Genomic DNA, 115343 nt, shown 5'->3' on the forward strand with positions numbered 1-115343 from the left:
CCCAAAGCGGATTACTTGCCGCTTGTCGTGCCCGCCGCGCCTGCGGTCGCTGCCGCGATCTGCTCCGCGGTGAGGCCGACGATTACCTGACCCTGCGCATTGGCGCTGAAGCCGGTGATCGGCAGCTTCACGTCGCCCTTGGCGGTCGTGACGGTAACGAACTGCGCGTCCGCCGCCTTCACGGTGCCGACGGGCGTGCCGTTCAGGCCGGCTACGGCCGTACCTGGCACCAGCTTCGCCTTCAAAGCGGCCTGCGCCTGCGCCTGCGACGAGGCGACCGCCGCGTCGAGGTCGGACTTGGTCATCGCCATGGCAAAGCCCTTGTCGGTCTTGCCGATCGACGACGGTGGAACGGGAACCTGGGCGGTGCCGGTGTTCAGGATGATCGCCTGCGGCGTCACCTGGGCGACCGTGCCGAGCGAAACACCGGCGGAATCGTAGATCGTTGCGCCCACCGTGGGCGTGGCGGCGGTGGCCTGCGCCGCAGGGGCGGCGGGGGCAGCCTGCTGGGCCTGAGCCGCGGCGGGCACCAGCATCGCGGCGCCGATCGTCAGGGCTAGGGTACGCATCGACATGTCTCCATTGTTGCAGTGTCGTTGTGACACGGAAACGATGGGGTGTGCGTGCGAGTTCCGCTCGTCGGATGCGGCTAACGGAGCGGTGGGCGCGATCAGCCGGTCACCGGAAGCTTAACCCGGCCCTGTTCATCGCGCTCCAGCGGCGAATAGGCGACCACGGTATCGAGCAGCAACACGCCATAGAGGTGCGGGAAAAGCTGTCCGCCACGCGATTCTTCCCATTTCACCGGATCGTCCTGCGCCGCGAGGTCGACCGCGGCGACGTGGAGGTCGTGCTGCCCGGCGAAGTGCTTGTCCACCGTCTCCGTCAGCTGCGCGGCAGTCGACAGGTGGATATATCCATCCGCCAGGTCGACCGGCGCGCCGGCGAACCGGCCGTCGCGTTCCAGCGCCGCCATCTGTTCGGCGGTCAGCACCTTGTACGCGATCAGCGGCCGGTCACTCATGCTTCGTCCTCTTCACCCTCGTCGCTCTCGTCGACGCGTTCGCCCATCGTCTGCGGCCCGGTGCCATCGTCGAGATGGATCGCCTCCGAGTCATCCGGGGTCGGTGTTTCCGCCAGTTCCTGCGCGACCAAGGCCTCGGCGGCGTTCTCCGGATCCTCCTCCTCGTCGATACGCGCGGCCGAGACGACATGTTCGTCATTGGCGACGTTGAACAGCGTGACGCCCTGCGTGTTGCGACCAGTCACCCGCACGTCGCCGACCGACATGCGGATCAGCTTCGCCTGATCGGTGACCAGCATCAGCTCCTCGCCGTTGTGGGCGGGGAAGCTCGCGACCACGGGACCGTTGCGTCCGGCGGATACGATGTTGGTGATGCCCTGGCCGCCACGGCCGGTGCGCCGATATTCGAATGCGGACGTACGCTTGCCATAGCCGTTGGCGGTGACGGTAAGGATGAACTCCTCCGCCGCCTCGAAGGCTGCCATGCGTTCCGGCGAGAGCGTCATCTCGCGATCGCCCTCCTTCCACGGAGCGGCCTTCAGATAGGCGTCGCGCTCCTCGGTCGACGCGGCGAAGCCGCCCAGGATCGACAGGCTGATCACCTCGTCGCCGTCACTCAGGCTGATTCCGCGCACGCCCGTCGAGGTTCGCGACTGGAACTCGCGAACGTCGGTCGCCGCGAAGCGGATCGCCTTGCCCTGCCGGGTGGCGAGCAGCACGTCGTCCTCCTCCGTCAGCAGCGCCACGCCGATCAGGCGGTCGTCGCTGCCCTCGTCGAAGCGCATGGCCAGCTTGCCGTTCGACGGGATGTTGGCGAAGGCGTCCATGGCATTGCGACGAACCGTCCCGTTGGCGGTGGCGAACATGACGTGCAGGTCGCCCCACCGCGCCTCGTCCTCCGGCAGCGGCAGGACGGTCGAGATCGTCTCGCCCGGCGCCAGCGGCAGCAGGTTGATCATCGGGCGGCCGCGCGTGGCCGGTCCGCCTTCCGGGAGGCGCCACACCTTCTTGCGGTACACCTTGCCATGGTTCGAGAAGAAGAGGACCGGCGTGTGCGTGCTCGTCACGAACAGGCTGGTGATCGCGTCCTCGTCCTTGGTCGCCATGCCGGCGCGGCCCTTGCCGCCGCGCTTCTGCGCCCGGAACGCGTCGAGGGGCGTCCGCTTGATATAGCCCTGCACCGTCACGGTGACGACCATGTCCTCGCGCTCGATCAGATCCTCGTCGTCGATGCCGTCCGCGGCTGCGGCGATCTCTGTCCGGCGAGGCGTCGCGAAGGCGGCGCGGACGTCGACCAATTCCTCGCGCATCACCTCGTAGAGGCGGACGCGATCGGCGAGAATGGCGAGCAGCTCAGTGATCGAGTCGGCGAGCGTCTTGAGTTCGTCGCCGATCTCGTCGCGGCCCAGCGCGGTGAGGCGGTGCAGACGAAGGTCGAGGATCGCACGTACCTGCACGTCGGTCAGGCGATAGCTCTCGCCGGTGGCCTGCGTGTCGACCGCTTCGACCAGGCGCAGATAGGGCGCGATCTCCGCTACCGGCCACTCGCGCACGAGCAGCGCGGCGCGCGCTTCGGCGGGGCTGGCGGAGCCGCGGATGATGCGCACCACCTCGTCCAGGTTGGTGACCGCGATGACGAGACCGAGCAGGATGTGGGCGCGGTCGCGCGCCTTGGCGAGCTCGAACTTGGATCGACGGGTGATGACCTGTTCGCGGAACTGGACGAAGGACTGGATGATGTCCTTGAGGTTCAGCGTCTCGGGGCGTCCGCCGCGGATCGCGAGCATGTTGGCCGGGAACGACCCCTGCGCCGGCGTATGCCGCCACAGCTGGTTGAGCACGACGTCGGGTGTCGCATCGCGCTTCAGGTCGATGACAATTCGGACGCCTTCGCGGTTCGACTCGTCGCGAATGTCGCTGACGCCTTCGATCCGCTTGTCCTTCGCCGCCTCGGCGATCTTTTCCACCAACGCGTTCTTGCCCTGCTGGAACGGGATCTCGGTTAGGACGATCGAGCGCCGGTCGCCGCGTCCTTCCTCGATGACGTGACGCGAGCGCACGATGATCGACCCACGGCCCGTGTTGTAGGCGGACCGTGCCCCCGCGCGCCCGAGGATGATGGCGCCGGTCGGAAAGTCCGGCCCCGGCACGATCTCCATCAACTCCTCGACGGTGATCGCACCGTTGTCGATGTATGCGAGGCAGGCATCGACGACCTCGCCCAGATTGTGCGGCGGTATGTTGGTCGCCATGCCGACCGCGATGCCGCCGGCGCCGTTGACCAGAAGATTGGGGAACCTTGCCGGCAGGACCTGCGGTTCGCGCTCGCTGCCGTCGTAGTTGGGCTGGAAATCGACGGTATCCTTGTCGAGATCCTCCATCAGATAATTGGCCGAGCGCGCCAGGCGTGCCTCGGTATAGCGCATCGCGGCGGGCGGATCCGGATCCATCGAGCCGAAGTTGCCCTGACCGTCGATCAGCGGCAGCCGCATCGACCAGTCCTGCGTCATCCGCGCCAACGCGTCGTAGATCGCGGTATCGCCGTGCGGGTGATATTTACCGATCACGTCACCGACGATGCGCGCCGACTTGCGATAGGGCCGATTGAAGAAGAAGCCGCTCTCCTGCGCCGAGAAGAGGATGCGGCGATGCACCGGCTTTAGCCCGTCGCGCACGTCGGGCAGCGCACGGGCGACGATCACGCTCATCGCATAGTCGAGATAGCTCGACTTCATCTCGTCGACGATGGAGATCGTCGAATTGCCCTCGGGATGGGCGGGGGGTTCGGCGAGGACGGTCTCGTCGGCCAAGGATCAAGCTTTCGAAGATGGGGGTGAAACGAACCCCTATCTAGGCACGAGTCGCACGAATGTCACGCGCACGCACGCACGCGGGAGAGCCTGTCGCGCGCGACCGGCGGCGACGGTGCCGCCACCGGTGCTTGCGGTCCGATCGGCGGCAGGCGAGAATGCGGCCGGCCGCCGGTCGGACGTTTACTTGCAAGCCTTCTTGTTGGCGTTGCCGGCCTTGCTGCAATTATAGGTGACGGTCTTGCCGGTGGAGGTCTTGGCGGTGACCATGCGCCCGTTGGCGGCAGCCTTCTTCGTCACCGTCGTGTTCGTCGTTGCCTTTGCGGACGCGGCGCCCGCGGGCTTTGTCGTCGTCGTGGACTTCGACGTGACCGTCGTCTTCGCCTTGGCGGAACCGGCCGGGCTCATCCCCTGCGCATCGGCAACCGTGGCGACGCCGAGCAGCGCGGCGGCCGACAGGAACAGTACGGGCAGCGACTTGGTCATGATTCTCTCCTTCTCATGCAGCGATCGTCCGGCGTTGCGGACGTCGTGGCCGCATGGATGCGCCCAAGACGCTGTCGCGTAAATGGCAGAATGGTGACATGTTTGTCATCATCCTGGCGCAACCCTTTGACTAAGGAAGGATCTCCTTACCCTCATGGTCGAAGACCTTGCCCGTGTCGGGGGTCTTCAGCCCGTCGATGACGTCGAGCAGCTGCGATGCGGCGCGGTCTGGCGTGAACAGCGTGCCGGGCCGGACATTGCCCTGGAAGGGCTTGGAGAGGGCGGTGTCCACGGTTCCCGGATGAAGGCCGACGACGATCGATCGGTCGTTGCGCCGTCGCTCTTCGATCGACAGCGTCCGGACCAGCTGGTTCACCGCCGCTTTCGCCATGCGATAGCCGTACCATCCGCCGAGCCGATTGTCCGAGATGCTGCCGACCCGCGCGGACAGGATCGCGAAGACGGTCCGCCCCGTCGGGGGCATCAGCGGCAACAGGTGCTTGGCGACGAGCGCCGGGCCGATCGCGTTGACGGCGATCGTCCGCGCGAGCCACGCGCCGTCCAGATCACGGTAGGTCTTCTCGGGGCCTTCATCGCCGTCGTGAAGCAGGCCGCTTGCGACGATGACGAGCTCGGGCGCGGGGCCGGCCGCGATCGTCGCGGCCACCGCGGCGATGCTTGCCTCGTTCTCGAGGTCGATATGGTCGTCACCGATTGCGCTGCGGGACAGCGCGCGCACGACGTCGTATGTGGCTTCGTCGCGCAGGGCCTCGACCAGGGCCGCGCCGATGCCCCCGGACGCGCCGATGACAATCGCCGCGCTCACCGGCGGAAGGTCCATGAGGCGCCGTCGCTGGTGTCGGGATCGAAGGCATAGCCGTCGCTGTCGAAGCCTTTCATGGCTTCGATATCCGTGACGCGATGCTCGATCATCCAGCGGGCCATCATCCCGCGCGCCTTCTTGGCGTGGAAGCTGATGAAGCGCTCGCCCTCGCGGAAATCGACCCCGATGACCCGGACCGTCGGCGGAAGCCGACCCGCGACCGCGGCGAAATATTCCTGGCTCGCCAGGTTGAGGATCGTGTCGTCGCCCCCCGCTGCGAGATCGTCGACCAGCCCCTTGGCGATGCGATCCCCCCACCAGTCCGTCAGTTTCGTCCTGCGGGGCGCCCAGCGCGTGCCCATTTCCAACCGATAGGGACGCATGCGGTCCAGCGGGCGCAGCAGGCCATAGAGACCGGACAGCAGCCGCAGGTGGTCCTGCGCGAAGGGAAGCGACTCCGGCGGCAGCGTCTTCGCTTCGAGACCGGTGTAGACGTCGCCCGCGAAGGCAAAGAGCGCCGGCCTCTCCGGCGCTTCGGGAAAGTCGCGGAACCGGTCGGCGTTGAGCTTTGCCAGCGCGGGAGAGATGTGCATCAGCTCCTGCAGTTTCTTCTGCGTCAGGTGCGATGCCGCCCTGGCAAGGGTTGCCGCCTCGTCGGCGAAGCGCGGCTGGGTTGCCGCGAGGTCGGGCAGGGGGCTTTCGTAATCCAGCGTCTTCGCCGGCGACAGGAGCGCGATCATGGCAGCCGGTTAGCCGCCGTTGAAGAGTCGTTCAATCGTGGTTCACCCGCTTGCGGCGATTGACGAAAGTGATGCTGGCACAGGCGGCCGCTCGGCTTGAACGCCGTCGCCCGGACCTTTACAGCCGCCCCACACGTTTCCCGGTAGCAATGCCCCCAAATGGAGAGAGTTTGCATGAAGACCCTTTCGAAGCTCGCGCTGGCCGCCGTGCTGGCCACCGGCGTGAGCGGGATCGCCCTGACCGCGCCCGCCGCGGCCAAGGACAAGAAGGAGCAGGCCGCGCAAGGGCCGCAGTTCAAGCTCAGCAAGCCGGTGCTCGCCGTCGCCGGCCAGGCGCAGACCGCGATCCAGCAGCGTAACGTCGCCGCCGCCGAGCCGCTGGTCGCGCAGATCGAGGCCGCCGCGACGACCGACGACGACAAGTATATCGCCGCCGCGCTCCGGTACGACCTGGAGAATACCAAGCTCGTCGTCGCGCAGCAGGCGAACCCCAATGCGCCGCTCGATGAGACGGTCCTCGCCAAGCCGCTCGATGCGCTGATCGCCGCGAAGAGCACGCCTGCCGTCGATCGCGGCAAGTATCTGTTCCGCCGCGGCGCGCTAGCGGCGAACGGTGGCCAGGCTCAGGTCGCTGTGCAGTATTTCACGCAGGCCAAGGCGGCGGGTTACACCAGCCCGGACCTCGATCTGCAGCTCGCCAAGCTCAAGGTGCAGTCGGGCGACGTGGCCGGCGGCCTCACGGATCTGTCCTCGGTCATCGACGCGCAGAAGGCCGCAGGCCAAACGCCCCCGGAAGCCTATTATCGCTATGCGATCGCGACCGCGAACGGCAAGGGCATGCGCGCCCAGACCGTCGACTGGATGAAGAAGTACCTCGTCGCCTATCCGACTCCGAAGGTATGGCGCGACGTCATCCTGCAATACGCCTTCGCGCAGAATGCGCCGGTCAAGGCCGACAAGCTGCAGCAGATCGACCTGTTCCGCCTGATGCGTGCCAGCAATTCGCTTGTCGATCAGGCGGCCTATGAGGAATATGCTCAGGCGGTCTACGATCGCGGCAATCCCTATGAGGCGGCGGCGGTGCTGAAGGAAGGCATGGCGTCGGGCAAGATTCCGGCGACCAGCACCTTCTCGAAGCGCCTGCTGGGCGACGCGAACACCGCGATCAAGAATGAGGGTTCGCTCGCGACCAGCGAGAAGCAGGCGGCAGCGTCCAAGGACGGCAAGCTGTCGGCGCAGACCGCTGACGCCTATCTCGGCCAGGGCAATTACGCCAAGGCGATCGAATTGTATCGTCAGGCGCTGAGCAAGGGCGGCGTCGACAAGGACGAGGTGAACACGCATCTCGGCATCGCGCTCGCACGCTCGGGCGACAAGGCGGGCGCGCAGACCGCGTTTGCCGCCGTCACGACCGAGCCGCGGGCGGGCATCGCCAGCCTCTGGACGACCTGGCTCCAGGCCGGCACCAGCGCGGCTGCGACGCCGGCCGCCTGAGCCGGATCTTTTCGGCTGACAACAGGGGCGGTCCGCGTGCGGGCCGCCCCTTTGCTTTGGTCGCTACCAGGATGCGCATGCATGGCTGAGGCTTCGCTCACCCCCGACCGCCGGATCGCTATCGCCAGCGCACCGCAAGGCGCGCGGCATGCTTTCGCCGCATTGCTGGGACTGGATCAACGCTTGGGCGATATCGTCCGGGCCGCCCGCGATCCGATGATAGGGCAGATGCGGCTCACGTGGTGGCATGAGGCGCTGGGACGGCTGGATTCGGCGCCCGCGCCGGCCGAACCCCTGTTGCGGGACCTGGCGACGCATGTCGTCGCCGGTGGTATTCGCGGTGCCATGCTCGCCGATCTGGTAGAGGGCTGGGAGGTCTTGCTCGACGAGGCCACAAACCAAGAGTCGCTCGGCGTCTATGCGCGTGGCCGCGGTGGACTGCTGTTCGACCTCGGCACGCGCCTGCTCCGGTCGACGGCGGAGCCCTATGTCGGTGCGGCGGGACGGGCATGGGCGTTGGCGGACCTCGCAAACGGGTCGGCGGACGGCCGGGTGGTCGAGGCCGCAAGGGGGACGGCCGCGGGACTTTCCCGGCAGGCCTTCGCGCACCGGTGGCCGGCGCCCATACGACCGCTGGGTATCCTTGCCAAACTTGCGATTGCGGGGGGCGAGCCAGGCAACGCGCTGGCCAAGTCCATGGCAATAGCACGGTTTCGCCTGATTGGTCGATAACGGATATATTTCCCGTTGCTCGCCCGGTCGGTCTTGCTACCCTGCGTTTCGACGGGGAGCAGGCAGCATGTGGCGGTATTTGATCGGCGGCGCGGCGATCGTGGCGTTGGGTGGCGCCGGCATCTCCCTGCTTCGGGGGCATGCCTCGCCACCGCCGATCCTTTCCAGGCCGCGGCCTGCGCCGGTGGCCTCTGTTGATCCTCCCGAGCGCGACGACGCGGCGAAGGTGCCGGAGGCGCTTCCGGCCACGCGGGAGCAGAAGCGGTTCGACCGCTACGACAAGGACCGAGACGGTAAGGTCAGCCGCGAGGAATATCTCGCCGCCCGGCGCAAGGCTTTCGCCAAGCTCGACGCGAACGGCGATGGCCGGCTCTCGTTCGACGAGTGGGCCGTCAAGGCGGAGAGCAAATTCGCCGCAGCCGATCGTGACCGGTCCGGCGCGATGGACCGCGCGGAATTCGCCACGACGGCGGTCAAGCGAACGTCGCGGCCTCGTGCGAAATGTCCGCCGTCCGAGCCGGCGCCGGCCGCGGAAGACAGCTGAGCCACTGGTCGAATGCCGCGCGTGCGCGCGCCGTGTACATCTTCTTGCGGTCGGCCTTTTTGGTTCGCCCCTCGATCGGGGGCATCAAACCGAAATTGACGTTCATGGGCTGGTAGCTTTCAGCCTCCGCGCCGCCGGTGATGTGCCCCAGCAAGGCGCCAAGGGCCGTCTCGACCGGCGGCGGCGGCAGGGTGGCGCCAGACAGCTCCGCAGCCGCGAAACGGCCCGCCATCAGGCCGATGGCGGCACTTTCTATATAGCCCTCGCACCCGGTGATCTGGCCGGCGAAGCGGATGTTCGGCCGATTTCTAAGCCGGAGGGTCGGGTCGAGCAGTTCGGGCGAACGGATGAAGGTATTGCGGTGCAGGCCGCCGAGCCGGGCGAATTCCGCATTCTGCAACCCGGGGATCGTTCGGAACAGCCGGACCTGCTCGGCATGCTTCAGCTTGGTCTGAAAGCCGACGATGTTCCACAAGGTGCCCTGGGCATTGTCCTGGCGTAGCTGAACGACCGCATAGGGCCAGCGCCCGGTCCGCGGGTCGTCGAGGCCGACGGGCTTCATCGGACCGTAACGCAGCGTGTCGACGCCGCGCTCGGCCATGACCTCGATCGGCATGCAGCCCTCGAAATAGGGGGTGTCCTTTTCCCAGTCGCGAAACTCGGTCTTCTCCCCGGCGAGCAGCGCGGCATGGAAGGCGAGATATGCGTCCTTGTCGAGCGGGCAGTTGATGTAATCCTTCCCGTCTCCCTTGTTCCAGCGGCTCTGGAACCAGGCGATTTCCATGTCGATACTGTCGCGATGAACGATGGGCGCGATGGCGTCGAAGAAGGCGAGGGCGTCCGTGCCGGTGGCGCCGCCGATCGCTTCTGCAAGCGCCGGGGCGGTCAGCGGACCGGTGGCGAGGATCGCTGGGTCGTCGGGCAACGTATCGACGCGCTCGCGAACGATCGTGATGTTGGGGTGCGCGGACAGTGCGGCGGTCACGCCCGCCGAAAAGCCGTCGCGATCCACCGCCAGGGCGGAGCCTGCCGGCACGCGATGCGCGTCGCCCTCGCGCAGGATCAGCGAACCCAGGCGTCGCATTTCCTGGTGCAACAGGCCGACGGCGTTGCTTTCCGCATCGTCGGAGCGAAAGCTGTTCGAGCAGACGAGTTCAGCCAGCCCGTCCGTGTGGTGCGCGGGCGTGGCGTCGCCGCCGCCGCGCATCTCCGACAGCTTCACCCGGAAACCCGCCTCGGCGAGCTGCCACGCGGCTTCCGAGCCGGCGAGGCCGCCGCCGACGATGTGGATGTGATGGTCGCTCATGAAATCGCTTTGCCAGGCTGATGGTAAATCGCGCCCCTTAGCGGGCTTGCGACGCAATGCCTATATCGGCGCCATGACCAAGATATACACGATCGGCTATGAAGGCGCGACCATGGCCGATTTCCTCCGCGCACTGACGGCCGCCGGGGTCAAACGCGTGATCGACGTCCGTGCGCTGCCGGCGTCGCGTCGCCCGGGCTTTTCGAAGACCCCGCTCGCCGCCAGTCTCAAAGAGGCGGGGATCGATTATGTGCATCTGAAGGCGCTGGGGACGCCAAAGCGCGGTCGCGATGCGGCCAAGAAGGGCGATATCGCGACCCTGCGCGAGGTCTATGACGCGCAACTGGGCCTGCCGGAAGCGGAAGCCGCGTCGGCTGCGATGCTCGAACTCGCCGCGGAGGTTCCCAGTGCGCTGCTGTGCTACGAACGGGAACCCGGCCATTGCCACCGCACGTTGCTGCTTGCCGCCGTGGCTCGATCGGCGACGGTCGTCGACCTCTATGTCTGACCTTGCGCGGCATCGCCCATCCGCCGCACACGGCGGATGCGTGGCTCGCGGTCGATCGCGGCGGCCGCACGGATCGTCTGGCGGAGTTCGTCGCGCTTCTCGTGGATAGAGGCGATGACGGGGCCCATCGCGATCCCGAGATCGACGAGCACCGCCTCGGACAGCTGCAGCGAGCTTTCCAGGGTCTCCGGCACGGCGTCCGTCACCCCCGCGCGATAGAGCTCCGCGGCATGGTCCGGATCACGCGCACGCGCGATGATCGGCAGGTCCGGCGCGATCGCGCGCATCCGCCGGGTCAGGCGCACGGACAATACAGGATCGTCCATCGTCAGGATCAGCGCGCGGGCCCGCGCGATCGCCAGTCGCTCGACCAGTTCGGCACGGGCGATGTCGCCGAAGACGATCGGATAGCCTGCCGCACGCGCCTCCGCGACGGCGTCGATGTCCGCTTCCACCGCGACGTACGACTGGCCGTGCACCGTCAGAAGGTCGGCGACCATCCGCCCGACACGGCCGAATCCGATGATGACGGCGCCATCCGCCTCGGGCTGGGGCGCCGCGGGCTCGGCACGGATGTCGATGCGCCGTGCGACGATCTGGCCCGCGCGCGCCAGCAGCGGCGTTATCGTCAACCCGATCGCCGTCACCGTCTGCCAGAAAGCTGCGGTCTGGCCGGTGATGAGCTGGGCCTGGGTGGCGGTCGCCAGCACGATCAGTGTCGTCTCGGACGGGCTACCCATCAGCAGGCCCGTCTCGACCGCAAGGCCGCGGCGCGCCTGTGCCACGCGCAACAGCAGATAGGTGACGACCGATTTGACTAGGACGACGCCGACGACGGCGAGTAGCAGCGCCGGCCAATTGGCGAGGATGAGGCGCAGATCGAGGCTCATGCCGACCGTGATCAGGAACACGCCGAGCGCCAGTCCCTTGAAGGGCGCGGTGATGACTTCGACCTCGGTATGATATTCCGTTTCGGCGATGAGAAGGCCGGCCAGCAGCGCGCCGACGATCGGTGACAGGCCTGCCGCCGTGGTGGCCACGCTGGCGACGATGACGACGAGGAGGGCGGCGGCAAGGAACAGTTCGGGGCTTTTCGTCCGCGCCGCCTGCGCGAACAGACGGGGCAGGAAGACGCGACCGCCGATGTAGATGGCGGCCACCGTGGCGAGTCCGCGCGCGGCCACGCCTGCGATCCCGACCCAGCCCTCCTCGCTTGCGGTCGGGGCCATTGCGCCTAGCGCAAAGATGATCGGGACGAGCGCCAGATCCTCGAACAACAGCATAGCGAAGGCGCCGCGGCCGACCGGGCTGGTAGTGCCCACCAACGGGAGGACGAGGGCGGTTGAGGACAAGGCAAGCGCCAGCCCAAGGCCGGCGGCGCCCGCCCAGGGCTGACCAAGTAGATGCAGCGCGATCCCGATCAGCGCCGCGGATCCCAGCAACTCGGCCGGCCCGGTCCCGAACACCTGGCGGCGCAGCCCCCAAAGGCGGCGAAAGGACAGTTCCAGGCCGATCGAGAAGAGCAGCATGACGATGCCGAATTCGGCGAACGGCTCGATCGAATGGGGGTTGGAGATGGTCAGGTAATAGAGCCACGGCAGTTTCGGCACGAGGCTGCCGAGGCCGGCCGGGCCGACGAGCATGCCGACGAGGATGAAGCCGATAACCGGGCTGACCTTGAAGCGCGCGAAGGCCGGAATGACCAGGCCGGCGGCGCCCAGGATCACCAGCGTGTCCGAGAAGCCTTCGTTTTCCAGTCCGATCGCCATACGGGGACCCTAGCCTGTCCCGGCACGCTTTGTCAGGCGAAAGTCACGTCAGGGCGTAATTGCCGGCCAGTTCCCCGATCGCCGCGACCAGGAACGGGCGGACGGTCGCGGGCCGGTTCACATAGATGGGGCGGCGCGCGGCGTGGAGCCGGTCCTTGCCGATGCGCGTGAAGCAGACCTGATCCGACTGATTGCCGCCCAGCACGTGGAAGGCGGATGCATCCTCCGCCACATAGAGGCCGACGTGGCCGGCGGTACCGTCGTCGGTGCGCCGCAGGAAGGTCAGCACGTCGCCCAGCATCGGCTGGCCCGCCGGCTGGCCGAACGTCGACCAATTGAGCGCCCAGAGTGGATCGGCCGGTGGCGTCTTGCCGGCGCGCTTTGCCACCACCGCCATGAACAGGCCGCACCAGGGGACGGAGTCGTGCGAGTAATGCGATGCGACGTTGCCGCCGACCTCAGACGCCCAGGCAAGGATGGCGGGATTGTCGGCCGGACCCGCGAGTTCATGGGTGCCGATCAGCGCGCGCGCCTCGCTAATCATACGCGGCAGCTGACCGAGGTGGTCGAGCCAGGAATAGCGGGCCGGGTCGATGGGCATAGTCGCACCTCCACGTGCCGGCATCGTTCCTGATACCGACGGACCATCCTCGTGCCGACCGGTCGGGAGCGCCAGAGCGATCGTGTCCGGAATGGATGTGAAGTCGCGCTTTAGAGAAGACCGAGGCGCGACAGGGCATCGACCTGCGCCATAAAAAAAGGGGCGCGGCACCGCTGCCGCACCCCTTCGGATTAGCGTTCGAGAAGCGTCAGGCCCAGCTGGCCATCTTCGATTCGAGGTTCGAACGGACCGCCTCGAAGAATTGCTCGGTGGTCATCCAGGGCTGATCCGGGCCGATCAGGATCGCGAGATCCTTGGTCATCTGGCCGTTCTCCACGCACTCAATGCAAACCCGCTCCAGCGTCTCGGCAAAGCGCACCACGTCCGGCGTGTTGTCGAACTTGCCGCGATACTTAAGACCACCGGTCCATGCGAAGATCGACGCGATCGGGTTGGTCGACGTCGCCTTGCCCTGCTGGTGCTGGCGATAGTGGCGCGTGACGGTACCGTGCGCCGCCTCCGCCTCGACGGTCTTGCCATCCGGCGTCAGCAGAACCGAGGTCATCAGGCCCAGCGAACCGAAGCCCTGCGCCACTTGGTCCGACTGTACGTCGCCGTCGTAGTTCTTGCATGCCCAGACGAACTCGCCATTCCACTTCAGCGCGGACGCGACCATGTCGTCGATCAGGCGGTGCTCGTAGACGATGCCCGCTTCCTTGAACTTGTCTTTGAACTCGGCCTCGAACACCTCGGCGAACAGGTCCTTGAACCGGCCGTCATACGCCTTGAGGATCGTGTTCTTGGTGGACAAATAGACTGGCCACTTGAGGTTGAGGCCGTAGTGCATCGACGCACGGGCGAAATCGCGGATCGAATCGTCGAGATTGTACATGCCCATCGCGACGCCGGACGAGGGGAACTGGAAGACCTCCTCCTCGATCTCCTGGCCGTCCTCGCCCTGCCACTTCATCGTCAGCTTGCCCGGACCGGGGACGCGGAAGTCGGTCGCCTTGTACTGATCGCCGAACGCATGGCGGCCGACGACGATCGGATGTGTCCAGCCCGGAATCAGGCGGGGTACGTTCTTGATGACGATCGGCTCGCGGAAGACGACGCCGCCCAGGATGTTGCGGATCGTGCCGTTGGGCGACTTCCACATCTTCTTCAGGCCGAACTCCTCGACGCGCGCCTCGTCGGGCGTGATCGTCGCGCACTTGACCGCGACACCGTATTTCTGCGTCGCCTTGGCGGCGTCGACGGTGACCTTGTCCTCGGTCGCGTCGCGATGCTCGATGCCGAGGTCGTAATAGTCGAGTTCGATGTCGAGGTACGGCTTGATCAGGCGCTCGCGGATCCATTCCCAGATGATCCGCGTCATCTCGTCGCCGTCGATCTCCACGACGGGCGTGTTCACCTTGATCTTCGCCATGCTGTGCAATCCTATGGATGGGGAGTTTGGCGTCCGTCTAGGCACAAGCGGGCAGGGGATCAACCGTGGCATGGCTACCTGCAAATGGACGCGCGCCGCGTCTATGCCCGACCGGTGAATACGCGCGCCGTTACCATCGCCGGCGTCGCGCCACCGTCGAACCGTCGACCGCCGTTGTGTTGCAGGAACGACACGGTTACACCCGCGGGTTATGCCATCGCTCGAAAAGCCTCCCCATACGCCGCTGCCGACCACGACCGTCAAATGGCGCTTCCCCTCGGTTCACCCGGAGGGGCACAAATATGCCGCCATCGCCTTCGGCATCACGCTTCTGGCGACGATCGTGACCAAGGTCCTGTTCTGGCCGCTGCTCGGCGTCGTCGTCTGGGTGTTGACGTTCTTCCGCGATCCGGTCCGCACGACGCCGACGGGCGACGGACTGATCATCGCGCCGGCCGACGGCCTGGTGACGATGATCCAGAAGGTGCCGGTGCCTCGCGAACTCGTGGCCGAGCTGGGCGAGGCGCCGCTGACCCGCGTCTCGATCTTCATGTCGGTCTTCGACGTCCACATCAATCGTACGCCGATCGCCGGCACGATCCGCCAGGTCGTGTATATCAGCGGCAAGTTCCTCAACGCCGACCTGGACAAGGCGTCGGATGAGAATGAGCGGCAGCATATCGTCGTGGAGGGGCGGGACGGCCGCCGCATCGGGTTCACGCAGATCGCGGGTCTGGTCGCGCGCCGTATCGTGCCGTTCGTCAAGCCGGGCGATATGGTCGCGACCGGGCAGCGGATCGGCCTGATCCGCTTCGGTAGTCGGGTAGACGTATTCCTGCCTGATGATATCGTCCCGCAGGTGACGCTGGGTCAGCGTTCGATCGCGGGCGAGACGGTGATCGGCCGCGTCGGTGGAGCGGCCGTGACCGGGATCAGCCAGTGATCGATCGGGACGGTCAGGGGATCCGGCGCCGACCGGTGCGACGGCTGCGCGCGCCCGCCGGGGGGCTGCCGCTCCGCGCGGTCGCGCCCAATGCCGTGACCGCCCTGGCACTTTGCTCCGGTCTCAGCGGTGTCCGCTTCGCGATCGGCGGCGAATGGCAGAGCGCGGTGACGATGATCATGATCGCCGGCGTGCTGGACGGGATCGACGGCCGTATCGCCCGATTGCTGCGCGGCGAAAGCCGCTTCGGCGCCGAACTGGACTCCCTGTCGGATGCCATATCCTTCGGCGTCGCGCCCGCGCTGATCCTCTATCTGTGGTCCTTGGCCGCTGTCCCGCGTCTCGGCTGGATCTGCGCATTGGTCTTCGCCGTCTTCTGCGCGCTGCGTCTTGCGCGCTTCAACGCCAGGATTGACCTCGACGAGCAGCCGCACAAGTCGGCTGGCTTCCTGACCGGCATCCCGGCGCCGGCCGGTGCCGCGCTGGCGATGGTGCCGCTCTATTTCTGGTTCTGGACCGACGAGCCGATCTTCGCGTCCCCCAAGCTCGTCGGCCCCTGGGTTGCATTCATCGCGTTACTGATGGTGTCGAGTGTCGCCACCTTCTCGTGGAGCTCGTTCCGCCTCCGCCGCACCGTCCGTTTCGAAGCCCTGGCCGGCGTCGTCCTGCTGGGGGCGGCACTGGTGTCGATGCCGTGGCACACGCTCTGCGTCCTGTGCCTCGGCTATCTGGCTACCATCCCGTTCAGCATCGCCAGCTATGCGCGGATCAAGCGGCTGCGCGCGACGGCTGCGCAGGCGACGGAGTCGACCCCGACGCCCAGCGCCTGACCGCGATCCGCCGCTCGACGGAAGCGATATGCGCCAGCGGCGTGAATGCGGGTTCGACATGGCCGTCCATCATACGGATGATGCGGCGCCATTGCGGAGCGACGGTCGCGACGATCACGCCAATGGAGAGCGCCAACGCGCCTGCGAAAATCAGAATGCTCACCATTGCAACCATGTCCGCCTCCCTGGCGCGAACTTTTCTGTGGATAAGTCCGCTTAACCGTTCATTAACCCGTCGGTTCCGCCCACCAGATCGGAAAACCCTGATTTTTCAGCGATATTGCTGAAAGACCCGTTCTGTTCCGGTCATTGGACCCCTTACGAACCCTTTATGTTCCGTTTGCGTTCCTGCTGTCAAGCGTTGCATTATTTGCGCCTGTCGTCTAAGAGCGCCCCTCTCAACCCCGCATGGGAAGCAACATAGCCCGGTGCGTCGGCCGTCAGGTCGCACGTCATCCGCTTCCCAGAGGCTCAACCGGAAGGAGTTATCCCTATGGCGGCACCCGTCGTCACCATGCAGCAGCTGATCGAAACCGGCGCGCATTTCGGCCACCAGACGCATCGCTGGAACCCGAAGATGAAGCCGTATCTGTTCGGCGATCGCAACGGCGTTCACATCATCGACCTCTCGCAGACCGTGCCCCTCTTCGCGCGCGCGCTCGAGTTCGTTTCGTCCACCGTCGCGGCCGGCGGCAAGGTGTTGTTCGTCGGCACCAAGCGCCAGGCGCAGGAAGCCGTCGCCGATGCGGCGCGCCGTTCGGGCCAGCATTTCGTCAACCACCGCTGGCTGGGCGGCATGCTCACCAACTGGAAGACGATCAGCAACTCGATCAAGCGCCTGAAGGCGCTGGAAGAGCAGCTGTCGGGCGACACGCACGGCCTGACCAAGAAGGAAGTGCTGCAGCTGACCCGGGAGCGCGACAAGCTCGAGCTGTCGCTCGGCGGCATCCGCGACATGGGCGGCGTTCCCGACGTCATGTTCGTGATCGACGCCAACAAGGAAGAGCTGGCGATCAAGGAAGCGAACACGCTGGGTATTCCGGTGGTCGCCATCCTCGACTCGAACGTCTCGCCGGACGGCATCGCCTTCCCGGTGCCGGCGAACGACGACGCCAGCCGTGCCATCCGCCTGTATTGTGAGGCGATCGCCATCGCCGCCACGCGTGGCAATGTCGAGCAGCAGCAGCGTCGCGGCGTTGATCTGGGCGCGATGGAAGAGGCGCCGGTCGAGGAAGCGGTGTCAGTCGAGCCTGCGTCCGAGTCGGCCAGCGCCGAAGCGGAGGCCGAGCGTCAGATCGACGCCTGAGCCCGCACAAGCGTCATCGAACTTTCATGCGGGCGGAGCAGGGCGCGTGGCGCTCCGCCCCGCCCGCAACCACATTCGAACGTAGAGGATAGTATAATGGCCGATATCACCGCAGCGATGGTCAAGGACCTGCGCGACAAGAGCGGCGCGGGCATGATGGACTGCAAGAAGGCGCTGAACGAGACCGGTGGCGACATGGACGCCGCACTCGACTGGCTGCGCACCAAGGGCCTCGCCGCCGCGCAGAAGAAGTCGAGCCGTACTGCTGCCGAGGGTCTGGTCGGCGTCGCCGTTGCCGGCACCAAGGGCGCGGTCGTCGAGGTGAACTCGGAAACCGACTTCGTCGCGAAGAACGACCAGTTCCAGCAGTTCGTCCGTGACGTCACGCAGATCGCGCTCGCCAGCCCGAACGGCGGCGACATCGAGGCGCTGAAGGGTGAGGCGATGCCGTCGGGCGGTACCGTCGCCGACGTGCTGACCAACAATGTCGCGACCATCGGCGAGCACCAGACGCTGCGCCGCGCGAAGCGCCTCGAAGTGTCGAAGGGCGCGATCGTCAGCTACGTGCACAATCAGCAGGCGCCGGGCCTCGGCAAGATCGGCGTTCTGGTCGCCCTGGAATCGGAAGCGAACGACGAGGCGCTGCAGGCGCTCGGCAAGCAGCTGGCGATGCACATCGCCGCAGCGTTCCCTAAGGCGCTGAACGAGGACGACCTCGACGAGGCCGAAATCGAGCGCGAGCGCGCGATCGCCACCGAAAAGGCCGGTGAGAGCGGCAAGCCGGCAGACATTATCGCCAAGATGGTGGAAGGCTCGATCGCCAAGTACCGCAAGGAGCACGCGCTCGTGAGCCAGCTGTTCGTGATGGACGGCAAGACCAAGATCAGCGACGTCGTCGCCAAGGCCGGCAAGGACGCCGGCGCGGAGATCAAGCTGGTCGATTACGTCCGGTTCCAGCTGGGCGAGGGCATCGAGAAGGAAGCGTCGGACTTCGCCGCCGAAGTCGCCGCAGCGTCGGGCGTGCCGCAGAAGCAGTAAGCCGATCCGGCCGTTTTTGAAGGGGCGTCGTCCGCGAGGACGGCGCCCCTTTTTCGTGCCGATACCCGCCGCAGGCAAAGGCGGGCCAGCGTCCGGATCGGCGAGATGCCAGCATTGGTCGATCCGGCCATGCAGACGATGCGTTTCGGCACCGCTAGGCGGAGACACTCGCCGCTCCCCCCAGAAGCGGTGAACGCGCTTGCCGTGGCGGTGCCGATCCTCGTCGCCAGTCGCTCGATGCTCGAATGGGCGAGGCCGCTCCGACGCGAACAACGGGTGCAATACAGCCGTAACGGAACGGTCACCGTGCTGTCCCGCTGCCCCCTTACCGCCGCGACGGACCTTTTGAGGGGGAAATGAACGTGTTGACGAAGTTCGCGCTGCTCGCCGGTGTTGCGGCCTTGTGCCTGTCCGCGCCCGCCACCGCGCAGGAGGCCGCGCCCGGCGGGCCGGCGGTTGCTGACCAGGCTGCCGCCGACCAGACGAACGGACAGGACAGTAGTGATATTGTCGTCCTCGGCTTTGGCGAAAGCCGCCAGGTACAGACGGTTTCGGCGATCGACATGGAGCGGCTCACGCCCGGCACGTCCCCGCTCAAGGCCATCGCCAAGCTGCCCGGCGTCAATTTCCAGTCGGCCGATGCCTTTGGCGCCTATGAATGGTCCACCCGCATCAGCCTGCGTGGCTTCAACCAGAACCAGCTCGGCTTCACGCTCGACGGCGTGCCGCTGGGCGATATGTCCTATGGCAACGTGAACGGTCTGCACATCAGCCGCGCGATCATCTCGGAGAATCTCGCGAGCACGACGGTGGCTCAAGGTGCGGGCGCGCTCGGCACCGCTTCGGCCAGCAATCTCGGCGGCACGATCCAGTTCGTCAGCCGCAGGCCCTCCGACGCGATCGGTCTGGCCGCTTCGGGTACATATGGCAGCGACGACACCTGGCGCGGGTTCGCCCGGCTGGACACGGGCGACATCGGTGGCGGCCTGAAGGGCTACGTCAGCTACGGTTATCTCAGCACCGACAAATGGAAGGGGTTCGGCGTGCAGCGCCAGCACCAGGTCAATGCCAAGCTCGTGGAGGACCTGGGGGAACGCGGCAGCATCACGGCCTTCGTCAATTATTCCGACAGGCGCGAGAATGACTATCAGGATCTGAGCTACGACATCATCAGCCGGCGCGGCCTGCGCGACGACAACATCACGGATAATTACGCGCTCGCGCTCCAGATCGCGCGGGTCTACCAGAATCAGGCCGCGCTGGCGGCCTATCAGGCGGCGAACAAGGGCTCTGCCGCCGGCTTCGTCGCTCCCTGGACGGGGGCGGGCTTCGCCCTGCCGACGGGCTTCGGCACGGTCGACGATGCCTATTACGATGCGGCGGGTCTTCGCCGCGACTGGCTGGGCGGCGTCACCTTCGACGGCAAGCTGACCGATGCGCTCTCCATCGTCTCGACGACCTATTACCACCATAACAAGGGGCAGGGGTCGTGGATCACGCCCTATTCGCCGACGCCGGCGGGTGCGATCGGCGGCGCCGGGCAGCCGCTTCCACTCGCCTCGAGCGCCGCATATGGTTACGCCTCGCCGCTCGGTTTCCGTACGACGGAATATGGCATCGATCGCGGCGGCAATCTGACCCGCCTGACGCTGGATACGGGTGCCAACCAGCTGCAGGTCGGCGGTTGGTACGAGAGCAACAGCTTCACGCAGGCGCGCCGCTTCTACGGCATGTCCAACACGGCACCCGATCGCAACGCGCGTGATTTCCAGTCCAATCCGTATTTCACTCAGTGGAACGGGAAATACGACACCGAGACGCTGCAATATTTCGTCGCCGATACGCTCCGGCTGGGCGCGCTGACGCTGAACGGCGGTTGGAAGGGCATGCGGGTCAAGAACCAGGCGAACCTGCTGACGGGGACGCTGGTCAACGGCAGGATCAAGGCCGAGGACTGGTTCCTGCCGCAGGTCGGCGCGGTGTTCGGGCTCGGCAACGGCGCCGAGCTTTTCGCCAGCTATACCGAGAATATGCGCGCCTTCGTGTCGTCGGCGACGACCGGGCCGTTCGCCACGACGCAGGCCGGCTTCAATGCCATCGCCAATACGCTGAAGCCCGAGACGTCCAAGACGATCGAGGGCGGCGCGCGCCTTCGGAGCGGCGGCCTGCAGCTATCGGCGGCCGGCTATTACATCGACTTCTCGAACCGCCTGTTGTCCTTCTCGAACGGGGCGGGCATCATCGGCAATCCGCCGACGCTCAACAACGCCGGCAGCGTACACAGCTATGGCGCGGAGCTGTCCGCCTATTACCGGATCGTACGGCCGCTCAGCCTGTTCGCCAGCTATTCGTACAACAAGGCGACCTACGAGGACGATGTGCGCAACGCGGCGGGTACTGTGCTCACCGCCACTGCGGGCAAGACCGTAGTGGATACGCCGGAGCACATGGCGAAGGGCGAGATCGTCTATGACGACGGCGCTGTCTTCGCGCGCGCGGGCGCCGATTACATGTCCAAGCGCTACTTCACCTACCTCAACGACCAGTCGGTCGGCGGGCGGGTGCTGGTCGACGCGAGCATCGGCTACCGGTTCGGCGCGGGCGGCGGGGTCCTGCGGGGCTTCGCGATCGAGGGCAGCGTGACCAATCTCACTGACAAGAAGTATGTCTCGACGATCGGTTCGAACGGCTACACGGCGAGCGGCGACAATCAGACCTTGCTCGCCGGCGCGCCGCGGCAATTCTTCGTGACGCTGCGCACAGGCTTCTGACCGCGCATCGCCCCTCCCGGCAGCGGGAGGGGCTCTTGCACCGAAAGCTCACAGGACGGCGGCGCGTCGAGGTTGCTCCCGCGCCGCTGTCCGCCTAAGGTCCGCGCCGCTTTCCCCATAACCCCAAGGACCTCATGAGCCCCGCGCCGCGCTTCAAACGCATCTTGTTGAAATTGTCCGGCGAAGTGCTGATGGGCGACGGCGGGGGTCTCGCGATCGATCCCGCCGTCACTGCGCGCGTCGCCGCGGAGATCGCCGACGTGAAGGCGCAGGGGTTCGAACTCTGCATCGTCGTCGGCGGCGGCAACATCTTCCGCGGCATCTCCGGTGCGGCGCGCGGCATGGAACGCGCGACGGGCGATTACATGGGCATGCTCGCGACCGTGATGAACGCGCTCGCGGTGCAGAATGCGCTCGAGCAGATCGGCGTCGAGACGCGCGTCCAGTCCGCGATCCCCATGTCGTCGGTGTGCGAGCCCTTCATCCGACGCCGTGCGATGCGCCATCTGGAGAAGGGGCGCGTTGTGATCTTCGCCGCCGGCGTGGGTTCCCCCTTCTTCACCACGGATTCGGGCGCCGCGCTGCGCGCCGCCGAGATGAACTGCGACGCGCTGTTCAAGGGGACGAGCGTCGACGGCGTCTATGACGCCGATCCAAAGAAGGACCCGAACGCCAAGCGCTACGCCACCGTCAGCTACGACACGGTGCTGGCCCATAACCTCAAGGTCATGGACGCGAGCGCCGTGGCCTTGTGTCGCGATTCGAACATTCCGATCGTCGTCTTCAACATCCGAGAGCATGGCAATTTCGCCGCCGTGCTGCACGGCGAGGGCGTGTCGACGGTCGTCCAGAAGGAAACGGAGTAACCCATGGCCGCCTACGACAAGTCCGATCTCGAGCGCCGCATGGCCGGCGCGGTCGAATCGCTCAAGCATGACCTGAACGGCCTGCGCACCGGGCGCGCATCCACCGCGCTGCTCGATCCGGTGACAGTCGAGGTGTACGGCAGCCACATGCCGCTCAATCAGGTCGCGACCGTCTCCGCGCCGGAGCCGCGGATGCTGTCGGTGCAGGTGTGGGACAAGTCCAACGTCGGCCCGGTCGAGAAGGCGATCCGCTCCGCGGGCCTTGGCCTCAACCCGATCAACGACGGCCAGACGCTGCGCCTGCCGATACCCGATCTGACTGAGGAGCGTCGCAAGGAGCTGGCGAAGCTGGCGGGCAAATATGCGGAAGGGGCGCGCATCGCGGTCCGCAACGTCCGTCGAGACGGCATGGACAGCCTGAAGACTGACGAGAAGAAGGGCGTGTTCAGCGAGGACGAGCGCAAGCGCCACGAGGCGGAGGTGCAGAAGCTGACCGACGCGACCATCGCCGATGTCGACGCGGCGGCGGCGGCCAAGGAAAAGGAAATCCTGGGCAAGTGACGCGCGAACGGCACTCGCTGTCGGGCGCATGCCGGGGGCGTGCGCGGCGTCTCGCTCCCTGCGGGGTGTCGGCATGAGCAGCGCGCCCCTTCTTTCCGCCGTGCCCGAGACCGGTCCCGTCCCGCGCCATGTCGCGATCATCATGGACGGCAACGGTCGGTGGGCGAAGGCGCGGCATCTGCCGCGTGTCGCCGGTCACAAGGCGGGCGTGGAGGCGGTACGCCGCGTCACCCGCGCCGCGCGCGCGATGGGGATCGAGGCGCTGACGCTCTACGCCTTCTCGTCCGAGAACTGGCGCCGCCCGGAAGAGGAGGTCGGCGCGTTGATGGGATTGCTGCGCCTGTTCATCCGCTCCGATCTGGCGGAACTGGTCGCGGAAAACGTCCGGCTGCGGATCATCGGCGACTATCGCCGCTTCGCGCCCGACCTGGTCGCCATGGTCGACGACGCGGTCGCCCGCACCGCCGCCAATACGGGCCCCGTCCTGGCGATCGCGCTCAACTACGGGTCGCAGGCGGAACTCGTCGCGGCGGCGCGACGACTGGCGGCGCGCGCGGCGGCCGGCGAGATCGATCCCGCCGCGATCGGCCCTGCGGATATCGAGGCGGAGCTGGACACCGCGGACCTGCCGCCGCTCGACCTCGTCATCCGATCGTCGGGGGAGCAGCGGCTGTCCAATTTCCTGCTGTGGCAGGCGGCCTATGCCGAATTATTGTTCGTCGATACGCTCTGGCCGGATTTCGACGCCGATAGCCTGGCAGAGGCGGTGGCGGCATTCGGTCGGCGCCAGCGGCGTTACGGCGGCCTGTGAGCGCCTCCGACCAGCCGCCACGGGGGCGGCGGCCGTCCGAGTTGATGGTGCGCACGCTGGCGGGTCTCGGACTGATCGCGCTTGCCATGATCTGCCTGACGTTGGGCGGCTTTCCGCTCTGGCTGCTGACGGCCGTCGCCGGTGTGTTCATGATGGCGGAGTGGAGCGATCTGCACGCCGCCACGCCGCGCGACAAGCGGCTCGGCCAGTTCGCGCTCTTCGCGGCGCTGGCGATCATGAGCCCGCTCGCCGCGGGGCCGGACTTCTTCGCGCTCGGATTGCTCGCGGGCGTGTTCTTCTTCATCACCATCGTCACCCGCCGCCCGCAGCTTGGCGCCGGTGCCTTCTATGTCGGCCTGCCGATCTTCGCCGTGCTTCTCATCCGTGAGCAGAAGCCCGACGGCATCGTCTATACCCTTTGGGCGCTTGCATTGGTCTGGGCCACCGATATCGGCGCCTATTTCGCCGGCCGCGCGATCGGGGGACCCAAGCTCGCGCCATCGATCAGCCCCAACAAGACCTGGGCCGGACTGGTCGGCGGTGTCGTCGCCGCGATGCTGCTCGCGTTGGCGATGCACGCCGCTTATGGATTACCCGTGCGGCTCGTGCTGGCGACGCCCGTCCTGGCGGTGCTCGCACAAGCCGGCGACCTGTACGAAAGCCATCTCAAGCGACGGGCCGGTGTCAAGGATTCGGGCAGCATCATCCCTGGCCATGGCGGTGTGCTGGACCGGCTGGACGGTCTCGTGCCCGTCGCACCCGTCGCGGCGCTGCTGGTCGTGCTGCCGATGCTGCTTGCCGCATGAAGACGATCAACATCCTGGGTGCGACCGGCTCCGTCGGTACCTCCACGCTCGATCTGGTCGAGCGCGAGCCGGACCGGTTCCGCGTGCGCGCGCTCACGGCCAATTGCGACGTCGACCGGCTCGCCGCCGCGGCGATCCGGACCGGCGCCGAGCTTGCCGTCGTCGCGGATGCGACGTGTCTGCCGGCGCTGCGCGACGCGCTCGCCGGCACGGGCACGCGAGCCGCGGGCGGGCGACAGGCGGTGTGCGAGGCCGCGCGCGGTGCCGACTGGACGATGGGGGCGATCGTCGGCTGCGCGGGTCTGGGACCGGTCATGGCTGCGATCGAGGACGGCGGTACCGTCGTCCTCGCCAACAAGGAACCGCTCGTCTCGGCGGGGGAGGTGATCCTCGCCGCGGCCGCGCGCTCGGGCGCGACGCTGCTGCCCGCCGACAGCGAGCATAACGCCATCTTCCAATGCCTGGAGAAGGCGCATCCAGAGCGGGTCCGGCGCATCATCCTCACCGCCAGCGGCGGCCCGTTCCGTGACTGGTCGACCGAGGCGATGCGCGCGGTGACCCCGGCGCAGGCGGTCGCGCATCCCAATTGGTCGATGGGGGCGAAGATCAGCGTCGACAGCGCGACGATGATGAACAAGGGGCTCGAGCTGATCGAGGCCGCGCGGCTGTTTCCCGTCCCCGCCGATCGCATCGAGATCGTCCTGCATCGCCAGTCGGTGATCCATTCGATGGTCGACTATGTCGACGGGTCGATGCTCGCCCAGCTCGGTCCCAGCGACATGCGCGTGCCGATCGCCCACACGCTGGCATGGCCGGACCGCATGACGACGCCGATGGAGCCGCTCGATCTCGTGCGCATCGGAAGGCTCGACTTCGAGGAGGCGGACCCCGTCCGCTTCCCCGCTCTGCGGCTGGCGCGCGAAGCATTGGATGCGGGCGGCGCACGTCCCGCGATCCTCAACGCGGCCAATGAGATCGCGGTCGCGGCATTCCTCGCGAACCGGATCGGCTTCCTCGAAATTGCCGCAATCGTCGCCGATACCCTCGACCGGTTCGATCCGCCGCCGCCCGGTACGCTCGAGGATGTCCTCGACGTCGATGCCGAAGCGAGACGATTGGCGGAAGACCTGATACAGGGGTCCGGTTCGCGCGTTGAGGATTGCGTAGTTTGATCCAGTCTCCCGGCATCCTGTTGGCCGTCGTCGCCTTTCTCTGTGCGATCGGACCGCTCGTGTTCATCCACGAGATGGGACATTATCTTGCCGGCCGGTGGTGCGGCGTGAAGGCGGAAGCCTTTTCGATCGGCTTCGGCCGCGAGGTGGCAGGCTTCACCGATCGCCGCGGCACGCGGTGGAAATTCGGTTGGCTGCCGCTCGGCGGCTATGTCCGCTTCGCGGGGGACATGAACCCCGCCAGCCAGCCCGATGCGGCCTGGCTGTCGCTCCCCGCGGCGGAGCGGATGCGCACCTTCCAGGCCAAGCCCTTGTGGCAGCGAGCGATCATCGTCGGTGCAGGGCCCGCGGTGAACCTGATACTCGCGGTGCTGATCCTGGCGGGCTTCGCCTATGGCTATGGCGTGGACAAGACACCGCCCGTCGTCGGCAGCGTCGTTGCGGGAGGACCTGCGGCCAAGGCGGGCCTGGCGGAGGGCGACCGGATCGTTGCGGTGGACGGCCGCAGCGTTGACACCTTTTCCGACCTCGCGCGCTTCGCGCTGATCCGGCCGGCGCAGACGGTAACGATGACGATCGATCGCGCCGGCCGACAGATCGAAACGCCGCTGACGATCGGCACGGTCCATCAGCGGGACCGTTTCGGCAACGAATATCGCATCGGGCGCATCGGTATCGCCAGCGGGGCGCCGGTCCTCGCGCCGGTCAGCCTCGTCGAAGCGCCCGTTGCCGGCGCACGCATGACCGTGGACATCATCGGCGGTACGCTGGAGACGCTGGGCCAGATCATCAGCGGGCGCCGCTCGATCGACGAACTCGGCGGCCCGATCCGGATCGCCAAGATCTCGGGTGAGCAGATGGCGCTCGGCCTTCCGGCGTTCGTGTGGCTCGTCGCCATGCTGTCGATCAATCTGGGGTTCATCAACCTGCTGCCAGTGCCGATGCTCGATGGCGGTCATCTGTTCTTCTACGCGATCGAAGCGGTGCGTCGTCGTCCCCTCGAACCCCGCGTTCAGGAATGGGCTTTTCGCGGCGGGCTGGCGATGGTGCTGGCGCTGATGCTGGTCGTGACCTTCAATGATTTGATTGCCGTTGGCCTCTGGCAACGGCTGGCCGGGTTGATCGGCTGAACCGCTTGGGGCAGGGCTTGCGCCCGGGCCTTGTCGCCTGATGTATTTGGGGTGGGTTGAGTGACCGCGATGAAGAGTTCCAAGTTCGCGCAGACGGGTGCGCTGCTGCTGGCCGGCACCGTCCTGTCGGGCGTACCCGCGATGGCCCAGACCGCTCCTGCCGCCGCGCCCACGCCGCAGGCGACGCCCGCGGCCGGTGCGCAGGGCAAGGCGCCGGCGACCACGGCCGCCCCGCAGGCGCAGCGGATCATCAAGACGCTGCGCGTCGAGGGATCGCAGCGCATCGAGCCGGAAACGGTGCTTTCCTATACCAAGCTGCGCGTCGGCATCCCGTACACCGCGGAAACGCTCGACCAGGCCTTGAAGGACCTCCAAGCCTCCGACCTGTTCGTCGATTATACCATCTCCGGCGTGGAGAGCGGCGACATCGTCGTCCGCGTGCGCGAGAATCCGATCATCAACCGCGTGATCCTCGAGGGGAACAAGGCGCTCAAGAGCGACAAGATCACCAAGGAGATCAAGCTCGCGCCGCGTCAGATCTTCACGCGTACCGCGGTGCGCCAGGACGTCGCGCGCATCATCGAACTGTTCCGCCGCCAGGGCCGATTCGCCGCGGTCGTCAGCCCGAAGATGGTCAACCTCGACCAGAATCGCGTCGACGTCGTGTTCGAGATCACCGAGGGGCCGAAGTCCAAGGTTCGCCAGATCAACATCATCGGCAACGAGGTGTTCAGCGACGACAAGCTGCGCGGTGAGATGGCGACCAAGCAGTCGCGCTGGTTCCGGCTGCTGTCGTCGAACACGAGCTATGACCAGGACCGCCTGAACTACGACCAGCAGAAGCTGCGCCAGTTCTACCTGACGCAGGGTTATGCCGATTTCCGCGTGACCAGCGCGGTCGCCGAGCTGACGCCCGACAAGCGGGACTTCATCATCACCTACGTGGTCGAGGAGGGTAAGCGCTACAAGTTCGGCGACGTGACCGTCGACAGCGAGATCCGCGACTTCGACAACAAGAAGCTCGCCTCCTCGCTGCCGGTCAAGAAGGGCGACTGGTACAACGCCAAGCTGGTGGAGGATTCGATCGACCAGCTGAGCGAAGCCGCCGGCCTGTTCGGCTATGCCTTCACGCAGGTCGACCCGGAATACAACCGCGACCCCGAAACGCTGACGATGGGGCTGAACTTCCACATCGGGCAAGCGCAGCGCACCTATGTCGAGCGGATCGAGATCAACGGCAATACGCAGACGCAGGACAAGGTCGTCCGCCGCGAAATCCGCCTGGCGGAGGGTGACGCGTTCAACAGCTTCCAGGTGAAGCGCTCGCAGGATCGCATCAACTCGCTGGGCTTCTTCCAGGACAAGATGGAGATCAAGCAGAACCCCGGTTCGTCGCCCGATCGCGTCGTGCTGGAAACCAATCTCGAGGAAAAGTCGACCGGCGAGCTTCAGCTGTCGCTCGGCTATTCCAGCCTCGAGCGGTTTATCGTCCAGGCGAATATCACGCAGCGCAACTTCCGCGGCAAGGGGCAGGAGCTGCGCGCCGGCGTCAACTATTCGGTCTACTCGAAGTCGATCGAGCTGGGCTTCACCGAGCCCTATCTGTTCGACAAGAACGTCGCCGTCGCCGTCGACGTCTTCCGGCGCGACTATAATTCGTTCAACTACATCGGGACGCAGCGGCAGACGACCTATTCGCAGGTGTCGACCGGCTTCCAGGTCCGTGCGGGCGTGCCGCTCACCGAATATTGGCAGCTCGCGGGACGGTACGGCCTGTCGTACGATCAGGTCGGTCTCGACCAGGCGACCTATTTCACCAACGGCGCCTGCGATCCGCTCAAGGCCGGCCGTTACCTCTGCGAGGCGATCGGCAATCGCTGGACGTCGTCGATCGGCTATTCGCTGATCTACGACAGCCTCAACAGCCGCCTGCGTCCGACCGCCGGGCAGCGCTTCACCTTCAGCCAGGACTTCGCCGGCCTGGGTGGCGACGTGAAGTATATCCGCACCCGCGCCGAAGGCTCCAAATTCTGGGGCCTGGGCAAGGGCTTCGTCTTCTCGACGCTGGCCGAGGGCGGATACATCAAGTCGCTTGAGGGCAGCCGCGGGCCCGGCATCGATCCGGTGCGCATCACCGATCGCTGGTACCTCGGCGAACCGCAGTTCCGCGGCTTCGACATCCGCGGCGTCGGCCCGCGCGTGACGCGCCAGGCCTATACGACGGATGCGAACGGCAAGCAGGTGCTGGTCACCGACCGCAACCAGCTGGTCGACGACGCGCTGGGCGGCACGGCCTATTATCTTGCCCGTGCGGAGCTCGAGCTGCCGCTCGGCGCCGGCGCGCGCGAGCTTGGCCTGCGCCCGTCGATTTACATCCAGGCGGGCAGTCTGTGGGGGCTGACGCGGCCGCTGCCGACCGCCAGCTTCCCGACGGTCACCGACGCGAACGGCAACGTCACGGTGCTGCCGATCCAGCGGCTTCTCGTCGACGGATCGGGCAACCAGATCTACATCGTGCCGGCGACCGCCACGTCGAACGCCGGTCTCGCGACGACCTGCTCGATCGGTTACGCCGCCACCGTCGGCGCGCCGTGCGTCGGTTCCTCGACCAACAGCCTCGCCTACCAGTCGCCGATTGCTCCGTTCAAGGAAACCTATTACGGCTCGACGGCCCTGCCGCGCGTGTCCGTCGGTATCGGCGTCAACTGGAATTCGCCGTTCGGCCCGCTGCGCATCGATCTTGCCAAGGCGATCGTCAAGCAGCCGGGTGACGACCCCAAGCTCATCACCTTCAACGTAGGGACTCAGTTCTAATGAAGACCATGACCAAGACCTCGCTCGCGGCGCTCGCCGGTGCCGCCGCCGCGCTGGTCGCGGGCGGCGCCATGGCGCAGACGGCGGGCATCGCCACCGTCCAGCCCGATGCGGTGATCCTGAGCGCGAAGGCGTTCGACGCGGCGAACCAGCAGATCTCGACCACCTACAAGTCGCAGCTGGATCAGGCTTCGCAGCAGCAGACCGCGCTGAACACGCAGCTGCGCGCCCTGCTCGACACGAACAAGGACGGCCAGGTCAGCCAGGCTGAGCTGCAGGCGGCGCAGACGCCGAACAGCGCCATCGGCAACCAGGTCCGCGCCGCGCAGGAAAAGGCGGAACCGCAGATCGAATCGCTGCAGCGTCCCGCGACGCTGGCGCAGGCCTATGCGATCGAGCAGATCTCGCAGAAGTATGACGCCGCGCTGCGCGCCGTCGTCACCGCGAAGAAGATCAACATCGTCCTGACGCCCGGCGCAATCCAGTACGCCCCCGCGTCGACCGACGTGACGCGCGACGTGATCGCGGAGATCGACCGTTCGACCCCGACCGTGCCGGTCACGCCGCCCGCCAACTGGCAGCCGACGCAGGAGACGGTGCAGCTGCTCCAGCAGTATCGTCAGATCGTCGCCGCCAATGCGCAGCGTCGTGCGCAGGCCGCTCCGGCCGCCGGCACCCCCGCCGCGCCGGCTCCGGCGGGCAAGGCGCCGACGGGTCGCTGAGCGTCGCACCGGTGAGCGATAGCGATACGACCACCGGCGCGGCCAAGGGCGCCATGACCACGTACGACGTGACGAAGGTCATGGCGGCCCTGCCGCACCGTTACCCGATGCTGCTCGTCGACCGGGTCGAGGAATTGGTCCCCGACCAGTCGATCGCCGCGATCAAGGCGGTGACGATCAACGAGGGCTTCTTCCAGGGGCATTTCCCCGGCCGTCCGATCATGCCGGGCGTGCTGATCGTCGAGGCGTTGGCACAGGCGGCGGGCGTGCTCGCGGTCGAGAGCCTGGGCCTCGCCGGCTCGGGCAAGCTCGTCTATTTCATGGCGATCGACGGGGCGAAGTTCCGCAAGCCGGTCGAGCCCGGCGTGCTGCTCCGGCTGGAAGTCTCGTTCGTCCAGAAGCGCGCGAGCGTCTGCAAGTTCGCCGGCGTCGCGAAGATCGACGGACAAGTCGTCGCGGAAGCCAATTTCACGGCGATGATCGCCGATCCGCCCGCCAAGGGCTGACACAGACCTTGTACGACCTTTGACAAAAGGCTGCGTGCCGTTTAGGGGCGCCGCCTTCCCCACAGGCTGGTCGGAACCAGCCGCTTCGAGGACAAGTGACATGAAGGCCGATACCCACCCCGACTACCATATGATCAAGGTGCAGATGACCGACGGCACCGTGTTCGAGACCCGCTCCACCTGGGGCAAGGAAGGCGACACGATGCAGCTCGACATCGATCCGCTGGCGCATCCGGCCTGGACCGGCGGTCGCGGCACCATGCTCGACGCGGGTGGTCAGGTCGCGCGGTTCAACAAGCGCTTCGGCGGCGGTCTCACCCTGCGCAAGGGCTGAGCGCCACGTTCATCGTCAACGCGGCATTAACCGCTCCGGACCTAAGGTCGGGTCATGTTTGCCGCGGAATATGAAGATGCCGAATTCAACGGCCGGCGCCGCGCCCCGCGTGCGCCGGTTTCGTTGGATGCGCATATCGGCAAGGCGGCGCGGACGCTGTGCAAGGTCGTCGATATCTCGATCCACGGCGCCCGGCTGCAGACCTATTCCGCCCTCAAGAAGGGGGCCACCATCTGGCTGACGCTGCCCGAAGGCGGGTCGGTGGCGGCCGACGTCATGTGGGCGGATGATTTCGTCGCGGGTTGCCAGTTCCACAAACCACTCGAGATGGACGTTTTCGATCGCCTCCTGGCGATGCAGCGCTAGGCGCGCGATCGTCAGGAACGGCTCGGCTGACGCGTTGCCCCGAAGCGCGCCTTCTGCTTAATCGTGCGGCATGAAGATGCTGCTTTCCGCGAGCCTGCTCGCTCTCGCCCCCGCCGTCCTCGCACCGTCCCCCGCGGATGCCCGCCAACTGACGATCGAGGATGTCACGATGCTGCGCCGCATCGGCGCGCCGACCGCATCGCAGGACGGTCGCTGGCTGGTATGGGCGCAGCGCGAGACTGATATCGCCGCGGACCGCGGGCGGTACGACCTGTGGCGGCTGGATCTGCGGCGAAAGGGCGCGGCGCCGGAAAAGCTGGTCGGCGAACCTGATGTCGACGAGAACTCGCCGCAGGTCGTCGGCGACACCGTCTATTATACCGCCAACAAGGGTGGCGAGGACGCGATCTGGGCCGTGCCGGTCGCTGGCGGGACGCCGCGCAAGCTGACGGATTTCCGCGGCGGCTTCGGCGGGTTCAAGGTCGCGCCGACCGGCGACCGCATCGTCGTCTGGGCGGATCGCAAGCCCAACGCGCCCAGCCTCGAGCCCGCGGTCGAGAAGAAGGCCGCCGACGCCGGCGCGGCACGCGTCTACGACAAGATGTTCGTTCGCCACTGGGACAGCTGGGCCGACGGCACGCATTCGCAGCTGTTCGTGCTGCCGCTCGGTCCGGACGGCGCGCCGGGCAATGGCGTCGCGGTCGAGCACGGGCTCGACGGCGACACGCCGTCCCGACCCTTCGGCGGCGGGGAGGAATTATCGTGGAGCGCGGACGGTCGCACGCTGTATTTTGCGCTGCGCGTCGCGGGCACCACCGAACCCTTGTCGACCAATCTCGACATCTGGTCGGTGCCGGCCGACGGCTCATCGGCACCCGTCAACCTGACCGAGGCGAACAAGGCCACCGACACGTTGCCGACGGTGTCGCCGGACGGCAAGTCGCTCGCCTGGGTCGCGATGCGGCGGCCAGGCTATGAGGCGGACCGACAGGTGCTGATGCTGCGCGATGTCGCCAGTGGTCAGGTTCGCGCGCTGACGGAGGGCTGGGACCGTTCTGTCGGCTCGATCACCTGGTCGCCCGATTCGAAGCGCATCTACGTCACCGCGCAGGATACGCAGGAAATGCCGCTCTGGGCGGTGGATCCGAAGTCGGGCAAGGTCGAGCGTCTGACGCAGCAGGGCCATGTCTCCGCCGTCGCGGCAACGCCGGCGGGCGCGGTCGTCGCGCTCAACAGCCTCACCGCGCCGGATGACTTCTACGCGATCGCCGGTCGCGGCAAGCCGCGGCGCCTGACCAGCGTCAACGCCGACCGTCTGGCGGGTATCGACATGCCGACGGTGACGCGGTTCAGCTTCACCGGGGCGAACGCCGATACCGTCTGGGGCTATGTGGTGAAGCCCGCTGGCGCGACCGGCAAGGTCCCCGTCGCCTATATGGTGCACGGCGGCCCGCAGGGATCGAGCGACAACAGCTGGTCCTATCGCTGGAATCCGGCGGTGTTCGCCGGGGCGGGCTACGGCCTCGTCGCGGTCGATTTTCACGGGTCCACCGGTTACGGCCAGGCCTTCACCGACGCGATCCGCAACAATTGGGGCGGATGGCCGCTGGAGGACCTGCAGAAGGGGCTCGCCGCCGCGACCGCGAAGTTCGGCTGGCTCGACGGCGACAAGGCCTGCGCGCTCGGCGCGTCCTACGGCGGCTACATGATGAACTGGTTCGAGGGTCGCTGGCCCGACCGGTTCAAGTGCATCGTCCAGCACGACGGCGTCTTCGATGCGCGCGCCATGGCCTATGAGACCGAGGAGCTGTGGTTCGACACCTGGGAACATGGCGGCAAGACCTATTTCCAGGATCCGGCCGCCTATGAGAAGTGGAATCCGGTCAACTACGTCACCGCGTGGAAGACGCCGATGCTGGTCATCACCGGCGAAAAGGACTTCCGCATCCCCTATACGCAGGGCCTGGCGGCTTTCACCGCGTTGCAGCTGCGCGACGTGCCGTCGCGGCTCGTCGTCAATCCCAACGAGAACCACTGGGTGCTGAAGCCGAGGAACTCCCGCCAATGGTATCGCGAGGTGCTCGGCTGGATGGATCGGTGGACGAAGGACGCGCCCGCCCGGTGACGTGGATCGGGCACGACCGCGGCGCATGATCGGTCGGGGGTGACGGGGGCGGCGGCGCTGGCTAAAGCCCGCTCACTATGAGCGAGCTTCCCAAGACCTTCGACCCCGCCGCGATCGAGACCCGCTGGTACGACCATTGGGAGCGCAACGGGCTGTTCCGTCCCGATCGTCCGGGCGCCGAGCCCTGGACGATCGTCAACCCGCCGCCGAACGTCACGGGGTCGCTGCACATCGGCCATGCGCTCGACAACACGTTGCAGGACATCCTGACGCGTCACGCCCGCCTGAAGGGCAAGGATGCGCTGTGGGTGGTCGGCACCGATCACGCCGGGATCGCGACGCAGATGGTCGTCGAGCGCCAGATGGCGGCGACGGGCGAGAAGCGCACCGACTATAGCCGCGAGGACTTTGTCGCCAAGGTCTGGGACTGGAAGGCGGAGAGCGGCGGCGCGATCACGCGCCAGCTGCGCCGGCTCGGCTGCTCGATGGACTGGGCAAACGAGCGGTTCACGATGGATGAGGGCTTTTCGAAGGCCGTGCTCAAGGTCTTCGTCGAACTGCACCGCCAGGGCCTGCTCTATCGCGACAAGCGGCTGGTTAACTGGGATCCCGGCCTCGGCACGGCGATCAGCGACCTGGAGGTCGAGACGCGCGAGATCGCCGGAAAGTTCTGGCGGTTGCGCTATCCGCTGGCCGACGACAGCGGCCATATCGAGGTCGCGACGACGCGGCCGGAGACGATGCTGGCCGACATGGCGGTGGCGGTGCATCCTGACGATGCGCGCTACACCGCACTGATCGGCAAGCAGGTGCGCCTGCCCATCACCGGCCGTCTGATCCCGATCGTCGCGGACGAGCATGCCGATCCCGAACTCGGTTCGGGCGCGGTGAAGATCACGCCGGGCCACGACTTCAACGATTTCGAGGTCGGCCTGCGCGCCGGCATCGCCGCGCGCGACATGCTCAACATGCTCGATGCCAGGGCTCAGGTCGTCCAGACCGCTGATGGCCTGATTCCGGCCGATTTCCTCGGCCTGTCGACGGCGGACGCGCGCAAGGCGGTGGTCGCGCGGCTGAAGGACGAGAATGTCCTCATCCCGCACGTCGACAAGGACGGCAACGAGCACGACGCCGAGCCCCGTACGATCCAGACGCCCTTCGGCGACCGGTCGGGCGTGGTGATCGAGCCGTGGCTGACCGACCAATGGTATGTTGACGCCGCCACGCTCGCCAAGCCGGCAATCGAAGCGGTGCGGAACGAAACCATAAAGATCGTCCCCAAGACTTGGGAGAAGACTTTCTTCAACTGGATGGAGAACATCCAGCCGTGGTGCGTCAGCCGGCAATTGTGGTGGGGTCACCGCATTCCCGCCTGGTATGCCGACGACGGCCGCGTCTTCGTGGCGGAGACAGAAGAGGAGGCGCAGGCGGAGGCGGGGGACGGTGTCGCGCTGATCCGCGATCCCGACGTGCTCGATACCTGGTTCTCATCGGCGCTGTGGCCGTTCGCGACAATGGGGTGGCCGGATCAGAGCGATCCGACGCTCGGCGGCCGCTATCCCAACGACGTGCTCATCTCCGGCTTCGACATCCTGTTCTTCTGGGATGCGCGGATGATGATGCAGGGCCTTCACTTCATGAAGGACGTGCCGTTCCGCACGCTCTACCTGCACGGGCTGGTCCGCGCCGCCGATGGCGCCAAGATGTCGAAGTCGAAGGGGAATACCGTCGATCCGCTCGGCCTGATCGACCGATATGGTGCCGACGCGCTGCGCTTCTTCATGGCGGCGATGGAAAGCCAGGGCCGCGACATCAAGATGGATGAGAAGCGGGTCGAAGGCTATCGCAACTTCGCGACCAAGCTGTGGAACGCCGCGCGCTTCTGCCAGGCCAACGGCATCGTCGGCGCGCAAAGCCCCGCCGTCCCGGCCGCGACGCTGCCGGTGAACGTCTGGATCATCGGCGAGACGATTCAGGCGGTGCAGGCGGTCGACCTCGCGCTCGCCGACTATCGCTTCGATGGCGCCGCGAACGCTGTCTATCAGTTCGTCTGGAGCCGGTTCTGCGACTGGTATCTCGAACTGATCAAGCCGACGCTGAACGAGGATGCCGCAACCCAGCCGCAGCATGCCGAGGAGACGCGCCGGGTCGCCGGCTGGGTGCTCGACCAGATCCTGGTGATGCTCCACCCGTTCATGCCCTTCATCACCGAGGAGCTGTGGCATGCGATGGGCCCGCGCGACGCGGACCTGATCGTAGCGCCATGGCCCGAGGTGGATGCCCGATCGATCGACCAGCAGGCGATCGCCGACATCCAATGGCGCATCCGCCTGATCGGAGAGGTGCGCGCGGCCAAGAACGAGTTGGGCATCGCGCCCGGCACCATGCTGCGCGCTTATGTCCGCGACGCCAGCGCCGAGACGGCGAACAGGATCAATGGTGCCTACACCACGCTGCGCAAACTCGCGCGCCTCGAGGAGGTGTCGATGAAGCCCGCGCCGGCGGGGGCGGCGATCCAGATCGTCGTGGACGAGGCGACCTACATCATTCCACTGGATGGCGTGATCGACATTGATGCCGAGCGGGCGCGCCTGACCAAGGGGATCGCCGCAGCCGAAAAGGAACGCGACGCGCTTGCGGGGCGCCTCGGCAACCCGAGCTTCGTCGAACGCGCCAAACCCGAGGCGGTCGAGAAGGCCCGCACCGATCACGCGGAAAAGGCGGCGGAAGCCGAGCGCCTGTCGGCGGCACTGGCCCGGCTGGGGTAAACGGGGGGGGGGCTCGTCACCCCGGACCTGATCCGGGGACCATCGATCCACGGGCACATCGGGCGCGGTTTGGTTGCTAGAATAGCCTCATGCGGCCCAAAGCGGTCGGGGTTTGGCCCTCCCAACACCCACCGTAACTCCCGCGTCCGCGGGGATGACGGCGGCATAAGTCCCACCGCTTGCCTTTTCCGCACGCCTCGAACACGTCTGCGCTACCCACCAACCAAAGGCGACCCAGATGGCGAAACCGCAGCGCGACCTGACGAGCGGGCCGATCGGACGCACGCTGTTCCTGTTCGCACTGCCGACGCTCGGCTCCAGCGTCCTCCAGTCGGTCAACGGATCGATCAACGCGATCTGGATCGGGCAGTTGCTGGGCGAACGGGCCCTGGCGGCGACCACCAATGCGGGTCTCGTCATGTTCCTGCTCGTCTCGGCGGTGTTCGGCTTCGGCATGGCCGCGACGATCCTGATCGGCCAGGCGATGGGACGTCGCGATATCGACGCCGTGCGCCGCGTGTTCGGCAGCGCGCTAGGCCTGTTTTCCATCCTGTCCCTGATGGTCGTGGTCGCCGGCTGGCTGCTGGCGCCCGCGATCCTGACCGCGCTGCGCACGCCCGCGGATGCCTATCCGCTCGCGCTCGCCTATCTGCGCGTCATCTTCGTGGCGATGCCGACCGGCTTCCTTTCGGTGCTGGTGACGATGGGACTGCGCGGCACGGGCGATTCGATGACGCCGCTCAAGTTCATGGCGCTGGGCTCGGTGATCGATGTCGCGCTCAATCCGCTCTTCATTCGCGGTTTGGGACCGGTGCCCGCCTTCGGCATATCCGGGTCGGCGATCGCCACCTTCATCGCCAATACCGTGTCGTTCGTGGCGTTGCTTGCCTTCGTCTACCGCCGCGATCTGGTCTTGCGGCTGCGTGGGGCGGAGCTGCGCTACCTTATTCCCGATCCGGCGCTGCTACGGCCCATCGTGACCAAGGGCGTACCGATGGGGTTGCAGATGCTCGTCGTCACGGCATCGGCGCTGGCGATGATCGGGTTGGTCAACGGCTATGGCACCGGTGCGACGGCCGCTTATGGCGCCGCCAACCAATTATGGACGTACATCCAGATGCCGGCGATGGCCGTCGGCGCGGCGGTCAGCGCGATGGTCGCGCAGAATATCGGCGCGGACCGCTGGGACCGCGTCGCGCGGATCACGCGATCGGGCGTGCTGATCAACCTCGGCATGACGCTGACGCTGATATTGGTCGTCACCGTGCTCGATCGCGCGGTGCTCGGCCTGTTCCTGGGAAGCGACTCAAGCTCGATCGACCTCGCCGCGCACATCAATGTCATCGGATCGGCGAGCTTCCTGTTGTTCGGCGTCTCGATGGTGCTCTCGGCCACCGTGCGGGCCAATGGCGCCGTCGTCGGGCCATTGGTGATCCTGGCAATCGCATTGTTTCCGATCCGGCTGGGGCTGGCCTGGACGATGCGGCCAGCCTGGGGTGCGGATGCGATCTGGTGGAGCTTCCCCGCCGGCTCCGCGGCGTCGATGCTGATGACGATCGCCTATTACCGCGCCGGCGGCTGGCGCAAGGGACGCCTCATCCCGCCGCAACGCGGCGAGGCGCAGGCGTTGGCCGACAGCCAGCCGGCCGGGAAGCCGATGCCAACCGGCTGAAAGGGTCAGGCGGGCACCATCACGTCGATGATCCCCGCAGCGATATGCGCGGTGACGGGGGTGTGCGCCAGAAGCTCGCCGTCGATCGAGATCGGCAACGGCGGTTCGGTGGCGATCCGCACCGACTTGCCGCGGAACGTGACGGTATCGTGGTGGCGCACGTCGGAGCCGATGACGCTCGCCGCCCAGTTGCGGACGAGGCGCAGCTTGTAGTTGCCGACCACGGCCTGGACGACGATCTCGCCCGAATCGACCCTGGCGTCGTCGACCAGCCAGGTGCCGCCGTGATAGGGGCCGTTCGAGATGCGCACCTCCGTCACGCGCATGCGCTTCTCGCCGCTGCCGTCGTCGATGATCAGCGTGAACGGCTCGAAGTGCACGAATTGATAGGCGGCCCAGCCGAGATAGCCGACACGCCCGAGCACCTTTTTCAGGCCGTGCGGCACCGTCTCCGCGATCTGCGGGCTGATGCCCATCGCGGCGCAATTGGCGAAATAGTCGCCGTCGATCATGCCGAGGTCGATGCGCCGGCGTCGCCCGTGGCGGATCACGTCGACCGCGCCCTCGACGTCGATCGGGATGCCGAGCGTGCGCGAAAAGCTGTTCGCCGTGCCGAGCGGCAGGACGCCGAGCACGACGCCGCGGCCGACCAGATGATCGACCAGGCCGCTGATCGTGCCGTCGCCCCCGCCCAGCACGACGAGATCGGGACGCTTGTCGAGCGCGCGCTTGAGCGTCGCCTCGAGCTCCTTCGGGTTCTTCACCGCATGCGCGTCGACGGGGAAGGGCAACCCCGACATCGCGGTGCAGGCGCGTTTGAACAGCTTGCGGCCGCGCCGTGACCTTGCGTTGACGATCAGGGCGGCGGAGGCGAATTCGGGCATGGGATCTTCCAACGGTTTCGCCAAAGGTTTCGTGTGCGCAACGCTTGGCAAGCGGCTTGCGATCCCGCATGGCCAATCGGTCATGAACGCTGCCTATCCCGCGCTTCGCCTGCGCCGTACGCGCGCCTCCAGCTGGAGCCGCCGGCTCCATGCCGAAACCGTATTGACGCCTGCCGACCTGATCTGGCCCCTGTTCATCGTCGAGGGGGAGGGCGTCGAGCAGCCGATCGCGAGCCTGCCCGGCGTCTCGCGCTGGTCGATCGACGGTATCGTCGCACGCGCCCGCGAGGCCCGGGCGCTCGGCATCCCCTGCGTCGCGCTGTTCCCCTATACGCCCGCGCATCTCAAGACCGAGGACGGGCGAGAGGCGCTCAACCCCGACAATCTGATGTGTCGCGCGACCCGGGCGATCAAGGACGCGGTGCCGGACCTCGGCGTGCTGACCGATGTCGCGCTGGATCCCTATACCACGCACGGCCACGACGGACTGGTCGATGCGGCGGGCTACGTGCTCAACGATGCGACGGCGGACGTGCTGATCGGCCAGGCGCTGAACCAGGCACGGGCGGGGGCGGACATCGTCGCGCCATCGGACATGATGGACGGCCGCATCGGCATGATCCGCAGCGCATTGGAAGGTGAGAGCGCGCACAACGTCCAGATCATGAGCTATGCCGCCAAATATGCGAGCGGCTTCTACGGCCCGTTCCGCGACGCGGTCGGCAGCCGCGGCCTGCTCAAGGGTGACAAGAAGACGTATCAGATGGACCACGCCAATGCCGAGGAGGCGCTGCGGGAAGTGGCCCTCGACCTGGCGGAGGGCGCGGACAGCGTGATGGTCAAGCCGGGCCTGCCCTATCTCGACATCATCGTGCGCGTGAAGCAGCGGTTCGAGGTGCCGGTCTTCGCCTATCAGGTGTCGGGTGAATATGCGATGCTCGAGGCGTCCGTGGCCGCCGGTGCGGGCGATCGCGACGCGCTGGTCATCGAGACGCTGATGGCGTTCAAGCGGGCCGGCTGCTCGGGCGTGCTCACCTATCACGCCACGCATGCCGCCCGCCTGCTCGGCGCCTGAGTGAAGTCCCGCGGGGACGTTAGCACGGCCATACTGGGCCGGGCGGGGCGGTCGCTGTTCGTCGCGACCATCCTGCTCGGCTCGTTCCTGCTTTTCCTCGTCCAGCCGATGGTCGCGCGGATGGCCTTGCCGCGTCTGGGTGGCGCGCCGGCGGTGTGGAACTCGGCGATGCTCGTCTATCAGCTGCTGCTGCTCGGCGGATACGCCTATGCGCATGCACTGGCCCGGGTGCGCCCGTGGCTGCAGGCGGCGGTACACCTTGCAATGCTCGCCGTCGGAGCGCTGTGGCTGCCGATCGGGCTGAGCACGGCAAGCCAGCCGGGCGGCGCGGATCCGGTGATCGGCGTGCCGATCCTGCTCGCGGCATCGATCGGCCCGCTATTCTTCGCGGTCTCGGCGCAGGCGCCGCTCGTGCAGCGCTGGTTCGGCCTCGCAGGCGGCACCGATCCCTACGCGCTCTACGCGGCGTCCAACCTCGGCAGCTTCGTCGGGCTGCTCGCCTACCCGCTGCTGGCCGAGCCGTTTCTGTCGCTCCATCACCAGAGCGCCTGGTGGAGCCGCAGCTACGTGGTGCTGGCCCTGCTCGTCATCCTGTGCGCCAGCCGCCTGCCGCGTGCCGAGCGTAATGCTCCCGCCCCGCCGACCAGCCCGCCGGCGCCCCGCACGCGTGTCGCGCACTGGATCGTCCTGTCGCTGGTGCCGTCCGGGCTGATGCTCGCCACGTCGACCTACATCACCACCGATATCGTCGCGATGCCGCTGCTGTGGGTCCTGCCGCTGGGGCTCTACCTGCTGAGCTTCACGATCGCGTTCGCCGCGCGGCGCGACATCGCCGATTTCCTGACGCGGGTCGCGCCGATCACGATCCTGCTCTTCGGCGGCATCATCATCGGCGGGTTCAACACCCAGCCGCTGGCGAACCTCGGTATCGCGCTGGTGCTCCTGTTCATGGCATCGGTCGCGCTGCACACGCAGATGTACCGGCTGCGTCCGGCCGCGGATCGCCTGACGGGATTCTATCTGGCGATGGCGTTGGGCGGTGCGCTTGGCGGGGTCTTCGCCGGTCTCGTCGCGCCGGTGGTGTTCGACTGGACCTATGAATATCCGCTGCTGATCCTCGCGGCGGGTCTGTTGGTGCCGCAGGTCTATCTGACCGGCTGGCTCCGCGATCTGTGGTGGGGGCCGCGGCGGTCGCTCGCCTGGGCGGTCGTGATCACCGCGTGCGCCTTGCTTGTCGCCGCCGCGCTGCTCGATCCCGAAGGGCGGTTTGCCGAGCGGCATCAGGGCATCGCCTTCGTCCTCGTCGCCGCGGTCGGTCTTGCCGCGATCGGAACGCGGCGGGCCTATGCGCTGGTGCTGGTCTCGTCGCTGATCCTGTTCGGCGGCTGGCGCGCCGTCGAGCTGACGCTCGAGAAGGGCGCGCGCACGCGCAGCTATTTCGGCGTCTACACCATTCGCGACGGCGAAGGGCGGCGCGAGCTCGACCATGGCACCACGGTGCATGGCATCCAGTTGACCGGCAGCCCGCTGCGGGAACGAATGGCGACGACCTATTACGTGCCCGGCTCCGGCATCGGTCAGGCATTGGGGCTCGCTCCGCAGCTCTACGGTCCGGCAGCGCGGATCGGCATCGTCGGGCTGGGGACGGGAACCCTCGCCTGCTATGCGCGGCCAGGCCAGCGCTGGCACTTCTTCGACATCGACCCCGCCGTGGTGACGATAGCGCGCGATTCGGGTCGGTTCACCTACCTTTCGCGCTGCCTGCCCGGTGTCCCGATCGTCCTGGGCGATGCGCGCGTCAGCCTGACCGGGTCGTCACGGGCGAGCCTGGACGTGCTGGCGCTCGACGCTTTCGCCTCCGACGCCATTCCGATGCACCTGATGACGCGGGAAGCCTTCGTGACCTACGGCCGCGTGCTGGCGCCGCACGGTTTGCTGCTGGTGCATATATCCAACCGCTTCCTTGACCTGGAACCGGTCGTCGCCGCGGCCGCACGGGCAAACGGCTGGCATGCCGCGGAATTCTATTATCGACCGTCCCCGCTCGATGCCGAAGCGTCACCCAGCCAGTGGATCGCGCTATCGCGTGACCCGCGGATCATGGCGGTGGTCACGCATGCGGCTCGTGGCTGGCGCCCACTGACCCCACGGCGAGACGTACCGGCATGGACCGACGATTTCTCGTCCATCCTGCCGGTGCTCAAATGGAACCGCTAAGCACGCGCCAGCCGCGCCTGAATGCGGGCGATCGTCTGCGCCTGCCGGTCTGCCTCAGCCGCGATGTTGTCGCGGAGCGATCCGAGCGCCGGATAGGGCGGTGCCAGTTGCGCGCCGCGCTCGGCGGCTAACAGGTCGACATCGGTGAGGAGCGAGGAGGTCTGCGCCCGCCAGTCGTCCAGCTGTGACAGCGCGGTCTGCGCGTCGAGCCAGGGATCGCTGCCGGCGGCCGCGCCGCGGGCGCGATCCGCCGCGCTATCCGCCTTTGCCGCGTCCTCAGCAAAGCCGCGCGCCAGCGATGCAAGCGTCCCGCGCAACACGCCGATCCGCGCATCCAATGCCGGGTCCGGCTTGGCGACCGCAACCTGCACCTTGGGTTCGGCGAACCCCTTTTCCTCGACGGCGCGGGGCGCGAGCGAGGGATAGACGCGTGTGTCCCGCGCGCAACCGGCGAGCGTCAAAGCGGCGAGGGCGAGCAGGGCAGGGGCTTTCATCAGAGCCGTCCTATTGGGCGAAGAAAAAGTGCGCAACGTACTTGCGCGTTTGAAACCGTCTGCTATCAGCGCGCCTCCGGTTGGCGCCCGTAGCTCAGCTGGATAGAGCATCAGACTACGAATCTGAGGGTCGGACGTTCGAATCGTTCCGGGCGCGCCAAAATACCCCGCCAGGTCACCGACCCGGCGGGGTTTTTTGCGTTCGCGGCCTTCCGCAGCGGTTGCACGCTTTGCGCCGTCATGGCTGATCGACGGTCGCGGACACGGCGCATCGAATGTGCCGCATGCAGTCGCCGTGGCGCGCGCCGCACTCGCATCGTCCGGCGAAGCGGGTAAAGCGGGCCGATGCTCCGTCGTCTGCTGTCGCTCTTCGAGCCGTTCATCCTGCTTCTGCTCACTACCGTGCTGCTCGCCTCCATCGTGCCGCCGCGCGGCGCCATGGCGGGGGTCGTGGCGACGGCGGCAGAGGTCGGCATCGTCCTCCTCTTCTTCCTGCATGGCGCCAAGCTGTCGCGCGAGGCGATTTGGCGGGGCGCCCGCAACTGGCGGCTGCATCTCGCGGTGTTTCTGACGACCTTTGCGCTATTCCCGCTGCTTGGCGTCGGATTGCGCCATGTGCCGGGCATCGCGCCGCTCGTCGGCACGGGCCTGTTGTTCCTGACGCTGCTGCCCTCGACGGTGCAGTCCTCGATCGCCTTCACCGCAATCGCGCGCGGCAATGTGGCGGCGGCGGTATGCAGCGCGTCCTTCTCGAATCTGATCGGGATCGTGGTGACGCCGGCGCTCGTCGCGCTGCTGATCGGCGGGATCGGCGGGCAGGGAAGCGGCGTCTCGCTATCCGCGGTGGAGGCGATCGTCTTTCAGCTGCTCGTCCCCTTCGTCGCAGGCCATCTCTTACGACCGTGGATCGGCGGTCTCGTCACGCGGTGGAAGGGGCTGGTCGGCATCGTCGACCGGGGATCGATCCTGCTCGTCGTCTACTCTGCATTCGGTGCGGCGGTGGTCGAGGGGCTGTGGCACAAGGTGTCGGCCGGAGATCTGGCACTGATCGGGGGGCTGTGCGTCGCGCTGCTCGCGCTCGTCCTGGCGATCACCTGGTTCATGGGCCGCATGCTCGGGTTCAGCCGCGAGGATGCGATCGTGCTGTTGTTCTGCGGATCGAAGAAGAGCCTGGCGTCGGGCGTGCCGATGGCCGGCGTACTGTTCGCGCCGGCCCAGGTCGGCGTGGTGCTGTTGCCGGTGATGCTGTTCCACCAGATCCAGCTGATCGCCTGCGCCGTCATCGCCCGGCGCTACGCCGCGCTCAGCGAATAGCCGCGATCGCCGCCAGCACCGATGCCGCCAGTTCGGGCCGGCAGATCAGAAGGTCGGGCAGCAGCGGGTCGGCGCAATTGTAGACGAGCGGGCTGCCGTCGATCCGCGACGCGTGAAGGCCCGCGGCGAGCGCCACCGCGGCGGGGGCGCAATTGTCCCACTCATATTGGCCGCCGTCGTGGAGATAGATATCGGCGCGGCCGTCGACGACCGCCATCGCCTTCACCCCGGCCGAACCCATGCCGTTCTGCGTCGCGGCCAGCGCCGTGCCGACCTGGTGGACGAGGTCGGAGGCGCGCGTGCGGCTCACCACCATCCGCGGGGGCGCGCCGCACGTGGTCGCCGCACGCTGCGCCTGCGCCGTGGTATAGACGCGCCGCTGCGTGGGGACCGCGACAGCGCCGATCGCGGGACGTCCGTCGATCGCCAGTCCGACGTGCACCGCCCAATCGTCGAGCCCCTCGGCATAGTCGCGCGTTCCGTCCAGCGGATCGACGATCCATACCCGCCGCGCGCCGCACCGTGCGCGATCGTCCAGCGACTCCTCGGAGAGGATGAAGTCGTCCGGGCGCGCCGCGCGCAGGCGTTCGATGATTAGCGCGTTGGCGCGCGCATCGCCTGCATCGCCGAGCGCCTTGCCCCGCGCATCGCCGCGCGCCCGGATCGCCAGCAGCAGCTCGCCCGCTTCCTCGGCGATCGCGGCGGCGAGATCGACGTCCGTCACAGCTCGAAACTCCATACGCCCAACACATGCTCGACGATCCGTTCGGCGGCAGCTTCGGCGCTTTCGGTGCGCGTGTCGATCCTGATATCGGGGCGCTCCGGCGCCTCATACGGGCTCGAAATGCCGGTGAAATGCTTGATCTCACCCGCCCGCGCCTTGGCGTACAGGCCTTTGACGTCCCGCGCCTCCGCGTCGGTGAACGGCGTGTCGACGAAGATTTCAACGAACTCACCCGCCGGCAGCAGGCTGCGCACCATCTCGCGTTCGGCGCGAAACGGCGAGATGAAGGCCGTCAGCACGATCAGGCCCGCGTCGCACATCAGCTTCGCCACCTCGCCGACGCGGCGGATGTTCTCGATCCGGTCGGCATCGGCAAAGCCCAGGTCCCGGTTGAGGCCATGGCGGATGTTGTCGCCATCCAGCAGGAAGCTGTGTCGGCCGAGCGCGTGCAGCTTCTTCTCCACCAGGTTCGCGATCGTCGACTTGCCGGAGCCGGATAGGCCGGTGAACCACAGAAGGCGCGGCGACTGCCCCTTCTGACGGGCATGCGCCTCGCGACTGATATGCGTCGACTGCCAGTGCACGTTCTGCGCACGGCGGAGCGCGTGATGGATCATGCCGGCGGCGACCGTGGCGTTCGTCTCGCGATCGATCAGGATGAAGCCGCCCAGGGCGTGGCTCTGCGCATAGGGCGCAAAGACAAGGGCGGCGTCGGTAAAGACTTCCGCGACGCCGATGTCGTTGAGCGCGAGCGTCTTCGCCGACAGATGCGCCTGGGTATTGACGTCGACGACATAGGCCGGCGTCTGCACCGTCGCGCCCACCGTCTGCGTACCCATCTTGAGCCAATAGCCCCGACCGGGGACGAGCGGCGCATCGTTCAGCCAGACGAGGGTAGCTTCGAACTGGGACGCGGCTTCCGGCGGGAAATCCGCCGCCGCGATGACGTCTCCGCGGGAACAATCGACCTCGTCGGCGAGCACCAGCGTCACCGCCTCGCCATCGACGGCGCTGCCGCGATCGCCGTCGAAGGCGACGATGCGCGCGATCGACGTGGTGCGGCCGGACGGCACGATGCGAACCCGGTCGCCGACCCGCACCGAGCCGCCGGCGATCGTTCCGGCAAATCCCCGGAAATCGAGGTTCGGCCGATTGACCCATTGCACCGACATGCGGAACGGCGTCGCTGCCGCCCCATCGGTATCGACCGGTATCGCCTCCAGATGCGTCAGCAGCGCCGGGCCACGGTACCATGGCATGGCGTCGGATCGCGCGGTGATGTTCGCGCCGGTCAGGCCCGACAGGGGAATGGCGGTGAAGCCGGCGATGCCGATGCCGGCGGCGAACGCTGCATAGTCCGCGACGATGTCGTCGAACACCGCCTGGTCATGTCCGACGAGGTCCATCTTGTTGACCGCAAGGATCAGATGCCGGATGCCTATCAGATGGGCGAGGAAGGAATGGCGCCGCGTCTGCGTCAGGATGCCCTTGCGCGCGTCGACCAGGATCACCGCCGCGTCGGCGGTGGAGGCTCCGGTGATCATGTTCCGGGTATATTGCTCGTGCCCCGGCGTGTCCGCGACGATGAACTTGCGTTTCTCGGTCGCGAAGAAGCGATAGGCGACGTCGATGGTGATGCCCTGTTCGCGCTCGGCGGCCAGTCCATCGACGAGCAGCGCGAATTCGATGTTCGTGCCCTGCGTCCCGACGCGGCGGCTGTCGGCCTCGAGCTGACGCAGTTGATCCTCGAAGATCGTCTTGGAATCGTAGAGCAGCCGGCCGATCAGCGTCGACTTGCCGTCGTCGACGCTGCCGCAGGTGATGAAGCGCAGCATCGACTTGGACTGATGCGTGTCGAGATAGGCATGGATATCGGCGGCGATGAGCGCGTCGGGGGTGTAGACCGTCATCAGAAATAGCCCTCGCGCTTCTTCTTCTCCATGCTTGCCGTCTGGTCGTGATCGATCGCGCGGCCCTGGCGTTCGGAGGTCGTCGTCAGCAGCATTTCCTGGATCACCGCCGGCAACGTGTCCGCCGCGCTCTCCACCGCGCCGGTCAGCGGATAGCAGCCGAGCGTCCGGAAACGGATCGAGCGCTCCACCGGTAGTTCGCCGGGCGCGAGCGGGAAGCGATCGTCGTCCACCATCAGTATCAGGCCGTCGCGCTCCACGGTCGGGCGCGGCGCGGCGAAATAGAGCGGAACGATCTCGATCCCTTCACGGAGGATATATTGCCAGATGTCGAGCTCGGTCCAATTGGACAGGGGAAACACGCGGATGCTCTCGCCCCGCCTGATCCGCGCATTGTAGAGGTTCCAAAGTTCCGGGCGCTGCGCCTTGGGGTCCCAGCCCTGGCTTGCGGAGCGGAACGAGAAGATGCGCTCCTTCGCGCGGGCCTTCTCCTCGTCGCGCCGCGCCCCGCCGAAGGCGGCGTCGAACCCGCCGGCCTTCAGCGCCTGCTTGAGGCCTTCGGTCTTCCATAGGTCGGTATGGCGGCTGCCGTGGTCGAACGGATTGATGCCGGCGGCCAGCGCCTCGGGATTACGGTGGACGATCAGCTCCATGCCGGCCGCCGCCGCCGCCTTGTCGCGCAGATCATACATCGCGCGGAATTTCCACGTCGTGTCGACGTGAAGCAGCGGAAATGGCGGTGTCGCGGGGTAGAAGGCTTTCCTGGCGAGATGCAGCATCACCGCCGAATCCTTGCCGACCGAATAGAGCATCACCGGGGATTGGGCCTCGGCGACCACTTCGCGCAGGATGTAGATGCTTTCGGCCTCGAGCCGATCGAGATGCGTGAGCCCGCTCATGCGTGCCGAGATAGTGCCCGCGCGGGCGGGCGCGACCAATTTATCCTGTTGCCCGCAAAAGGTGATGCCACGTCATTCGTGGCGGCGCTGCTCGACCGTGTCGATCAAAATGCCGCCGACCATGAACACCGACAGCGGACAAACCGCAAAGAGCAGCCAGCCGCCGAAACCGGGGTAGAGGTCCAGATAGTGCACTCCGCGCGCGACCGCGCCGGTGGCGAGCGCATAGATGACGAGGAACGCCTCGAACTTCGTCGTGATCGTGAACAGACGCTTCAATCGGAGCCACATGGCAAATCATTAAGCAAGCGCGATGCCAATGACGCAATTCCGCCATTTCCGCCTTAAGCGACGTGGTTAATCGTAAAGCAATCCGACAGGTCCAGCGTGTCCAGCAGCGCCCTGTGCGCGGCCTCGATCGCCGCGACGAGCGCAGGATCGGCAAGCTCGGCGGGGTCGATGGTTTCCGGCCAGCAGCGCCGAACGACGTCTTCGATCAGGGCGATCTTCTCGATGTCCACGAGGAAGCGCGGATCGACTCGAGCGGGGTCCGCGACGACGCGCAGGCGCAGACACGCCGGGCCGCCGCCATTCGCCATGGACTGCTTGACGTCGACCACCTCGACCCGTCGGATCGGCCCGTTGCCGGCGCGATGCCGCTCCAGCCAGCGCCACACGGCCGCATTGGCGCGCGCCTCTGCCGGCACGATCAACGTCGGCCCGTCGCGCGTCGTCACGAGCTGGGCGTTGAAGAGATAGGAGGCGATCGCATCGGCCAGGCTGACCTCGGCCGCCGGGACCTCGACGATCTCTACCGCCGGCATCAGCCGACGCAGATCGGCGTAGAAGGTTTCGCGATCCGCGAAGGCCTGCTCATGCGCGAACAGGACCCGCTCATTCGCCACCGCGACGACGTCGTTGTGGAAGGCGCCCGCCGCGATCGCCGCCGGCGACTGTTCGACGAGCAGCGTCTTTGCCGGATCGAGCGCATGCCGGCGCGCGACGGCGGCGCTGGCCTCCGGATGCTGGCGGGCGGGGAAGGGGCCGCCGGCGATCGTGTAGACGAACACCTCGACGCCAGGGGCGTCATGCGACGAGCATAGGCGCATGTGATTGGCCGCGCCCTCGTCGCCGAAGGGGGGAGGCACCGGCGCGTGGACGGCGAAGGCCGGGTCGGCGAAGGCGAGTCGCAGCTGCGCCAGCGTCTCCGGCCACTCGTGGCTGCGATGCGGCATCGTCTGCAGATTGGCGACCGTCAGGTGACAACGGCCGTCGGCTGCGTCCGGCGCGGGGGACACGGTCGCCGCGTTGGCGGCCCACATCGCAGAGGCGGACATGGCCTGCGCCCGCAGCAGCGGCGCCGCCCGAGCATGATCCGTGGCGAGGCTTGCGAGCCAACGATGGTCGGGTCGCCGATGCGGCAGCAAGATGCCCTGCGTCAGCCCGAGCGCCAGGTTCGCACGCATCTTGGCCAGCCCCTCAAGCGCCGCGGCGCGGGGGTGGGAAATGCGACCGGCATTGTGCGTCGCTGCCAGGTTGCCCGCCGACAGGCCGGCATAATTGTGGCTCGGTCCGACGATCCCGTCGAAATTGATCTCGGTCAGCATGTCTCTCACCACCGCGGCACGTGCAGCACGACGTCATCCTCCCGCACGCCGAGCAGCGCGGCGCAATCGGCGGACAGGACGATATCCTCGCCCACCTCGCGCACGCAGCCGAACGCGCAGCGGAAATCCCGCAGCCGCCCGATCGCGACCAGCGATTCCACGCCGCCCTGGTCGCCGTCGACCGCGACGACACGGCTGGCCATCGCCCCTGCGATCGACCGGACGCGGTCGGTGCGTGCGGTCATCGTCGGTCCGCCATCGAAGATGTCGACGTAATTCTCGAAGTGGAAGCCCTCATTCTCGAGCATCCGCATCGCCGCACGTCCGCTCGGATGCGGCAGGCCGATGGCGCCGCGCGCCGCCTCCGACAGCATGGCGGTGTAGATGGGGTGCTTGGGCATCAGATCGGCGATGAATTGATGGCCGTTGATCGCGTTGAACTGGTCGGCATCCTGGAAGGTCATGCCGAAGAAGCGGCCGGCGAGACCGTCCCAGAAGGGGGATCCGCCCGCTTCGTCGATGACCCCGCGCAGCTCCGCTAGAATACGGTCCGCGAAGCGATCGCGGTGCGCGCGGATGAAAAGATAGCGGCTCCGCGCGAGCAGCAGGCCGAGTCCGCCGGCACGCTCGCCGGGGTGCAGGAACAGACCGCCCACCTCGCACGAGCCCTCGAGATCCGTGGTGAGCGTCAGCATCTCCGCGCGGAAGGTGCGGCCGAGTTCGCGGCTATGCTGCGTCAGCGTGCCGATGCGATAGCTGTAGAACGGATGCTGCTGGCCGACCTGGGTGAAGATCTGGCTGGTCCCGCGCACCTCGCCCGTCGCGGCATTTTCGAGGATCAGCACGAAAAGTTCGTCGGCGACGGGCCCGCCGTCGTTAGAAATCGCCGCCTCGCTCCGCTCCAGCTTGGCGCGCAACGCCTTACGATCCGGGGGCAGGTTGGTGAATCCGCCACCGGTGAGCTTGGCCATTTCATAGAGGTGCGGCAGGTCGCGACCGTTCGCGGCGCGGATGCGGAAGGTCATGCGTGGCCCCTTGCGATGATGCGGCGGATCGTCAGGATCGACAGCGCAGCGCGCTCGACCAGACTGTCCGCGATCAGGAATTCCTCGGCGGAATGGATCGCGCCGCCGCGTACGCCCATCGTGTCGACGACGGGCACGCCCGCCGCGGCGATATTGTTGCCGTCGCATACGCCGCCGGTGGCCCGCCAGGCGATCGGAAGGCCGAGCGCGCCGCCCGCTTCCGCGACGGTGGCAAAGAGACGCTCGCTGCCGGCGTCCATCGGTTTTGGCGGACGATTGAAGCTGCCGTGGAGGGCGATGTGCACGTCATGCTCCGATCCTATCGACGCGATCGCATCGCGGACGGTCGTCTCCGCGCGCGCAATGGCGGCCGGGTCACGTGGGCGGAAGTTGACGCGCAGCACCGCCAGATCCGGTACCACGTTGTTGGGACCGCCGCCGTCGATCCGGGCGGGATTGACGCTCAGGCCATCGCCGCGCGCCTCCGCCAGCCGCACGGCGATCGCCGCCGCGGCGACGATCGCGTTTCGCCCCTCCTCGGCATTGCGGCCGGCATGCGCCGCGCGGCCACGCACGACGATCGAGAAATTGCCGGTCCCGCCCCGCGCGCCTGCCAGCGTCCCGTCCGGCAGCGCCGGCTCGTACGTCAGCGCCGCGACCTTTCCGCGCGCCGCCTCGGCGAGCAGCGCCGATGACGAAAGCGATCCGGTTTCCTCGTCGGAATTGATCACCACGGCATAGCCGAGCCTTGCCGCGTCGGGATCGCGCTCGATGGCCGCGAGCGCCGCGAGCAGGACGCAGAGCCCGCCCTTCATATCCGCAACGCCAGGCCCGTTGACGGTGCCGTCGCTACGATGGGTCACCGCCTGGAACGGGTGATCGGCCGGATAGACGGTATCCATGTGGCCCGTGAACAGCATCTGCACGGGCGCGTCGGGGCGCACGGCGAGATACAGGTGGCGGCCGTGCGAAAGCGCCGCGACCTTGCCATCCGTGCCCACCGTGTCGACCGGCGCCGGCTCCATCAGCCTCGTCTCGCCCGGGAGCACCGCGAAGGCATCCGCCAGCAGGGCGGCCATCCGGGCCAGCCCGGCAAGGTTGCGCGTCCCGCTATTGATGGCCGCCCATTCGCACGTCCTGGCCAACATAGCCGGGCCGTCGAGGGCCGCGATCACAGCCCGCGCCTCGTCCGTCATTCTCTCCATCGCCGCCTGCTAGCCGAGGCGGCGTCGGAAGGGAAATCCGGCGCCGGCCTTTCCCGTGTCGCAGCGGCACAGGCGGCAGCGCCGCCGTCGCGTCAAAAGCTGTAGACCAGCGACGCGCGACTGGTCGTGTCCGTCGATACGGAGCCGACCGGCGGCTGGCTTTCGTACTGGACATTGTATGACAGAGCTGCCGACAGCGGGCCGAGCAGCTTCGCGTTCAGCGCCGTCGTGCCGCTCACCGTCGAATTGAACCGTTCGACATAGGCGGCGGCGTTCTGCGTCACCGACAGGCCCGGCAGCAGCCGCCAGCTGAACGCCATCGTGCCGCGCGCCGCGAGGCTTCCCTCGATCAGGTCGTTGGTGAAGCTGGTCCGCCGAAAGGCGGGCCCCAGTTCGACGTCCAGCCGGACGCGGGGCGTCTTGACCGCGCTGTAGCCGATCCCCGCCGATGCCGAATAGCGATCGAAATAGCCGAGGAAGCGATCGCTTTCGAATTGCGCGGCGCCATAGATGTAGGCGCGATCATCGAATTTGTAGTTGGGCTCGTAGCTGGCCAGATAATGTTCGCGCGTGGTGATCCCCGCGTTTTCCTGATAGTCGGCCTGCGCATGGAACTTGTGGCGCCACTGGAGCCCCTCGCGCGTCAGGTCGAGAACCGCCGTGCCGCCTTTGGAATTGGTGTTGCCCGTGGTGATGTAGCCGCCGAGCTCCGCCCGACCCGACCATAGATCGAAGATGTTCGCCTGGCGTATCGTCTCGCTCCGCGCCGCCGCACGCTCGCTGCGCCACTTCTGGGCGATCGCGAGCACCTGGTCCGCACTCGCCGGGTCGGCGAGGCGCGCGTATTTGACGACGACCGAGACATCCCCGTCGTTGCCGCTCTCGATCGCGGCATCCAGCATCGCCTTGATCGGTCCCGGGATCGGCACCGCATTCTGATCGGGTGCCGGATTGCCCTCCGCGTTCGCGAGCAGCAGGGGGGCGAGCAGCAGGATCGGCAAGCGGCGCATGGAGAGTGGGCCTAGGGACTGGGGTGCGACAGGCAAACCTACCTTGTTTCGCTTGCGGCGAGATGGGGCTGGAATGCGGTGAGCACCGCTTCGTACAGCGCCTTCTTGAACGGCACGATCATCGTCGGCAGGTCTGACGGATCCGCCCAGCGCCAGGCGCGGAATTCCTTGTGCGCCGTGTCGATGTCGACGTCGCTGTCCTCGCCCAGGAACCGGAACAGGAACCAGCGCTGGCGCTGGCCGCGCCACTTGCCCTGCCAGACCTTGCCGAACAGATCGTCCGGCAGGTCGTAGTAGAATTCGTCAGGCGCCTCGGCGACCAGCGTGACCTTGTCGGGCGCGACGCCTGTCTCCTCGCCAAGCTCGCGGATCGCGGCCGTCAGGGCGTCCTCGCCGGGATCGATCCCGCCCTGCGGCATCTGCCAGGCTTCCAGCGTCGAATCGACTCGCTGCCCGACGAAGACGCGGCCATCGCGATTGACCAGCATCACGCCGGCGCAGGGGCGATAGGGAAGATCGGCCTTGCTCATGCGCCGGCTCCCGCAGCCTGCGTCTGGACTCGGGCTGCCTCGGCCTCGAGGATGACGTCCTTCAGATTCGAGAGATAGCCCGCCACGTCTCCCTGGGCGGACGGAATCGCCTTTCGCAGGGTCACGAAGCCGTGGACTGTGCCCATCGCCTCCCGGAATACGACGGGCACGCCCGCCTGGACCAGCGCGGCGGCATAGGCGCGCCCCTGGTCGCGAATCGGGTCGAGGCTGGCGGTGACGATTACCGCCGGCGGCAGGCCCGCGACATTGCCGAGCAGGGGAGATCCCCGCGGATGCGCGACATCCGCCTGATAGGCGTCGACGAACCACAGCATCGTATCGCGCGTCAGCAGGTAACCGTCGGCGAATGCGTCGAAGGAGGGGTACATGCGCGACGAATCGGCCGCCGGATAGATCGGTGCCTGGACGATCACCGGAACGGCGGCGGGGGCGTCGCGCAGGTCCATGGCCGTGACGATCGTCAGCGTCCCACCCGCGCTGTCGCCGGCGAGAACCAGCGAGGTGACGCTTCGCCCGAGGTCGGCGGGGCTCTCCGCGACCCAGCGCGCCGCCGCCTCGCAATCGTCGGGCGCCGCGGGCCAGCGGTGCTCCGGCGCCAGGCGATACTCGACGGATACGACGGGCAGGTCGAGCACGCGCGCCATCTCGGCGCAGAAGCTCGCATGCGTGTCGATCGTGCCGATGACGAAGCCACCCCCGTGGAAGAAGACCACGGCCGGTCCCGGCGCGCGCGTTTCACGGGCGTCGAACAGTCGCGCGGCAATCGTGCCGGCGGGGCCGGGTATCGACAGGTCGCGGATCGTCGCGAGCTGGCCCACCGGCAGGTCCGCGACGTCCTTCATCGCGATATACACCTGCCGCGCGTCGGCGGGCGTCATCTGGTGCGTCCGCGGACCGGGAACCGCATTGAGATAATTGAGGAACATGCGGACGTCCGGGCGGACGAAGGGCGGGGTGTCGGACGTATCTGTCATGCGTCTCTCTTGGGCGGCGGCGGCTCGCGCCCTACCTAGGACGCGTGATCCCGATCGTCCATCACCCCGCCTATGTCGCGCCTGCGCCCGCCCGTTCAACCTATCGCTGGAACAAGAACGGCTTGATCCGTGACCTGCTGCTAGCCGAAGGCGAGCGGCTGACCTGGCACCAGCCCGAGCTGATGGACGTGCGGTGGCTGGAGGCCGTGCATGATCCGGATTATGTCGCCGAGGTGCTGGAGGCACGCGTTCCGCCCGCCAAGACGCGGCGGATCGGCTTTCCCGTCACGCCTGCCGTCGCCGCACGTGCGCAGGCGGTACCCGGAGGGACGTGGCTCGCGGCGCATCTCGCGCTTCGCCACGGCTTTGCCGCGAACAGCGCCGGTGGCAGCCATCATGCGCTTGCCGATACGGGAGCCGGCTATTGCGTGTTCAACGACCTCGCGGTCGCCGCGGTCCGGCTGATCGAGGAGGGGACGGTCGACCGCCTCGCCGTCGTCGATTGTGACGTGCATCAGGGCGACGGAACCGCCGCGCTGCTGGCCGGCCGGCCCGGTATCGTCACCTATTCGATCCATGCGGAAAAGAACTTCCCTGCCCGCAAGGCGCGATCGACGCTGGATGTTTCGCTGGCGGACGGCCTGGGCGACGAGGGCTATCTGGCCAAGCTAAAGGAGACGCTGGCACCCTTCCTCGCGGAGCATCGGCCACAGCTGATCCTGTACCAGGCGGGCGTCGACCCGTTCGAAGGGGACCGGCTCGGCCGCCTGTCGCTCAGCCTCGCCGGGCTTGCCCGTCGCGAGCATGTGATCGCCGGGCTCGCCCGCTCCATCGACGCGCCGCTCGCGAGTACGGTCGGGGGCGGCTATGGCGACGATGCGCTTGAAATTGCTCGCCGTCACGTCGCGGCGATCCTTACGCTGGGCGAGGCATTCTCCCCCGCGTCGGCCTGAGCGTCTTTCGTTCGTCCAGATCCTCGGGCATGGGCGCGCGCATGGCCGCACGTTTCTCCCGCCTGATCGCGATCCCGTTCCACCGCCTGCTCGACCGCATCGATGCGGGGCTGGCAAGCGGCGGGATCGAGGCGCGCCTTCCCGACGGGACACGCCGGCTGCTCGGCGGCCGTAAACCGGGGCCGGTGCCGATCGTCACGATCGTGTCGTGGCGCGCGCTGATCCGGCTCGCGACCGAAGGGTCGGTCGGCTGGTATCGGGCGTGGGAGGCCGGCGAATGGTCCAGCCCCGATCCGGTGCCGCTGTTCGACCTGTTCATGCGCAACCGCGCCACGCTCGGCGGCGCGGCGCGGGCCGGGGGGCTGCCAAAGGCGGCGCTACGCGCCTGGCATCGGGTCCGCCGCAACGACCGCAAGGGCGCGCGCCGGAACATCGCCGAGCATTACGACCTGGGCAACGATTTCTACCGCGAATGGCTCGACGAAAGCCTCACCTATTCGAGCGCCATCTACGGGCCGGGCGACGATCTGGCCCGGGCGCAGGCGCGCAAGCTCGCAGCGATCCTCGAGCGCACCGCGGCCCGCCCGGGCGACACGATTCTCGAGATCGGCTGCGGCTGGGGGTCGTTCGCGGCGACTGCCGCGGCGGCGGGGCGCTGCGTCCACGCCCTGACGCTGTCGACCGAGCAGAAGGCGGCCGTGGACTCCCGCGGCCTTCCCGGTGTCACCGTGGCGCTCACCGATTATCGCGACGTCGCCGGTACCTATGACGCGGTGGCGAGCATCGAGATGGTCGAAGCGGTCGGCCAGGATTACTGGCCGGCCTATGTCGACACGCTCGTCCGCGTGCTGAAGCCGGGCGGCCGCGCCGCGCTCCAGTATATCAGCATCGCCGACGACATCTTTCCCGCCTATGCAGGCAATGTCGATTTTATCCAGCGCTACATCTTCCCCGGCGGCATGCTGCTGTCCGAGAGCCGCTTCCGCGCGCTCTGCGAGGCGCGGGGTCTCGCCTGGACCGACCGGCAGGGCTTCGGCCTCGATTATGCGCAGACCCTGCGGCACTGGCGCGAGCGATTCGAGAATGCCGACCGGGCGGCCCGCCTGCCGGCCCGGCTGGACGCGCGGTTCCGCGACCTGTGGCGCTACTATCTGATGTATTGCGAGGGCGGCTTCCGGGGTGGCGGCATCGACGTCGCGCAGGTTACGCTGGTCAAGGCCTAGGCCGGATCAGCCGACCCGTTCGAAATGCCCCGGAGCGAACCCGTTGGTCGCCAGCGCCACGATCCGTTCCGCCACCACCTCCGGCGCCTTCACCGAATGCGGATCCTCGCCCGGATAGGCGCGGGCGCGCATCTTGGTCCGCGTCGCACCGGGATCGAGGATCGCGGTACGAATCGCACTGATCTCGGCAGTCTCATCGCCATAGGCGCCGATCAGCGTTTCGAAGGCCGCCTTGGACGCACCATAGGCGCCCCAATAGGCGCGCGGCTTGCGCGCGACGCTTGAGGTGACGCCAATCACGCGCGCGCCCTTCGACCGGCGCAGCATGGCGTCGAATGCGGCGAGCATCGCCGCCTGCGAACTGACGTTGAGCGTCAACACCTCTGCGAATTCCTTTGGCTGGATCGCCGGCACCGCCGCCAGGCTGCCAAGTGTGCCGGCGTTGAGCACCAGGATGTCCAGCGCCTGCCAGCGCTCGCCCACCGCCGTCGCCAGCCGTGCGATCGAGTCGCTTTGCGCCAGATCGAGCGGAGCGATCGTCGCCGAGCCGCCGGACTGGAAGATCGTATCCTCGACGCTTTCCAGATCCTTGGCGGTGCGGGCGGTCAGCACGACGTGCGCACCGGCCTTGGCAAGCGCGATCGCGGTCGCGGCGCCGATGCCCCGGCTGGCGCCGGTGACTAACGCCAGTTTCCCGTCCAGAGCCTTGCTCATCTCGCTCAATTTACCCGTTCCGCGAGCATCGCGAATTGGTCGACAGGGGCCGCATCGTCATGGTCGGTCAGCGTCGTCGGATAATCGCCGGTAAAGCAGGCATCGCAGTATTTGGGCCGGATGTCCGCACGCTTGGCCTCTCCCAGCGCCTTGTACAGGCCGTCGATCGAGACGAAGGCGAGGCTGTCGGCGTGGATGAAATCGGTCATGCCACCGACGTCGAGCTTGGCGGCGAGCAGCTTGGCGCGCTCGGGCGTGTCGACGCCGTAGAAGCAGCTGTGTCGCGTGGGCGGGCTGGCGATCCGCATGTGAATTTCCGCCGCGCCCGCATCGCGCATCATCTGCACGATCTTTAGACTGGTCGTCCCACGCACGATCGAATCGTCGATCAGGACGATACGCTTGCCCTGGATCAGCGCGCGATTGGCGTTGTGCTTCAGCTTGACGCCCAGGTGACGGACCTTGTCGCCGGGCTGGATGAAGGTGCGGCCCACATAGTGGGAACGGATGATGCCTAGCTCGAACGGGATCCCGGACTGCTGCGCGTAGCCGATCGCCGCCGGGACGCCCGAATCGGGCACCGGGATCACGAGGTCCGCCTCGACCGGCGCCTCGATCGCCAGTTGCGCGCCGATCTCCTTGCGGACCGAATAGACCGACTGGTCGCCCGCGATCGAATCGGGACGGCTGAAATAGACCCATTCGAAGATGCAGGGGCGCGGCGCCATCGGCGCGAACGGCTTGATCGAACGGACCTCGCTGCCCTGGACGATGACCAACTCGCCGGGTTCGACCTGTCGCTCGAACGTGGCGCCGCACACGTCGAGCGCCACGGTCTCCGAGGCGAAGATGATCGCATCGTCCAGGCGGCCCATCACGAGCGGTCGGATGCCCAGCGGGTCGCGGCACGCGATCATGCCCTCCGGCGTGGTGACGATGAGCGAATAGGCGCCCTCGATCTGCTTGAGCGCATCGATGAAGCGGTCGAGCAGCGTGCGATAGCTGGACGTCGCGACGAGGTGAATGATCGTTTCGGTGTCGCTGGTCGACTGGAAGATCGACCCGCGACGGACCAGCTCGCGGCGCAGCTTCATCGCGTTCGAAATATTGCCGTTGTGGGCGATCGCGAAGCCGCCGGTCGAGAGGTCGGCGTAGAGCGGCTGGACGTTGCGCAGCGCGGTCTCGCCGGTTGTCGAGTAGCGGACATGGCCGGTTGCAACGTTGCCCGGCAGCGCGCGGATCACGTCGTCGCGGTCGAAATTGCCGGCGACATGGCCCATCGCGCGATGGCTGTGGAACAGGTGGCCGTCGAAACTCGTGATCCCGGCGGCCTCCTGCCCACGATGCTGCAGCGCGTGCAGGCCGAGCGCAACGAGCGCGGCCGCGCTGTCGCTGCCGGAAACACCGAAGATGCCGCACTCCTCGTGCAGCGTGTCGTCGTCAAAGGGATGTGTGGTCAGCATGGCCCGGCCTGATGTCGTGCGAGCGCGCATATAGGCACGCGAAACAGGTTTGTCGCCTGTTTGTCATGCGGATGCGGGAGCGTTGGTGCTTTCCGCTCGTTCGACGGCGGAAGGAGATCCGCGATGGCAAAGGACCACGGCGCCCAGATCAAGGACGATGCGCTCTACGAAGAGTTGCGCAAACAGGGCAATTCGAAGGAGAAGGCGGCCCGGATCGCCAATGCGAAGGCGGCCGGCACGCTGGACCACAAGTCGACCCATCTGGAGGACCGCAGCAAGGCGGACCTGCTGAAGGAAGCGCGCGAGATCGGCATCGCCGGCCGGTCGAAGATGGATAAGGCCGGGCTCGCGAAGGCGATTCGCGGCCACCGATAGGCTGAGAGACGACGCACAACCGGCGTGACGCCATCTTCCCGCGCGGCTAAATGACCGACATGTCCGAACCGCGCGAAACCGAGCTTGTCCTCGATCCCAAATACGACGGAGCCGGCCTGATCACCGCCGTCGTGACGGACCGTGAAGGCGCGCTACTCATGGTCGCGCACATGAATGCGGACGCGCTCGCCGAGACCCGGAACAGCGGCCACGCGACGTTCTGGTCGCGCAGTCGCAATCGGCTTTGGAAGAAAGGCGAAACCTCAGGAAATATCCTGTCGGTGGTCGAGATGCGCATCGACTGTGATCAGGATGCGATTTGGATCATCGCCGATCCCGCCGGTCCGGCATGCCACACGGGGGCGGATACGTGCTTCTATCGCCGGATCGAGGGCGATCGGCTCGTTCGCATCGTATGAGGCTGTGTACGACGGCGCTGCTCGCGACGTTCGCACTGCTGCCGGCGTGCGGGCGGCAGCCGCAGTCGCAAGCACCATCTGCCGGTGCCCGGTTGGAGAACGCTGCGGTCGCAGCGGGCATGGTGGTCGATCCTCGGCGCGTGACGCTCATCGGCGCCTGGTCGCGGGAAACCGATCGCCTGTGTGTTGTGCCGGGGCATGCCGGTACGCTGCGCGTCGGCGTCCTCATCGACTATGGCGAAGGGCAGGGATGCGCGGCGGCCGGCACGCTTCGCCAGCGTGGCGATTCAGCCCGCCTCGCCTTCGGGTCGTGTCGGTTCGATGCCGCGATCGATGGCGATCGCATCGTCTTTCCGGCGGCGCTTTCATCGGCCTGCGAATCGCTTTGTACCGGGCGTGCTTCGCTGTCGGCGCTCGCCGTCGATCGCGTCAGCGCTTCTGCTTCGGAAGCGGCGCAACTGCGTTCGCCGGCGGGCCAGCCTCTTTGTGGCGGTTGACGTTGACGTAAAGGTAAGCTAATTGACGGGCATGGATTTGACGCCTGCCTATGCGCCCATCGCGCCGCGGGATGACCGCGACAGCTATACGATCTCCGACCTGTCGGACGAGTTCGGCGTTACCGCCCGGGCGCTCCGCTTTTACGAGGACGAAGGGCTGATCGCACCGGAGCGGCGGGGTACACAGCGTATCTATTCGCATCGCGACCGGGCCCGTCTGGCGTGGATCCTGCGCGGCAAGCGTGTCGGCTTCTCGCTGGGCGAGATCCGCGAAATGATCGACCTGTACGACGTCGGGGACAACCGACGCGCACAGCGCCAGGCGACGATCGACCGCTGTCGCGGCAGGATCGCGCTGCTCGAACGGCAGAAGCACGACATCGATGCCGCCATCGCCGAACTGACCGAATTCGTGAACGTCGTCGAAGCCGTTCACGCCCAGGACGCCTGAGAGGAAGCCTTTTCGATGCCCCAGTACACGCCCCCCGTCCGCGATACCCGCTTCGTTCTGGAGCATGTCGTCGGCCTTCAGAACCATGCCAACCTGCCCGGTTTCGATGCGGCGACACCCGACGTCGTCGACGCGGTGCTCGAAGAGGGCGGCCGCTTCGTCGCCGAGGTGTTGTTCCCGCTAAACCAGTCCGGGGACCAGGAAGGCTGCACCCGGCACGAGGATGGCAGCGTCACGACGCCAGCTGGATTTCGGGACGCGTACAAGCGCTATGTCGAAAGCGGGTGGGCGACGTTGGGCAATTTGCCCGAATATGGCGGGCAGGGGATGCCTCACGTCGTGTCGACCGCGTTCCAGGAATATATGATTTCGTCCAACATGGCCTTCGCCATGTATCCGGGCCTGACCCATGGCGCGATCGCCGCGCTGCTGGCGCAGGGGTCCGAGGCGCAGAAGCAGATGTACGTCCCCAAGATGGTGTCGGGCGAATGGGGCGGCACGATGAACCTGACCGAGCCGCAGTGCGGCACGGACCTCGGCGTGATCCGCACCAAGGCGGAGCCGCAGGCCGACGGCAGCTATGCGATCACCGGCACGAAGATCTTCATCTCGGCGGGCGAGCACGACCTGACCGACAACATCATACACCTCGTCCTCGCCAAGACGCCGGGCGCGCCGGACAGCTCGAAGGGCATCAGCCTGTTCGTGGTGCCGAAGGTGCTGGTCAATGACGACGGATCGCTCGGCGAGCGCAACGCGGTGACCTGCGGCTCGATCGAGCACAAGATGGGCATCCATGCCAATTCGACGTGCGTCATGAACTATGACGGCGCCAAGGGGTGGCTCGTCGGCGAGGAGATGAAGGGCCTCGCCGCCATGTTCATCATGATGAACGCCGCCCGCCTCGGCGTCGGCCTGCAGGGGCTCGGCATCGCCGAGGTCGCCTATCAGAACGCCGTCCAATATGCCGGCGACCGGCGCCAGGGCCGCGCGCTGACCGGCCCGCAGGAGCCGAACGAGAAGGCGGACACGCTGTTCGTCCATCCGGACGTCCGGCGGATGCTGATGGAGGCCAAGGCGTGGACGGAGGGGCTTCGCGCACTCTGCCTGTGGGGTGCGCTCCAGGTCGACCTCGAGCACCATGCCGCGACGGACGAGGACCGCGAGATGGCAAGCGATCTCGTCGGCCTGCTTACCCCAGTCATCAAGGGCGTCGGCACCGACAAGGCCTATGAGGTCGCAACCAACGCGCAGCAGGTCTATGGCGGCCACGGCTACATCCAGGAATGGGGGATGGAGCAATATGTCCGCGACGCGCGAATCGCGATGATCTACGAAGGGACCAACGGCGTCCAGGCGATGGACCTCGTCGGCCGCAAGCTCGCGCAGAAGGGCGGCCGCGCCGTCCAGGCCTTCTTCAAGATCGTCGGCGAGGAAGCGGCGGCAGGAAAGGCCGATCCGGCGACGGCAGCGATCGCGGAGGCGCTGGAGAAGGCGCTCGGCCAGATGCAGGCCGCGACCATGTGGTTCATGGCCAACGGCATGAAGAACCCGGAAAACGTGGGTGCTGGCGCGGTGCCTTACATGCACCTGACCGGCCTGGTCGCGGTCGGCCTGATGTGGCTGCGCATGGCGAAAGCCGCGACCGCGCTCAAGGCGAGCGGCGAGGGCGACACAGCCTTCCTCGACGCGAAGCTCGTCACCGCGCGCTTCTTCGCGGAACGCATCTTGCCCGACGCCGGCGCGCTCCGCCGCAAGATCGAGGGCGGTGCGGACACGGTGATGGCGTTGCCGCCGGAGATGTTCCGGGCGGCGTGATCCATCGCCGCCGCCCGATCGGCGGAGCGGCGGTCTAAGATGCAGGCGCGTGTGCCGTCAGCGATGGCGGCACCCGCGCGTGTCACCTCATGGTTTGGCCGCGGGCCGGGCCGTGGGGGATGCGGCAGGGGCGGGATCACCCTTTCGTCGCACGCCGCTCAACTCGGCGACACCATGATCATCGGCTGGTGCGAGAGGGCTGGCGGCCGACACGGGTACGGCGGTCATCAGCACCTGCTGCTTCATGCACTGGGATTTTTCGGGCCGCGCGAACTGCTGGCAGTTCCACAGGCTCTTCTCGATACCGGCCGCGCGATCGCGCAGGTAGCTGAAGGACATGCTGGCCACCTGCGCGGTGCCGAGCGGCAGTGCGGCGGGCACGTTTGCCGCGTCGGCCCATCCGGAGAATTTGCAGACCGGTCGATCGCCGCACGCTTTCGCGGCGAGCTGCGGGAAATCCTCCGCCAGCATGGTGCGGGGAAGGGCGACGAGGAAACTGTCCCCCGTGCCCGTCACCGGAACGAGGGCGCCGCCGGACGGCGAAGCCACCGCGGCCTCGGCAAGCGCCGCCTTGGCCTCGGCAAGGGCCGCCCCGGTCTTGTGCGCATCGGAAACGGGCGCCAGCTGCGCGATCACCGGTTCGCCCCCGGTCCAACGACGATTGAATGCGGGCGGCGTGCCCCACCAGCCGCTCCAGCGAAAGAACAGGTGGCTGTGCACCGCTGCGATCTTGTCGAGGCTCGCCTGCCAATAGGGTACCACCCAATCGGTGTGGTAATGGGTCGCATAGCCCACCGGCTTGTACACCGAACCGGACAGCGCCATCGCCGCCACCTCGCGGGCACGTTTCCAGGCTGCCTCGCCCGGCTTCCAGCGCGTCAGGGCACCGTCGCAGCTGAAGGTAAACTGACAGCCCGTGCTGCGGTCCTGCCCCTCGAAGACGACGCCGCATACGGTCTTCGGAAAGGCTGGATGGCGCAGCCGGTTCAGCACCACCTGCGCAACCGCGCGCTCCCCCTGCGCATCGTCCCCCGCTTCGTACAATACCCCGGCCGCCAGACAGTCGGTCGCGCGCGCCAGATCGTCCGGTCCACCGGCGAAATGAAACGGCCGGGCCGGCGGATTGGGCGCCGTCGAGAAGGGAACGTCCGCGTTGAACGCCCGGGCATCGTCCGGCGACAGATCGATCAGTCGCACCGGCTCGACCGGCGGCAACTCGGCCGGCGGCACGATCCGCCGCGGCGGCAGCTTCACATGAAGTCGCGGCGCGACGCGGATCGCCGGCGGATGCGTCACCACCCAGGCGGGAATCGCCAGCGCGAGCGCCGAGGTCGCCGCGAGGATAGCGGGAAGGGCGACCCGGCGGGCGCGGGCGCCATCGCCGGACGACGACGCACCTGTCGACGTCCCCGCCGCGGCGAGGACGCCGTCATCGTTCGTGGGCATGGTCACTGTTCGGGCAGGAAGTCCGGCACCGACAGATAGCGTTCGCCCGTATCGTAGTTGAAGCCGAGCACCCGCGTGCCGTCCGGCAGGTCGGGAAGCTTCTGCAGGATCGCCGCAAGCGTCGCCCCGGAGGAGATACCGACCAGCAGACCCTCTTCACGCGCGGCGCGGCGCGCCATGTCCTTGGCGACCGCCGCATCGACCTCGATCACCCCGTCGATCGCCTGCGTGTGCAGATTCGCCGGAATGAAGCCTGCGCCGATCCCCTGGATCGGATGCGGGCCGGGCTGGCCCCCGGCGATGACCGGCGACGCGGCAGGCTCGACCGCAAACACCTTCAGGTCGGGCCATTCCTTCTTAAGGGTCTCGGCGACGCCGGTGATATGGCCGCCGGTGCCGACGCCGGTGATGATCACGTCGATCGGCGAATCGCGGAAATCGTTGAGGATCTCCTGCGCCGTCGTGCGGACGTGGACGTCGATGTTGGCGGGGTTCTCAAACTGCTGCGGCATCCAGGCGCCCGGCGTCTGATCGACGATCTCGAGCGCACGTTCGATCGCGCCCTTCATGCCCTTCTCGCGGGGGGTGAGGTCGAACGTCGCGCCATAGGCGAGCATCAGCCGCCGACGCTCCAGCGACATCGACTCGGGCATGACGAGGACGAGCTTGTACCCCTTCACCGCCGCGACCATCGCCAGGCCGACCCCGGTATTGCCGCTGGTTGGCTCGACGATCGTGCCGCCGGGTTTCAGTCGGCCGTCCCGCTCCGCGGCCTCGACCATCGCCAAGGCGATACGGTCCTTGATCGACCCGCCCGGGTTCGACCTTTCCGACTTGATCCACACTTCGGAACTGGGAAACAGCCGCTGGATGCGGATGTGCGGCGTGTTGCCGATCGTCTCCAGGATCGTGTTGGCCTTCATGGCTTGGCTTCTCCGTGTTGGGGTTCGACCTGTAACATATCCGGCGGATCGAAGGTCCGCGCCTGCTTCAGTTCGGGGAAAAGGCGCGACCAGGCGAGCGTGACGACGATCGCGGCGCATCCGCCGAACGCGACCGCGCCGACCGGGCCGAGCAGCGACGCCATCAGCCCGCTCTCCGCCTCACCCAATTCGTTCGAGGCGGAGATGGTCAACTGCGACACCGCGCTCACCCGTCCCCGCATCGCGTCCGGCGTGTGCAGCTGGATCAGCGACTGGCGGACGTAGACCGAAACCATGTCCGCGCCGCCCGCGACGATCAGCGCGCAGAGGCTGAGCGGAAACCAGGTCGACAACCCGAAGGTCAGCACCGCCAATGCGAAGACGATTACCGCCGCCAGCATCTTGACGCCGACGTTGGACGACATCGGTCGGACGGAGAACCAGACGGCGGTCGCCGCCGCGCCGATGCCCATGCCCGCGGCGAGCAGTCCCAGCCCCTGAGATCCGACGTGCAGGATGTCGCGCGCATAGATCGGCAGCAACGCGGTCGCACCCGCGAGCAGCACCACGAACAGGTCGAGCGTGATCGTCGCCAGCACCAGCCGGTTGTTACGCACGTATTGGAAGCCGTCCAGAATGCGATGGATCGGGCGACGGTCCTTCTGCGCGGGGGGCTGCGGCACTTTGCCGATCAGCAGCATCGTCACCAGCGCCAGCACGAACAGCCCGGTGATCGTCGCATAGGCGACATCGGGATGGATGGCGTAGAGCAGGCCGCCGGCGCTCGGTCCGGCGATCGAGCCGACCTGCCAGGCAATCGACGAGATGGCGATCGCGGTCGGCAGGCTGTCGCGCGGGACGAGGTTCGGGGCGAGCGCCGAGTAGGCGGGGCCGGTGAAGGCGCGCACGATCCCGATCAGGACCGCGGCTACGAACAGCGCCGGAAGCGTCAGCGCGTCCGCCCAGGTCAGCAAGCCGAGCGCGCCGGCGGTGGCGGCGATCAGCGCGGTCGTCGCGCGCACGATCCAGCGCCGATCGACGCTGTCGGCGACGAGCCCGGTGACGGGGGTCAGCAGGAACAGGGGCACGAACTGCGCGGCGCCGATCATGCCCAGCAGGAACGCGGCCTGCCGGATGTCCATCGTCTCGCGGGCGAGACCATAGACCTGCCAGCCGATCACGATGGCCAGCGCGGTCTGCGCGATCGTGCCCGACAGGCGGGAAAGCCAATAGGCGCGGAAGTTGCCGATGCGGAACGGGTGAACGGACGTGCTCATCTTCGCTGCGGTTTGGCGCGCGCGGGGCCAAAGGGCAACAAACTTGCGCTATCGACCGCGACAGCGGGCCGGCCCCTGGAGGATGCCTTTGTGGCGTTCCTGCGCCCGCAACGCTGCGAGCAGTCCCTCGAGCAGCTCGTGCATGACGGGGGGTGCCATGCTTGGTGAGGCGGCCTGGTGCAGCGCGGACGGGCGCAAAGATCGGCGGGTCGGAAGGAAGCTGTCCGCGTTCCGCGTAACAAGATTGCGCGAAAGCGGCTAAATCCCGTCGGAACCCGTCCCAGCGGGTGCGCCCCGACGCTACGTCGCGGCCATGTTGCGGCAGGGAATTGATGTTCCGACGAAACCCGGCCTATAGGCGCTCGCACATTCTTCCCCAGGACCGTCGAGGTATTACGTGGCCAAATCGCCTGCCGCTCGTCCCGCCGAACCGCCGCTGAGCAATCGCGAGCGGCCCGCCGAACCCAAGCCGTTCGAGGCGAACAAGGACCAGCTGCTCGACTTCTACAAGCAGATGCTGCTGATCCGCCGTTTCGAGGAAAAGGCGGGACAGCTCTACGGACTCGGCTTCATCGGCGGCTTCTGCCACCTGTACATCGGCCAGGAAGCCGTCGCGGTCGGGCTGCAGTCCGCGCTGAACGGCGATACGGATTCGGTGATCACCGGCTATCGCGACCACGGCCACATGCTGGCCTATGGCATCGATCCGAAGATCATCATGGCCGAGCTCACCGGTCGCGCCGCTGGCATCTCGAAGGGCAAGGGCGGGTCGATGCACATGTTCTCGACCGAGCATAAGTTCTACGGCGGCCACGGCATCGTCGGCGCGCAGGTCAGCCTCGGCACGGGCCTTGCGTTCAAGCACAAGTACAGCGCCGACGGCGGCGTCTGCCTCGCCTATTTCGGCGACGGCGCGGCCAACCAGGGCCAGGTGTACGAGAGCTTCAACATGGCGGAGCTGTGGAAGCTCCCGATCATCTTCGTGATCGAGAACAACCAATATGCCATGGGCACGTCGGTCAACCGCGCCAGCAGCGAGGACCAGCTGTATCGCCGCGGCGAGAGCTTCCGCATCCCGGGCATCCAGGTCGATGGCATGGACGTGCTCGCCTGCCGCGGTGCCGCCGAGGAGGCGCTCGCCTGGGTGCGCGCGGGCAAGGGGCCGGTCATCCTCGAGATGAAGACCTATCGCTATCGCGGCCATTCCATGTCCGACCCCGCCAAGTATCGCAGCCGCGAGGAAGTGCAGGCGGTGCGCGACAAGTCCGACCCCATCGAGCACGTCAAGAAGCTGCTCGAGGGCCATGGCGTCGGCGAGGCCGACCTCAAGTCCATCGAACAGGAGATCCGCAAGGTCGTGAACGAAGCCGCCGATTTCGCCGAAAGCACGCCCGAGCCCGAAGCGGGTGAATTGTATACCGACGTGCTGGTGGAGAGCTACTGAGATGGCGATCGAGATCAAGATGCCCGCGCTGTCGCCGACCATGGAGGAAGGCACGCTGGCCAAGTGGCTCGTCAAGGAAGGTGACGTCGTCAAGTCGGGCGACATCATGGCCGAGATCGAGACCGACAAGGCAACGATGGAATTCGAGGCGGTCGACGAAGGCACGATCGGCAAGCTCGTCGTCGCGGAAGGTACCGACAATGTGAAGGTCGGCACGGTGATCGCGACCCTGCTCGAGGACGGCGAGAGCGCCGCCGATGCGGCCGCCGCGCCCGCCGCGACCAAGGACGACAGCCCGAAGGGCGACGCGACGGCGGACGAAAGCGGCAAGACGGCCGATACGGTCGAGGATTCGGCGCATCCCGCGCAGGAGAAGGTCGACACCGGCGCGCGCCAGCTGTTCGAGGCCGCCGCGCACGAGGGCCGCACCGATCCGGCGATCCCGGAAGGGACGGAGATGGTGAAGCTCACCGTTCGCGAGGCGCTGCGCGACGCCATGGCCGAGGAGATGCGCGCCGACGATCGCGTCTTCGTGATGGGTGAGGAAGTCGCGCAATATCAGGGCGCGTACAAGGTCACGCAGGGGCTGCTGGACGAGTTCGGCGACCGCCGTGTCATCGATACGCCGATCACCGAATATGGCTTCGCGGGCGTCGGTACGGGCGCGGCGATGGGCGGGCTGCGCCCGATCGTCGAGTTCATGACGTTCAACTTCGCGATGCAGGCGATCGACCACATCATCAACTCGGCCGCCAAGACCAACTACATGTCCGGTGGCCAGATGCGCTGCCCGATCGTGTTCCGCGGCCCCAACGGCGCGGCGAGCCGCGTCGGTGCGCAGCATTCGCAGAATTATGGCCCGTGGTACGCCAGCGTGCCCGGCCTGATCGTCATCGCGCCCTATGACGCGGCGGACGCCAAGGGGTTGCTCAAGGCGGCGATCCGCTCCGAAGACCCGGTCGTCTTCCTCGAGAACGAGCTGATGTACGGCCGCTCGTTCGAGGTGCCGAAGATGGACGATTACGTCCTCCCGATCGGCAAAGCGCGCATCATGAAGCCGGGCAAGGACGTCACGCTCGTCAGCTACTCGATTGGCGTGGGCATCGCGCTCGAGGCGGCCGAGACGCTGGCCGGCGAGGGGATCGACGCGGAGGTCATCGACCTGCGCACGCTCCGCCCGCTCGACAAGCAGACGGTACTCAAGAGCCTCGCCAAGACCAACCGCATCGTGGTGGTTGAGGAAGGCTGGCCCACCTGTTCGATCGCGTCCGAGATCGCCGCGTTCGTCATGGAGGAGGGCTTCGACGATCTCGACGCGCCGGTGTTGCGCGTGACCGACGAGGACGTGCCGCTGCCCTATGCCGCGAACCTGGAGAAGAAGGCGCTGATCAACGCCGACAAGGTCGTCGCCGCGGTGAAGAAGGTCACGTACAGAAAGTAGGGCGAGGGGGCCCTTCGGGCTCCTTTGTCGCGACATGGGCCCCTGCGGCGTGCAGGGGCCCATGTCACGCCACCGGCCGATCGCGCGCCCTGATGCCACGACCCGAGGCGGGAACGGCTCAGTCGGCGGAGACCGGAATACCCGACACCGCTTTCGCCGTACGGATGGTCAACGACGTCTTGACGCTCGCGACATTCGGCGCGGGCGTCAGGTGCGTGGTCAGGATTTCCTGGAAGCTCTTGAGGTCGGCGGCGACGATCTTGAGGATGAAATCGATTTCGCCGTTCAGCATGTGGCATTCGCGGACTTCGGGAATGCCCGCGACATGCGCCTCGAACGCGGCAAGATCATGCTCGGCCTGGCTGCGCAGCGAGACCATCGCAAAGACCGTGATCGGAAATCCCAGGCTGGCGGGGTCCAGGTCGGCGTGATAGCCGCGGATGACCCCCGCTTCCTCGAGCGCGCGCACGCGGCGGAGGCAGGGCGGCGCCGTAAGCCCGACGCGCTCGGCGAGTTCGACATTGGTCATCCTGCCGTCGGCCTGGAGATGCGCCAGGATCTGCCGATCGATCCGATCGAAGGACATTGCGTTGAACTCTCCCATTTCGCGCCGAGGATCGGCTGGCGCCGCCTGTAAACATAATAATATTACGGCGCAACGCAATTGTCCCACTATGCGACGGCGCGTAATTGGCAGTTCCCACAGCGAATCCATGGGGGTAGGACGAGGGCGCGTCACCATCGGCCGTGGTGCGCAGGAGTAGCCGCCGCTTGCGTTTCGATGACAGCCTCAAGACCGTGCTTTCCGGCGATATGGAGAGCGGCTTCGGTGCGCAGTCGGCGTGGCGGCAGCTCGTCGACCTGATCGGTCGCGGGCGCGTCGCCCCCGATCCCGCGGCGATCGCACGGTTGACGACCTTGCGCGCCGCCGTGCCCGTTGAAGTGCGGGCGGCCAGCGGTCGTGCCCTGGCGTTCGCGCAGCCCCCTGCCGCGCTGGTCCGCCTGTTCGCGCTCGACGATCTTTCGGTGTCTGCGCCCGTCCTGCGAACGGCGCAGCTACCGGCGGAGGCGTGGTTACCGATACTGCCCATCCTCCGTCCCGAAGCGCGGGCGATCCTGCGCCATCGACGCGACCTGCCGGGCGACGTGGTCCGTGGATTGGAAGCGTTCGCGCCGGTCGATTTCGTCCTGCCGGATTCTACCGCGTCGGATTCCATTGCCTCGGATTCGACCGCATCGGTTGGGGGCGGGGCGCCCGCCGCGCGCGAGACCGAAAAGGTCGCCTCGGTCGTCCCGATCGCGGCCTTCCGGCCGGCATCGGCGCCGCCGGTCGCCGAACCACCGTCAGCGCAAGACGAGGAACAGCCCGCCATCGATCTCACGCCCGCACCCGATGGCGGATTCCATATCGCCGATGTGGTGGCGCGGATCGACGCCTTCCAGCGACAGCGGGACGAGGCGGAACCCGCCGCCCTGACGCCCGTCGTCGCATCGAGCTTTCGCTTCGAAACGGATGCCAGCGGCGTGATCAGGGCAGTGGATGGTGTCGCGCGCGGACCGCTGCTCGGCGTGTCCCTCGCGCGGGCGGTGCCGCAGGGTTTGGTTGCCGTCGACGCAGTGATCGCCGGCGCGTTCCGTCAACGCCAGCGCTTCAACGCCGCCCGGCTCGACATAGGGGGCCTGTCCGACGCGGCGGGGGCCTGGCGGGTTGCGGCTGCGCCGCAATTCGATGCGGCGACGGGACGCTTCACGGGATATGTCGGCATCGGCCGCCGGCCGCGCGGCCACGAGGATGCGACGCCGCAAGCCCGCCGGGCGGTTTCCGAATCCCTTCGTCAGCTCGTGCACGAGTTGCGCACCCCCGCCAATGCGATCGCGGGCTTCGCTGAGCTTATCGAGGCGCAATTGCTGGGTCCGGTCAGCGAGGTCTATCGGGGTCATGCCTCGACGATCCAGGAAGAGGCGATGCGCCTGATCGCGGCGATCGAGGACCTCGATACCGCCGCTCGCATCGAGGGGCGATCGCTGGACCTGCGATCGCAACCCGTCGACCTGGGGGCGTTGATCGATCGCGTCGTCGATGATCTGGCGGCGCTTGCCTCGTCCCGACGGACGGGGTTCGACATCCATCCCGTGGCGGCGGATCAGATCGCCGCGATCGACGAGCGGGCGGCGGAACGGCTGCTATCCCGGCTTCTGGCCTCGCTCGCTGCGTCGGCGAGCCCGGGCGAGCGGATCGACATCGCGGAAGCGCCCGCGCCGGACGGGGAGGTGGCTCTGTGCTTCGCCCGTCCGATCGCGCTCGGAACGGGCAAGGTGGAAGATGCGCTGCTGACTCTGGACGAGGAAGGTGATGGCAGCGACGCCGCCGGCGCGCTGCTGGGCGTCGGGTTCGGCCTCCGGCTTGCGCGAAACCTGGCGCGGGAAATGGGCGGCTCGCTGACTTTCGGGGAACACCTCTTGACTTTGCGGCTGCCGGCCGTCGTTCATGCGCGCATGGAGCAGGCGACCCCCTGATCGTGACCGCGACGCCGCGCTCGTCGTATCGGGTTCCGCCACCTGTCGCTGATGCTTTGGTGCGGTGGCCGAACGACTTTGGTCGCCGGTTCGTCGTGTTCGTCGATGTCGAGGAGGAATTCGACTGGTCGCGTCCGCTGGATCGCGCCGCGCGTTCGGTTACCGCGATGAAGGCGCTGCCGGCAGCGCATCGTCGTTTCGCGGAGGCTGGCGCCGGCCTGGCATGCATGGTCGATCACCCGGTTGCCGCCGATCCCGACGCGGTCGAACTGCTGCGCCGAATCCTTGCGGATCCCGCCTGTTCGCTGGGTGCGCAGCTCCATCCCTGGGTCACGCCACCCTTTGTGGCGCCGACGGTAGGCGACAGTTTCGCCGGAACGCTTCCCCGGCATGTGGAGGCGGCGAAGATCGACGCCATCACAAACCTTTTGCACGAGGCGCTGGCGCGACGGCCGATCGCCTATCGCGCCGGACGCTATGGGATCGGACCGAACACGCTCTCCTTGCTCGCGGAACGTGGGTATCGCATCGATACGTCGGTGCGCGCCCGCTACGACTATTCTCCCTTCGGCGGCCCAAATTTCAGCGCACTAGGGAATGGCGCCTTTCGTCGCGACGGCATGATCGAGCTGCCGCTGACAACCGTCTTCACCGGGGCATTGCGGCGCTGGGGGTCGTGGCTGCACGTCACCGCGGGCGGGCTGCCATTGCTGCCGGCCATGCTTGCGCGCGCGCGGCTGCTTGAGCGAATCGCCCTGACTCCCGAAGACATGCCGATTCGCGCGGCGCGTGATGCCGTCTCGATCGCGCTCGATTCCGGCATCCCGCTGCTGGCCTTCTCGTTTCACTCGCCCTCGCTTGTACCTGGCCATACCCCCTATGTGCGGGATACGGCGGACTTGCGCCGGTTCTGGCGATGGTGGGACGATATGTTGGCTCACCTTGCGCAGCTTGGTGTAACGTCCGTTACGCTCGACGAAATTGTCGCTTTCGCCGGTTGACGGAACGCACCGCGGGACGTGATCTCGTCTTTATCTGCAACCATTCGGGTTTAACTTTTGTACCTCTTTTGCCCTCAAGACTGCCACGTCTTGTCGGATTATAGTGGATCTGTTCGCCATCGGGCCTTGAATTTGGTTTCGAATCTGCGATGGAGCGATCTCACCATCGAAGGGGAGTATTATGATTTCCAAGACTCTGATGGCGCTTGCGGCGGCTACGCTCGCGGTTGCCCCGGCCGCTGCGGCGCCCGCCAACCCGGCTGCCAGCCTCTCGGTCGCCAAGTCGGTTCGCACCGGCTCGGCCTCGGCCAAGAAGAACGATCTCGCCGGTGGCGGCATTATCGTGGCGGTCATCGCCGCGGCGGCCGTGGTTGCGGGCATCGTCATCGTTGCCGACAGCAGCGACAGCAACTGAGATCGTCGAAGGTCGCGCGGCGGGGTTCCCAAGACGCGCGTCGGCGACCTGACGTTTACGCAAAGGGGGCTTCGCGCCCCCTTTGTTGTTTATACGGCATTCTCACCGTGCCATTCCCGTCCTAACGCCAGCCGAGCGCTGGGGCGACGTGGGTAAGGACGGCCTCGATAACATGGGCGTTATATGTGACGCCTAACTGGTTCGGCACTGTCAGCAACAGCGTGTCGGCCTCGGCGATGGCCTCGTCAGCGCGGAGCTGTTCGACGAGGCGGTCGGGTTCGTCCGCGTAGGAGCGGCCGAATATAGCGCGCATGTCGTCGATGACGCCGATCTGATCGCGCGTTCCGTCGGCACCGAAATACTGGCGATCCTGATCCGTCACGAGCGGGAAGATGGATCGGGAAACCGACACACGCGGCGCGTGCTTATGCCCTGCCGCCTGCCAGGCTTCCCGATAGGCCCGGATCTGCCGTGCCTGCTGAACATGGAACGGCTCGCCCGTTTCGTCGGCCTTGAGCGTCGAGCTTTGCAGGTTCATCCCCTGACGGGCCGCCCAAACGGCGGTCGCGTCCGACGCCGAGCCCCACCAGATGCGGTCGCGCAATCCCTCCGAATGGGGCTCGATACGCAACAGCCCCGGCGGATTGGCGAACATCGGGCGCGGATTCGGTTGCGCGAAACCCTTGCCGCCGAGAATCTGAAGAAAAACCTCGGCATGTCGGCGTCCCATATCCGCATCGGTCTCTCCCGGCGCGGGCGCATAGCCGAAATAGCGCCAGCCATCGATCACCTGCTCGGGCGACCCACGGCTGATGCCGAGCTGCAGGCGGGAACCGGCGATCAGATCAGCGGCACCTGCGTCCTCGGCCATGTAGAACGGATTTTCGTAGCGCATGTCGATGACGCCCGTGCCGATCTCGATCCGCCGCGTCCGTGCACCGACGGCCGCGAGCAGCGGAAAGGGCGAGGCGAGTTGCCGCGCGAAATGGTGCACGCGGAAGTAGGCGCCGTCCGCGCCGAGTTCCTCCGCCGCAATCGCCAGATCGATCGACTGCAGCAGCACGTCTTGCGCCGACCGCGTCGCCGATTGTTGCGAGGGCGACCAATGGCCGAAGGACAGGAAACCGATCTTCTTCATGGACCCACTCTCGAAGCGCGCGGCGGCCGCGACGATCCCAACATCGGGGTTCCAGGCTGGCGCGGCAAGGCGCGACGGGTCTTGAACGGCCGGCAGTTCTCCGGCATCGGGCTCGGGCCGGCAGGCGCGGTCCCATCCGCGCCGATGCGACACGCGCCGGCACCTGGGTGGATGGCCGAGTGGTTTAAGGCTCCAGTCTTGAAAACTGGCGAACGGGGAACCGTTCCGTGGGTTCGAATCCCACTCCACCCGCCAAATTCGCCATTGGCCTGCTCGGCTTCGTCAGTACCGCCGCGTTCTCCCTCCAAGCTGGCGCTATACCGTGCAAGAGGCGCGACGGTTCGGGGTTCACCCGCGGGGTAGGGTGTGGCACCGGCATGACCATGTGGGGGTTCCGAACACATCGCCGTTTCCAGTCGTGCCTGCTGGGCTTGACGCTCTTGATGTGCGATTCGCCCGCGAGCGCCCAGGATGAAGCCGGGTTCCAGGCCTATCTGCCGCAACTGAAGGCGCAGGCGGCCGCGGCGGGTGTCACCGCGGGGACGATCGATTCGGTGTTTCCGACGCTCAGCCTGAGCGAGCGGACGATCGAACTGGATCGCGCGCAGCCCGGCAATCCCGGAAGTACCGCCACGCCGCCGTTCGCGCCCTATCGGCGCAGCCACGTCGACGCAGCCCGGATAGCGCGCGGTCGTGCGACCTATCTTGCGCAACGCTACCGATTGGCGTCGGTCGAGCGGCAGACGGGAGTCCCCGAATCGATCATGGTCGCCATCTGGGGGCATGAGACGAATTACGGTGCCTATACGGGCAATTTCGATCTCTTACGCAGCCTGGCGTCGCTCGCCTATGAGGGCCGCCGCCGCGATCTTTTCGCGGGTGAGTTTATCGCTGGACTGAAGATGCTCGATCGCGGCGTGTCGCGCGAGCAATTGAAGGGCAGTTGGGCCGGCGCGACCGGCAATCCGCAATTCCTCCCCTCCGTCTATCTGCGGCTGGGGCGCGACGGCGATGGCGACGGGCGGGTCGATATCTGGAACAGTCCCGCCGACACGCTCGCGTCGATCGGCAATTATTTCGCTAATGCCGGCTGGCGTCCCGGGCAACCGTGGGGATTAGCCGTCAACGTTCCGCAGAGCCTGGATCGCGCCCAGCTGACCAATCGTCTCGTCTCGCCGCGCTGCCCGCGCGTGTTCGAGCGTCACAGCGGGTGGAAGACTATGGCCGAATGGCGCGCGCTCGGCATCGTCCCGCAGCGCGGCGCCTGGCCCGCCGACGGCGTATTGGCAACGCTCATCGAACCGGACGGAGCGGGCAGCACCGCCTATCTGCTGACCGGGAATTACCGCGTCATCCTGGATTACAATTGTTCCAACTTCTACGCGCTGTCGGTCGGCCTGCTCGCCGATGCCGTCGAGGGATGACGTCATCGCATCCTCCGCTTATGGAAGTGTCTTCTGCCCGTTTCGTCATCCGTTTCGAAAGCGTCTGATCATCCCATGAACAAGCTGCTTGCCGCTCCGCTTCTCGTCGCCCTGCTCGCCAATCCGACGATCGCCGCCGCGCCGCAGTTCCAGGGAACCGCGCCGATCGCCTATATGGAAGACCTGTCGTCGGGCGCCGTGCTGTACCAGCGCGATGCCGACCGCCGGATGCCGCCCGCGTCCATGGCCAAGATGATGACCGTGTATGTCGCGTTCGACCTGATCAAGAAGGGGGAACTCAAGCTCGATCAGACGTTCCAGGTGCGCCCGGAGACCTGGCAGAAGTGGCACGGCCCGCAGGCGGGATCGACGATGTTCCTGTCGTCGGGCGAGAATGTCAGCGTCGAGAATTTGCTGAAGGGCATCGTCACGCTGTCCGGCAACGACGCATGCGTCGTTCTTGCGGAAGGCATCAGCGGCACGGAGCAGACGTTCACCGACCGGATGAACGACGCGGCCAAGCGCCTGGGTCTGACCAACAGTCATTTCGGCACGTCGAACGGCTGGCCGGACGGGGGCGCGACCTATGTCACCGCCCGCGACCTCGCGCATCTGGCGGCCGCTACGATCAAGGATTTCCCTGATCTCTACAAGCGCTTCTACTCGCTGCCGAACTTCACCTGGGGCAAAACCCTGGGCGCGGGCGCGGACATTACCCAGGCGAACCGCGATCCGCTGCTCGGCCGCGTCGCCGGCGCGGACGGCCTGAAGACCGGGCATACCGAAGAGGCGGGTTACGGCTTCACCGGCTCGGCCGAACAGAACGGCCGCCGGCTGGTAATGGTCGTGGCCGGACTGCCGACCTACACCGGGCGTGCCGAAGAGTCGGTCCGCTTCATGGATTGGGGTTTCCGCGCCTGGCAGGCCAAGCCCGTCGTCGCCGCGGGACGCGAGGTCAGCACCGCCGAGGTGCAGATGGGCAGCCGCAGCACGGTCGGGCTCGTCGCGCCCAAGCAGCTGACGGTGACGCTGCCCTCCGGCGCGGCCCCGAAGCTGAGCGCCAAGGTCGTCTACGAAGGCCCGGTCCGCGCTCCGATCAAGCAGGGGCAGCATATCGCCGACCTCGTCGTCCAGTCGCCCGACATGCCCGAACAGCGGCTGCCGCTGGTCGCCGCTTCGGATGTCGGCGAGGCCGGCTTCTTCGGACGCGCCTGGGCCGGCTTCACCTCTCTGTTCGGCTGATCGCGTCTTGAGCGGGGGCGCGCTGCCGATCGGCAACGCCGATGCGCAGGCCGCCTTCCTCGCGGCGCTGCAAGGCGGGACGCTGCATCACGCCTGGCTTCTGGTCGGGCCCGAGGGTGTGGGCAAGGCGAGCTTCGCCGAGGCGGCTGCGCTGCGCATGCTGGCGGAGGCGAGCGGCGCGCGCCTCCTGCCGCCGGGGCTTGGGGTGCCGGAGGACCATCCCACACGGGCGCTGGTGGACGCGGGCTCGCATCCTGACCTGCGCATCCTGCGGCGCCTGCTCAAGGATCCCGAGAAGCCGGACCAGGACCTCGCGCGCAGCATTACCATCGCGCAGGTGCGTGCGCTGCAGCCGATGTTCGCGACTACGCCATCTATGGGCGCGCGCCGCGTCGTCATCATCGATGCCGCCGACGATCTGGAGCGCGGCGGCGCCAATGCGCTCCTCAAGAACCTCGAGGAGCCTCCCGTCGGCACGATCTTCCTGCTGGTCAGCCACGCGCCCGGGCGCCTGCTGCCGACGATCCGGTCACGCTGTCGCGTTCTGCGCTTCGGGCCACTCGACGACGACGCGATGGCGCGCGCGCTCGACCGGCTCTTGCCGGAGGCGGATCGCGACGAGATCGCGACCCTGGTCGCGACGGGGGAGGGCGCACCTGGCCGTGCGCTCCGCCATGCCGGGCTTGACGTCGCGGCGCTCGATCATGCGATCGTCGCGATCGCCGGGGACGGTGATCCCGGCAACGCTCGTCGGGCCGCTCTGGCCAAGGCACTCGCCGGCAAGGCGAATGCGCGCCGTTACGAACTGTTTTTGGAGCGCGTGCCGACGCTAATCGCGCGCGAGGCCTACCGCCGATCCGGCGCTCGCCTCAAGACGGCGCTCGACGCGCAGACCGCAGCGCGCGAGCTGGCGGGCGCCGCGATCGGCCTGTCGCTCGATCCGCAGGCAACCGTCTTTGAGATGGCCGGAATCCTCGCGACGCTGCGCTGACGGGCGCGGCAGGGCGCGGGCTTCACCTCGCCGGGACGATCGACTAGGGACGCCGACATGGCCGACCCCTATTACATCACCACCGCGATCCACTATCCCAACGGGCGACCGCATATCGGCCACGCCTATGAGATGATCGCCGCCGATGCCATCGCCCGCTTCCAGCGACAGGCGGGGCGCGACGTGCGTTTCCAGACCGGCACGGACGAGCACGGTCTCAAGATGGCCCAGACCGCGCGCGCGCAAGGCATGGAAACGAGGGCATTCGCTGATAAGATGTCTGCGTATTTCAGCGACATGGCTTCCGCTCTTAATATCAGCTACGATCGTTTCATCCGCACGGTCGAAGCGGATCATTATACCGCGAGCCAGACGATCTGGCGGGCGATGCAGGCAAGTGGTGACCTGTACCTCGATCGCTACGAAGGCTGGTATTCCGTCCGCGACGAGGCGTTCTACGACGAAAAGGAACTGGTCGACGGGGAGGGGGGGCAGAAGCTCTCCCCCCAGGGTACGCCGGTGGAGTGGACGGCAGAGGAGACCTGGTTCTTCCGCCTGTCGAAATATCAGCAGCCGCTGCTCGATCTCTATGCGTCGAACCCGGATTTCATCCGACCGGAATCGCGTCGAAATGAGGTACTCCGCTTCGTCGAGGGGGGACTTTCGGACCTGTCCGTGTCCCGTACCAGCTTCGACTGGGGCGTGCCGGTGCCGGACAGCCCGGGCCATGTCATGTACGTCTGGGTCGACGCGCTGACCAACTATCTGACCGGCGCGGGCTATCCCGATGACGCGGCGATGATGGCGCGCTACTGGCCCGCGGACCTGCACCTGATCGGCAAGGACATCACGCGGTTCCACACGGTATATTGGCCGGCGTTCCTGATGTCGGCCAACCTGCCGCTTCCGCGCCAGGTCTTCGCCCACGGGTTCCTGCTGCACCGTGGCGAAAAGATGTCCAAGTCCTTGGGCAACGTGGTCGGACCCGACGAGCTGATAGACGCGTTCGGGGTAGATGCGGTGCGTTATTTCCTGCTGCGCGAAGTCAGCTTCGGCCAGGACGGCAGCTATTCGGCCGACGCGATCGTGACGCGCGTCAATGCTGAGCTCGCCAACAGCTTCGGAAATCTCGCACAACGTACCCTTTCGTTCATCGTCAAGAATCTGGGCGGAACGATGCCGGCGGAAGGCAGAGGCGATCCTGCGGATGCGATGCTGATCGAGGAGATCGTCGTCGCCTGCGCTGGGCTCCGCACCGCGTTCGACGATCTGATGATGAGCCAGGGAATCGAAGCGTGGATGCGCGGCGTCTTCGCCTGCAACCAATATATCGATGCGCAGGCGCCCTGGGCCTTGCGCAAGACGGATCCGGAGCGGATGCACGCCGTGCTGCGCACGCTGGTCCGTGCCATACGGATGCTCGCCATCGCGATCCTACCCGTCGTGCCAGACTCGGCCGGCAAGGTCCTCGATCAGATCGGCGCCGAGGCCCGCGATCATGCCGCGATCGACGATGATGGCTGGTATGCGCGCCAGGCTGCTGCAGGCTTCGTGATCGCGCCACCGACGCCTGTCTTCCCCCGCCTCGAACTGCCGGTCGCCGCGGAGGCATGATGTTCGCCGACAGCCACTGCCACCTCAACTACAAGGGCCTGATCGAGGATCAGGAGGCGGTGCTGGCGCGCGCGCGCGGTCGCGGGGTCGGCGTGATGCTGAACATCGCGACGCGCGAACGCGAGTGGGACGATATCGTCGCGACGGCCGAGCGGGAACCTGACGTCTGGGCCTCCGTCGGCATCCATCCTCACGAAGCCGATCAGCATCCCCATGTCGACACCGCCAAGCTCGTCGAGCGTGCGCGGCATCCCCGCATCGTCGGCATCGGCGAGAGCGGTCTCGATTATTTCTATGACCATTCCGATCGCGATCGCCAGCAAGCGAGTTTTCGCGCGCATATCGCGGCCGCGCGGGAAACGGGGTTGCCGCTGATCGTCCACACGCGCGATGCGGAGGACGATACACTATCGATCCTACGCGATGAAATGGAGCAGGGGGCCTATACCGGAGTCATCCATTGCTTCACCGCTAGCGGCGCCTTTGCCGATGCCGCGATGGCGCTTGGTCTCTACATCTCCATTTCGGGTATCGTGACGTTCAAGAACGCGCGCGACCTCCAGGACACAGCGGCAAGGCTGCCGATCGACCGGCTGCTCATCGAAACCGACGCTCCCTTCCTTGCGCCGGTACCGCATCGCGGCAAGCCGGGCGAACCGGCCTTCGTCGCGGACACGGCGGCCTTTCTCGCGACGCTGCGCGGTGAGCGGGTCGAAGACCTTGCTGCACGTACCGCGGACAATTTCTACGCATTGTTCTCGAAGGCGGTGCGGTGAAAGTCCGCATCCTGGGCTCCGGCACGTCGTCGGGCGTGCCGCGGATCGGCAATGATTGGGGGGCCTGCGACCCGGCAGAACCGCGCAACCGCCGCACCCGTGCGTCTCTCCTCGTCGAGCATGAGGGTGTGCGGGTGCTCGTCGACACCAGCCCAGACCTTCGCGAACAGCTTCTCGCCGCCGATGTCGCCACGGTCGATGCGATCATCTGGACGCATGATCACGCCGACCATTGTCACGGCATCGACGATGTCCGCCAGATCTTCCATGCGACCGGCCGACCGGTTCCCGGCTTTGCACGGCAGCAGACGCTGGATGCGCTGCGCGATCGGTTTACCTATGCGTTTGCGGGACGCGTGGGCTATCCGCCCACGATCGACGGGACTCTGCTGCCCGACCATATGACGCTGGGCGGCTTGACGATTTCTGTCGTCGACCAGCCGCATGGCAACATCCATTCCGCAGGGCTGCTCTTCTCAGCTGGCGGCAGGACACTCGGCTATGCGACTGATTTTCATGAATTAACGCCGCAAATGCAGGAGCTTTATGCCGGCCTGGATGTCTGGGTGGTCGACGCTCTGCGCTACGCGCCGCATCCCACGCATCCCGACGTGCCGACGGTCCTCGACTGGATCACGGCGCTGCGCCCGGGGCGGTCAGCCTTTGTACATATGGATCAGAGCATGGACTATGCCACGCTCCGCGCGACGCTGCCCGCCGGCGTGGAGCCGGGCTACGACGGGCTGGAATTCCATCTATGACACCGGATCTGGGCGGGCATGCCGCTCTGTATCTGCTACTTCTGATCCTGCCGATTTCCGCCTTGATCGCACGGCGCGTGCCGATCCTGCGGGTCGTCATCTCCCTTGCGAGCTGGGCGTTCATAGCCGTGGTTGCCCTGGTGGTCGTGAACGAGCGTGAGAAGTTCGATCCGTATCTGCAGCGCATCGCGGCAGTCCTCAAGCTCGACGACCAGACGGTGGTCGGCAAGGAAACGCGCATTCGCATGAGCGGCGACGGTCATTTCTGGGCTCGCGTGCGCGTCGACGGCGTCGAGCGCCGCATGCTGGTCGACAGCGGCGCGACGGTGACCGCGCTGTCCGTCGGGACCGCCAACGCTGCCGGCCTGAAGGTCGAGGCCGGGATGTTCCCGATGGTGATCAACACCGCCAATGGCCAGATCAGCGCAAAGACCGCCACCGTCGGGTCAATCCGCCTGGGCGACATCACCGCGCGCGACCTGGGCGTCGTCGTGTCGCCGGCTTTCGGCGACACCGACGTGCTCGGCATGAACTTCCTGTCGAAGCTGAAGTCCTGGCGCGTGGAAGGGCGGACGCTGATCCTCGAGCCCCACCATCCACAGAATTTAACATAATACATATTATCAATCTTTGATCATTATCCCTTTGGTTCTGGTGATACGCCCCCTCCTGACCTTTGAATGATCGAACCGGCTCGCTACAGGACGTGCCTGACAACCGGATGCTGGAGGCACGGTGACACCGGACAAGGCGAATATCGGCAGGCTCGTTGCGATCATGGCGCGTCTTCGCGATCCGGAGCGAGGCTGCGAATGGGATGTCGCTCAGACGTGGTCGACAATCGCGCCCTATACGATCGAGGAAGCCTATGAGGTGGCGGACGCCATCGCGCGCGACGATGTGGGCGATCTCAGGGACGAACTCGGCGATTTGCTGCTACAGGTCGTCTTTCACAGTCGCATCGCCGAAGAGCGCGGCCTGTTCGATCTGAACGACGTCGTCGCGGCGATCAGCGACAAGATGGAACGACGCCACCCTCATATCTTCGCCGATGCCGCCGACGGCGGCCACCACCGTTGGGAGGACGTCAAGGCAGCCGAGCGCGCCGCCAAGGGCGCCACGAGCGCGATGGATGGCGTCGCGGCGGGACTCCCCGCGCTCCTTCGGGCGGAAAAGCTGCAGAAGCGTGCGGCGCGACTGGGGTTCGACTGGCCGAACGCCGACGGTTCGCGTGCCAAGGTCGTCGAGGAGATCGAGGAGGTCATGGCCGCGGACAGCGCGGATGCGCAGGAGGACGAGATCGGCGACCTGCTGTTCGCGGTCGTCAATTGGGCGCGCCACCTCGGCGTCGATCCCGAAGCGGCGCTGCGGCGCGGCAACGCCAAGTTCGAACGACGGTTTCGGGCGATCGAGATCACGGGCGGCGAAGGCTTCTCGTCGCTGAGCCTCGAAGCGAAGGAGGCGCTGTGGCAGGCGGCGAAGACCGAGACGCTACCCGCGCTGTAGGAAGCGCTCGTAGTCCCGTTCGGCCAGCCGCACCTCATATTGCGTCTGGAGGCCCTCGCCATGCTGACCGAGCACTTCGCCATGGGCGTGCAACCAGGCCGCCCCTGCGCCGTCGGCGGCATCGAGCGTTATCCAGTAGCGCCGATGTCCCGCCGTCAACTTGGCCGCCACTTCGGTGACGAGGGTGTCCACCCCCTCCCCGGTCAGCGCCGAAATCGCCACGACGTCGTCACGTCGAACCACCTCGCCCATCATGGCCGTGCGCGCGTCTTCGTCGAGCAGGTCGAGCTTGTTCCACGCCTCGAACCGCGGCGTCGCGTCGCTGACACCGATCTCCGCCAGCACCGCCTCGACATCGGCGCGTTGCGCCTCGCTGTCGGGATGCGCGATGTCGCGGACGTGGATCAGCAGGTCAGCCGACACCACTTCCTCCAGGGTCGCCTTGAACGCCGCGACGAGCTGTGTCGGCAGGTCGGACACGAAACCGACGGTGTCCGAGAGGATGGCCTTGTCGATTCCAGGCAGCGAGATCTGGCGCAACGTGGGATCGAGCGTCGCGAACAGCAGATTCTCGGCCATCACGTGCGCGCCGGTCAGCCGGTTGAACAGCGTCGACTTGCCCGCGTTCGTGTACCCCACCAAGGCGATGACCGGCCAGGGCGCGCGCTGACGGCGTTCGCGATGGAGGCCGCGCGTGCGGCTTACCTGTTCGAGTTCCCGACGAAGCCGCGCCATACGGTCGCGGATCAGGCGGCGATCCGCCTCGATCTGCGTTTCACCCGGCCCGCCGAGGAAGCCGAAGCCACCGCGTTGCCGTTCGAGGTGGGTCCAGCTCCGCACCAGCCGGCCCGCCTGGTAATCGAGATGCGCGAGTTCGACCTGTAACCGCCCTTCGGCCGTCGCGGCGCGCTCGCCGAAGATCTCAAGGATCAGCCCCGTCCGGTCGATGACCTTCGCTCCGAGGCCGGTTTCCAGATTACGCTGCTGGACGGGCGTCAGGCTGGCATCGAATACGACGAGATCCGCCTGATCCTGCTGAACCTGCACCGCGAGCTGCTCGACCTGGCCGCTGCCGATGAGCGTCGCCGGCTTCGGCTGCCGGACGCGCAGTGCAATCCGGTCGGCCACGACGAGGCCGATCGCGGCGGCCAGGCCGGCGGTTTCCTCAAGCCGCGCGTCCGCGTCACGGTGCGCGTCGCCCTGATCCGGCAGGACCACCAGCGCTCGACCGCCGCGGGCGAACTCGTCACGGTCGCGGTTGAAGCCGGTGCTCACTCGCCGTCTTCACCCTCATCCGCGAGATTGAGCGGACGCGACGGCTGAATGGTCGATACGGCATGCTTGTACACGAGCTGTGCCATGCCTTCGCGCTGGAGAAGCATGCAAAACAGGTCAAAACCAGCGATCTGGCCCTGCAACATCACGCCGTTAATCAGGAACATGGTGACGGGGTCTTCCGCCTTGCGCACGGCATTGAGGAAGATTTCCTGCAGCAACGGCTGCTTGCGCTGCGCTTCGCCGACCGATTCGACGATAGCGGCGACATCCATCGGACCCGATGGCATGATCGTCGAAATCGCGTGTTTGTAGATCAGCTGCGATTGACCGTCGCGGCGCAGCAGCACCGAAAAATTATCGAACCAGGTGACGATACCCTGCAGCTTGACGCCCTTGACCAGGAACATGGTCACCGGGGTCTTGGAGCGGCGAAGTGCGTTGAGAAACAGGTCCTGCAAAGACCCTTGCTTGTCGGCCATGAAGTCAGCCCTTCGTGTTATTGGCGGGACGTTCGCCCGCTGTCGCGCCGTTTCCCGGCGTCGGATGCCGCCCTGCGCGGGCGACGCCCCTATCTATGAACGCCGACCGCTCGCGTCCACCCGCGATCAATCCTCGCGCAGGTCGGTGATGCCCAACAGCTTCAGCTTGCGGTGCAATGCCGAGCGTTCCATGCCGATGAAGCTTGCCGTGCGACTGATGTTGCCGGAGAAGCGACGGATCTGGACGCGCAGATATTCGCGTTCGAACGTCTCGCGGGCCTCGCGTAGCGGCGCTCCCATGATAGCGCCGCCACCACCGCCCAGATCGCCCTGGTCGCCAAGCACCTCCGCCGGCAGCAGGTCGAGATCGATCCGGCCGATACGGTCGCCGGGCGCGAGGATGATCGTGCGCTCGACGACGTTGCGAAGCTGGCGGACATTGCCTGGCCAATCATAGGATTGCAGGGCGACCATCGCATCGGGTGCGATCTCGGGCGTCGGCACGCGCCGCTCGGAGGCGTAATGGGCGATGAAATGCTCGACGAGCGCGGGTATGTCCTCGCGGCGGTCCGACAGCGCGGGAATGCTGACCGGTACGACATTGAGGCGGTAATACAAATCCTCGCGAAACCGGCCGCCGGCAATCTCCTGCGTCAGGTCGCGCGATGTGGCGGAGACGACGCGGACATCGACCTTGACGATACGGGTGCCGCCGATCCGGCTGAAGCTCTGATCGGTCAGTACGCGCAGGATACGTGCCTGCGTCGCGACAGGCATATCGGCGATCTCGTCGAGGAACAAAGTCCCGCCGTGCGCCTGTTCGAGAAGCCCGGGGCGGACGAGATCCCCCCCCTCCTCCACGCCGAACAATTCTTCCTCGACCCGTTCGGGCGTCATGCGGGCGGCGCTGACGATGACGAAGGGCGCGTCGGCGCGATTGCTCCACCCATGGAGCAGGCGCGCCGCGATCTCCTTGCCCACCCCCGCCGGCCCCATGATCAGCACCCGGCTGCCGGTGGCGGCGACGCGCTTCAACGTCGCGCGCACGCCGTTGATCGCGCCCGAGCTGCCGGTCAGATCGGTTTCCCGCCCGACGGTCGCACGCAGCGACGCGACCTCGCGCCGCAGCCGCTCCGTCTCGGTCGCGCGTGCGACGAGCAGCAGCAGCCGCTCCGCCTCGAACGGCTTCTCGATGAAGTCCGATGCGCCGCGCCGGATCGCGGCGACGGCCGTGTCGAGATTGCCGTGGCCGGATATGACGAGGACCGGGATCGACGGATCGCGCCGCTTGATTTCGTCGAGCAAATCCAGCCCGTCGAGCCGCGATCCCTGCAACCATACGTCCAGCAGGACCAGCGAAGGACGGCGCATGGCGATGGCCTCCAGCGCCGCGTCGCTGTTGGCGGCGACCCGCGTTTCATAGCCTTCGTCCTCCAGGACGCCGGCGACCAGCTCGCGGATGTCGAATTCGTCGTCGACGACGAGGATGTCGAGCGCCATGGATTAGATCCGATCGGATTGAGTTAAAACGGAAAACCGGCCCCCCGTTGCCGGCACGGGCGCATCGGCGCCCTGATCGAGGCGCCGCAGTGCCCCCGTGTCGAATGCCATCCGCACGATGGTGCCGCCACCCTCCCGGTCGGCGAAAACCATGGTGCCGTGATGTTCCTCGACGATCTTCTTGACGATCGCCAGTCCCAGCCCGGTGCCACGCGCGCGCGTCGTCACATAGGGCTCGACGATACGGTCACGCTCCGGCGGCAGGCCGATACCCGTGTCCTCGACCTCGATAGTCAGGACCTCGCCGTCCTCGCGCATCCGCATGGTCACGGTTCCGCCCGGGACACCCTTGCTTTCGATCGCCTCGACCGCATTCTTGACGATATTCACCAGCGCCTGGCTCAACTGGCGCCGGTCGCACACCAACGTCGGCATCGTCGCGGGATGATCGAAGGCGAACCGGATGCCAGGATGCGCAACCTCGTGCAGGAACAGCGCCTGGCGACCGATGTCGACTGCCGATTCCTCGCGGAAGACGGGCTTCGGCATGCGCGCGAACGACGAGAATTCGTCGACCATCCGGCGCAGGTCGCCGACCTGCCGGACGATCGTGTCGGTCAACCTGGCGAAGGTCGTATCCTCGGCATCGATCTTGCTGCCGTAGCGGCGTTGCAACCGCTCCGCGGCAAGCTGGATCGGCGTCAGTGGGTTCTTGATCTCGTGTGCGATACGACGCGCGACGTCGGACCAGGCGGCACGACGCTGATCGAGAAGTTGCTGGGTGATGTCATCGAAGGTCAGGATGGGGCCGGAGTCGGTACGCGCGATGCGGACCGCGAGTGTCCGCGGCTCTCCGGGGCGCGCGATCTGCACGATAGCCTCCCGCTCGCCCGACGCGACGAAATCGGCGAGTTCCGGCGCGGCGTTCACGAGCATGCGACCGACAAGACCGTGCCCCTCCGCCCCAAGGAGCTCGGTCGCGGAATGATTTGAAATGCGGATCACGCCGTCCGGCGCAGTCGCGACGACACCGGCCGATACCCCAGCCATGACCGCCTCAATCAGCGCCCGACGGGTTTCCGCGGCCTCGTTCGCTTCGACCAGAGCGTTGGTTTGTTCTCCTAGCCGCTCCGTCATGCGGTTGAAGGCGTTGGCGAGCATGCCAATTTCGTCGGCCGTGCGTGGCGCTGCCACGCGCGACTTAAGGTCGCCGCCCGCAACCCGATCCGCGGCCGTCACCAATTCACCGACGGGCTTGGCAAGCCAGTCCGCTACGCGGAGCGCGATCCAAGTCGCCAGGCCAACGATAAGAAGCGCGACCCCGAACAGGGCAAGGTTGAAGCGCAGTTGCAAGGTGCGAGCGCGCGTCTGAAGGCTGTCGTAGGCGGCGAGCTGCTGCGTTGCAGCCTGCGATTGGTTGTTTAAGAATTCGACATTATTGGGGGTGGCTACATACAGAAAAGTGTTTCGAGCGCGGTCGATTGGCGTCACCACCCAGAGCACCTGGCTATCGAAATTGGTGAAGCTTTGCTGGTCGGTCAGGCGGTTGAGGTCACGGCCGGTGACGCGCTGCCCAAATAGGCGCGGCGGCGGCACCTCATAGCCATATAGCGGCTCGACCTTGCTGCCCTCCACGACCCGGAAGATCAGCGCCTGATAGAGATTACGGTTATAGGTCTGGCGCAGCAGCATCCCTTCGAGCGCGGGATCGTTCTTGGGGATCGACGGAAATTCGGAACGGATATCCTCCGCCATACGGCGGGCCTCGCCAGTCCAGCGAGCGATGACCAAATCCTGCCCCTGTTTCGCGAGCGCGATCGTTGCGTTGAAGGCGCCGCGGGCGCGTTCGGACCCCCAGAATTGGATTCCCGACTGGAACATCACCGAGGCCGCGACCACCGCCAGGATGATGGGAACACTGGCCATCAATGAGAAGATCGCGACAAGCCGTACGTGAAGGCGCCCTCCCCCGGCAAGGCCGGTCGCTGCCGTCCGCCGTAATGCAACCCTTCGGCCGACGAGCGCGATCAGCAGGACGGCCCACATTAGATTCGCCATCAGCAGCGTCGCCGCAACAGGCGGACTCAGCAGAGAATCCTCCGACTTGGTGCCGGCAATCAACCGCCACGTCACCAGCACAACCAGCACTGCCGCGCCGATTGCAGCCATCTCGACGGCCGGCGTGATGCGCAGCCAGCGCCGCTCCGTTGGGGGAACAAAAGAGGGCGTCGGTGACGCGGTCATCTCCGACGGTGTACAACGCACATTGTTGCACGGAAACCACAATCTTTTCTGACCGGATTCAGTTCGTCACGCGACGCCAAGCCGTCGGCCGAAAAAATATCGCGTCAATCCTCGCTCTTGGCCTGAATGCCCAGCGTGTCGAGACGCTTCCGTAATGTGTTGCGATTCAGTCCCAGGGCGCGGGCTGCGCGCAACTGGTTGCCATGGTGGCGGGCGAGCATCGACTCGATCAATGGACGTTCGACCTCGCTGATGACGCGGTCGTACAGCGTGCCGTCATCGAGAGCGTCGGGCCGTTCGCGTGCGATCCGTTCGATCAGATGTTGCACCGCCGCCGCGATCTCCGGAACCGCGCGCTCGCCAGCCTCGATCGGCGCGCCGAGCATCGCGCGAATTGCGAAGACGTCGATCACCTCGTCGCGCGCCAGCGCGGCAAGCCGCCGCATCAGGTTCTCCAGTTCGCGCACGTTACCCGGCCAATCATAGGCGGCCAGAGCGGCCTGGGCCTCGTCGGTCAGGCGTCGACGCGGCAGGCCCTGCGCGGCTGCCGTTTCGAGGAAGTGGCGGGCGAGCAAGGGTACATCCTGCCGCCGTTCGCGCAGCGGCGGCAATGCGACGGGCACGACGTTGAGCCGGTAATACAGATCCTCGCGGAAGTGACCGGACGTAACCTGGCCCGCAAGGTCTCGGTTGGTCGCGGCGACGACGCGCACGTCCGCGCGCATGGTGCGCGCGCCACCGACGGTCGTGAACTCGCCCGACTGGAGCACCCGCAGCAGCCGCGTCTGTGCCTCGATCGGCATGTCGCCGATCTCGTCCAGGAACAGGGTTCCACCCGCGGCCTGTTCGAACCGGCCGGCATTGCGCTGGCCGGCACCGGTGAAGGCGCCGCGTTCGTGCCCGAAAAGCTCCGCCTCGATCAGTTCGCGGGGAATTGCGGCCATGTTGATGGCGACGAAGGGGGCGTCGCGACGATGACCCAGGTCGTGGATGGCCCGCGCGACTAGTTCCTTGCCGGTGCCGGATTCTCCCGAGATGAGGACGGTCAGATCGTTCGAGACGACGCGGGCGATGATCCGATAGACGTCCTGCATCGCCGCGGATCGACCGATCAGCGGCAAGGCCGGGTCCTCGGCGGCATCGGCCTGTGGCGAGGGAACGCCCCGCGCCAGCGCGCCGGCGACGGCGCCGGTCAGCGCATCGAGGTCGAACGGCTTGGGCAGATAATCGTAGGCGCCGACCTCGTTCGCACGCACCGCGGTGGTCAGCGTATTCTGCGCCGACAGGATGATGATCGGCAGCTGCGGCAGACGGGCACCGATCTCCTTAACGCGGGCGATCCCGTCGCCATCCGGCAGGACGACGTCGGTCACGAGCACGTCCGGCACGCGGGTGGCCAGGATGCGGTCGAGTTGCGCAAGCGTCTCGGCGGTCTGCACGTCGTGGCCCGCACGACGAAGCGCCTGGCTGACGACCGTACGGATCGCGGCGTCGTCGTCGACAACGAGGATCCGGTTGACGGCGCGGGTCACGAGGCAGCCCTCGGCAGCAGCAGGCGCAGGGTCGTCATTTCCGGGGTTCCTTCGCGGGCATATTGTACGATGCCGCCCATGTCGCGCATCAGCTTGTCGACGAGCGCGAGGCCAAGTCCCTGCCCCTCGGGACGGCCGGAGACGAAGGGATCGAACAGATGGTCCGCGATATCGGGCGGCGCGCCAGGCCCGTTGTCGATGACGCAGATCTCGATCGGCAGGGGTATGCGTGGCCGGCCCGGCGTGGCGCTGACCGACATGCCGTGCCGATAGGCCGTCGTAAGGACCAGACGGGGCTGGCGCGTGTCGCGCGTGGCTTCCTGCGCGTTCTTGAGCAGGTTGATGAGGATCTGCAGCAGCGCGTCGCGATCGACCATTGCCGGCGGCAGTGATGGATCGAAGCGCTCCTCGATCGTCAGGCCACGTGCGAAGCCGGCAAGCGCGAGGCGGCGCGCATGCGCGATCAGCGGATAGATGTTTTCGGCACGAACGGGCAGCGGGCGCGTGTCGCTGAAATCCTGCATCCGGTCGATCAGCGCGGCAATGCGGTCGACCTCGGTGACGATGAGGGTCGTCAGTTCACCTGCCCCGATCAACTGGGCGGCACCGCGGATGCCCGACAGCGGGTTCTTGATCTCGTGCGCGAGCATCGCCGCGGCACCGCTCGCCGCGCGGGCGCTGGCGGCGCGACCAGCGGAATGGCCCAGGCCCCGTGTGCTCGCGGAGGCGTGCAGGGATATCACGCGCCAGCCGGGATAGTCGGCGAGCATCGCCGCGGCATAGTCGACCCTGATGCGTCCGCGCGGGGTTGCGATGTCGACGTCGTAGACGGCCAAGCCATGACCGTCGCGCCCGTTCTCCTCCGGCGGCGGCAGGATCGCCGTCAGCGGCTGGCCGCGCATCACGCGCTCGGAAAGGTTGAGCAGGCCCTCCGCCAGGGCGTTGGCATGGGCGATGCGCGCCTCCGGGTCGACGACCAGCACCGCCACCGGAAGGGCGGCGAACAGATCGGCAAATCCCGGCCGACCCGCCAAGAGAGGTCAGGCCGCTTCTGACAGCGGAGCAGCGCGCAGCGAGGGCTGACCGCGGAACGGCGCGTAGAAGTCGGCAAGCATGCGCTTGACGACGGTCGCGTCCGGTTCCTGATTCACGGCATTTCGGAACTCGGCCGATCCATTCAGCCCCTTGGTATACCAGCCGATATGCTTGCGAGCCATGTTGACGCCGGTATGGATGCCATAGTGATCGAGCATCGCTTCGTAATGTTCGGCGATGATGCGATATTGCTCATCCATATCAGGATCGGCGCGCCGCTCTCCGGTCGCGAACCAGTGCATCACCTGCCCCAGCAGCCACGGCCGGCCGTAGGCGCCGCGGCCGATCATCACGCCGTCCGCGCCGGATTGCTCCAGCGCCGCCTCGGCATCCTCGATCGAGCAGATGTCGCCATTGGCGATCACCGGCAGGTCGACGGCATCCTTGACCCGACGAATGAACGCCCAGTCGGCCTGCCCCTTGTACATCTGGTTGCGGGTGCGGCCGTGAACGGTGATCAGCTTGACGCCGAGGTCCTGCGCGATGCGCGACAATTCCGGGGCGTTCAGGCTGTCGTGGCACCAACCCATGCGCATCTTAAGCGTCACGGGCGCGGCAACGGCGTTGACGACGGCATCGATCAGCGCCGCGGCCAATTTCAGGTCGCGCATCAGGGCCGATCCCGCGTCACCATTGGTGACCTTGCGGACCGGGCAGCCCATGTTGATGTCGATGATGGCCGCCCCACGATCCTCGGCGAGCTTGGCCGCCTCCCCCATTTCGTAGGGGGTGCACCCGACCAGCTGCATCGAGACCGGCTCTTCCGAAAAGTGCCAGGCCGCCTTCTGTATGGACTGGCGCGTCTCGCGGATGGCGGCCTGACTGGCGATCATCTCGGTGACGTTGAGACCCGAGCCATAGCGGCGGACGAGCGTGCGGAAGGGCATGTCGGTGACGCCGGTCATCGGCGCGAGCACGACAGGTTGGTCGATCCGCACGGGGCCGATCTGGATGGGGGTAAGGGTACGCATCGGACTGCCTAAAAATCAGGCAGGCCGTACCGCTTCGGCAGTGCGCTGGCAAGGTGCGACGACCGGAGTTAGGGCTGCGCCGATGAACGATCGACCACGAACGACTGCGCTGATCCTGGCGGCGGGCTCCGGCACGCGAGCCGGCGGTGCGACACCGAAGCAATTCGCCAAAGTCGCTGGCAAGGCATTGGTGTCCCATGCCTATGAGGCATTCGCCAATCATCCGGCGGTCGATTCGGTCGTCGTCGTGGTCGCGCCGGGCGCGGAGGCGCAGGCTCGGGACGCGCTTGGCGACGTTCGCATGGTGACGGGAGGGCAAAGCCGTCGTGAGTCGGTCGCGCTGGGGCTGGCGGCGATCGAGGGCGAGCGCGTCCTCGTACACGACGCAGCCCGTCCTTTCGTACCCGCGGCCGTCATCGACCGCGTCGTCTCGGCGCTGGACCGAGCCGATGGCGCCTATCCCGTGCTCGCCGTCGCCGACACTTTGGTGCGCGACGGCGCAGTGGTGTCGCGTGACGGGTTGTCACGCGTGCAGACGCCGCAGGGCTTCGCCCTAGAAGCTTTGCGGTCCGCCCACCGCCAATGGCCGGACGGCGAGGAGGCGACCGACGACGCCCAGATGGTGCGGCGGCTTGGCGGACGCGTCGTTCTGGTGCAGGGCGATCCGATGCTCGACAAGGTCACGCATCCCGAAGACTTCGCTGCCGCCGAGAAAAGGGTGGCATGGGAAACACGTAGCGCCTCCGGATTCGACGTCCATCGTCTCGAAGAAGGGGAGGAACTGTGGCTGGGCGGCGTCCTCATCCCGCATGACAAGGGCCTGTCGGGCCACAGCGACGCCGACGTCGCGCTGCACGCGATCACCGATGCATTGCTCGGCACGATCGCCGCGGGCGATATCGGCACACATTTCCCGCCCAGCGATCCGCAATGGAAAGGCGCCGAGTCCGGTCAATTTCTCCGCCATGCCGCCGCTCTGGTGGCGGATGCCGGCGGTCGCGTCGACTTCGTCGACCTGACCCTGATCTGCGAATCCCCCAAGATCGGTCCGCACCGTTCCGCGATGCGGGCACGGATCGCCGCGCTGCTCGACCTGCCTGAGGCGCGCGTCAGCGTGAAGGCTACAACGACGGAGAGGCTCGGTTTCACCGGGCGCGGCGAGGGTATCGCCGCACAGGCCGTGGCGACGATCCGGCTTCCGGAGCAACCGCGATGAAGACTGCGCTGTCCCTCTCCGCCGCAATGCTGCTGCTCGCGCAGCCGGTTCAGGCACAAAGCCGCTGTCTCACCGCGCCGGAAGCCGAGGCGGTGACGCTCGTCGCGCTTCCGACCATCCTCGAGCAGACGGGCGTCGTATGCGCGACGCGGCTGCCGACGTCGAGCCTGCTTCGGCAGAGCGACGGTCCCTTCCTCGCACGCTACAAGGATGCGGCGGAACGCGCGTGGCCAAACGCCCGCGCGGCGATCGTCAAGCTCAGCGACCCGCTGATCGATGGCCTGCTTCAGTCCGACTATGCCCGACCGTTGCTCACCGCCGCGCTGGCGCCGTTGCTGGTCGGGAGGATCAACCCCGCGGATTGCGGCACCATCGATCGACTGGTAACGCAATTGTCCCCGCTCCCGCCGCAGAATGCCGCTGGCGTGATCGTCACGACGCTCGGCTATTTGAAGGCCGAAAAGGCGAAGGGCAAGGACAGCGCCGTGCCCGACCTGCCGCTTTGCGCAGGAAGCGCGCGATGATCGACAGCGTGCTGCCAGCCGAACTCGTCGCGGCGGCGACGAAAGTCATCGAGGCAAACCGCGCCGCGGGACGGATGGTCAGCGTCGCGGAAAGCTGCACCGGAGGCCTCGTCGCCGCGGCGCTCACGGAGATACCCGGATCCTCCGACGTGCTCGGCGCGGGCTTCGTCACCTATTCGAACGACGCGAAGCGTGCGCTGCTGAAGGTCAACGCGGACGTGCTGGACACGTTCGGTGCGGTGTCGATCGCGACCGCCTGGGCGATGGCGCAGGGCGCCCTGGCGCAAAGCGGGGCGGACGTGGCCGTAGCGATCACCGGCGTCGCGGGCCCCGGCGGGGGATCGGCGAAGAAGCCGGTCGGCACCGTCATCTTCGCGCGCGCCGAGAAAGGCGCCGATCCGGCCGACGTCCACGCGGACATGAAGGCGTTCGGTGATCTGGGGCGCGGCGGCGTGCGCCTTCAGGCCGCGCTGGTCGCGCTCGACCTGTTGCTACCGTAGAGCTGCGCAGCGCGCTCCTCGAACGCGCCGATCATCTTGCGAAGCGCCATGCCGAAGACCTGGCCCGCCAGCATTTCGAACACGCGGTTCTTGAAGGCGAAGTCGACGACGAAGTCGACGGCGCATCCCTCCCCGTCGGGCCGGAAACGCCAGTCATTGTGGAGATACTTCAGCGGCCCGTCGATATATTCGACATGGATACGGCCGGGGCGCTCCTTCTCGACCTTTGACGTGAAGGTCTCGCGCAGCCCCTTGAAGCCGACGATCATGTCGGCGAGCGTCGCCGTATCACTGTCCTGACGCACGCGCATCGCGCTGACCCAGGGCAGAAATTCCGGATAGTGCTTCACGTCGGCGACGAGATCAAACATCTGTTCCGGCGTATAGGGGAGCCGGCGCGTCTCACTATGCTTGGGCATGAACCGGCTGCGTCCCCGCCAACTTCGCCGCGCGCGCGGCCTTCATCTTCGCGAAATCGTCGCCGGCGTGATAGCTCGAACGGGTCAGCGGCGAAGACGCGACCAGCAGGAATCCCTTTGCCCGGGCGATCGACGCATAAGCGGCAAAGGCCTTCGGATTGACGAACTCCGCGACCTTCGCGTGGCGCGGGGTCGGCTGCAGATATTGACCCATGGTCAGGAAGTCGATGTCGGCGGAGCGCATGTCGTCCATGACCTGGTGGACCTCCAGCCGCTCCTCGCCCAGCCCGAGCATGATCCCCGACTTGGTGAAGATCGAGGGGTCGAGCTTCTTGACGCTCTCCAGCAGCCGGAGCGATGCATAATAGCGGGCGCCCGGCCGGATCGTCGGATAGAGCCGCGGGACGGTCTCCAGATTGTGGTTGTAGACGTCCGGGCGCGCCGCGACGATCGCCTCGACCGCGGCCTCGTGCTTGTTGCGGAAATCGGGTGTCAGGATCTCGATCGTCGTCGTGGGGTTCGAGCGGCGGATGGCTTCGATCACCTTGACGAACTGCTTGGCCCCGCCATCGGGAAGGTCGTCGCGATCGACGGAGGTGACAACGATATGCTCGAGCCCCATCTGCGCGGCGGCATCGGCGACATTCTGCGGTTCCATGGGGTCGACCGCGCGCGGCATCCCCGTCTTGACGTTGCAGAAGGCGCAGGCGCGCGTGCACGTATCGCCGAGGATCATCACCGTGGCATGCTTCTTGGACCAGCATTCCCCGATATTCGGGCACGCCGCCTCCTCGCACACCGTCGTAAGGCTCTTCGAGCGCATCAGTTCGCGCGTCGCGGCAAACCCCGCGCTGGTCGGCGCCTTCACTCGGATCCAGTCGGGCTTGCGCTGCCGCTCGGGGCGGGCCACCTGCATCATCTCGGTCATGGGCGCGAGATAGCGCCTGTGGCCGCCGGAAACAACGCGTAGGCCACGAAGCGTTGCTATGGGACCGCAAAGGCCCGACGCGCGTTTGCGCGGCAATACGAGCTTGGGAGACGAACGTGACCGATTTTGCCGACATGATCCAGGGCTACCATCGCTTTCGCGACACCGGCTGGGCGCAGCAGCGCGAGCGGTGGGACGAGCTGAAGGATGGCCAAAGCCCCAAGGTCATGGTGATCGCCTGCTCCGACAGCCGCGTCGATCCGGCGCAGATCTTCGACGTCTCGCCGGGCGAGATCTTTGTGGTTCGCAACGTTGCCAACCTTGTTCCGCCCTACGAGGTCGGCGGTGGTCGCCATGGCGTGTCCGCAGCGCTCGAATTTGCCGTGACCCAGCTGGAGGTGCCGGAGGTCGTTGTCATGGGCCATGCCTCCTGCGGCGGGTGCGCGGCGTCGCTGTCCGGCGCGTTCGACGGCCATGCGCCAGGCGACGGTGGCTTCATCGCGCAATGGGTCGGTCTGCTCGACAAGGCGCGTGAGAAGGTGCGCGCGGAAAATCTCGACGGTCCCGAGGCGACGCGGGCGATGGAGCATGAGGCGGTACGCGTCAGCCTTGCCAACCTGCGTACCTTCCCGTTCGTCAAGGAGCGCGAGGACGCAGGCAAGCTGGCGCTGCGTGGGGCCTATTTCGCGATCGCCGATGGCGTCCTGCACGTCATGGACGACCAGGGCCGCTTCGCCGCGGCATGATGCCCGGCCCGGACCCGTCACCCAAGCCGTGCCGGCGCGGTGACGGGCCCGGAGCCGTCGGATAGCCGGTTGCGCAGGTCTAGCGCAGACCCAGCGCCTCTCTGGCGACGCGTTCCAGTTCCGGGTCGAGCGGCGGCGGGGTCATGTCGACATGCTGCTCCAGCGCATCGGCGACAGCCGTCAGCGCCGCGATCCGCGCCGATTTCTTGTCGTCGCCGGCAATGACCGTCCAGGGTGCCCCGCCGGTGTCAGTCCGCGCGAACATGTCGTGCATCGCGGTGAGATACGGCCCGCGCCGCGCGCGATTGCGGTAATCGTCGAGGCCGGTCTTCCAGCGCTTCCAGGGGTCTTCGAGCCGCGCCTTCAGCCTTTTGTCCTGCTCCTTCTGGCTGACGTGCACGAACAGCTTGACCAGCGCTGTGCCGCCTTCGATCAGCTCCGCCTCGAAGCGGTTGATCTCGTCATAGGCCCGTCGCCATTCCTCTTCGGTCGCATAGCCCTCGACGCGTTCGACCAGCACGCGGCCATACCAGCTGCGGTCGAAGACGCTGATATTGCCCGGCGCCGGCAGATGCTGGCGGAACCGCCAGAGGAAGTCGTGGCGCTTCTCTTCGTCGGTCGGCGCGGCGATCGGAAAGACCTCGTAGCGCCGCTGGTCCCAGCGCTGGGTGAGCCGCTCGATGATCCCGCCCTTGCCCGCGGCATCCCACCCTTCGAGCATGACAACCGCGGCGCGCCCCTGGACGATATGCGCGACCAGGATATGTTCGAGCCGTTTCTGCAGCGCCTTGAGATCGCCGCCATAATCACCCTTGTAGTGGCGGCTGCTCTCATAGTCGTTCAGGTCTATCATCCGTCACCTCCGGCACGTGAACGCGCCAATCCCCGCGGCGACGCAGCACGAACCAGTAATAGGCCGCGGAGCCGAGGATCTGCAGCGCAGTCATGATCAGGCCGGGTCGCCCCTCGTCGAGGTCGAGCCAGCTCGTCCAGGTGACATATCCCAGCGCGATCAGCGTCGCGACCGGCGCGAGCGGATAGAGCGGCATGCGATAAGCGGCATGCCCGGTCGCCCCCGTCCGCCGGCCAACGATCGCCGCGACGGCGATGCCCGCGTAGATCGCGACCAGCCCCGTTCCGCTGAGGACCAGCAGCAGCGTCAACGGTAGGAAGCAGCAGCCGACCCCGACCCCGCCGACGATCAGCGTCGCGACCCAGGGCGAACCGAAACGCGGATGGATCATCGCCATCCACGCATCCAGCGGGCGCCCCCAGCTGCCGTCGCGTGCGGTGCCGTAGAAGAAGCGCGCGCAGGCGAGAATGCAGGCGATGATCGCATTGACGATCGCGACGACGACGCCGATCGCGATCGCATCCGCCATCCAGCCCCCTGCCCGCAGACGGGCGGCCAAGCCGAACGGATCGCCGGCGGTGACGGTCGCGTGCAGATCGCGTGCGCCCATCAGCAACGCCACCGTCGGCGCGATCTCGAACGCCAGGGTCAGCGCCAGGCTGGCGAGGATCGCCCTGGCGATGAGGCGGGACGGCTCCTTCATCTCCTCGCCGAAATAGACCGCGGCGCCATAGCCGTTGAGCGCGAATATGGCGATCGACGTGGCCAGGCCGATCGAGGCGGCGCTCGCCGGCACGAGCGCGCCACCGGCCGGCATCACGGGTGCCGCCAGCATCGCCGCCAGCGGCCGCGCGACGTCGATCAGCCCGAGCGCGGTGACGGCGACCAGGGCGAGGACCTCGCCCAGCAGGAAGATACCCGTGACCCAGGCGTTGACCCGTATCTGCAGCACCGCGACCAGCGTCGACGCGGCGACGACGGCGACCGCGATCGGCACCGTGGGCAGGCCGGGACAGACGGTCGACAGCACCGCGCTGATGCCGAGCGCGGCAACGGGCGGGAAGAACAGGTTGTTGAAGACGTTGACGCCCAGCATCACGAAGCCGGCAAGCGGCCCCAGCGTCCGGGCGACGGCGACATATTCACCACCCGCAACCGGCCAGGCGCTCGACAATTCGGCATAGACGAAGGCCGTCGCCACGCAGACGATCCCCGCGAGCACCATCGCCCAGATCGCGCCTGTGCCGGCGACCTGGAGCATGCCCGGCACGATGACGAAGACGGACGATGCGGGGGTAGCGACCGACAGCGTCAGGAACAGCACGCCTGTCACGCCCAGGCTGCGCACCAACGGCCGCGCGGCCCGGGGAAGCAGTTGATCGTCCAGCATCGTCCCCCGCGTCTACCCCGGCGGGGTAGTGACATGGTTAACGATCAGGCGAAAGGCCGTTTTCCCTTCCCATCCCCGGTTTCGGTGCATTATACGTGCAACGCACCCTTGGGGAGACGATCATGCCCTATGAGAGCCCGTGGCAGCCGATGCGACGTTCCAGCCAGGCCGACGACATCGATTTCGAGATCAAGGGCGAGGAGCTGCAGTTCCTCGAGATCGAGCTCGATCCCGGCGAAAGCGCGGTGGCAGAGGCCGGCGCGATGGTGTGGAAGGACGCTGACGTCGCGATGACCACCGTCTTCGGCGACGGCAGCGGCGCGCAGGGCGGCGGCTTCATGGGGGCATTGCTCGGAGCGGGCAAAAGGCTGGTGACGGGAGAGAGCCTGTTCACCACCGTGTTCACGCACGAGGGCCGGGGCAAGGCGCGCGTCGCGTTCGGCGCACCGACGCCGGGATCGATCATGCCGATCCGCCTGTCCGACGTCGGCGGCCAGCTGATCTGCCAGAAGGACGCCTTCCTCGCCGCGGCGAAGGGCGTGCAGCTCGGCATCTATTTCCAGCGCCGCGTGCTGACCGGCCTGTTCGGCGGCGAAGGCTTCATCATGCAGTCGCTGACCGGCGACGGCTGGGTCTTCGTCCACATGGGTGGCACCGTGGTCGAACGCACGCTCGCGCCGGGCGAGGAACTGCACGTCGATACCGGGTGCCTCGCGGCGATGACCGCCACGGTCGACTTCGACCTCGTCACCGTGGGCGGCGTGCGCAGCGCGCTGTTCGGCGGCGAAGGCCTGTTCTTCGCGCGGCTGCGTGGGCCGGGCACGGTGTGGATCCAGTCGCTGCCCTTCTCGCGACTCGCCGGGCGAATGCTCGCGGCGGCGAATGGCCGCGGCGGCAATCGCGGCGAGGGCTCGGTACTGGGCGGGTTCGGCGACTGGGTCAGCGGGAACGATTGAGGCGGCCGACCGCCCGTCGGCCCGAAAAGTTAGAATGCAGCAGGCACGAGTTTAGCGCGCCGGCGAAAGGTCACAAAAGTCGCACCCTTTCGCCTTGCGCCACGGCGTGCCGCCGAAGCTCGTGATCCGCGAACGATGTCAAAGAGCCGCAGGAACACCGATAAGCTAGGCGACGCTATCATGAGCGCGCCGTATAGGAAACCGAGGTTAGATCCGAAACGGATCAAAGCGGTGGCGCTGCCGATGTCCGTGCGCGCGGCATGGCCGCGTCGTCGCGAGGGGCCGGATATGCCTGTCCGCGCTCGGCGACCGTCCCGCATGCGGTGGTGACGCGGGAATGGTCAGACCGTCGCTACGGTTCGCCGCTTTGCCAGCCAGTCGCGTCGAACCGCGATACCGGACGCGAGCCAGAGCGCACCGGCGGCCATGAAGCCGGTCAGCCGGCCGCCCGTCGGCGCTCCGACGAAGAAGCCCATGATCGCCGCGGCAATCAGCGCCATTCCGAGGACGAAGTACGGGCGAAATCCGGCAACCAAAGCGATCGGGAGAAAGTGCAGGCCGACAACCAGCGCCATCGAAGGCAACAGGAGGTCGGGCCGATGCAGATTGATGACGATGTTGGCGACGAGGAAAAGGCCGACGCCTTCGCCGATGCTGCTCCACATGATCGCGTGTTCTTCCTTCGGTGACGGCTTCATGCCTTCGCCGGGAATGCGGATCACGTAGCTTGCGGCGGCGCCGATCAGCGCGAATGCCAAAAAGGGTAAAGCCAAAGGGGCCCCGGACACATGCCACTGCCAATATAGCGTCAACGAAGCGAACACGGCTCCGAAGAAGCTCATGATCAGCGCGCCCCATGCCCCCACGGATCGTCCCCTTCTCCCCACGGATGCCGCCGACGATACGCCCGCCGTTTGGCCTGGTCGAGAGACAGACGGACAGGCGCTACGCCGACCCCAGCCGGCCGCACGGGCCGACCGAGAGCGTCCGCCGACTTGAACGATCACGGGCCATCGGGCCCGAGGCTTGCGGGCGACGCGCGCGAAGCGCCGGCCCGCCCGCGTCTCGCGCGGCGTTGCAGCCTCCATGCCGGATCTGGTCCAGCATGGCGAAGGACGCGGCTCGCCGACCGGCCGAAGATCAGCCCGCGCTTGGTGCCACGGTCGCGGTCACGCCCGGTGCCGGCTCGACCGGCACGGTGGAGCGGATCGCCAGTTCGCGCAGCTGCTTCGGCGCCGCGGGGCTGGGCGCCCCCATCAGCAGGTCCTCTGCGCGCTGGTTCATCGGGAAGAGCGTGATCTCGCGCAGGTTCTGCGCGCCGCAGATCAGCATGACGATGCGGTCGACGCCCGCCGCCATGCCGCCGTGCGGCGGGGCGCCGTACTGGAAGGCGCGGTAGAGGCCGCCGAACCGCTCCTCGACGTCCGCCTTGGACAGGCCGACGAGCTCGAACGCCTTGACCATCAGCTCGGGGCTCTGGTTGCGGATCGAACCCGAGGCGATCTCGAAGCCGTTGCAGACGAGGTCGTACTGGAACGCCTTGATGGTGAGCGGGTCCTGCCCCTCCAGCGCCGCGAGGCCGCCCTGCGGCATCGAGAAGGGGTTGTGCGCGAACTCAACCGACTTCGATTCCTCGTCCCATTCGTAGAAGGGGAAGTCGACGATCCAGCACAGGCGGAAGGCGCCCTGCTCGATCAGGCCGAGCTGGTCGGCGACGCGGGTGCGCGCGGCGCCGGCGAGCTTGGCCGCCGCCTCCGCCTTGCCCGCCGCGAAGAACAGGCCATCGTCGGGCCCGAGGCCCAGCGCCGCGTACAGCGCCTCCATCTTCTCCGGGCCGTGGTTCTTGGCGATCGGACCACCGAACTCGCCGCCCTTGCGGGTGACGTAGCCAAGGCCGGCATGCCCTTCGCCGCGCGCCCATTCGTTCATGTCGTCGAAGAACTTGCGGCTCTTGTCCGCGGTGCCCGGCGCGGGGATGGCGCGGACGACGCCGCCGGAGCCGACGATCTTTTCGAACAGGCCGAAGCCGGACTGGGTGAAATGCGCCGAGACGTCGGTGATGATCAGCGGGTTGCGCAGGTCGGGCTTGTCGCTGCCGTATTTCAGCATCGCTTCGTCATAGGGGATGCGCGGGAACTGGCCGGTCGGCGTCACGCTGCGGCCGTCGGCGAAGGCTTCGAAGATGCCGCCGATCACCGGCTCCATCGTCTCCCACACCTCTTCCTGGGTGACGAAGCTCATCTCGAGGTCGAGCTGGTAGAATTCGCCCGGCAGGCGGTCGGCGCGCGGATCCTCGTCGCGGAAGCAGGGCGCGATCTGGAAATAGCGGTCGAAGCCGGCGACCATCAGCAGCTGCTTGTACTGCTGCGGCGCCTGCGGCAGCGCATAGAATTTTCCGGGGTGGATGCGGCTGGGCACGAGGAAGTCGCGCGCGCCCTCGGGCGAGGAGGCGGTGAGGATCGGCGTCGAATATTCGGTGAAGCCGGCGGCCTCCATGCGGCGGCGCATGTCGGCGATCACCTTCGTCCGGCGCACGATATTGGCGTGCAGAGTCTCGCGGCGCAGGTCGAGGAAGCGATAGCGCAGGCGGATGTCCTCCGGATACTCCTGCTCGCCGGCGACTGGCATGGGCAGCTCGTCGGCGGCGGACAGCACGGTCGCGGCACGGGCGAACACCTCGATCTCGCCGGTGGCGAGAGTGGGGTTCACGGTGCCGGCCGACCGCGCCTTCACGCTGCCGTCGATCGTCACCACCGATTCGACGCGGACCTGCTCCAGGATCGGCAGCGCTGGCGAGTCGCTGTCGGCGACGATCTGGGTGATGCCGTAATGGTCGCGCAGGTCGACGAACAGCACGCCGCCGTGATCGCGCTTGCGATGGACCCAGCCCGACAGGCGGACGGTCTCGCCGACGGCCGAGGCACCGAGCGCGGCGCAGGTGTGGGTACGATAGGCGTGCATAGTCAGGTTCCAAAAACTCTTCCGTCACGGCGAACCGTACGGGGATGACGTTTTATCGATGGGCGCGCCCTCCCCCGTCCATCCCCTCTTTGTCAACCCGCGGTCGCGGTCTATGAGAGGTCGAATGCACATCCACCCGTTGATTACCGACAGCGCGACCCTCGCCAATCTTTGCAGCCGCCTCGCCGATGCAGACTTCGTCACGGTCGATACCGAATTCATGCGCGAGAGTACCTATTACCCCGAACTCTGCCTGATCCAGATCGCCGATACCAACGAGGCGGCGGCGATCGATCCGATGGCGCCGGGGCTGGACCTGTCGCCGCTGCTCGCGCTGCTCACCGACAACCAGGACGTGCTCAAGGTCTTCCATGCCGGGGGCCAGGACATCGAGATCATCTACAACCTGACCGGCAAGACGCCGCATCCGCTGTTCGACACGCAGGTGGCGGCGATGGCGCTGGGCCAGGGCGAACAGATCGGCTATTCGAACCTGGTCGACAGCTGGCTCGGGATCAGCATCGACAAGGGCGCGCGCTTCACCGACTGGGCCAGGCGGCCGCTGGACGCGCGCCAGATCGAATATGCGATCGGCGACGTGACGCATCTGTCGCGGATCTTCCCCAAGATGCTCGAACGCCTGAAGAAGACCGGGCGTGGCGCGTGGCTGGACCAGGAGATGGAGCGGCTCGCCGATCCCGCCAATTATGCCAATGATCCCGACAGCGCGTGGAAGCGCGTGCGTATATCGGGTCGCAAACCCGACGTGCTCGGCCGGCTGAAGGCGCTGGCGCGCTGGCGGGAGCTGGAGGCGCAGGCGAAGGACCTGCCGCGCGGCCGCATCGTCAAGGACGAGACGCTGGGCGATATCGCGGGTCATCCGCCGCGGCGGCAGGCGGACCTCGCCAAGGTGCGCGGCCTGTCGGCGACCTGGGCGTCGAACGATATCGGCGGCCGGCTGATGGCCGCGCTCGAGGAGGCGAAGCCGCTGTCCGCCGACGAGATGCCGCCGCGCGACGATCGCAAGCCGGGGCTGGGCAAGGACGGGGCGCTGGTCGCCGACCTGCTCAAGCTCCTGCTGAAGATACGGGCGCGCGACATCGACGTCGCATCGCGCCTGCTCGCCCGGTCGGACGAGCTGGAGATGCTCGCGGCGGGCGTCCGGACCGGCCTGCCGATGCTGCAGGGCTGGCGCTACGACCAGTTCGGGCGTGACGCGCTCGACCTCGTCGAGGGGCGGCTCGGCTTCGCGGTCAAGGGCGGCAAGCTGGCGATGACGCGCGCGGAGGAGGCGGCATGAAGGCAGGAACGATCGGGGCGACGGTGAGCGCGCTGGCGCTGGCGGGCTGCGCGACGATGATCGAGGCGCCGCTGACCGGCCCCTGCCGCGTCACGCAGGACATGCACCAACGCTATGCCGGCATGAAATTCCGCGAACGCCTGCGCCGGGCGATCCAGCGCGACGCCAACGCCCCGGTCGCGCGCATCCTGCGCGACGGCGTGCCCGCGACGATGGATTTCCGGCCCGAGCGCATCGATATCCACCTCAACGACGACGGGCGGATCGACGGGCTGCGCTGCGGCTGATCAGTCGGGCTGGATCGCGCAGGCGGGCTTGCGCTTCATCGCCGTCGCCAGCGCCGCGTGGCGGCGTTCCACCATTTCCGCATAAAGCGGGGCGTCCGCGCGCGACAGCGTCAGCGTGAGGTCGCGCGGCGTCACCGTCAGCGCGCCGCGCTGCAGCGGCCCCGCGAGGCCGGCGCTGAACCGCTGACCGAAGCGCATCGCCAGCCCCCATGTGATCGCCGCGGCAAGCTGCGCGCCGGTCGCGAGGCCGAGCAGCAGCGGATGCGGCGTGGTCGCGCCGCCGAAGCTGGTATGGAGCGCCTGCGCGAGCATCGCGCGCTCGGCGGCATCGATGCCGACCCAATTGCCGTGCAGCGCGATCTCGAACCCGCGCTCGTCGCGAAACTCGGGATTGGCGTGCCAGCCGACGTCCGCGAGCAGGCAGGCGGCGTGGCGCAGGCGCGCGAGATGCGGCGTCTCGTCGGCGAACAGCGGCGCGATCCAGGTCGCGAGCAGGTCGCCATGCTCCGGAAAGCGGCCGAGCAGGCGCCCTTCCTCGCGCGCGCCGACGATCAGCGGATCGAGCGCGCGCGTCTTCGCGTCGAGCGCGGCATAGAGCAGTCCCTCGCGCAGCCCGAAGGTGGAGGCGACGCCCTCGCTGCTGCCCAGTTCGCGCATCACCACGCCCAGCAGTGCGGTCGCGTCGCCGAGCGCGGCGGCGCGGGCGGCTGACATACCGGGCACCGCGCGCAGACGCTGTCGCGAGAGATGCGCGATGCTGCGCCCGAGCCGCCCGACGGTTTCCGGCGCGAGCGCATAGCCGTGGATGATGGGCAGCGGATAATGCGTCAGGCTCATGTCGAGCCGCGCCAGCGCCCGCCACGAGCCGCCGACCATGTAGAGCGGCAGACCCCTGCCCCGCCCGGTCCAGCCCGCCTCGCGGATCATGCGGGTCACCTGCCGGTCGAAACCGCTGCCGCGCTGTTCGCGCAACGCGGCGATGCGGAGCACGCCCAGCGGGAAGGAGATGCGGTCGGTCACCGTGCCAGCGACGACGCGGACGAGTTCCAGACTGCCGCCGCCCAGGTCGCCAACGATGCCATCGGCCTCGGGGATGGCGGACAGAACGCCCATGCCGGCGGCGGTCGCCTCCTGCTCGCCCGACAGCAGCTCGACGGTCAGGCCGAGATCGGCCGCCGCGGCGATGAGGTCGCGGCCGTTCGACGCATCGCGCACGGCCGCGGTCGCGACGGTGCGGGTCTTCGCCTCCATCTCGCGCGCCACCGCCGCGAAGCGCGCCAGCGCGCCCGTCGCCAGCGCCATCGCGCCGGCATCGATCGCCCCCGTCGCCGACAGGCTGCGCCCCAGGCCGGCCATCACCTTTTCGTTGAACAGGGCGGCGGGCACCCGCGGATGCCCCTGGTAGACGACAAGCCGCACCGAGTTGGAGCCGATGTCGATGATCGCGGTACGGGGATAGGATCGGGTCAGGACGGCTGCCTCCGCCGCAGCGACAGCGTCGGTACCGCGCCGCTTTCGGAGAGCGCCTGGCCACGGCCCGACAGCGACGGGTTGGTCATGAAATAGCGGTGGAGGTTGAAGGGCTTTTCCCCCGGCACGTCGCGGATGTAGCGGCCGTCGGGTTGCAGCTCCCAGCTCTGCTCGGTGTCGAGCAGGTTGGCGACCATGACCTGGTCCAGCACCTGGTCGTGCACCGTCGGATTCTCGATCGGCAGCATGTACTCGACGCGGCGATCGAGATTGCGCGGCATCCAGTCCGCCGACGAGATGAACACCTTCGCCTCGTCGTTGGGGAGCGCCGCGCCGTTGCCGAAGCAGAAGATGCGGCTGTGCTCCAGGAAGCGGCCGACGACGGACTTGACGCGGATATTCTCCGACATGCCCGCGACGCCGGGGCGCAGGCAGCAGATGCCGCGCAGCACCAGTTCGATCTGCACGCCGGCGTTGCTCGCCTCGTACAATTTGTCGATGATCGCCGGGTCGACGAGACTGTTCATCTTCGCCCAGATCATGCCGCAGCCGCCCGCGCGCGCGGTGGCGATTTCCTCGTCGATCAGTTCGAGCAGGCGGCGGCGCAGGTCGCGCGGCGAGAGGCTGAGCTTGGCGATGTCGGTAGGCTCGACATAGCCGGTGACGTAGTTGAACATCTGCGCGGCGTCGCGGCCGATGCGCGGATCGGCGGTGAAGAACGACAGATCGGTGTAGATGCGCGCGGTCACGGGATGGTAATTGCCCGTGCCGAAATGGCAGTAGGTGCGGAACTGGCCGTTCTCGCGCCGCACGATCATCGACACCTTGGCGTGCGTCTTCCACTCGAGGAAGCCATAGACGACCTGCACGCCGGCGCGCTCCAGCGCGCTCGCCCACAGGATGTTCTGTTCCTCGTCGAACCGGGCGCGCAGCTCGACAACGGCGGTGACCGACTTGCCTGCCTCCGCGGCGGCGATCAGCGCGTTGATGACGGCGGACTGCTTGCCCGCGCGATAGAGCGTCTGCTTGATCGCGATGACGTCAGGGTCCTGCGCCGCCTGCTTGAGGAAGGCGAGCACGACGTCGAACGTCTCATAGGGATGGTGGACGATGATGTCCTTGGACCGGATCGCGGCGAAACAGTCGCCGCCGAATTCGCGGATCCGCTCAGGAAAGCGCGGTACGAAGGGCAGGAACTTGAGGTCGGGCCGGTCCTCGTCGATCACCGCATCCAAGTCGCCGATCCCGAGCAGATTGCCGCTCTCGGTGACGATCGCGTCGCCGCCAAGCTCGTCGCGCAACACTTCCGCGAGCGCGTCGGGCATGCCCGTCTCCAGCTCCAGGCGGATGACGCGGCCGCGGCGGCGGCGCTTGATCGCATTGGCGAAGTAGCGGACGAGATCCTCCGCCTCCTCGTCGATCTCGATGTCGCTGTCGCGCAGCACGCGGAAGGCGGCGGCGCCGTTGATGTCATAGCCAGGGAAGACGAGCGCGGCGAAGCGCTTCAGGATCGCCTCGATCGACACGTAGCGCGCCGGTTCGCCGGGCAGGCGAACGAAGCGGCGCGCGCTCGCCGGGATCATCACCAGTTCGCGCACCGGCTCGCGATCCGACTGGCGGACGAGGTCGAACATCACCGACAGCCCCTTGTTGGGGATGAACGGAAAGGGATGAGCCGGGTCGAGCGCCTGCGGCGTCAGGATCGGGAAGATCTGTTCGCGGAAATGCTGTTCGAGCCAGGCCGCGGCGTCGCTGTCGACTTCGTCGCGGCGCAGGACGTGAAGATTGGCGGCATCGAGCTGCGTGCGCAGGTCGCCCCACACCGCCTGCTGGTCCGCCATCAACGCGTCGGCCTGTTCGTTGATCGCCGCCAGCTGCTGTCCCGCGGTGAGTCCGTCGGTGGAGCGGCGGTCGACCTCCTTGAGCTGCTGTCCCTTCAGCCCAGCCACGCGGACCATGAAGAATTCGTCGAGGTTCGAGCCGGAGATCGACAGGAAGCGCAGCCGTTCGAGCAGCGGATGCGCCGGATTGCACGCCTCGTCGAGTACCCGCCGGTTGAACGCCAGCCACGACAGTTCCCGATTGAAATAGCGGTCGTTGACCTCCGGGACGAAGGGATCGTCGTCGGCATCGGAAAGATGGGCGAGATGTGCTGGCTTGGTCATGCGTCGTCGGTAGGTAGCAACGATTGCGGTTGCGTGACGATCCCTGCCTGCCCGAGCACGCCGCGGGCGAGCGGGATCGACAGTCGCCGGCGATGCTCCAGCGCGGCCTGGTCGAGCGCGTCGACCGTCCGCTCGATCGCGACGTGGCTACGCTCGATCCGCGTCGCCAGCCAGTCGATCAGGTCCGGCCGGGCGTCGAGACCACGCCGGTCGAACATGTGGGCCAGCAGGTCGCGGACCAGCGCGTCGTCGGGCGCGTCGATCGCCGCATGCGGGCTGGCGGCAAGCCGCGAGCGCAGATCGGGTAGCGACACCGCCCAGGCAGGAGGCAGGGCGTCGGCGACGATGACGAGCGGCCGCCGCTCCGCCTGCGCGCGATTCCAGGCGTGGAAGATCAGGGACTCCGCGACGCTTTCCGCGTCGTCTATGATCGCGCCGCCGCTCTTGGCCGCGAAGATCCGCGCGAGCAGGCTGCGCCCGGACTTGCGCGGCCCGGTCAGTACCGCGGCCATGACCGGCCACGCCGCCCAATGTTCGAGCGTGTGCGCGGCGCGGGCGTTGGACGGCGTGACCAGGAAAGCATCGTCGCGGGGGTCGGCCGGCCAGCCGAGCGGAAGCGCGAGCTGCGTCATCCGGCGGGTTGCGTGTCAGGGGGAAGATTGGGCAGCTGAAGCTGCGGCGCACGGCGGATGCGCAGGGTCTGTCCCGAACCGGTCACCTGATAGCCGCGCACCTCAAGCGCCGCGCGCAACGCCGCCGGATCGCCGTCATAGGTCACGCGCACCAGCGACACGCCGCCCAGCGCGAGGCTGGTCGTCGTCGCCGCGCGGACGCCGGCTATGCCGCGCAGCAGCCCCTCGATATTGGCGACCGAGCTGGCACTGGGCGTATCGGCCTGGACGACGATGGGAATGCCGGCCGAGGCGGAGGCGGTATCGCCCACGATCTCCGCCAGCGTCTCGCCGCTGGCCTCGGTATCCTCGGGCGCGACCACCGGCTCCGGCGCTGGCGGGGGCGACAGGCTGGTGTCGGGACTGAGATCACCGCCGCGCAGCGCCCGCTGGTAGAGCGCGTCGAGGCGCGTCACGCCTGCATCGAGCAACTGCGCGAGACCGGCGGCGCTGCCCACGCGCAGCGTGAAGCTGCCCAGGAAGCGGTTGTCGGGGCCATGGCGTGCCTGGAACACCCCGATGATCGGGCCACCGGGATAGGTCCGGTACAGCCGGACGACCGGAATCAGCACGTCGGACGCGCCATATTGGTCGATGATCGTCCGCCACCAGCCGCGGCCCGGCCGCGCGATCTGCCCGGCGTTCAGCAGCAGCGAATCGGCGCCGCTGCCGGACGGCCGGATATAGTCGATGGCACTGTTGCCGGTGCGGAACCGCGCCCAGGCCGCCTGCCACGCGCTCGGCTGCTCGAACGCGGTCTCGACGCCGCCGGACACCATCAGCGGGACGACCAGCATCGGCCGAGAACGGTCGGCATAGGCACTGACGCCCAGCAACCCCGCCGCGCGCGTGCGATCGAACAGCACCCCCAGCTTCGCGATATAGCGCGTCGGGCCGATCTGCTCGTTCTCGACCACGATGCCCGACACAAGTTGATCGAGCGTCCCGTCCGACACCAGGCCGCCGCCGGCACCGAGCCGCTGCGACAACTGGACCCAGGCCTTGCGCTGCGCGAGCCGCCAGCCGCCGAGCCGCGCCGCCTCCGCCGTCTTCGCGGCGACGTCGACGCTGACGCCCGACACCTCGTAATTGCCCGCGCTGTCGATGGGCGCGACGCCGCGGCTGCCCTCGATCTGGGCAAGGGCGCCGGCGCCCGCGAGCAGCGCGGCACAGGCGAAAAGGGTGTACGGGGAACGCAGACGCATCGTGCCGAGCCTTTTGGCGAAGCAGACGTGGAAATCCAAGCGCGATGTGGCTAGGTGCGCCGCCATGAGTCACGATCCCGACGCCAACGCGCCCTACACCTACGCCAATGCCGGCGTTTCGATCGCCGCGGGCAATGCGCTCGTCCGTGCGATCGGCCCCCTCGCCCGCGCGACGCGGCGGCCGGGCGCGGATGCCGACCTCGGCGGCTTCGGCGGCTTCTTCGATCTCAAGGCAGCGGGCTTCACCGATCCGCTGCTCGTCGCCGCCAACGACGGAGTCGGCACCAAGCTCAAGCTCGCGATCGAATGGGATCGGCATGAAGGCGTCGGCGTCGACCTGGTCGCCATGTGCGCCAACGACCTGATCGTCCAGGGCGCCGAGCCGCTCTTCTTCCTGGACTATTACGCCACCGGCAAGCTCGACAACGGTATCGCGGAGCGCGTTGTCGCCTCGATCGCAGAGGGATGCCGCCAGGCCGGCTGCGCGCTGATCGGCGGCGAGACGGCGGAAATGCCGGGCATGTACGCGGACGGCGACTATGACCTCGCCGGCTTCTGCGTCGGTGCGGTCGAGCGGGACCGCGTGCTGACCGGCCGCGCGATCGCGCCGGGCGACGTCATCCTCGGCCTTGCCTCCACCGGCGTCCATTCCAACGGCTATTCGCTGGTCCGCCGGCTGGCGGCCGACAAGGGCTGGAAGCTCGACCGGCCCGCGCTGTTCGACGCGGACCGGCTGCTCATCGACACGTTGATGGCGCCGACGCGGATCTATGTCGCGAGCCTGTTGCCGCTGGTGCGCGAGGGTCGGATCAAGGGGCTGGCGCATATCACCGGCGGCGGCCTGCTCGAGAACATCCCGCGCGTGCTGCCCGAGGGCGCGCATGCCGTGGTCGACGCGGATGGCTGGGAACAGCCGCGGCTGATGGCGTTCTTGCAGGCACAGGGCGGCATCGAGCCGGAGGAGATGGCGCGCACCTTCAACTGCGGCATCGGCATGGCGGTGATTGTCGCGCCGGACGCCGCCGACGGCGTCGCCGCGGCGCTGGCCCAGGCGGGCGAGACGGTCTATGCGATCGGCCGTGTCGAGGCGGGACCGCGCGGATGCACGGTGCGCGGGTCGGCGGAAACCTGGTCCGCGCGAGCCGACTGGACCGCGACGCATACGCACGGCTGACCCCAGGTGAAGCGTGTCGGCATCCTGATCTCCGGCCGGGGATCGAACATGATAGCGCTGGTCGACGCCGGGATCGACGTCGCCCTGGTCGCATCCGACAAGCCGGACGCTCCGGGACTCGCCTGGGCGCGCGAGCGGGGGCTGGCGACCTTCGCCCTCTCGCCGAAGGGGATCGGCAAGCACGCCTACGAAGCGGCGGTCGACGCCGCGATGCGCGAGGCGGGGGCCGAGGTGATCGTGCTGGCGGGCTATATGCGGCTGCTCTCCGACGATTTCGTCGCACGCTGGCGCGGGAAGATCGTCAACATCCACCCCTCGCTCCTGCCCAAGTACAAGGGCCTCGATACCCATGCCCGCGCGATCGCGGCGGGCGATCGCGTCGCGGGATGCTCGGTGCACATCGTCACCGAGGAACTCGATGGCGGCGAATTGCTTGGACAGGCGGAGGTACCGGTGTTGCCCGACGACACGCCCGACGCACTGGCGGAGCGCGTGCTGGCGGCGGAGCATCGCCTGTATCCCGCCATAGTGAAGGAGTTCGCCAGCCGATGACCGCCCCGCTCGACCGCATCCGCGCCATCGCGCTCGTCCTGCCCGACAGCGAGGAACGCGAAAGCCACGGCCAGCCCACCTTCTTCGTCGCGGACAGGCAGTTCGCGCAATTCCGCGACGACCATCATGGCGACGGCCGCACCGTCGTCTGCGTGCGGACGAGCGGCGTCGACGAACAGGCGATGCTGCTCGACGCCGCGCCCGAGACCTATTCGCGGCCCGCCTATCTCGGGGCGAAGGGCTGGGTCGCGATCGACCTGGCGGACGATGTCGACTGGACGCTGGTCGAGGACCGGATCGCGCGCAGCTGGGAGCTGAGCGCGCCCGCAGCCCTGCTGGAAGCGGGCGGCCGATGAGCGAGACCGCGGATCAGGCGCGCACGCGCCGCCGCTGGATCACGCTGGCGGAACTGGTCGCGGTCGCGGGCGTGGTGATCGCCGCACTGACTTTGTACCTCAACGTCTCCGACCGGCGGGCCGACGAGGCGGCGCGCGTCGCGTCCGCACAAAAGGAGGCGACCGCCCAATCCCGCGTCGCGCTGACCGGGACGGTGGACGACGCATCGGTGACGCTGAAGGACCCGCGCCACGACATCACCGACACGACGATCCTGTTCCCCAAGGCCCTCGGTGTCGGCAAGCAGGCTCCGGTCGAGCCGCGCATCGACGCGGACATGTTCCGCAAGCCGCTGCTCAAGCTGACCGACGGCGGCCCGGATACGCGCACCGGGCGACTGCCGGTGCTGATCACGACCCGCTATTGGGACGGCGATACGACGCGCAGCGCGCGCGGGCTCTACGACATAATCTGGCGTACGCACGGCCGCCGATTCTTCGGTCGCGCACTGACGATCGAAGGTTTCCGCCTGCGCCAGACCGGCGGCGATGCCGCGTCGCTGGAAAGCGCCTGGGCGGCGGCCAAGCCCCGCTGAGGCGTCAGCCCCGCCGCTTCAGCAATGCGGTGCGTAGGCACTGGCATACCGTCTCGTCGCGCTGGTTGAGCATGACGTGGCGGAAGGTGACGAGGCCGGCGTCGGGCCGCGACCGGCTGTCCCTCAGCTCGACGACCTCGCTCTCGGCGCGCAGCGTGTCGCCCAGGAACACCGGCCTGGGCATCACCAGCTTGTCGTAGCCGAGGTTGGCGACCAGCGTCCCCAGCGTCGTATCGCCGACCGACAGGCCGACCATCAGCGCGAAGGTGAAGGTGCCGTTGACGAGGATCTGGCCGAACTCCGACGCGCGGGCGGCCTCCGCATCGAGATGCAACGGCTGCGGATTGTGCGTCATCGTCGAGAACAGGAGATTGTCCGTCTCCGTCACCGTGCGACGGATCTCGTGGACGAGGCGATCGCCCACCTGCCATTCGTCGTAGAAGCGTCCGGGCATCAGGCGTCCTTCTCGATCCGTACCAGCATCGTGCCCTCCGTGACCTGCCCGCCCGCCTCCGCGTTGAGATCCGCGACGATCCCGGCGAACGGCGCAATGAGCCCGTGTTCCATCTTCATCGCCTCCAGCGTCACCAGCTTCTGCCCCGCGACGACGCGTGCGCCGGCGGTGACGTCGACCGCGATGATGCGGCCGGGCATCGGCGCGAGGATCGCGCCGTCCGCCGCGCCGCCCGCGGCCGACGCGGCGGCGCGCCATGGGCGGACCTCCCAGGTCTGCCCCCCCTCCGACACGAGCAGGCGCGGGCTGGCGACGCCCGGCGAGGGTGCGTCGCCGAACTCGACCTCCACCAGGGTCCCGCCCACGTCGAGGCGGGCGACGCGCCGGCGCGGCGCGTTGAGGCGCAGGCCGCCGAGCGGACCGGCGCCGGCGATCGCCGCGGCGGCGTCAACCAGCGCTTCCTCGCTCGGCAGCGGCGGCGGCATCAATGCCTCGCCCTCGCGCGCGACCAGGCCGGTATCGACGGCGCCGGACACGAAGTCGGGGTGGTCGAGCGCCTCCACCAGGAAACCGGCGTTGGTGCGCAGCGGCCAGACCAGCGCCTCGTCCAGTGCATCGGCGAGCAGTTCCCTCGCCTCCTCGCGCGTGTCTCCGTGCGCGATCATCTTGGCGATCATCGGATCGTAGAAGGGCGTGATCGTCGCCCCCTGCTCCACCCCGGTATCGATGCGCACACCCGTTTCCGCCGGGTCGCCGAGATCGAACGCGTCGAGCCGGCCGATCGAGGGCAGGAAGCCCTTCGCCGGATCCTCGGCATAGAGGCGCGCCTCGATCGCATGGCCCTGGATCGCGAGATCGTCCTGCGTGAGCGGCAGCGGCTCGCCGCTCGCGACTCGCAACTGCCATTCGACCAGGTCCTGGCCAGTGATCGCCTCGGTCACCGGATGCTCGACCTGGAGGCGGGTGTTCATCTCCATGAACCAGATACGATCGGCGCGCAGCCCGTCGCTCGCGTCGGCGATGAACTCGATCGTGCCGGCGCCGACATAGTCGACCGCCTGCGCCGCACGCACCGCCGCGCCGCAGACGGCGGCGCGGGTCGCGGCGTCCATGCCGGGCGCCGGCGCTTCCTCGATCACCTTCTGGTGGCGGCGCTGAAGCGAGCAGTCGCGCTCGAACAGGTGGACGACCTGGCCCTGGGTGTCGCCGAACACCTGCACCTCGATATGCCGGGGCGACAGGACGTATTTCTCGATCAGCACGCGGTCGTCGCCGAACGAGGACGCGGCCTCGCGCCGGCAGCTCGCCAGCGCGTCGGCGAAGCCGGCCTCATCGTCGACGCGGCGCATGCCCTTGCCGCCGCCGCCCGCCACCGCCTTGATCAGCACCGGATAGCCGATCGCGTCGGCTTCGGCCTGGAGCCGCTCGGCGCTCTGGTCCTCGCCAAGATAGCCCGGCGTGACCGGCACGCCCGCCGCGATCATGCGCGCCTTGGCCGCATCCTTAAGCCCCATGGCGCGGATGCTCGCCGGGGGCGCGCCGACCCAGATCAGGCCGGCGGCGATCACCGCTTCGGCGAATTCGGCATTCTCGCTGAGGAAGCCATAACCGGGGTGGATCGCCTCGGCCCCGCTGTCGCGGGCGGCGGCGATGATGCGGTCTGCGACGAGATAGCTTTCCCGCGCCGGGGTCGGCCCGATGTGCACGGCATCGTCCGCCTCGCGCACGTGCAGTGCCTGTGCGTCGGCGTCCGAATAGACGGCCACGGTGCGGATGCCGAGCCGCCGCGCGGTGCGGATGATCCGGCAGGCAATCTCGCCGCGATTGGCGATGAGGAGGGACTCGATCATCTTCAAATCCTTCATTCCTCCCCGGCACGGGGAGGTGGCAGCCCGCAGGGCTGACGGAGGGGAAGTCGCGCACGGGCGGCGGCGACGATCTGGCTCACGACCGCATCGAGGTCGCGCAAAATGTCCGCGGCTGTCACCCGCATGGTGGCGATCCCGTGCAGCAGCAGCCAGGCGTCTCGGTCCTTGTCGAAGCCAGGCTGATCGCCATGATCATGCGCCGCGCCGTCCACTTCGATGCAGAGCCGGGCGGCGGCACAGAAGAAGTCGAGAACATAGACTCCGGCAGGATGCTGCTTGCGAAACTTGAGATCGGCCGGGCGGCCTCGCAGCGCACGCCACAGCACGATTTCCGGCAGGGTCATCGTACGACGCAGGCGTCGCGCCCGAAGGACGGTCGGGGCAGATGCCCTCAGCATGATGCACGCCGATCGAGGGAGCGGCACGTGCGTCTGCCCCTCCACCGCGCCGCTGCGCGGCGCGGTCCCCCTCCCCGTTCCGGGGAGGAGCTGAAGGGCATGCGGCGGCGCCTCACATCCGGAACACGCCGAAGCGGGGCGCTTCGGCAATGGGGGCGTTGAGACAGGCCTCGAGCGCGAGGCCGAGCACGTCGCGCGTCTGGGCGGGATCGATGATCCCGTCGTCCCACAGCCGCGCGGTCGCATGCCAGGGATTGCCCTCGTCCTCGTAGCGCGCACGGATCGGCGCCTTGAACGCCTCCGCTTGGTCCGGCGACCAGCTGTCCGCGTCGCGGTGGACGGTGGCGAGCACGCTGGCGGCCTGTTCGCCGCCCATGACGCTGATCCGGCTGTTGGGCCAGGTGAACAGGAACCGAGGCGAATACGCGCGGCCGCACATGCCGTAATTGCCCGCGCCGAAGCTCCCGCCGATCAGGATCGTGATCTTGGGCACGCTTGCCGTCGCCACGGCGGTGACGAGCTTCGCACCGTGCTTCGCGATCCCCTCCGCCTCGTACCGGCCGCCGACCATGAAGCCGCTGATGTTCTGCAGGAACAGGAGCGGCACGCGACGCTGGCAGGCGAGTTCGATGAAATGCGCGCCCTTCTGCGCGCTTTCGCTGAACAGCACGCCGTTGTTGGCGAGGGTCGCGACCGGCATGCCATGGACATGCGCAAAGCCGCAGACGAGCGAGGCGCCGTAGAGCGCCTTGAACTCGTGGAACTCCGATCCGTCGACCAGCCGTGCGATCACCTCGTGCACGTCATAGGGTGCGCGCACGTCCTGCGGGATCAGGCCATAAAGATCGTCGATCGGATAGAGGGGATCGCGGGCCTCCTGACGGTTGACCGGCGCACCGTGCTGCGGCGGCAGCGTGGCGACGATGTCGCGCACGATCGTCAGCGCATGATCGTCGTCCTGCGCAACGTGATCGACGACGCCGGACCGGCGGCCGTGCGTGTCGGCGCCGCCCAGTTCCTCGGCGCTGATCACCTCGCCCGTCGCAGCCTTCACCAGCGGCGGGCCGGCGAGGAAGATCGTCCCCTGCCCCGCGACGATCACCGTCTCGTCGGACATGGCGGGGACATAGGCGCCGCCCGCGGTGCAACTGCCCATCACGCAGGCGATCTGCGGGATGCCGAGCGCGGACATGTTCGCCTGGTTGAAGAAGATGCGGCCGAAGTGATCGCGATCCGGAAACACCTCTGCCTGGTGCGGCAGGTTGGCGCCGCCCGAATCAACCAGGTAGATGCACGGCAGCCGGTTTTCCTGCGCGATCTCCTGCGCGCGGAGGTGCTTCTTCACCGTCAGCGGATAATAGGTCCCGCCCTTCACGGTCGCGTCGTTGCAGACGATCATCACCTGCCGGCCCGACACTCGCCCGATGCCGGCGATCATGCCCGCACCGGGGACCTCGCCGTCATAGAGGTCGTTCGCCGCCAGCTGGCCGATCTCCAGGAACGGGCTGCCCGGATCGAGCAGACGCTCGACGCGGTCGCGGGGCAGCAGCTTGCCACGGCTGGTGTGCCGTTCGCGTGCCTTGTCGCTGCCGCCCAGCGCCGCTCGTGCGACATCGGCGCGCAGCCGCTCGGCGAGCGCGCGATTGTGCGCGACGAGCGCGGGATCGATCGTCGCGGTGTCAGGGATGACGGGCGCGCTCATCGCCGATGCCTCACTGCGCCACCTTGGGCGCGGCGCCGATCAGCTCGCG

At 67.3% G+C, this 115343-nt stretch carries 108 protein-coding genes and 2 tRNA genes (1 of these 110 running past the window's edge); 59 read left to right on the top strand and 51 right to left on the bottom strand.

Translation table 11 applies throughout. From position 1 onward, the window contains the following. Positions 1-11 precede the first annotated feature (11 nt). From RF701_RS02965 to yaaA, 6 genes are all read right to left on the bottom strand, one after another. Positions 12-569 carry a hypothetical protein gene (locus RF701_RS02965; RefSeq protein ID WP_308814043.1) on the bottom strand — a complete coding sequence of 186 codons (558 nt, stop codon included), beginning with the start codon at positions 567-569 and terminating at the stop codon, positions 12-14. Positions 570-670: 101 nt separating this feature from the next. Beyond that, on the bottom strand, positions 671-1024 hold the full coding sequence (locus tag RF701_RS02970; protein WP_210358865.1) for a DUF952 domain-containing protein: 354 nt from the start codon (positions 1022-1024) through the stop codon (positions 671-673). Further along, on the bottom strand, positions 1021-3834 hold the full coding sequence (gyrA, locus tag RF701_RS02975) for a DNA gyrase subunit A (RefSeq protein WP_308814044.1): 2814 nt from the start codon (positions 3832-3834) through the stop codon (positions 1021-1023). The genes RF701_RS02970 and gyrA overlap by 4 nt, the downstream gene beginning before the upstream one ends. 183 nt (positions 3835-4017) lie before the next feature. Next, entirely contained in the window at positions 4018-4320 is a 303-nt protein-coding gene (locus RF701_RS02980; protein WP_308814045.1) for a hypothetical protein, read from the bottom strand. A gap of 130 nt (positions 4321-4450) precedes the next feature. Further along, entirely contained in the window at positions 4451-5161 is a 711-nt protein-coding gene (locus tag RF701_RS02985; protein WP_308814046.1) for an SDR family oxidoreductase, read from the bottom strand. Then, positions 5143-5883 (bottom strand): peroxide stress protein YaaA, encoded by a 741-nt coding sequence (gene yaaA, locus RF701_RS02990; protein ID WP_210358869.1) that lies wholly within the window; start codon positions 5881-5883, stop codon positions 5143-5145. The genes RF701_RS02985 and yaaA overlap by 19 nt, the downstream gene beginning before the upstream one ends. 174 nt (positions 5884-6057) lie before the next feature. On the opposite strand from yaaA, the gene RF701_RS02995 reads away from it, so the two are divergent. The 3 genes from RF701_RS02995 to RF701_RS03005 all read left to right on the top strand — a co-directional run bounded on the left by RF701_RS02995 (position 6058) and on the right by RF701_RS03005 (position 8653). Continuing rightward, a complete protein-coding gene (locus tag RF701_RS02995) occupies positions 6058-7377 on the top strand; it encodes a hypothetical protein (RefSeq protein WP_210358870.1) in 1320 nt (439 codons plus the stop codon). Positions 7378-7458: 81 nt separating this feature from the next. Next, on the top strand, positions 7459-8109 hold the full coding sequence (locus RF701_RS03000) for a squalene/phytoene synthase family protein (protein ID WP_210358871.1): 651 nt from the start codon (positions 7459-7461) through the stop codon (positions 8107-8109). A 79-nt stretch (positions 8110-8188) separates the two neighbouring features. Then, the gene (locus RF701_RS03005; RefSeq protein ID WP_374758583.1) at positions 8189-8653 is read left to right on the top strand and encodes an EF-hand domain-containing protein; all 465 of its coding nucleotides are present in this window, start codon (positions 8189-8191) and stop codon (positions 8651-8653) included. Here RF701_RS03005 and trmFO read toward each other — a convergent pair. Next, the gene (gene trmFO / locus RF701_RS03010; RefSeq protein ID WP_308814047.1) at positions 8583-9959 is read right to left on the bottom strand and encodes a methylenetetrahydrofolate--tRNA-(uracil(54)-C(5))-methyltransferase (FADH(2)-oxidizing) TrmFO; all 1377 of its coding nucleotides are present in this window, start codon (positions 9957-9959) and stop codon (positions 8583-8585) included. The genes RF701_RS03005 and trmFO overlap by 71 nt on opposite strands. Before the next feature lie 73 nt (positions 9960-10032). On the opposite strand from trmFO, the gene RF701_RS03015 reads away from it, so the two are divergent. Further along, positions 10033-10467 carry a DUF488 family protein gene (locus tag RF701_RS03015; RefSeq protein ID WP_210358874.1) on the top strand — a complete coding sequence of 145 codons (435 nt, stop codon included), beginning with the start codon at positions 10033-10035 and terminating at the stop codon, positions 10465-10467. Here RF701_RS03015 and RF701_RS03020 read toward each other — a convergent pair. The 3 genes from RF701_RS03020 to RF701_RS03030 all read right to left on the bottom strand — a co-directional run bounded on the left by RF701_RS03020 (position 10458) and on the right by RF701_RS03030 (position 14266). Next, positions 10458-12236, bottom strand: a complete 1779-nt coding sequence (locus RF701_RS03020; RefSeq protein ID WP_210358875.1) for a cation:proton antiporter — start codon at positions 12234-12236, stop codon at positions 10458-10460. The two genes, RF701_RS03015 and RF701_RS03020, sit on opposite strands and share 10 nt — an antisense overlap. 43 nt (positions 12237-12279) lie before the next feature. Beyond that, a complete protein-coding gene (locus RF701_RS03025) occupies positions 12280-12837 on the bottom strand; it encodes a TIGR02594 family protein (RefSeq protein ID WP_308814048.1) in 558 nt (185 codons plus the stop codon). Positions 12838-13045: 208 nt separating this feature from the next. Beyond that, the gene (locus RF701_RS03030; protein ID WP_308814049.1) at positions 13046-14266 is read right to left on the bottom strand and encodes an NADP-dependent isocitrate dehydrogenase; all 1221 of its coding nucleotides are present in this window, start codon (positions 14264-14266) and stop codon (positions 13046-13048) included. A gap of 211 nt (positions 14267-14477) precedes the next feature. On the opposite strand from RF701_RS03030, the gene RF701_RS03035 reads away from it, so the two are divergent. From RF701_RS03035 to RF701_RS03125, 19 genes are all read left to right on the top strand, one after another. Further along, the gene (locus RF701_RS03035; protein WP_210358877.1) at positions 14478-15209 is read left to right on the top strand and encodes a phosphatidylserine decarboxylase; all 732 of its coding nucleotides are present in this window, start codon (positions 14478-14480) and stop codon (positions 15207-15209) included. 35 nt (positions 15210-15244) lie between these two features. After that, complete coding sequence (locus RF701_RS03040) at positions 15245-16039, top strand: phosphatidylcholine/phosphatidylserine synthase (RefSeq protein ID WP_210358929.1); 795 nt, start codon at positions 15245-15247, stop codon at positions 16037-16039. A gap of 493 nt (positions 16040-16532) precedes the next feature. After that, positions 16533-17345, top strand: coding sequence for a 30S ribosomal protein S2 (gene rpsB, locus RF701_RS03045; RefSeq protein WP_210358878.1), 813 nt, complete (start codon positions 16533-16535; stop codon positions 17343-17345). A 96-nt stretch (positions 17346-17441) separates the two neighbouring features. Next, on the top strand, positions 17442-18383 hold the full coding sequence (gene tsf, locus RF701_RS03050) for a translation elongation factor Ts (protein ID WP_210358879.1): 942 nt from the start codon (positions 17442-17444) through the stop codon (positions 18381-18383). Between the two features lie 356 nt (positions 18384-18739). Further along, positions 18740-21154, top strand: a complete 2415-nt coding sequence (locus RF701_RS03055; protein ID WP_308814050.1) for a TonB-dependent receptor domain-containing protein — start codon at positions 18740-18742, stop codon at positions 21152-21154. A 134-nt stretch (positions 21155-21288) separates the two neighbouring features. Then, the gene (gene pyrH, locus RF701_RS03060; protein WP_203309894.1) at positions 21289-22020 is read left to right on the top strand and encodes a UMP kinase; all 732 of its coding nucleotides are present in this window, start codon (positions 21289-21291) and stop codon (positions 22018-22020) included. Between the two features lie 3 nt (positions 22021-22023). Next, positions 22024-22581 (top strand): ribosome recycling factor, encoded by a 558-nt coding sequence (frr, locus tag RF701_RS03065; protein WP_203309895.1) that lies wholly within the window; start codon positions 22024-22026, stop codon positions 22579-22581. Between the two features lie 73 nt (positions 22582-22654). Then, complete coding sequence (locus RF701_RS03070; RefSeq protein ID WP_308814051.1) at positions 22655-23392, top strand: isoprenyl transferase; 738 nt, start codon at positions 22655-22657, stop codon at positions 23390-23392. A gap of 44 nt (positions 23393-23436) precedes the next feature. Beyond that, complete coding sequence (locus RF701_RS03075; RefSeq protein ID WP_308815603.1) at positions 23437-24198, top strand: phosphatidate cytidylyltransferase; 762 nt, start codon at positions 23437-23439, stop codon at positions 24196-24198. Beyond that, complete coding sequence (locus RF701_RS03080) at positions 24195-25370, top strand: 1-deoxy-D-xylulose-5-phosphate reductoisomerase (protein ID WP_203309897.1); 1176 nt, start codon at positions 24195-24197, stop codon at positions 25368-25370. Before RF701_RS03075 ends, RF701_RS03080 begins: the two co-directional genes overlap by 4 nt. Beyond that, positions 25367-26500, top strand: coding sequence for an RIP metalloprotease RseP (rseP, locus tag RF701_RS03085; RefSeq protein ID WP_308814052.1), 1134 nt, complete (start codon positions 25367-25369; stop codon positions 26498-26500). The genes RF701_RS03080 and rseP overlap by 4 nt, the downstream gene beginning before the upstream one ends. Positions 26501-26569: 69 nt before the next feature. Next, on the top strand, positions 26570-29314 hold the full coding sequence (gene bamA, locus RF701_RS03090; protein ID WP_308814053.1) for an outer membrane protein assembly factor BamA: 2745 nt from the start codon (positions 26570-26572) through the stop codon (positions 29312-29314). Further along, a complete protein-coding gene (locus RF701_RS03095) occupies positions 29314-30036 on the top strand; it encodes an OmpH family outer membrane protein (RefSeq protein WP_210358884.1) in 723 nt (240 codons plus the stop codon). The genes bamA and RF701_RS03095 overlap by 1 nt, the downstream gene beginning before the upstream one ends. Before the next feature lie 53 nt (positions 30037-30089). After that, entirely contained in the window at positions 30090-30542 is a 453-nt protein-coding gene (gene fabZ, locus RF701_RS03100; RefSeq protein WP_308815604.1) for a 3-hydroxyacyl-ACP dehydratase FabZ, read from the top strand. Between the two features lie 100 nt (positions 30543-30642). Then, positions 30643-30876, top strand: a complete 234-nt coding sequence (gene rpmE, locus RF701_RS03105; protein ID WP_115379900.1) for a 50S ribosomal protein L31 — start codon at positions 30643-30645, stop codon at positions 30874-30876. Positions 30877-30930: 54 nt separating this feature from the next. Next, a complete protein-coding gene (locus RF701_RS03110) occupies positions 30931-31242 on the top strand; it encodes a PilZ domain-containing protein (protein ID WP_210358885.1) in 312 nt (103 codons plus the stop codon). Between the two features lie 70 nt (positions 31243-31312). After that, positions 31313-33367 (top strand): S9 family peptidase, encoded by a 2055-nt coding sequence (locus tag RF701_RS03115; RefSeq protein WP_308814054.1) that lies wholly within the window; start codon positions 31313-31315, stop codon positions 33365-33367. A 77-nt stretch (positions 33368-33444) separates the two neighbouring features. After that, positions 33445-36135: a valine--tRNA ligase gene (locus RF701_RS03120; protein WP_308814055.1), complete on the top strand. Its 2691-nt coding sequence runs from the start codon at positions 33445-33447 to the stop codon at positions 36133-36135. Positions 36136-36373: 238 nt separating this feature from the next. Next, positions 36374-37807 (top strand): MATE family efflux transporter, encoded by a 1434-nt coding sequence (locus RF701_RS03125; protein WP_308814056.1) that lies wholly within the window; start codon positions 36374-36376, stop codon positions 37805-37807. A gap of 5 nt (positions 37808-37812) precedes the next feature. Here the strand turns inward: RF701_RS03125 and RF701_RS03130 are convergent, their stop codons facing one another. Beyond that, entirely contained in the window at positions 37813-38691 is an 879-nt protein-coding gene (locus RF701_RS03130) for a diacylglycerol kinase family protein (protein ID WP_308814057.1), read from the bottom strand. A gap of 82 nt (positions 38692-38773) precedes the next feature. Between RF701_RS03130 and hemB the strand changes: the two genes are divergently transcribed. Together hemB and RF701_RS03140 are read left to right on the top strand one after the other, a co-directional pair. Next, a complete protein-coding gene (gene hemB / locus RF701_RS03135; protein WP_308814058.1) occupies positions 38774-39766 on the top strand; it encodes a porphobilinogen synthase in 993 nt (330 codons plus the stop codon). After that, complete coding sequence (locus RF701_RS03140; RefSeq protein WP_308814060.1) at positions 39767-41983, top strand: hypothetical protein; 2217 nt, start codon at positions 39767-39769, stop codon at positions 41981-41983. On the opposite strand, the gene RF701_RS03145 is transcribed toward RF701_RS03140, so the two are convergent. After that, on the bottom strand, positions 41980-42477 hold the full coding sequence (locus tag RF701_RS03145) for a hypothetical protein (RefSeq protein WP_308814061.1): 498 nt from the start codon (positions 42475-42477) through the stop codon (positions 41980-41982). The genes RF701_RS03140 and RF701_RS03145 overlap by 4 nt on opposite strands. 83 nt (positions 42478-42560) lie before the next feature. On the opposite strand from RF701_RS03145, the gene RF701_RS03150 reads away from it, so the two are divergent. Together RF701_RS03150 and RF701_RS03155 are read left to right on the top strand one after the other, a co-directional pair. Next, positions 42561-42637: transfer RNA gene (locus RF701_RS03150), tRNA-Arg, on the top strand. 185 nt (positions 42638-42822) lie between these two features. Then, complete coding sequence (locus tag RF701_RS03155) at positions 42823-43791, top strand: bile acid:sodium symporter family protein (protein WP_308814062.1); 969 nt, start codon at positions 42823-42825, stop codon at positions 43789-43791. On the opposite strand, the gene RF701_RS03160 is transcribed toward RF701_RS03155, so the two are convergent. From RF701_RS03160 to RF701_RS03205, 10 genes are all read right to left on the bottom strand, one after another. Continuing rightward, entirely contained in the window at positions 43781-44530 is a 750-nt protein-coding gene (locus RF701_RS03160) for a 3'(2'),5'-bisphosphate nucleotidase CysQ (RefSeq protein WP_210358892.1), read from the bottom strand. The genes RF701_RS03155 and RF701_RS03160 overlap by 11 nt on opposite strands. Further along, positions 44512-46425: a sulfate adenylyltransferase subunit CysN gene (gene cysN / locus RF701_RS03165; protein WP_308814063.1), complete on the bottom strand. Its 1914-nt coding sequence runs from the start codon at positions 46423-46425 to the stop codon at positions 44512-44514. The genes RF701_RS03160 and cysN overlap by 19 nt, the downstream gene beginning before the upstream one ends. Next, positions 46425-47363 carry a sulfate adenylyltransferase subunit CysD gene (gene cysD, locus RF701_RS03170; RefSeq protein ID WP_282596533.1) on the bottom strand — a complete coding sequence of 313 codons (939 nt, stop codon included), beginning with the start codon at positions 47361-47363 and terminating at the stop codon, positions 46425-46427. Before cysD ends, cysN begins: the two co-directional genes overlap by 1 nt. 33 nt (positions 47364-47396) lie before the next feature. Further along, positions 47397-47615, bottom strand: a complete 219-nt coding sequence (locus RF701_RS03175; RefSeq protein ID WP_203309912.1) for a hypothetical protein — start codon at positions 47613-47615, stop codon at positions 47397-47399. Between the two features lie 53 nt (positions 47616-47668). Continuing rightward, complete coding sequence (locus RF701_RS03180) at positions 47669-48931, bottom strand: N-succinylarginine dihydrolase (RefSeq protein WP_308814064.1); 1263 nt, start codon at positions 48929-48931, stop codon at positions 47669-47671. A 5-nt stretch (positions 48932-48936) separates the two neighbouring features. Beyond that, positions 48937-49956 carry an arginine N-succinyltransferase gene (locus RF701_RS03185; RefSeq protein WP_203309914.1) on the bottom strand — a complete coding sequence of 340 codons (1020 nt, stop codon included), beginning with the start codon at positions 49954-49956 and terminating at the stop codon, positions 48937-48939. Beyond that, a complete protein-coding gene (locus RF701_RS03190) occupies positions 49953-51161 on the bottom strand; it encodes a hydrolase (protein WP_374758585.1) in 1209 nt (402 codons plus the stop codon). Before RF701_RS03190 ends, RF701_RS03185 begins: the two co-directional genes overlap by 4 nt. 92 nt (positions 51162-51253) lie before the next feature. Beyond that, a complete protein-coding gene (locus tag RF701_RS03195; protein WP_288938711.1) occupies positions 51254-52171 on the bottom strand; it encodes a YdiY family protein in 918 nt (305 codons plus the stop codon). A gap of 38 nt (positions 52172-52209) precedes the next feature. Further along, complete coding sequence (locus RF701_RS03200) at positions 52210-52701, bottom strand: RNA pyrophosphohydrolase (protein ID WP_288938709.1); 492 nt, start codon at positions 52699-52701, stop codon at positions 52210-52212. Beyond that, a complete protein-coding gene (locus RF701_RS03205; protein WP_308814065.1) occupies positions 52698-53696 on the bottom strand; it encodes an alpha/beta hydrolase in 999 nt (332 codons plus the stop codon). The genes RF701_RS03200 and RF701_RS03205 overlap by 4 nt, the downstream gene beginning before the upstream one ends. A 44-nt stretch (positions 53697-53740) precedes the next feature. Here RF701_RS03205 and RF701_RS03210 point away from each other — a divergent pair, with 44 nt between their 5' ends. Then, positions 53741-54649: a histone deacetylase gene (locus tag RF701_RS03210; RefSeq protein WP_203309918.1), complete on the top strand. Its 909-nt coding sequence runs from the start codon at positions 53741-53743 to the stop codon at positions 54647-54649. Between the two features lie 41 nt (positions 54650-54690). Continuing rightward, the gene (locus RF701_RS03215) at positions 54691-55872 is read left to right on the top strand and encodes a cyclopropane-fatty-acyl-phospholipid synthase family protein (RefSeq protein WP_308814066.1); all 1182 of its coding nucleotides are present in this window, start codon (positions 54691-54693) and stop codon (positions 55870-55872) included. A gap of 6 nt (positions 55873-55878) precedes the next feature. Here the strand turns inward: RF701_RS03215 and RF701_RS03220 are convergent, their stop codons facing one another. Then, positions 55879-56586 (bottom strand): SDR family NAD(P)-dependent oxidoreductase, encoded by a 708-nt coding sequence (locus RF701_RS03220; RefSeq protein ID WP_308814067.1) that lies wholly within the window; start codon positions 56584-56586, stop codon positions 55879-55881. Between the two features lie 5 nt (positions 56587-56591). After that, a complete protein-coding gene (gene purF, locus RF701_RS03225; protein ID WP_203309921.1) occupies positions 56592-58049 on the bottom strand; it encodes an amidophosphoribosyltransferase in 1458 nt (485 codons plus the stop codon). A 123-nt stretch (positions 58050-58172) separates the two neighbouring features. Here purF and RF701_RS03230 point away from each other — a divergent pair, with 123 nt between their 5' ends. The 5 genes from RF701_RS03230 to RF701_RS03250 all read left to right on the top strand — a co-directional run bounded on the left by RF701_RS03230 (position 58173) and on the right by RF701_RS03250 (position 61609). Next, positions 58173-58424 (top strand): Rho termination factor, encoded by a 252-nt coding sequence (locus RF701_RS03230; protein ID WP_210358628.1) that lies wholly within the window; start codon positions 58173-58175, stop codon positions 58422-58424. Positions 58425-58483: 59 nt separating this feature from the next. After that, positions 58484-58843, top strand: coding sequence for a phosphoribosyl-AMP cyclohydrolase (hisI, locus tag RF701_RS03235; RefSeq protein WP_210358627.1), 360 nt, complete (start codon positions 58484-58486; stop codon positions 58841-58843). A gap of 119 nt (positions 58844-58962) precedes the next feature. Then, positions 58963-59340 carry a hypothetical protein gene (locus RF701_RS03240; RefSeq protein ID WP_308814068.1) on the top strand — a complete coding sequence of 126 codons (378 nt, stop codon included), beginning with the start codon at positions 58963-58965 and terminating at the stop codon, positions 59338-59340. Positions 59341-59371: 31 nt separating this feature from the next. Next, entirely contained in the window at positions 59372-59791 is a 420-nt protein-coding gene (locus RF701_RS03245) for a MerR family DNA-binding transcriptional regulator (protein ID WP_210358625.1), read from the top strand. 15 nt (positions 59792-59806) lie between these two features. Next, positions 59807-61609 (top strand): acyl-CoA dehydrogenase C-terminal domain-containing protein, encoded by a 1803-nt coding sequence (locus RF701_RS03250; protein ID WP_308814069.1) that lies wholly within the window; start codon positions 59807-59809, stop codon positions 61607-61609. Positions 61610-61696: 87 nt separating this feature from the next. On the opposite strand, the gene RF701_RS03255 is transcribed toward RF701_RS03250, so the two are convergent. The 3 genes from RF701_RS03255 to RF701_RS03265 are packed head-to-tail and all read right to left on the bottom strand — an operon-like array spanning position 61697 to position 65255. Further along, positions 61697-63055, bottom strand: coding sequence for a cell wall hydrolase (locus RF701_RS03255; protein ID WP_308814071.1), 1359 nt, complete (start codon positions 63053-63055; stop codon positions 61697-61699). A gap of 2 nt (positions 63056-63057) precedes the next feature. Beyond that, entirely contained in the window at positions 63058-63978 is a 921-nt protein-coding gene (gene cysK / locus RF701_RS03260; RefSeq protein ID WP_203309928.1) for a cysteine synthase A, read from the bottom strand. Beyond that, positions 63975-65255, bottom strand: coding sequence for an MFS transporter (locus tag RF701_RS03265; protein WP_308814072.1), 1281 nt, complete (start codon positions 65253-65255; stop codon positions 63975-63977). The genes cysK and RF701_RS03265 overlap by 4 nt, the downstream gene beginning before the upstream one ends. A gap of 397 nt (positions 65256-65652) precedes the next feature. On the opposite strand from RF701_RS03265, the gene pdhA reads away from it, so the two are divergent. Both pdhA and RF701_RS03275 read left to right on the top strand, forming a co-directional pair. Further along, entirely contained in the window at positions 65653-66699 is a 1047-nt protein-coding gene (gene pdhA / locus RF701_RS03270; RefSeq protein WP_203309930.1) for a pyruvate dehydrogenase (acetyl-transferring) E1 component subunit alpha, read from the top strand. Position 66700: 1 nt separating this feature from the next. Then, a complete protein-coding gene (locus tag RF701_RS03275; protein WP_308814073.1) occupies positions 66701-68140 on the top strand; it encodes a pyruvate dehydrogenase complex E1 component subunit beta in 1440 nt (479 codons plus the stop codon). Between the two features lie 118 nt (positions 68141-68258). Here RF701_RS03275 and RF701_RS03280 read toward each other — a convergent pair whose 3' ends face one another. Beyond that, positions 68259-68726, bottom strand: a complete 468-nt coding sequence (locus RF701_RS03280; protein WP_203309932.1) for an Lrp/AsnC family transcriptional regulator — start codon at positions 68724-68726, stop codon at positions 68259-68261. 185 nt (positions 68727-68911) lie between these two features. Here RF701_RS03280 and RF701_RS03285 point away from each other — a divergent pair, with 185 nt between their 5' ends. From RF701_RS03285 to RF701_RS03295, 3 genes are all read left to right on the top strand, one after another. Then, complete coding sequence (locus RF701_RS03285) at positions 68912-70657, top strand: HAMP domain-containing sensor histidine kinase (protein ID WP_308814074.1); 1746 nt, start codon at positions 68912-68914, stop codon at positions 70655-70657. A 59-nt stretch (positions 70658-70716) separates the two neighbouring features. Then, positions 70717-71658, top strand: coding sequence for a WalW protein (locus tag RF701_RS03290; protein ID WP_308814075.1), 942 nt, complete (start codon positions 70717-70719; stop codon positions 71656-71658). Between the two features lie 181 nt (positions 71659-71839). Beyond that, complete coding sequence (locus tag RF701_RS03295; RefSeq protein ID WP_308814076.1) at positions 71840-72073, top strand: hypothetical protein; 234 nt, start codon at positions 71840-71842, stop codon at positions 72071-72073. Positions 72074-72194: 121 nt separating this feature from the next. On the opposite strand, the gene RF701_RS03300 is transcribed toward RF701_RS03295, so the two are convergent. Further along, positions 72195-73211, bottom strand: a complete 1017-nt coding sequence (locus RF701_RS03300) for an LLM class flavin-dependent oxidoreductase (protein WP_210358617.1) — start codon at positions 73209-73211, stop codon at positions 72195-72197. Positions 73212-73376: 165 nt separating this feature from the next. Between RF701_RS03300 and RF701_RS03305 the strand changes: the two genes are divergently transcribed. The 9 genes from RF701_RS03305 to mazG all read left to right on the top strand — a co-directional run bounded on the left by RF701_RS03305 (position 73377) and on the right by mazG (position 81525). Next, positions 73377-73466: transfer RNA gene (locus RF701_RS03305), tRNA-Ser, on the top strand. Positions 73467-73654: 188 nt separating this feature from the next. Next, positions 73655-74635, top strand: a complete 981-nt coding sequence (locus tag RF701_RS03310; RefSeq protein WP_246848275.1) for a lytic transglycosylase domain-containing protein — start codon at positions 73655-73657, stop codon at positions 74633-74635. Between the two features lie 75 nt (positions 74636-74710). After that, complete coding sequence (locus RF701_RS03315) at positions 74711-75877, top strand: D-alanyl-D-alanine carboxypeptidase family protein (RefSeq protein ID WP_210358616.1); 1167 nt, start codon at positions 74711-74713, stop codon at positions 75875-75877. A gap of 7 nt (positions 75878-75884) precedes the next feature. After that, on the top strand, positions 75885-76868 hold the full coding sequence (locus RF701_RS03320; RefSeq protein ID WP_308814077.1) for an AAA family ATPase: 984 nt from the start codon (positions 75885-75887) through the stop codon (positions 76866-76868). A 57-nt stretch (positions 76869-76925) separates the two neighbouring features. Next, positions 76926-78482, top strand: a complete 1557-nt coding sequence (gene metG, locus RF701_RS03325) for a methionine--tRNA ligase (protein WP_210358614.1) — start codon at positions 76926-76928, stop codon at positions 78480-78482. Next, entirely contained in the window at positions 78482-79258 is a 777-nt protein-coding gene (locus RF701_RS03330; protein WP_210358660.1) for a TatD family hydrolase, read from the top strand. Before metG ends, RF701_RS03330 begins: the two co-directional genes overlap by 1 nt. After that, positions 79255-80019: an MBL fold metallo-hydrolase gene (locus RF701_RS03335; protein ID WP_210358613.1), complete on the top strand. Its 765-nt coding sequence runs from the start codon at positions 79255-79257 to the stop codon at positions 80017-80019. Before RF701_RS03330 ends, RF701_RS03335 begins: the two co-directional genes overlap by 4 nt. Next, positions 80016-80633 carry a TIGR02281 family clan AA aspartic protease gene (locus RF701_RS03340; protein ID WP_210358612.1) on the top strand — a complete coding sequence of 206 codons (618 nt, stop codon included), beginning with the start codon at positions 80016-80018 and terminating at the stop codon, positions 80631-80633. Before RF701_RS03335 ends, RF701_RS03340 begins: the two co-directional genes overlap by 4 nt. Positions 80634-80754: 121 nt before the next feature. Next, positions 80755-81525 carry a nucleoside triphosphate pyrophosphohydrolase gene (mazG, locus tag RF701_RS03345; RefSeq protein WP_308814078.1) on the top strand — a complete coding sequence of 257 codons (771 nt, stop codon included), beginning with the start codon at positions 80755-80757 and terminating at the stop codon, positions 81523-81525. On the opposite strand, the gene hflX is transcribed toward mazG, so the two are convergent. The 7 genes from hflX to dusB all read right to left on the bottom strand — a co-directional run bounded on the left by hflX (position 81511) and on the right by dusB (position 90624). Next, on the bottom strand, positions 81511-82800 hold the full coding sequence (hflX, locus tag RF701_RS03350) for a GTPase HflX (protein WP_203309941.1): 1290 nt from the start codon (positions 82798-82800) through the stop codon (positions 81511-81513). The genes mazG and hflX overlap by 15 nt on opposite strands. Further along, positions 82797-83303 carry an RNA chaperone Hfq gene (gene hfq, locus RF701_RS03355; RefSeq protein WP_308815606.1) on the bottom strand — a complete coding sequence of 169 codons (507 nt, stop codon included), beginning with the start codon at positions 83301-83303 and terminating at the stop codon, positions 82797-82799. The genes hflX and hfq overlap by 4 nt, the downstream gene beginning before the upstream one ends. A gap of 105 nt (positions 83304-83408) precedes the next feature. Continuing rightward, on the bottom strand, positions 83409-84782 hold the full coding sequence (locus tag RF701_RS03360; RefSeq protein ID WP_308814079.1) for a sigma-54 dependent transcriptional regulator: 1374 nt from the start codon (positions 84780-84782) through the stop codon (positions 83409-83411). A gap of 3 nt (positions 84783-84785) precedes the next feature. Further along, positions 84786-87026 carry an ATP-binding protein gene (locus tag RF701_RS03365; RefSeq protein WP_308814080.1) on the bottom strand — a complete coding sequence of 747 codons (2241 nt, stop codon included), beginning with the start codon at positions 87024-87026 and terminating at the stop codon, positions 84786-84788. Positions 87027-87130: 104 nt separating this feature from the next. Beyond that, positions 87131-88558, bottom strand: coding sequence for a nitrogen regulation protein NR(I) (gene ntrC, locus RF701_RS03370; protein WP_308814081.1), 1428 nt, complete (start codon positions 88556-88558; stop codon positions 87131-87133). Continuing rightward, entirely contained in the window at positions 88555-89592 is a 1038-nt protein-coding gene (locus RF701_RS03375) for an ATP-binding protein (RefSeq protein ID WP_308814082.1), read from the bottom strand. The genes ntrC and RF701_RS03375 overlap by 4 nt, the downstream gene beginning before the upstream one ends. 6 nt (positions 89593-89598) lie before the next feature. Then, complete coding sequence (gene dusB / locus RF701_RS03380; RefSeq protein WP_308814083.1) at positions 89599-90624, bottom strand: tRNA dihydrouridine synthase DusB; 1026 nt, start codon at positions 90622-90624, stop codon at positions 89599-89601. 82 nt (positions 90625-90706) lie between these two features. Between dusB and RF701_RS03385 the strand changes: the two genes are divergently transcribed. From RF701_RS03385 to RF701_RS03395, 3 genes are read left to right on the top strand one after another with little or no spacing between them, the layout of a single operon-like run. Beyond that, entirely contained in the window at positions 90707-91840 is a 1134-nt protein-coding gene (locus RF701_RS03385) for a bifunctional 2-C-methyl-D-erythritol 4-phosphate cytidylyltransferase/2-C-methyl-D-erythritol 2,4-cyclodiphosphate synthase (RefSeq protein ID WP_308814084.1), read from the top strand. Beyond that, entirely contained in the window at positions 91837-92364 is a 528-nt protein-coding gene (locus RF701_RS03390) for a hypothetical protein (protein ID WP_308814085.1), read from the top strand. The genes RF701_RS03385 and RF701_RS03390 overlap by 4 nt, the downstream gene beginning before the upstream one ends. Then, positions 92361-92864 (top strand): CinA family protein, encoded by a 504-nt coding sequence (locus tag RF701_RS03395; RefSeq protein WP_203309950.1) that lies wholly within the window; start codon positions 92361-92363, stop codon positions 92862-92864. Before RF701_RS03390 ends, RF701_RS03395 begins: the two co-directional genes overlap by 4 nt. On the opposite strand, the gene RF701_RS03400 is transcribed toward RF701_RS03395, so the two are convergent. Both RF701_RS03400 and lipA read right to left on the bottom strand, forming a co-directional pair. Continuing rightward, positions 92825-93283, bottom strand: coding sequence for a type II toxin-antitoxin system RatA family toxin (locus RF701_RS03400; RefSeq protein ID WP_210358602.1), 459 nt, complete (start codon positions 93281-93283; stop codon positions 92825-92827). The genes RF701_RS03395 and RF701_RS03400 overlap by 40 nt on opposite strands. Continuing rightward, positions 93270-94211 carry a lipoyl synthase gene (lipA, locus tag RF701_RS03405; protein WP_308814086.1) on the bottom strand — a complete coding sequence of 314 codons (942 nt, stop codon included), beginning with the start codon at positions 94209-94211 and terminating at the stop codon, positions 93270-93272. The genes RF701_RS03400 and lipA overlap by 14 nt, the downstream gene beginning before the upstream one ends. 116 nt (positions 94212-94327) lie before the next feature. On the opposite strand from lipA, the gene RF701_RS03410 reads away from it, so the two are divergent. After that, on the top strand, positions 94328-94957 hold the full coding sequence (locus tag RF701_RS03410; RefSeq protein WP_308814087.1) for a carbonic anhydrase: 630 nt from the start codon (positions 94328-94330) through the stop codon (positions 94955-94957). 79 nt (positions 94958-95036) lie between these two features. On the opposite strand, the gene RF701_RS03415 is transcribed toward RF701_RS03410, so the two are convergent. Both RF701_RS03415 and RF701_RS03420 read right to left on the bottom strand, forming a co-directional pair. Beyond that, a complete protein-coding gene (locus RF701_RS03415) occupies positions 95037-95810 on the bottom strand; it encodes a polyphosphate kinase (protein WP_308814088.1) in 774 nt (257 codons plus the stop codon). Next, a complete protein-coding gene (locus RF701_RS03420) occupies positions 95788-97200 on the bottom strand; it encodes an APC family permease (protein WP_308814089.1) in 1413 nt (470 codons plus the stop codon). Before RF701_RS03420 ends, RF701_RS03415 begins: the two co-directional genes overlap by 23 nt. 122 nt (positions 97201-97322) lie before the next feature. Between RF701_RS03420 and RF701_RS03425 the strand changes: the two genes are divergently transcribed. Next, entirely contained in the window at positions 97323-98156 is an 834-nt protein-coding gene (locus RF701_RS03425) for a TIGR00266 family protein (protein WP_308815607.1), read from the top strand. 341 nt (positions 98157-98497) lie between these two features. Here RF701_RS03425 and RF701_RS03430 read toward each other — a convergent pair whose 3' ends face one another. Together RF701_RS03430 and aspS are read right to left on the bottom strand one after the other, a co-directional pair. Then, positions 98498-98998, bottom strand: coding sequence for a hypothetical protein (locus RF701_RS03430; RefSeq protein WP_308814090.1), 501 nt, complete (start codon positions 98996-98998; stop codon positions 98498-98500). Between the two features lie 298 nt (positions 98999-99296). Next, complete coding sequence (gene aspS / locus RF701_RS03435) at positions 99297-101117, bottom strand: aspartate--tRNA ligase (protein WP_308814091.1); 1821 nt, start codon at positions 101115-101117, stop codon at positions 99297-99299. Between the two features lie 124 nt (positions 101118-101241). Between aspS and rnd the strand changes: the two genes are divergently transcribed. Together rnd and RF701_RS03445 are read left to right on the top strand one after the other, a co-directional pair. After that, the gene (gene rnd / locus RF701_RS03440; RefSeq protein WP_210358596.1) at positions 101242-102417 is read left to right on the top strand and encodes a ribonuclease D; all 1176 of its coding nucleotides are present in this window, start codon (positions 101242-101244) and stop codon (positions 102415-102417) included. Beyond that, positions 102414-102704 (top strand): I78 family peptidase inhibitor, encoded by a 291-nt coding sequence (locus RF701_RS03445; protein WP_308814092.1) that lies wholly within the window; start codon positions 102414-102416, stop codon positions 102702-102704. Before rnd ends, RF701_RS03445 begins: the two co-directional genes overlap by 4 nt. Here RF701_RS03445 and RF701_RS03450 read toward each other — a convergent pair whose 3' ends face one another. From RF701_RS03450 to RF701_RS03465, 4 genes are read right to left on the bottom strand one after another with little or no spacing between them, the layout of a single operon-like run. Then, positions 102705-104174, bottom strand: coding sequence for a Ppx/GppA family phosphatase (locus RF701_RS03450; protein ID WP_288938773.1), 1470 nt, complete (start codon positions 104172-104174; stop codon positions 102705-102707). Beyond that, entirely contained in the window at positions 104171-106339 is a 2169-nt protein-coding gene (locus tag RF701_RS03455) for an RNA degradosome polyphosphate kinase (protein ID WP_308814093.1), read from the bottom strand. The genes RF701_RS03450 and RF701_RS03455 overlap by 4 nt, the downstream gene beginning before the upstream one ends. Continuing rightward, entirely contained in the window at positions 106336-106971 is a 636-nt protein-coding gene (locus RF701_RS03460) for a chromosomal replication initiator DnaA (protein ID WP_308814094.1), read from the bottom strand. The genes RF701_RS03455 and RF701_RS03460 overlap by 4 nt, the downstream gene beginning before the upstream one ends. Then, on the bottom strand, positions 106968-108215 hold the full coding sequence (locus tag RF701_RS03465; RefSeq protein ID WP_287978393.1) for a heavy metal-associated domain-containing protein: 1248 nt from the start codon (positions 108213-108215) through the stop codon (positions 106968-106970). Before RF701_RS03465 ends, RF701_RS03460 begins: the two co-directional genes overlap by 4 nt. A 64-nt stretch (positions 108216-108279) precedes the next feature. On the opposite strand from RF701_RS03465, the gene purM reads away from it, so the two are divergent. Genes purM through RF701_RS03485 form a run of 4 tightly spaced genes read left to right on the top strand, consistent with a single transcriptional unit; the run spans position 108280 to position 110872 of the window. Further along, a complete protein-coding gene (purM, locus tag RF701_RS03470; RefSeq protein WP_308814095.1) occupies positions 108280-109389 on the top strand; it encodes a phosphoribosylformylglycinamidine cyclo-ligase in 1110 nt (369 codons plus the stop codon). A 48-nt stretch (positions 109390-109437) separates the two neighbouring features. Further along, complete coding sequence (gene purN, locus RF701_RS03475; RefSeq protein ID WP_308815608.1) at positions 109438-109941, top strand: phosphoribosylglycinamide formyltransferase; 504 nt, start codon at positions 109438-109440, stop codon at positions 109939-109941. After that, positions 109938-110297 (top strand): MmcQ/YjbR family DNA-binding protein, encoded by a 360-nt coding sequence (locus RF701_RS03480; protein WP_210358590.1) that lies wholly within the window; start codon positions 109938-109940, stop codon positions 110295-110297. The genes purN and RF701_RS03480 overlap by 4 nt, the downstream gene beginning before the upstream one ends. Continuing rightward, positions 110294-110872 carry a hypothetical protein gene (locus RF701_RS03485; protein WP_308814096.1) on the top strand — a complete coding sequence of 193 codons (579 nt, stop codon included), beginning with the start codon at positions 110294-110296 and terminating at the stop codon, positions 110870-110872. Before RF701_RS03480 ends, RF701_RS03485 begins: the two co-directional genes overlap by 4 nt. Before the next feature lie 4 nt (positions 110873-110876). Here RF701_RS03485 and RF701_RS03490 read toward each other — a convergent pair whose 3' ends face one another. The 5 genes from RF701_RS03490 to RF701_RS03510 all read right to left on the bottom strand — a co-directional run. Beyond that, on the bottom strand, positions 110877-111326 hold the full coding sequence (locus RF701_RS03490) for a MaoC family dehydratase (protein WP_308814097.1): 450 nt from the start codon (positions 111324-111326) through the stop codon (positions 110877-110879). Then, on the bottom strand, positions 111326-113176 hold the full coding sequence (locus RF701_RS03495; protein WP_308814098.1) for an acetyl/propionyl/methylcrotonyl-CoA carboxylase subunit alpha: 1851 nt from the start codon (positions 113174-113176) through the stop codon (positions 111326-111328). Before RF701_RS03495 ends, RF701_RS03490 begins: the two co-directional genes overlap by 1 nt. Positions 113177-113187: 11 nt before the next feature. Continuing rightward, positions 113188-113538, bottom strand: a complete 351-nt coding sequence (locus RF701_RS03500; protein WP_287978402.1) for an endonuclease domain-containing protein — start codon at positions 113536-113538, stop codon at positions 113188-113190. 166 nt (positions 113539-113704) lie between these two features. Beyond that, entirely contained in the window at positions 113705-115294 is a 1590-nt protein-coding gene (locus tag RF701_RS03505; RefSeq protein WP_308814099.1) for a carboxyl transferase domain-containing protein, read from the bottom strand. A 10-nt stretch (positions 115295-115304) separates the two neighbouring features. Next, positions 115305-115343: the final stretch of an isovaleryl-CoA dehydrogenase gene (locus RF701_RS03510; protein ID WP_282596513.1), read on the bottom strand. The gene runs 1089 nt beyond the window's last position; only the last 39 of its 1128 coding nucleotides appear in the window; the start codon falls outside the window, past its right edge; its stop codon occupies positions 115305-115307.

It is taken from the genome of Sphingomonas sp. GV3 (assembly GCF_031082075.1).
GTDB lineage: Bacteria > Pseudomonadota > Alphaproteobacteria > Sphingomonadales > Sphingomonadaceae > Sphingomonas > Sphingomonas beigongshangi.

Coding starts and splice junctions, on each gene's coding strand:
- trmFO (WP_308814047.1), bottom strand. CDS start 9,959: ATGAGCGACCATCACATCCACATCGTCGGCGGCGGCCTCGCCGGCTCG.
- RF701_RS03360 (WP_308814079.1), bottom strand. CDS start 84,782: ATGGCGCTCGACATCCTCGTCGTCGACGACGAATTCGACATCCGCGAG.
- RF701_RS03445 (WP_308814092.1), top strand. CDS start 102,414: ATGAAGGCAGGAACGATCGGGGCGACGGTGAGCGCGCTGGCGCTGGCG.
- RF701_RS03495 (WP_308814098.1), bottom strand. CDS start 113,176: ATGATCGAGTCCCTCCTCATCGCCAATCGCGGCGAGATTGCCTGCCGG.
- lipA (WP_308814086.1), bottom strand. CDS start 94,211: ATGACCGAGATGATGCAGGTGGCCCGCCCCGAGCGGCAGCGCAAGCCC.
- RF701_RS03120 (WP_308814055.1), top strand. CDS start 33,445: ATGAGCGAGCTTCCCAAGACCTTCGACCCCGCCGCGATCGAGACCCGC.
- RF701_RS03130 (WP_308814057.1), bottom strand. CDS start 38,691: ATGCCCGAATTCGCCTCCGCCGCCCTGATCGTCAACGCAAGGTCACGG.
- yaaA (WP_210358869.1), bottom strand. CDS start 5,883: ATGATCGCGCTCCTGTCGCCGGCGAAGACGCTGGATTACGAAAGCCCC.
- RF701_RS03505 (WP_308814099.1), bottom strand. CDS start 115,294: ATGAGCGCGCCCGTCATCCCTGACACCGCGACGATCGATCCCGCGCTC.
- RF701_RS03315 (WP_210358616.1), top strand. CDS start 74,711: ATGAACAAGCTGCTTGCCGCTCCGCTTCTCGTCGCCCTGCTCGCCAAT.
- RF701_RS03200 (WP_288938709.1), bottom strand. CDS start 52,701: ATGAGCAAGGCCGATCTTCCCTATCGCCCCTGCGCCGGCGTGATGCTG.
- RF701_RS03185 (WP_203309914.1), bottom strand. CDS start 49,956: ATGACCTTCCGCATCCGCGCCGCGAACGGTCGCGACCTGCCGCACCTC.
- RF701_RS03075 (WP_308815603.1), top strand. CDS start 23,437: ATGGTGCGCACGCTGGCGGGTCTCGGACTGATCGCGCTTGCCATGATC.
- RF701_RS03340 (WP_210358612.1), top strand. CDS start 80,016: ATGACACCGGATCTGGGCGGGCATGCCGCTCTGTATCTGCTACTTCTG.
- RF701_RS03030 (WP_308814049.1), bottom strand. CDS start 14,266: ATGGCGAAGATCAAGGTGAACACGCCCGTCGTGGAGATCGACGGCGAC.
- RF701_RS03480 (WP_210358590.1), top strand. CDS start 109,938: ATGACCGCCCCGCTCGACCGCATCCGCGCCATCGCGCTCGTCCTGCCC.
- tsf (WP_210358879.1), top strand. CDS start 17,442: ATGGCCGATATCACCGCAGCGATGGTCAAGGACCTGCGCGACAAGAGC.
- RF701_RS03415 (WP_308814088.1), bottom strand. CDS start 95,810: ATGATAGACCTGAACGACTATGAGAGCAGCCGCCACTACAAGGGTGAT.
- RF701_RS03015 (WP_210358874.1), top strand. CDS start 10,033: ATGACCAAGATATACACGATCGGCTATGAAGGCGCGACCATGGCCGAT.
- RF701_RS03220 (WP_308814067.1), bottom strand. CDS start 56,586: ATGAGCAAGGCTCTGGACGGGAAACTGGCGTTAGTCACCGGCGCCAGC.
- RF701_RS03425 (WP_308815607.1), top strand. CDS start 97,323: ATGCCCTATGAGAGCCCGTGGCAGCCGATGCGACGTTCCAGCCAGGCC.
- rpsB (WP_210358878.1), top strand. CDS start 16,533: ATGGCGGCACCCGTCGTCACCATGCAGCAGCTGATCGAAACCGGCGCG.
- RF701_RS03175 (WP_203309912.1), bottom strand. CDS start 47,615: ATGTGGCTCCGATTGAAGCGTCTGTTCACGATCACGACGAAGTTCGAG.
- RF701_RS02970 (WP_210358865.1), bottom strand. CDS start 1,024: ATGAGTGACCGGCCGCTGATCGCGTACAAGGTGCTGACCGCCGAACAG.
- RF701_RS03420 (WP_308814089.1), bottom strand. CDS start 97,200: ATGCTGGACGATCAACTGCTTCCCCGGGCCGCGCGGCCGTTGGTGCGC.
- RF701_RS02965 (WP_308814043.1), bottom strand. CDS start 569: ATGCGTACCCTAGCCCTGACGATCGGCGCCGCGATGCTGGTGCCCGCC.
- RF701_RS03000 (WP_210358871.1), top strand. CDS start 7,459: ATGGCTGAGGCTTCGCTCACCCCCGACCGCCGGATCGCTATCGCCAGC.
- hemB (WP_308814058.1), top strand. CDS start 38,774: ATGAACGCTGCCTATCCCGCGCTTCGCCTGCGCCGTACGCGCGCCTCC.
- RF701_RS03145 (WP_308814061.1), bottom strand. CDS start 42,477: ATGAAAGCCCCTGCCCTGCTCGCCCTCGCCGCTTTGACGCTCGCCGGT.
- purF (WP_203309921.1), bottom strand. CDS start 58,049: ATGCTGACCACACATCCCTTTGACGACGACACGCTGCACGAGGAGTGC.
- frr (WP_203309895.1), top strand. CDS start 22,024: ATGGCCGCCTACGACAAGTCCGATCTCGAGCGCCGCATGGCCGGCGCG.
- bamA (WP_308814053.1), top strand. CDS start 26,570: ATGAAGAGTTCCAAGTTCGCGCAGACGGGTGCGCTGCTGCTGGCCGGC.
- RF701_RS03265 (WP_308814072.1), bottom strand. CDS start 65,255: ATGAGCACGTCCGTTCACCCGTTCCGCATCGGCAACTTCCGCGCCTAT.
- RF701_RS03125 (WP_308814056.1), top strand. CDS start 36,374: ATGGCGAAACCGCAGCGCGACCTGACGAGCGGGCCGATCGGACGCACG.
- RF701_RS03385 (WP_308814084.1), top strand. CDS start 90,707: ATGAACGATCGACCACGAACGACTGCGCTGATCCTGGCGGCGGGCTCC.
- RF701_RS03195 (WP_288938711.1), bottom strand. CDS start 52,171: ATGCGCCGCTTGCCGATCCTGCTGCTCGCCCCCCTGCTGCTCGCGAAC.
- RF701_RS03070 (WP_308814051.1), top strand. CDS start 22,655: ATGAGCAGCGCGCCCCTTCTTTCCGCCGTGCCCGAGACCGGTCCCGTC.
- RF701_RS03300 (WP_210358617.1), bottom strand. CDS start 73,211: ATGAAGAAGATCGGTTTCCTGTCCTTCGGCCATTGGTCGCCCTCGCAA.
- RF701_RS03485 (WP_308814096.1), top strand. CDS start 110,294: ATGAGCGAGACCGCGGATCAGGCGCGCACGCGCCGCCGCTGGATCACG.
- RF701_RS02980 (WP_308814045.1), bottom strand. CDS start 4,320: ATGACCAAGTCGCTGCCCGTACTGTTCCTGTCGGCCGCCGCGCTGCTC.
- RF701_RS03330 (WP_210358660.1), top strand. CDS start 78,482: ATGTTCGCCGACAGCCACTGCCACCTCAACTACAAGGGCCTGATCGAG.
- RF701_RS03500 (WP_287978402.1), bottom strand. CDS start 113,538: ATGACCCTGCCGGAAATCGTGCTGTGGCGTGCGCTGCGAGGCCGCCCG.
- RF701_RS03080 (WP_203309897.1), top strand. CDS start 24,195: ATGAAGACGATCAACATCCTGGGTGCGACCGGCTCCGTCGGTACCTCC.
- RF701_RS03190 (WP_374758585.1), bottom strand. CDS start 51,161: ATGGAGAGAATGACGGACGAGGCGCGGGCTGTGATCGCGGCCCTCGAC.
- RF701_RS03490 (WP_308814097.1), bottom strand. CDS start 111,326: ATGCCCGGACGCTTCTACGACGAATGGCAGGTGGGCGATCGCCTCGTC.
- RF701_RS03390 (WP_308814085.1), top strand. CDS start 91,837: ATGAAGACTGCGCTGTCCCTCTCCGCCGCAATGCTGCTGCTCGCGCAG.
- rnd (WP_210358596.1), top strand. CDS start 101,242: ATGCACATCCACCCGTTGATTACCGACAGCGCGACCCTCGCCAATCTT.
- RF701_RS03255 (WP_308814071.1), bottom strand. CDS start 63,055: ATGCCCACGAACGATGACGGCGTCCTCGCCGCGGCGGGGACGTCGACA.
- purM (WP_308814095.1), top strand. CDS start 108,280: ATGAGTCACGATCCCGACGCCAACGCGCCCTACACCTACGCCAATGCC.
- RF701_RS03110 (WP_210358885.1), top strand. CDS start 30,931: ATGTTTGCCGCGGAATATGAAGATGCCGAATTCAACGGCCGGCGCCGC.
- RF701_RS03460 (WP_308814094.1), bottom strand. CDS start 106,971: ATGACGCAGCTCGCGCTTCCGCTCGGCTGGCCGGCCGACCCCCGCGAC.
- RF701_RS03230 (WP_210358628.1), top strand. CDS start 58,173: ATGGCAAAGGACCACGGCGCCCAGATCAAGGACGATGCGCTCTACGAA.
- RF701_RS03395 (WP_203309950.1), top strand. CDS start 92,361: ATGATCGACAGCGTGCTGCCAGCCGAACTCGTCGCGGCGGCGACGAAA.
- RF701_RS03310 (WP_246848275.1), top strand. CDS start 73,655: ATGTGCGATTCGCCCGCGAGCGCCCAGGATGAAGCCGGGTTCCAGGCC.
- RF701_RS03215 (WP_308814066.1), top strand. CDS start 54,691: ATGGCCGCACGTTTCTCCCGCCTGATCGCGATCCCGTTCCACCGCCTG.
- RF701_RS03455 (WP_308814093.1), bottom strand. CDS start 106,339: ATGACCAAGCCAGCACATCTCGCCCATCTTTCCGATGCCGACGACGAT.
- aspS (WP_308814091.1), bottom strand. CDS start 101,117: ATGCACGCCTATCGTACCCACACCTGCGCCGCGCTCGGTGCCTCGGCC.
- RF701_RS03400 (WP_210358602.1), bottom strand. CDS start 93,283: ATGCCCAAGCATAGTGAGACGCGCCGGCTCCCCTATACGCCGGAACAG.
- pyrH (WP_203309894.1), top strand. CDS start 21,289: ATGAGCCCCGCGCCGCGCTTCAAACGCATCTTGTTGAAATTGTCCGGC.
- RF701_RS03465 (WP_287978393.1), bottom strand. CDS start 108,215: ATGCGTCTGCGTTCCCCGTACACCCTTTTCGCCTGTGCCGCGCTGCTC.
- RF701_RS03115 (WP_308814054.1), top strand. CDS start 31,313: ATGAAGATGCTGCTTTCCGCGAGCCTGCTCGCTCTCGCCCCCGCCGTC.
- RF701_RS03280 (WP_203309932.1), bottom strand. CDS start 68,726: ATGTCCTTCGATCGGATCGATCGGCAGATCCTGGCGCATCTCCAGGCC.
- RF701_RS03035 (WP_210358877.1), top strand. CDS start 14,478: ATGCCATCGCTCGAAAAGCCTCCCCATACGCCGCTGCCGACCACGACC.
- RF701_RS03160 (WP_210358892.1), bottom strand. CDS start 44,530: ATGGAGTTTCGAGCTGTGACGGACGTCGATCTCGCCGCCGCGATCGCC.
- cysK (WP_203309928.1), bottom strand. CDS start 63,978: ATGAAGGCCAACACGATCCTGGAGACGATCGGCAACACGCCGCACATC.
- RF701_RS03055 (WP_308814050.1), top strand. CDS start 18,740: ATGAACGTGTTGACGAAGTTCGCGCTGCTCGCCGGTGTTGCGGCCTTG.
- dusB (WP_308814083.1), bottom strand. CDS start 90,624: ATGCGTACCCTTACCCCCATCCAGATCGGCCCCGTGCGGATCGACCAA.
- fabZ (WP_308815604.1), top strand. CDS start 30,090: ATGACCACGTACGACGTGACGAAGGTCATGGCGGCCCTGCCGCACCGT.
- RF701_RS03155 (WP_308814062.1), top strand. CDS start 42,823: ATGCTCCGTCGTCTGCTGTCGCTCTTCGAGCCGTTCATCCTGCTTCTG.
- RF701_RS03020 (WP_210358875.1), bottom strand. CDS start 12,236: ATGGCGATCGGACTGGAAAACGAAGGCTTCTCGGACACGCTGGTGATC.
- RF701_RS03025 (WP_308814048.1), bottom strand. CDS start 12,837: ATGCCCATCGACCCGGCCCGCTATTCCTGGCTCGACCACCTCGGTCAG.
- cysN (WP_308814063.1), bottom strand. CDS start 46,425: ATGACGGTCTACACCCCCGACGCGCTCATCGCCGCCGATATCCATGCC.
- RF701_RS03295 (WP_308814076.1), top strand. CDS start 71,840: ATGATTTCCAAGACTCTGATGGCGCTTGCGGCGGCTACGCTCGCGGTT.
- RF701_RS03205 (WP_308814065.1), bottom strand. CDS start 53,696: ATGACAGATACGTCCGACACCCCGCCCTTCGTCCGCCCGGACGTCCGC.
- RF701_RS03430 (WP_308814090.1), bottom strand. CDS start 98,998: ATGAGCTTCTTCGGAGCCGTGTTCGCTTCGTTGACGCTATATTGGCAG.
- RF701_RS02995 (WP_210358870.1), top strand. CDS start 6,058: ATGAAGACCCTTTCGAAGCTCGCGCTGGCCGCCGTGCTGGCCACCGGC.
- RF701_RS03240 (WP_308814068.1), top strand. CDS start 58,963: ATGGTGGTCGATCCTCGGCGCGTGACGCTCATCGGCGCCTGGTCGCGG.
- RF701_RS02985 (WP_308814046.1), bottom strand. CDS start 5,161: ATGGACCTTCCGCCGGTGAGCGCGGCGATTGTCATCGGCGCGTCCGGG.
- RF701_RS03095 (WP_210358884.1), top strand. CDS start 29,314: ATGAAGACCATGACCAAGACCTCGCTCGCGGCGCTCGCCGGTGCCGCC.
- RF701_RS03245 (WP_210358625.1), top strand. CDS start 59,372: ATGGATTTGACGCCTGCCTATGCGCCCATCGCGCCGCGGGATGACCGC.
- metG (WP_210358614.1), top strand. CDS start 76,926: ATGGCCGACCCCTATTACATCACCACCGCGATCCACTATCCCAACGGG.
- RF701_RS03275 (WP_308814073.1), top strand. CDS start 66,701: ATGGCGATCGAGATCAAGATGCCCGCGCTGTCGCCGACCATGGAGGAA.
- rpmE (WP_115379900.1), top strand. CDS start 30,643: ATGAAGGCCGATACCCACCCCGACTACCATATGATCAAGGTGCAGATG.
- RF701_RS03180 (WP_308814064.1), bottom strand. CDS start 48,931: ATGCTGACCGAGATCAATTTCGACGGGATCGTCGGACCGAGCCACAAT.
- purN (WP_308815608.1), top strand. CDS start 109,438: ATGATAGCGCTGGTCGACGCCGGGATCGACGTCGCCCTGGTCGCATCC.
- hisI (WP_210358627.1), top strand. CDS start 58,484: ATGTCCGAACCGCGCGAAACCGAGCTTGTCCTCGATCCCAAATACGAC.
- RF701_RS03250 (WP_308814069.1), top strand. CDS start 59,807: ATGCCCCAGTACACGCCCCCCGTCCGCGATACCCGCTTCGTTCTGGAG.
- RF701_RS03365 (WP_308814080.1), bottom strand. CDS start 87,026: ATGACCGCGTCACCGACGCCCTCTTTTGTTCCCCCAACGGAGCGGCGC.